The organism is Bifidobacterium sp. RTP21102st3_E2_RTP21102_210122 (assembly GCF_040916945.1).
Lineage (GTDB): Bacteria > Actinomycetota > Actinomycetes > Actinomycetales > Bifidobacteriaceae > Bifidobacterium > Bifidobacterium longum.
The window spans coordinates 1-115,343 of record NZ_JBCPAN010000006.1; the positions used below are offsets into that span (position 1 = coordinate 1).

The following is a 115,343-nucleotide window of genomic DNA, read 5'->3' on the forward strand; positions in this document are numbered from 1 at the left end:
GAATGAACTGGCAATCATTGACTATAAAGAAGTAGTACAAACACGCTCTTGAGTTCTCAAACCACCACCACACCAGCAAGACAGGAAACCAACCAGAAGAAGGAACCCGCCGCGCTGAGCGGCAACAGGTGAATAACTTACACGCATGTTTGGATTCGCGCAAATCGAGGCGCGCAAAAGCCTCAGGAATCGTTGCAATCACACGGTTCCTTCGGCGTGTCGCAAACAGCCTATTTGCGCTGTTCTGATACCAGAATAATCCGTTTTGCATTGCCGATGCGTAACAAATTCATGCGTTCACCGGCGTGTTGCAAGAATTCGATTGCGTGACCATCCAGGTTCACCTTCTCGCAACCGGTCATCGCATATGCAAAAAGGGACTTCCCTTTACGGGAAGTCCCTTTCAGTAGCTATTGAAGCTCGCTAGCCTCAGGCCAGGGTGTTCGGGTCAACCGGAACGCCCGGGTTCATCGTGGAGGTGATGGTCGCCTTGGTCAGGTAACGGCCCTTCACGGTGGCGGGCTTCAGACGCTTGACTTCGTCGGCCACAGCCTTGAAGTTCTCGTCCAGAGCGGACTCATCGAAGCTCATCTTACCGATGAGGAAGCTCAGGTTGCCGTTCTTGTCGACACGGAACTCGATCTTGCCGCCCTTGATGTCCTTGACAGCCTTGGTGACATCCATGGTCACGGTGCCGGTCTTGGGGTTCGGCATCAGGCCACGCGGACCGAGCACACGGCCCAGACGGCCGACCTTGCCCATCATGTCCGGAGTAGCAACCACGGCGTCGAAGTCGAGGAAGCCGCCCTGAACCTTTGCGATCAGGTCGTCATCACCGACGATGTCGGCGCCAGCCTCGGTAGCCTCGGTAGCCTTCGGGCCACGGGCGAACACGAGGACCTTGGCGGTCTTACCAGTGCCGTGAGGCAGGTTGACGGTACCACGCACGAGCTGGTCGGCCTTACGCGGGTCAACGCTCAGACGGAACACAGCCTCGACGGTCTGGTCGAAGTTGTAGGAGGGCATGCTCTTGAGCAGAGCGATGGCCTCGTTGGCGGTGTAGAGGTTGTTGCGATCGACGCGCTCAGCGGCTTCGCGGTACTTCTTGGAACGCTTTACCATCTGTCCTTCTCCTTATCAGTCCGTAACCGTGATGCCCATCGAGCGAGCGGTGCCCTCGATGATCTTCATGCCGGCCTCGATATCGCGAGCAGACAGATCTTCCATCTTGATCTCGGCGATTTCGCGAACCTGCGCCTTGGTGACAGAGCCGACCTTGTGGGTCAGCGGGTTCTCGGTGCCCTTCTCAACGCCAGCGGCCTTCTTCAGCAGAGCTGCAGCCGGCGGGGTCTTGAGCACGAAGGTGAAGGAACGATCTTCGTAAACGGTGATCTCGACAGGGATGACCTGACCCATCTTGTCCTGCGTCTGGGCATTGTATGCCTTGCAGAAGTCCATGATGTTCACGCCATGCGAACCCAGAGCCGGGCCCAGCGGCGGGGCCGGGTTGGCCTTGCCAGCCTGGATCTGGAGCTTAATCAGCGCCGAGACTTTCTTCTTGGGAGCCATATTATGGTTCTTCTTTCTATAACGCGGTTCGAATGGTCGCCGTCCTCAGGTTCGGCTGTCTGCCATCATGCTCGGTCTTGACTCATTATTTATCCGTGCATGCTGTAGGCAATCGGCCTGTGGTCGGTCTCCTCCCGCAACTTATATTGCTGTGCTGTGCTAGCGAGTCTCCTCTCCAGACACAAGCTTTCCTATTATGCAAATCCACCCGGACAACACAAAAAGCCCGACCACGATGGTCGGGCTCTGCAAAGTTTGGGAGTTAATCTAGCTTCTGAACCTGGTGGAAGCCAAGCTCCACCGGCGTATCACGGCCGAAGATGGACACGAGCACGGTGAGCTTCTGAGTGGTGGGCTCCACGTCGGAAACAACGGCGGCCATGGTGGCGAAAGGCCCATCGGTGACGGTGACCTGATCGCCAACGGCGTAGGAGACCTCGACCTTGCGCTTCTTGGCGGCGGCGGGCTTGTCGCCGGCGGCCTTGAGTGCCTCGGAAGCAATCATCGGAGCCATCATCGCCACGACTTCCTTGCGGGAGAGCGGCGCCGGATCCTTGGTCGGGCCAACGAAGCCGGTCACGCCTTCGGTCTCACGAACGATACGGCGGGCGTTCTCATCCGGCCACATACGAATCAGCACGTAGCCAGGAACACGCACGCGGGTGATGACCTTCTTGCCCTTCTCGGTGTGCTTCTCGACTTCTTCCATCGGCACCTCGACCTGGAAGATCTGGTCTTCCATGCCGAAGGAGGCGACGCGGGACTCGATGTTGGTCTTCACGCGCTTCTCGTAGCCGGAGTAGGTGTGCAGCACGTACCACTTGCCATCAAGGGAACGCAGGGACTTGGAGAATTCGTCAACGGCCTGCTGACCGGCATCGGTCTCCTCGGCCTGCTCGGATTCGTTGACTTCTTCCTCGTCCTCATCCAGAGAAACGGTCTCGGTCTGAGTGGAAGCAACGGGAGCGGATTCAGTCGCCGCCGGAGCGTCGGACTCAACATCTGCATTGTCGACGGATGCGTCAGATTCTGCGGAAAGGTCAGCGACCGGTTCGACCGGGGCAGCTGCCTCATCGGCAGCAGCTTCGGAAGCCTCGACAACAGGCTCCTCAGCCGGGACGGCGTCGAGGTTCTCGAGATTCAGTTCATCACTCATGCGTTGTTATTCACCTTAGGTTGTGCGGATCAGCCGAACACCCACAGCGTGGCCTTGCCTAGACCGAAGTCCATGCCAGTCACGAGGGCCATCAGCAGCAGCACGAAGATGAATACGGCCAGAGACCAGAAGAACAGTTCCTTGGCGGTAGGGGTCACGACCTTGCGAAGCTCGTCGATGATCTGCTTGATGAACAGACCGATACGCATGAAGACATTCGGCTTGACTGCCTTTTCACTCTTGCTCGTCTTAGCCATTCCGTACCTCGCGTCAGCTGCTTGATTATTAGAAACTTGGCAGGGAAGGCGGGACTCGAACCCACAACCTACGGTTTTGGAGACCGTTGCGCTACCAATTGCGCCACTTCCCTAGGTGAAAATCCACCTCGGCGTGCGTTCCGTAGAGAACGCTTCGCCACGGCGAAACCGCCAAGTCGTTATAGTAACGGCTCCGGTGGATTATCGCAAATCGCGTGTCGCGCGCGTAGCACGCGACTCTTCTCAGTTAGCCCATTCCTTGAATCGACGCATGCCTTCGGCTAGGTCTTCGTCGGCCAGTGCGTAGGAGAAACGCAGGTAACCGGGAGCACCAAAGGCCTCGCCGGGGACGGCGGCCACGTGGGCCTCATCCAACAGTGCAGCGGCAAAGTCAGCGGACGTATCGGACACAGTGCCGTTGGGCCCCAGCGGCTTGCCAAGCAAAGCGGTGATGTCCGCAAAAGCGTAGAACGCACCGGTCGGAGTCGGGCAGTTAACGCCCTCAATATCGTTCAGAGCAGCCACGATCGCGCGGCGACGTGCATCGAACGCCTTGCGCATCTCATGCACCTCGTCCAGCGGGCCAGCCACGGCGGCCAGAGCCGCACGCTGGGAGATGTTGGCCACATTGGAGGTCATATGCCCCTGCAGCTTGGTGGCGGCCTTGGCCACCTCAAGCGGCGCGACCATCCAGCCCACGCGCCAGCCAGGCATCGCATAGGTCTTAGCCACGCCGTTCAGCACCAGCAGCTGCCCGCGGCATTCCGGCACGGCGGCACCGATGTAGGTGGTGTGCGCATCGTCATAGTTCAGGTGCTCGTAGATCTCGTCGGAGATAACCCAAATGTGGTGCTCGACGGCCCAACGACCGATCGCTTCCACGGTTTCCGGCTTCCAGACGGCTCCGGTCGGGTTGTTCGGGGAGTTGACGATGATTGCCTTCGTACGCTCGGTACGGGCCGCTTCCAGCGCCTCAAGCGAGGGCTCGAAGTTCACGTCGGCACCGGCGAATACTTCGACCGGCACGCCACCCGCCAATTTGACGGCTTCAGGATAGCTGGTCCAGTACGGAGCGGGGATGATGACCTCATCGCCATCGTTGAGCAAGATCTGGAAGGATTCATACACGGCCTGCTTGCCACCGTTGGTCACCACAACCTGGTCGGCGGACACCTCGTAGCCGGAATCGCGCAGCACCTTAGCCGCAATCGCTTCGCGCAGCTCGGGCAGGCCCGGCGTAGGCGTGTACTTGTAATTCTTTGGGTCAAGGCAGGCATCTGCCGCAGCCTTGACCACGTTTGCGGGGGTCGGGAAATTCGGTTCACCTGCGCCGAAGCCGATAACGTCAAGTCCGGCGGCCTTCATGGCCTTGGCCTTGGAATCGACGGCGAGCGTAGCGCTCGGTGCCACAGTGTTGATACGGTCGGAAAGAGTCTGCCATTGCGCCATAGTCATGGCTTCCATGCTAAACCTACAGCACGAAAAATCGCCAGAGCCGCACTATGGTGATGGGATCTGTCGTGTGACAGATCCCATCAGTCACACAAGTACAAGATTGTCGCGATGAACCAGTGGGTGGGCGTACTGGGGGCCGAGGAAACGCTTGAGTTGGGCGGTGTTACGCCCGAGCATCTGCGGAATTTCTTCGGAATCGAAGCCGGCGAGGCCTCGGGCCAGGTGTTCGCCGCTTTCGGCATCGATCCAGACCGGATCGCCGGCGGAAAAATCGCCATGCACTTCGAGCGCGCCGGCCGCCAGCAGCGAGGCACGCCCGCCGCGAATCGCCTGGCCGGCACCCGCATCGACCACAATCGTGCCGCGCGGGTCGGCGGCGAAGCCGATCCACAGACGGCGTGAGGAGCCGCGGGCCTTAACCGGTGCGAACACGGTGCCCACCGGATCGCCCATCATCGCAGGGCCCGCGTTCGAGGCGCAGGTGAGTACCGTGGGGATGCCCGAGACGGCCGCCACGCGCGCGGCCTCGAGTTTGGTGACCATGCCGCCGGTGCCGACCTTGGAGCCGGAGCCGGAGACTTGGATGTCGCCCAGCGCATCAATCACGTTGGGCACATATTCCACACGGCGGGAGCCGGGCTGCGAGGGCGGCGCAGTGTACAGCGCGTCCACGTCGGTCAGTAGCACCAAGGCTTCGGCCCGCACCAGGTTGGCCACCAACGCGGAGAGTCGATCGTTGTCGCCGAAGCGAATCTCGTTCGAGGCCAACGAATCGTTTTCGTTGATGATCGGCACCACGCCGAGGTCAAGCAGACGGTCCAGCGTGCGTTCCACATTGCGGTACTGGGTGGCACGAATCGTATCTTCGGCAGTGATCAGAATCTGGCCGACGCGAATACCGAATCGACCGAACGCAGTCTCGTAGCGGGCCATCAGTAGCCCTTGGCCGACGGCTGCGGTGGCCTGCTGAGTGGCCACGTCCACCGGCCGCGAGTCAAAGCCCAGAGGCCCGAAACCGGCGGCGATAGCACCGGACGAGACCAGCACCACACGTCCGCCCATCAATCGGACCTGAGCCAAGGCCGCGGCCAACGCGTCGAGCTTGTCCGGGTCGAGGTGACCGCTCGGCTGGGTCAGCGAGCTGGAGCCGACTTTCACGACAATGGTTCCGGCTGCGGCGATCATGCGCCGCACCTCGGCCTGACTCGGAGTGCTCATTTATTCCTCGGTTTCACCATCTTCGCTGGACTCACCGTGGCCGAACAGGCTGGTTTCGTCATGGCGATCGTCGTCAACGGTCGGGTCGGCCCAGTGGCCGGCCTTGCGTTCGGCCATCATCGCGTCGCGCACGGCGGCACGGGCGTCCATCATCTCGTGGTATTGGGCACGACGTTCGGCGTTGGAGCGGCGGTGCGTGCGCGGGTCCAGCTCTTCGAGACGCAGATCCTTGCCTCGGGCACCGAGGTTGGAGCCGTCGAGCATTTCGGCACCAGCGGAGATGGTCGGATCCCAATCGAATTCGACCATACGGGCACCACGACCGATGCGCACTTCGTCGCCGGGGTGAGCACCCTTGCGGCGCAGCTCGTCCTCCACGCCCAGCTTGGCCAAGCGGTCAGCCAGGTAGCCCACGGCCTCGTCGTTGTCGAAGTTGGTCTGCATGACCCAGCGCTCCGGCTTGACGCCACGCACCTCGAAGAACACTTCGCCATTGCCGAGTTCGCGGCGCTCGACCGTGAACTCAAGCGCACTGCCGCCCTCGTCAGCACGACGCGGACGGCGGCCCTTGGTCTCCAATGGCTTGATGACCACGCGAGCCTCCTCTTCGGCCTGCTCGCGGTTGGCCACTTCCTCACGCATCTCGTGCACCAGCGCAGACAACGCGAAGTTGAGCTCCTTTAGACCCTCGTGCGAGGCAGTGGAGATCTCAAAGACCTTCAGCCCGAGTTTCTCGAACTCCGGACGCACGAACTCAGCCAATTCCTTGGCCTCGGGCACATCGATCTTGTTCAGAATCACGATGCGCGGGCGTTCGGGAATCGGGATGGCACCCAACGGCAGCTCGAGCTTGTCGGCGTAGAGCGCCAACTCGTTTTCCAGCGCGTGGTAGTCGGACATCGGGTCGCGGTCCGGTTCAAGCGTGGCGCAATCGATCACATGGGCGATGATTTCGGTACGTTCGATGTGGCGCAGGAACTCCAGTCCCAGGCCCTTGCCTTCGGAGGCGCCCGGAATCAGGCCCGGCACGTCGGCGATGGTGTATCGAGAGTCGCCGGCGATAACGACGCCGAGATTCGGCACCAGCGTGGTGAACGGGTAGTCGGCGATCTTCGGCTTGGCGGAACTCATCGCCGCAATCAGGGACGACTTTCCGGCCGAGGGGAAACCGACCAACGCCACGTCGGCGATGGACTTCAATTCCAAAATCACGTCGCGCTCTTCACCGAGTTCGCCGAGCAGGGCGAAGCCGGGGGCGCGGCGGGTCTTGTTAGCCAAGGCGATGTTGCCGAGGCCGCCGGCACCGCCTTGGGCGACGACGCAGCGGTCGCCCTCGTGGCGCAGGTCGGCGAGCTGCGCGCCGGGATGCTTGGCTTTGCCCTGTTCGCCGCGCGCCTCAAAGACGACGGTGCCGCAGGGCACGGGCAGAATCAGGTCCTCGCCCTTGGAGCCGTCCTTATTGTCGCCCAAACCCATGGTGCCGCTGCCGGCGACACGATGCGGCATGAAACGATAGTCGAGCAGGCTGGTGGCGTTACGGTCGGCCACGAACACCACGGAACCACCGTCGCCGCCATTGCCACCGTTCGGGCCGGCCAACGGCTTGTATTTCTCACGACGGATGCCGGCCGAACCGTTGCCCCCATCGCCGCCCTTGACATGGACGGTTACTCGATCCACAAAATCACTCATATTGATTACCTTACAAAAAAGCCGCGTCCTTACGGGCGCGGCTTGAAAAAAGCTTGACGCTATATCGCTCAGGCGATGACGTCGACAACCTTGCGGTCGCGACGCACACCGAACTTCACGGAGCCATCGGTGAGGGCGAACAGCGTGTGATCCTTGCCCATGCCGACGTTGTGGCCCGGGTGGAAGTTGGTGCCACGCTGGCGAACGATGATGTTGCCGGCCACGACGGCTTCGCCGCCGAACTTCTTCACGCCGAGGTATTGCGGGTTAGAATCGCGACCGTTGCGAGAGCTGGACGCACCCTTCTTATGTGCCATGATTCATGGTCCTTTCTATAACTCAGGCAATCGCCGTGATCTTGACGATAGTCAGCTTCTGGCGATGACCCTTACGGCGAGCAACACCAGTCTTGTTCTTGTACTTCTGGATGCTAATCTTCGGGCCCTTGGCTTCGTCGTTCACAACCTCAGCCTTGACGGACACCTTGGCCAGATCGGCGGCGGCAAGGGTGACCTTGTCACCATCGACAACGAGGGAGACCGGGAATTCCACGGTATCGCCCTTCTTAGCGTCGAGACGGTTCACGAGGATGACGTCGCCAACCTCGACCTTTTCCTGATGGCCACCGGCCTTCACAATCGCGTACATTATCGTTCCTTTTATGTTTTGGAAAGCTACCTTGCCTAACACGCACCGAGCTTGCGGTCAGACACCGAGTTTCGAATCTACACCACCATGCGGACTAAATCAAATGATTTTTGCCCGCGTGTCAAGCACGACACACCTGTTACTCTTCCGCTTACTCTTCCGCCGTGTTGTTGGCAGCGACGGCAGCGGCGGCAATCTGAGCCAGTTTGGCTTTGACGTCGGCGCTGGAACCAGCCGGTTCGGGAGCGGGAGCGGTGCCGCGACCGTGCTTGTTGGTTTTGACGAACGGGTCGCCACCGCGAAGCGCGTAGGGATCGTCGTAGTCGGCCGAAACGGTCGGCTGATCATGCAGGATGAAACCACGGCCCTTGCAGGTCGGGCATTCCTCGGAGAACGCCTCGACCAGACCCTGGCCGATGCGCTTGCGGGTCATCTGCACCAAACCGAGCGAGGTGACTTCGGCCACCTGATGCTTGGTGCGGTCGCGTGCCAGGCATTCGACCAAGCGGCGCAGCACCAGATCGCGGTTGGCGGGCATGACCATATCCACATAGTCGATCATCACCATGCCACCGATATCGCGCAGGCGCAGCTGGCGGGCGATCTCTTCAGACGCCTCCAGGTTGCAACGCGTCACCGTTTCTTCCAAGGACTTGCCCTTGCCGATAAAGCGGCCGGTGTTCACGTCAATGGTGGTCATGGCTTCGGTGCGATCGATGACAATCGAGCCGCCGGACGGCAGGTAGACCTGACGCTCCATGCCCTTACGCAGCTGGGAGTCGATGGACCACTTGTCGAACACGTCCTTGCCTTCATGCTCGGCCGGGTCCCACTTCTCCAGCTTGTCCTTCAAGTCGGGGGCCATGGTGTCAAGGTATTCCTCGATACGGTCGTAGACCTTGTCACCTTCCACGATGAGCTTGCTGAAGTCGTCGTTGAAGATGTCGCGCACCACGCGGATGGCCACGTCGGGCTCGCCCTGCAGGAGCTTCGGGCGCTTGCCGTGCCAGAATTCCTCGCGCTTGGCGTTGATGCGCTCCCACTGGCGGACCAGTGATTCGAGATCCTTGACGATGGCGTCTTCGGATGCGCCCTCGGCTGCGGTACGGATGATCACGCCCATGTCTTTCGGGGCGATCTTGGAGACGATGTTCTTCAGACGGCTGCGTTCGCGCTCCGAAAGCTTGCGGCTCACGCCGGTCATGCCGCCGGATGGCACGAGCACCAGGAAGCGGCCGGCGAGCGTGACCTGAGAGGTCAGGCGGGCACCCTTGTGGCCGATCGGGTCCTTAGTGACCTGCACGAGCACCGGGTCGCCGGACTTGAACGCCAGCTCGATGCGGCGCGGCTGGCCTTCGAGACGAGCGGCATCCCAGTTGACCTCGCCGGCGTAGAGCACGCCGTTGCGGGCCTGGCCGATGTCCACAAATGCGGCCTCCATGCTGGGCAGCACGTTCTGCACGCGGCCAAGGTAGATGTTGCCGACGGTCTGTACTTCCTGAATGTCGGAGACGTAATGCTCGACCAGAACATTGTCTTCCACCACGGAAATCTGGGTGTGATGTTCCTTCTCACGCACCACCATCAGGCGGTCCACGTTCTCGCGGCGTGCGAGGAAGTCCTGTTCCATGAGCTGGCTCTGGCGGCTGCGCTCACGGCGGTTGTCACGGCGGCGCTGCTTCTTGGCCTCGAGACGAGTGGAGCCCTCCACATCAGTGATCTCGTCGATGTACTGCTGCTTGCGGGAGCGTCGGACCAGCGGCTGTTCGCTGTTCTGACTCTGGTCGTCGGTGCCCTCGCCGTTCTTGCCGCCACGACGGCGACGGCGACGGCGAGTAACGGTCTGCTCCTCATCGTCCTCATCGCGATCACGGTCATGATCATCGCGATCGTCACGACGGCGGGAACGCGTATCTTCGGCATCGTTCTCGGCGGTATCGTGCTCGCCGTTGGCACCGGTTTCGCCGCGTGAGCCGCGACGGCGGCGACGGCGCGAACGGGTGCGGGTGGCGTCGGATTCTTCGTCGCCCTCCTCTTCGGCAATCGGCGAGTAGGCGATATCGTCCAGCTCGAGGTCTTCCTCAATCTGCTCGACTTCGGCGGCTGCACGGCGCTCCTGGGCGTTCAGGCGGCGGGAGCGACGGGAACGGCGAGAGTCGGAAGCGTCATCGGAATCGAAATCATCATGGTCCGTGTTGGCGCTGGCATTGGCGTCACCGGCGGCAGCGTTGCGGGAAGCGTCACGAGACGCATCACGGTCGGCGGCATTGCGGCCACGATCGTCACGGTCGTCACGGCGGCGGCTGCGCGGCTGCGCGTCGTCATCATCGTGGCTGCGCGAGCGGCGGGAGCGACGCGACGGACGTTCGTCGTCGTCAACATCGTCATCACGAGTGTCAGCGGTATCGTGCGCATCCACAGCGGCGGGCAGTACCGGTTCCTGGAAGAGCAGGGACGTCATCGGCTTGCCGCGACGCACGGCCTCGTGGCCAGAGGGCAGGGATTCGACCGCGTCGAACAGGCGCTCATCCGGGGTGTCCTCGTGCGTATCCGCAACTGCACGGCGAGAACGACGGCGAACCGGACGGTCCTCGTCATCATCATCCATATCCATAGACGCACGGCGAGAGCGGGAGCGAACCGGCCGATCCTCGTAGTCATCATCGTCGGACTGGCGGGAGCGAGAGCGGCGGCGAACCGGGCGGTCCTCGTCGTAATCGTCATCGTCCACAACCGAACGGCGGCGGGAACGTGGGGCGTCATCGTCATCGAAATCATCGGCACTGACAGTGCGGCGCGAACGACGAGGACGATCATCCTCGCTATCCGAGTCGGCCACTGCGGAAGCGGCGCGGCGCGAACGGCGGCGGGTTGGACGTTCGGCGGAATCCTGGGAATCGCTGGATTCATCGGAATCGCTGGAATCGGCTGACTTGGAATCGGCCGCAGTGCCGGCATCGGGAAGCGCGGGGGCTTCGAACAGCGGGGCGCGTTCCTGCACTTGCAGTTCCAGAGAAGCGCCGGCAGCACCGGTGCCGCGGACCACGCGGCGGCCGCCACGACGACGGCGAACAGGTTCGGCGGGCTGGGAGGCGGCGGCAGGCGCAGCGTTCACGGCTGCAGCCGAATCGGCATTGGATACGGTTGAATTATCGGTTCCGTCGTTGACGAAACCTTCACGGTTGTCAGTGGGCACAATGCTCCTCGCGGCGCGCTGCATCACGACGCCTATTTCCAGGCCTATACGCTTGACTCACACCACGCTCTCACCGTGGCCGCGCGAAAACGCGCCGCGTAAAGGCAACTTCGTCTCAAGTCTGTCCTGCGGGTGGCGGACACCGGCGCTTGCGTTGTCTCATTCTCAAGAGCCGCAAGGGGATCGACGCCATCTCGCACGCTGATGGTTATGCAGAACCACCATCCTTTAGTATGCCACATATTTTGTGCGGGCGTGGCCCGGCGAGGCTGACGTTCTCTCGGCTCCCCTCCCCCGCGGTGACAGCTCCCCTCAGGGAGGGGAGCTAGAGAGGTGTCAGACCAGCCAGTCGGTAAGGATTGCGGCCATGGCGGTCAGGTCGGATTCAGGCACCTGCTCGTCGTGCTTGTGAGCCAGCAGCGGATCGCCGGCACCGAGGTTGACGGCCGGGATACCGAGCTGAGAGAAGCGTGCCACGTCGGTCCAGCCGAGCTTGGCCAGCGGGTCGCGGCCAGTGCGCTCCTTAACCAGTCGGACCAGATCCTGGGCGAGCGGGGCGTTCAGGCCCGGGCGCGCGGAGGGGCTTTCGTCCTTCATTTCGATGCCGTAGCCCTCGAACACGCCGCCGGTAGCCACATGCTCGCCATTGCCGAGTTCGGCACCGGCGTCCGCGCCCATCATCAGAGCCTTGGCCTCGGCCAACGACTTGTCCGGGGCGAAGCGGTAGTTGACGTGTACGCGGCATTCATCCGGAATGACGTTCGTGCCTTTGCCGCCGGAGATCAGCGTGGCGTTGAGGCCCTCGCGATAATCGAGCCCGTCCACGTTCACGGTGGCCGGCTCGTAGGCGTTGAGTCGGTTCAGAATGTCGGCCGCCTTGTGGATGGCGTTCTCCCCCATCCATGCACGGGCGGAGTGCGCGGCCACGCCGTGGGTTACGACGTCGAAGCGAATCGTACCGTTGCAACCGCCCTCGATGCCGCTGTTGGTGGGCTCGCCGATGATGGCGAAATCGCCGGTGATCCAATCGGGATGGGCCTCGACGACTTTGCGTAGGCCATTCTTTTCGGCGACGACTTCCTCATGGTCGTAGAAGACGTAGGTGAGGTCGACTTTCGGGGTGGTTTCCGGCGTGCGGCCGTCGAGCGTGGCGGCGAGGTAGAGCATCACCGCGTCGGAGGCCTTCATATCGGTGGCACCGCGGCCCCACAGCACGCGGTCTTCGGGATGAGCGTGGGCGATTTCTTCGCGAATCAGCGAATCGCCGGGCTCCAGCCACTTTGGTGGGAAATTGTCGATGACCGGCACAGTATCGAGGTGCCCGGCCAAGATCACACGGCTCGGCTTGCCGAAGTCGGTGCTGGCCACCACTGTGTCGCCGTGACGGCGGACGGTCAGGTGCTCTTGCTCGTTAAGGAAGGCCTCGACCTCGTCGGTGAGGGGGCCCTCGTGGTCGGACACGGAGAAGTTCTCCATGATCTGGGTGAGCAGGCTGTTCAGCTGCTCGGCAGTGGATGCGGTGCGGTTCAATTCAAGCGTCATGTGAACAGCGTACCGCGTGGGCGGCGGGCCCAGCACACTCACTACATGAGATTTTGCGGCCGAATACATTTTTATGTGCCACACTGGGGTGGCGAAAGGGAGGATTATGCCAGGTCTAATCAGCGCCATGCAAGGCTTCTGCGTTATCGGCATCGTAATCGCGGTGGGATATGTTGCCGCACGAATGCGAATCGGCGGGCCGTCCGCTCAGATGGTGCTCAACCGGTTCTCCTTCTTCGTATCGAGCCCGTGCCTGATGTTCGCGATTCTCTCCAAGGAGCCGATTTTCGACATCTTCCACCCCTCGATTATCGTGGCGTTCTTCTCCGCCGTGCTGGTAGGCGTGGTGTTTTTGGTGCTCAACCGTATGTTCTTCCACCTGAATGCCCCGGACGCCACCATCGGTGCCCTGAATTCGCTGTACCTCAATTCCAATAACATCGGCCTGCCAATCGCCACCTACATTCTGGGCAATCCGGCTCTTGTGGCACCGATTCTGGTCATGCAGCAGGCCATCTTCACACCGGTGGGCCTGACAGTGCTGGACGTGACCACCAAGGGCAAGGTCTCCATCAAGGAAATCGCCAAGCAGCCACTGCATCAGCCGCTGCTTATCGGCTCGCTGCTGGGCATTGTGGTCTCTGCGATTTCCGCTAAAAGCGGCTGGTTCCCAGTGCCGAAATTCATTTTCGACCCGATCGACATGATCGGCGATTCGGCTGTGCCAATGATCCTGATGGCGTTCGGCATGTCCCTGCACGGCACCAAGCCGCTACAGCAGAAGGGCGATCGCCCGGCCATCTTCACGGTCGCGGTCCTCAAGAACATCATCATGCCAATTATCGCGTTCCTGCTCGCCTACTTCGTGATGGGCTTCCGCGGCTCCGAGCTGTACGCCTGCGTGGTACTCGCCGCTCTGCCCACCGGCCAGAACGTATACAACTACGCGGCCCGCTACAACGTGGGTCTCACCTTCGCGCGCGACGGCATTCTGATGAGCACCATGACCAGCCCGGTGTTTATCGCGATCATCGCGGCGCTGCTGTCGTGATGGGTGCGCAGAGAAGCGTTCTCAATAGTATCCGTGCGCGCAAATGCACAGATATCGCACAAACGAACATTTGCTCATCCGCATATTTGCGGTGATTTCAGCGTTTCTACGTTCGATTTGCGTATACGAAAGTACGCACAGTTGTTATTGAGAACGATTCGCTGCGCAGCTCGGCTCAGTCATCAGCCCGATAATCGGTCAGATTCAAGCTGGCCGCCACATGATTGGACGCGAACGCGCCGATGGAAACCAGCGCATAGCACAGCACAAGCCCGCCGAAGAAGCTGGCCAGCGTGGCCGGTTCGGTCATCGAAGCGGCGAACAGAGGGGCCATAAGCAGCATGGAACAGCCGCCGGCCACGATCACCACGATGTTGAGCGGGGTGAGTACCTCGATGAATCGCGCACGGTTCAAGGTCTTGACATCAGTGCCCTCCAACACCAGCATGCGATATTCGCCGGCCTGATCGTACACGCTGCCGGCCTGCATCACACCGGAGCTGACCGCGGCAAGCACAGCGGCGAACACGAGCGTCAGAATGCCGCCGGTGCCGATGTCGCGAATGAACACGGTGAACGGGTCGTTGGCGTCATCGACCACGGCGGCCGATCCGAAGAATCCGCAGATCGACGTGATGCCGGCGATAAACACGGCCAACGCAATGCCGGACACATTGCGCCAGGCGCGCTTAGGGTTGTCGAGAATACGGCGCATGGCAATCATCGTGGCCGCATCCTTGGGGCGCTTGGCCTTGGCCTTGGCGCGAGCGGTGATCACCCACGTGCCGATAAGATTCACCAGCGCGAAGCACAGCAGCATGAAACCGATGATCACGCCGTACATCACCGCCTGGCCGGCCTGAGCCAGCATGGCCGGGTTCTTGAAGACGATCATGGCCACCACCACGACTACCACGAACAGCACCATACGGGTGCCTGAGGGCAATGCGGTGGCGGTGCGCGAGGTGACACCCAATGGGGTGATTGCCACGCGGCGCAAGGTGACCAGCGACGATATCAGCGCCAAGATGGCCACGCCCGCCAAGGTGATTACCAGCGCCAGCGGGCCGACCCATAGCTGTTCGAAGGTGAACCGCTGCTCCTGGAAGGGAATCAGCATGACTGCCGGCATCAGGGCGCAATAGCCGGCAATGCCGATAAGCGCGCCGATCAGCGCCTGTCCGGCGGCGTCAAGCGCGGTGAGACGCACCACCTGACCGGTGGTCGCGCCGGCCAGACGCAGGGCGGCGAGACGGGCGTCGCGGCGGGATGCGGCCAGTCGTGCGGCGGAACCGGCGAGCGCCACGAACGGCACGACGAGCAGCATGCAGGCGAATACCGCCAACGCCACATAGGCGGTGGAGAATTGGGCCAGGCTCGTCGGGTCGCTGATCTGCCGTTCCCACGCGGCCACCGTATCGGGCCGGCAGGCACCGAGGTCGAACGCGCAGGCGACGGTATGATCGGCCGAAGCCCGCCAGATGAAACCGTGTACGCCGCCGAGCACAGTGAGGAAGATGGTGGTGGCTGCGGCGAAGGCGATGATTGCCAGCATCGAGGTGTGGCCGGCGCTGCCGCGCAAGCCGGGGCGGTGAAACAGCCGCCAGAGGGCGAACGTGCTCATCGCGCGCCTCCTGCGGTGGTTTCGCTCCCGCCGGCTGGAGCTGCCGAGCGTAGCGAGGCTGAGGGTGATTCAGCGCCCTCGGGCCACCCCCAGTCAGCCTGCGGCTGACAGCCCCCGCCAGCGGGGGCGGAGTTGGGGTTGGCGTCTGTCTGGTGCAGACGGCCGTCCTGCATCATTACGGTACGGCCGCAGAACGAAGCGACGTTGGGGTCGTGGGTGACGACGACCACGGCGGAACCGTTGTCCCGCGCGGCGGCCATGAGAATGCCCATGACCTCGCGGCCGGTGGCTTGGTCGAGCGCGCCGGTCGGCTCGTCGGCGAAGACCACGGCAGGTTTGACGGCGAGTGCACGGGCGATGGCGATGCGCTGCATCTGTCCGCCGCTCATCTCCCCCGGCCGGTGCGTGGCGAGCGCGCGCAATCCCATGCGTTCCAGCCACAGGATCGCCGTGTCGGTGGCGGTGCGGTAGGGCATGCCGTCAAGCATCATCGGCAGGGCGATGTTTTCGACCGCCGGCAGTTCGGGCAGCAGCTGGCCGGACTGGAAGACGAAGCCGAAGTCGTTGCGGCGCAGTTTGGTGCGCTCGGCGTCGCTCATGCGGCTCAGGTCGGCACCACGGAAGATGACGGTGCCGGCGGTCGGCTTAATGATGCCGGCGAGCGCGTGCAGCAAAGTGGATTTGCCGGAGCCGGACGGGCCCATCACGGCTACCGTCTCGCCCTCCCGGAGCGTGAAGTTCACGTGGTTCAGGGCGAGCGTGTGCATGGTCGGCATGGCGAAGCCGGGCTGGGCTGGCTGGGATGGCTGGCCGGCCTGAATGGCACCCGGTCCGGCCGCAGCGGGATTCGCCGACGCATAACCGGCTCCCGTGCCGGCTGGTATCACGCCGGTGACGCCGTGCCCGGCCTGTGCGCGGGCCATGCTGGCGGTGTAGTCCATGACCAGGTCGTGGGCCTCGATGACCGGGGCCCACTGCTGGGTGTGCGATGCCGGCTGCTGGAACTGTTGGGGTTGCTGAGACTGCTGAGGCTGAGCCGCCGGTCCCGACGCCGGCTGAGGCTGCTGCAATTGCGATGCTGCTGTGTTCATACTCCCGAGCGTACGGAGCGAACGCCCAGCCGACCATCGGGCTGCGGTATGAACCTTTCTGGATCACCGGCCCGCTCCTCATCCGCAAGGATTAGAGATACGCAGTCGACGCGACAATCCATATATCAGATGTTCATTGCTCGAGAAGACGAGGAACAGTGGAAGACCGGTTCGGGAGCTGGAACCACATAGGCCGGTTCGGCTGGATATGCGAATCGCACGCACGGTATGTTCAGGGAACCAGCGCGCTGCGCGCCTGTACATCGAACAGACCAAGCAAAGGAGCCCACATGGCCATCGCAATCGACATCCCGCACACACCAATCGTGTCCGTACAAAAGTCGTACAACAGGAGTATGACTACAGAGAATAACAAGAACAGTCGTTTTGAAATGAGACTCACCTAAGAGCAACGTTCCAGAATCGACCAAGCGGCCGAGTCCAAAGGCATGACTTCGTTGCAATGGGCATTATCGAATCTGCTCGCCGCCGCAGATCGGGACATCCATGAAGCTCATATCATTCGGCTCAACAGTAAAGCGTGGAATGATTTCACCGCAGCATTAAACGAACCTATGGGCCTACGTCTGAATGAATTGTTGGAGCGTGATCCCATATGGACGTGACCAACTTCACTGAGCCTCGGCACCTGACTGCGAGCGAGGATATTTCTGGTTTCGACTGCGGCCTGCCATTGGTCAATGATTGGCTGGTTTCCACACACTAAGTGCATACAGCATTGAGCATTCGGAAGCTCCCGGTTGGCTGAGGCGAAATAGTCCGAACCCCATTCCCGTAATTTTGCTAGGCATGATGGGCGTGGATATCAGATTTCAAACCATGCACGTCGACAGTCAGTTACTCCGAGATGCGGTACTTCATTCTCTGAACGATATGATTTTCGGCATATCCCTGAATCATCTAGAATGATTACTCCGCTCAATGTCCACAATCACCAATGATTAATGGCTGGAGACCGCTATTTGACGCCGACCATTGTCTGAATCGCATTCAGACACAACACTCCTCATTGCGCGCAGACCAGCGAGTTCCGCCGAGTCGGCGATGTGTCTCTTCGGCGGTTGATTTAGGATTTTCCGCATGCGACAGCTGACCACACCGCTAAAAATGCCATTTTTGCACTGACTTGGGGCGGAGGTCGTGGCGAAACGCACGAGGGAACGTGTGTCATCCGATATGGTCATGCCCGCCAGGCATTGAAGCGTCCTGTCTATGCGCGGTTGATGTCCCGGTGGCGGGGTCAATCGATCGACATACGAACCGGGACAGATTCGGCTGTCCCGGTTCGGGATTTCGGCCTCTTTTGGCGAACCGGGACAGGCCCTTCCATGAACACCCGATATATGCAAATCCAAAACCCCGGAATTCCGCCATTCCCCGACGGCGACCATCGCACGATAGGGCGTCAGGTGAATGAGATTCTGTCCCGGTTGCCCAAAAAGAGGCAAAATGACGAACCGGGACAGCGAAATCTGTCCCGGTTGTCCCAAAAGAGACGAAATGACGAACCGGGACAGCAGAATCCGTCCCGGTCCACACGCGGTTCACACGGCATTACCCAAGTGAACTCATCGGCAAAACATTGGCCCAGCCAACACCACTATCGATGTCCAGCACAGGCCAGCTCGTCCAGGCGGGCGGCGAAGCGGGGCCAGTCGGTCTTCATAGCGGTGAGGAGCTTGCGGTTGGGCACGTCGTCAATCGGGACCCAGCAGATTTCCATGCTTTCGTCGTCGTTTGCCTTGGGCTCGACGGTGTGGCCGGGCTTTTCAAAGGCAAACACGGTGGTGTAGGCCCACGGGCCATGGTCCTCGCGGTAGGAGCCGACCACCTCGATGTCTTCGGGGGTGATGTTGGCTTCCTCGTAGCTTTCGCGCAGCGCGCCTTCGATGGACGATTCGCCGTCCGCAGTGGCACCGCCGGGGATACCCCACGTGCCACCTTCGGCGCTCCACGCGGCACGGTGCTGCATGACCACGTGAGTCACCTTGCCGCTCGCCGAGTCGCGGCGAGCCAGCAGAATGCCGGACGCACCGTTGGTGCCCCAATGCTTGCGGCCGCAGGCGCAGTCCACCCAGCCATCGCCGGGCTGGTGTACGTTTTCGACCGGCGGCAGAATGCCAGCGTGCTGGTTGCCCGATGCCTTGCTTTCCGGTTCCAGTTCACCACGGCCGACATTCCACAGGTCAGTCCACGTGATGCCCAGTTCGCCGGCCAGATGCCGGGCCAGCGGCAAGCTGAGGCCGATGATGCCGTGCGGATCGCCCTCAATACTGTCGATGAACGCACCACCGAAGCCTTCCAGCGTGAACGATCCGGCGACTTCCAGCGGCTCGCCAGTGGCAATGTACCGTTCGACGTCGGCATCGGTGAATTCGCCGAAATGGACTTTGGCGTGGCTTGCGCCGCGCACGGTACGCCCGGTCGCGAAATCGATCAGGCAGTGGCCGGTCCACAGTTCGCCGGTCGCGCCGCTCATGCGCTTCAGTCGTTCGCGGGCCACGGCTTCGCTGTGCGGCTTGCCGTAGCATTCGCCGCCCAAGAGGAACATCGAATCACAGCCGAGAATCAGCGGGCCGACTGTCGCCTCGGTCAGTCCCGGCTGTCCGGCAATAGCGGTGGCGATGGGTTCGGTGATGGTCGGCATGTCGATGCCGGAGAAGTCGCGCGTGGTGGCGACTTCCGCCTTGGAATAGTCGATGGGCTGGCCAGCGGCGGCTTTGCGCAGGTCTTCGACGACGGCTTCGCGTTCCGAATCCTTGATTTCCTTGGCCTTGAGCGGGTAGGCAATCACGCGATCGCCGGTTGCGGCGGCGGCAGTATTGGCCACATCGCGATACGCACGGTGAACGGCCTCGGCCTTGGCTACGGCAAGAATCATCACACGCTGCTTGATGCTCAAATCGTCGACGGTGACACCTTCCTCACGGGCGGCCGCTTCCAGCGCAGCAGGCTCATCCACGTGCGAGACGCGAATTGTGGGGCAGATACCCGCCGAATACAGCACGTCACGGCGAGGCTTGGACTTGGAAGCAAGAATTAGCGGAATGGACATGACTTAAGTCCTTATGCTCCCGCTGGCGGGAGCTGTCGAACGAAGTGAGACTGAGGGTGGTCTCTGCCGGTATGGCGGACCACTCTCAGACCGCCTGCGGCGGCCAGCTCCCGCCAGCGGGAGCCTTCTCCTCGACTTAGCGACGCTCGATTTCGACGCCGGCGGTGTTGATGGGCAGGTGAAGCACACGCCAGTGGCCGGAAGCAAGCTGCTCCGATGCGATCTGGTCGATGGCTTCGCGGGCGTTGCCGTAGTGCAGCACGAGCACGCAGGGGCCAGCACCGGAGACGGCGGCGGCATAGCCCTTGGAGCGGAAGAGCGCAATGAGCTCGGTGGACGGCGGCATCAGGGTACCGCGATACGGCTGGTGCAACTTGTCCTGCGTGGCGGTGAACAGTAGCGCGTTGGACTGGGCCTGAGCGGCCGCAAGCTCGTCAGCGAACGGCGATTCACGGGTTCCGCCAGCGCAAGCGCACGTATCGGCATCCTGAGCCGGGGCAGCGGCGACGCCGGACTTGCCCTGCTGGGCGGCCTGGGCCAGCACCATGGGATTCATCGCAGCGGGCAGCAGACCCACGCGAGACACGTTGTAGACGGCGTCCTTGTATGGCAGTTCCCTAGGCAGCGCCTGACGGGCCTTCTCAGTGGACAGCTCATAGTCGGGCACGAACACGGCGGCGGTGATGGACGGGTCCACCGGGTAGTTGACGGCGTGGAATCCGCCGTGCAGCGGTTCACCACCAGGAACGGCGACCGAGCCGACGCCTTCCGCGGTTTCGAAGTCCCAAGAGACGGTCAGGCCACCGAACACAGCCGGGGCCACATTGTCCGGGTGGCCTTCGATCTGGGCGGCCATATCGAAGATGGCCGGACGGTTGAGGTCACCGGTCTGGGCGAAGGCCGCGGCGGCGGCGATGCCGGCCACGATGGCCTCGGCGGAAGAGCCCATGCCACGAGCCTGAGGGATGTTGTTGGTCGCTTCCAGCGTGAAGCCGAGTCGGCCGAGGCCGAACGTGGCACAGGCACGGCGGAAGGTGGAGACCACGAGGTGGGTTTCGTCGCGTGGGAGGGTGTCGGCACCCTCGCCGTGGATGATCACGTGGGCAATGCCGTCGTTCGGGTCGTCGTTGAGCGTGAAAGTGAGCTCGTCATGGTAGTCGAGCGCCAGACCCACGGTATCGAAGCCGGAGCCGAGGTTGGCGGACGTGGCGGGCACGCGCACGTGAACGCTATTGCAGATTGGGTTCATGGTTGTTCCTTAAAAAGGAGCTCCCCTTGTCAGGGGAGCTTGGGTATTCAGCTTTCACCGTTCGACCGCCTCATCAGAGGGAGCTTAGGTCTTGTCAGTCCAGCACGCGCAGGATGGACGGGTCGCCGGTGACGAAGTCGAGCGCCTGCACGGCCTTGACGGTGTTGCGCAGGGTTTCCTCGTCGGTCAGGTGGGTCACGACGCGCAACTGCTGAATCTCGCCGTCGTAGCCGGGATCGGTCATGGTGGACTTCAGGTCCTGGTTCACACCGTTGATGGAGACACCGTTCTTGGCGAACTCAGCGGCGATGGCGGCCAGCACGCCCGGCTTGTCGTGAATCAGGAAGCGCACGGCGAATGCAGCCTTGGAGGCGGTAATCGGAGCCTTCGGCAGATTCTTGTACAGCGGGATGGACGGGCCGGTGCAGCCAGCAGCAATGTGGCGGGCTTCGGTCACCACGTCGCCCACGACGGCGGAGGCGGTCGGAGCGCCGCCGGCGCCACGGCCGTAGAACATGAGGTCGTCGGCGGCCTCGGCCTTGACGAACACGGCGTTGAAGGAGCCGTGCACGGAGGCCAGCGGGTGGTTCTCGTCGATCAGGGCCGGGTAGACGCGGGCGGAGACGCCGGCCTCGCCGTTCTCGACCACGGCGAGCAGCTTGATGACCTTGTGTTCGGCGGTAGCTGCGGCGATGTCGTCGGCGGTGATCTTGGTGATGCCCTCAACGGACACATCGTCGATGGTCACGGAGGTGTGGAAGCCGAGGGTGGCCATGATGGCGGCCTTGTTGGCAGCATCGTAGCCTTCGATGTCGCCGGTCGGGTCGGCTTCGGCGTAGCCCTTGGCCTGGGCGTCCTTGAGCACGTCGTCAAACTGGAGACCCTTGGTGGTCATCTCGTCGAGGATGTAGTTGGTGGTGCCGTTGACGATGCCGAGCATGCTGGTCACCTTGTCGCCGACCAAGGACTCGCGCAGCGGGCGCAGGAACGGAATCGCGCCACCCACAGCGGCCTCGAAGTAGATGTCGACGCCCTTGGCCTCGGCGGCGGAGTAGATCTCCGGGCCGTACTTGGCCAGCAGCGCCTTGTTGGCGGTGACCACGGAAGCACCGGATTCGATGGCGGCAAGCACGAACTTGCGGGCCACGGTGGTGCCGCCGATGAGCTCGATGACGATGTCCGAGTTGGTGGCCACGCTCAAAGTATCGGTGGTGACGATGGACTGGTCGATCCACGGGAACTTCTCAGTTTCCTTCGGGTCGAGGCAGGCGACGCCGGTCAGTTCGACCGGGCGGCCGATACGAGCGGACAGTTCGTCCTTCTGCTCGACAATCAGGCGGGCGGTCTGGGAGCCGACGGTGCCGGCACCAAGCAGGCCTACGCGAATCGGGGTTTCGTTGTTGCGAGCCAATTCAGGGTCCTTCCAAAAAGTTTTCTATATCCCACCGCTATTTTACGGATTATTTCCGACAGCAGACCGAAAGTACTCATCAAAGCTGACGGCCCTTTTCGTATTATGACGGATTTGGCCGCACATTACAGACTGTCAGGCGCTCGCCTCTGCACGCCGATCACTCGCTGACGTCGAGGTTGAGTAGGTCGTCTACGGTCTGGCGGCGGAGCATGACGTGCGCGCCGGACTCGCTGACAGCAACCACCGCCGGAATCAGCGCTTGGTTGTAGTTGCTGGCCATGGTGCGGCCGTATGCGCCGGTAACCGGCACGGCGAGAATGTCACCGCGCTTCAAATCGGCGGGCAACTGCACCTCGTGAACCACGATGTCGCCGGATTCGCAGTGCATACCGCACACACGGGCAAGCATCGTTTCAGCGGAACCGGTGCGATTCGCCAGACGCGCGGTGTAGTCGGCACCGTAGAGTGCCGGGCGAATGTTGTCGGACATGCCGCCATCCACAGACACATACACGCGCTCGGCAATCGGGTTGCCGTCACTGTCTTTGGCATCGGACAAGTGCACGTGCTTGATGGTGCCCACGCGGTACAGGGTTATGCCGGCGGGCGCCACGATGTAGCGGCCGGGCTCGAAGCTGATGGCCGGGGCGGGCATGCCGAGCGCACGGTTGGTGCTGTTGACCGCATCCGCCAAGCGAGTGAGTTCCACGTCAATGTCCATTGAATCTTCGCCATCGGTGTAGGCCACGGAGTAGCCGCCGCCGAGGTCGATTTCGGGCAGGATGTAGGCGTCGGTGGCCCACAGGGTCTTGCGCAGCAGCATCATGCGCTTGGCCGCGTGAATGAAGGCGTCCGCATCGTGGATGTTGGAGCCGATGTGCGAGTGGGCTCCGACCAGTTCGAGTACGTCCTGGTTGGCGAGGATGGTCTTGAGCACGGCGATGGACGGACCGTCCGCAATGGCTTCCATCGCGGCGGCCAGCGCCTTGTCTGTGTCGGAGACTTCCTCGTGGCTCAGGTCGTACGGGTACTTGACGTCGTAGTGCAGCTCGCGCTCTGATTTCTCGGTCTTTTCCGCGCCATTTTCCGGGGAATGCGTCGCAGAGATACGCGCGTTGGTAGCGGCAGGCGTCACGTCTTTGAGGTCGTTCAGCACGTCGAGCACGGCGGCGTCGGCCCCGGCGGCCAGCAGCGGCACGCCGAACTTCTGGTCCTCGTGAGCAGTGGAGATGTACTCGTGGCCGCCGGCGTGGACACCGACGGTGACGCGCAGCATCACACGGGCGCGTTTGCCGAGCTTGCGGGCGATGGCAGCAACGCGCTCCGGCTCGTCGGGCTCGTCGATCACGATTTTGGCGAAGCCCTGTTCGATGGCCAGCGCGATTTCCTCATCGGACTTGTTGTTGCCGTGCAGCACCAGACGACGTCCGGGAACGCCAGCGGCGAGGGCGATTTTCATCTCGCCCATCGTGCAAGTGTCCACAAACATGCCGGCCTCGGTGACCAATCGCACGATTTCTTTGGACAGGAACGCCTTACCGGCAAAGCTCACGTGCGTAGTGGATGTGTCGAATGCTTCGGCGGCAGCGCGCACGAAGTGCCTGGCACGTGCGACTACTTCATCAGTGTCGATGAGATAGAGCGGCGAGCCGAACTCGTCAAGCAGCGATTCGGCGGTACGACCGTGGAATGTAATGGCACCGTCGGCATTCACAGCCGTAGCGGCCGGCCAAATTGGAGAAATAGGCATAATCACATCTTTTCGGGGGCGGTGACGCCGAGGAGGTCGAGGCCGTTGGCGATGACCTGCTGGACGGCGTCATTGAGCTTCAGGCGGGCGGCGGCACGGGCCGGCTCCGGGTTCTTGGCAATCTCCAAGGCCTTGCGAGCCTCGTCGTCGCCACGGGTTTCCGGATCGGTCAGGGCCATCGGCACCACGCGCTCTACGTTGTACCACTTGTGATAGGTGGCGGCCAGTTCTTCGAGGTAACGGGCCACCTTGTGCGGCTGGCGGTCGTCGGCCGCAGTGGCGAGCACGCTCGGGAATTGGGCGAGGGCGGCGAGCACTTCGCCGTCGGCCTCGGTGTCGAGCAGGGCCAGGTCGGCACCCTCGTAGCTGATGCCGGCAGCGGCTGCGTTGCGGTCCACGTTCTTGGAGCGGGCGTGCGCGTACTGCACGTAGTACACCGGGTTGTCGTTGGTGTGCGAGGCGAGCAGGGCCAAGTCGATGTCGAAGTTCTGGTTGTAATCGGAGCGGGCCAGCGAGTAGCGGGCGGCGTCCACGCCGACCACGGAGACCAGGTCGTCAATGGTCACGACGTTGCCGGCGCGCTTGGACATGCGCACGGGCTTGCCGTCCTTCATCACGTTGACCAGCTGGCCGATGAGAATCTGCATGTTCTTGCCGGGCTCATCGCCGAAGGCCGCGCACATGGCCATCATGCGGCCGATGTAGCCGTGGTGGTCCGCGCCAAGCATGTAGATGGCCACGTCGGCCGAGTTTTCGGCGCGATGGCGCTTGTCCCAGTAGTAGGCGATGTCGGCGGCGAAGTAGGCGAACTCACCATTGGACTTGATGATCACACGGTCCTTGTCGTCGCCGTGCTTGGTGGATTCAAACCAAGTGGCGCCGTCCTTGTCGAAAATGTCGCCGCGGGACTTGAGCTCTTCGATGGCGGCGTCGACCTTGCCGTCGGCGTACAGGCTGTTTTCATGGAACCAGACGTCGAAGTTCACGCGGAAGTCCTTCATGGACTTCTGAATCTCGTCGAACATCATCGGTACGGCGCGCTTGCGGAATTCCTCGCGCACTTCGGTATCGGCCTCGCCGAGCGGTTCACCGTCATCGTTCAGGCCCTGATCCTGGTGGGCCAGTGCGGTCAGGTCCACGCCGTCGGACTCGGCTTCGGCCTGAACACGGGCGGCGATCTCGTTGATGTAGGCACCCTTGTAGCCGTCGCACGGGGTTTCGGTCTGGTAGCCGGCCTCACCCAAGTTATTGGCCTCGGCCCAAGCGGCGACCAGCGACTTGGCGAAGCGGTTGATCTGCTCGCCGTGATCGTTGAAATAATATTCGCGCACCACCTTGGCGCCGTTGGCCTCGAGCACGCGGGCCATGGCATCGCCGACGGCAGCCCAACGAGTGCCGCCGATGTGAATCGGACCGGTGGGGTTGGCGGAGACGAACTCGAGATTCAGGGTCTGGCCGCCCAGATGGTCGTTGCGGCCGTATTCGTTGACCTTGTTGAGATGCTTGTCGGCGTCGGTCACGGCACCGGCGGCGAGTACGGTGTCCACCACGGCGGCGGCCGAGGCGGAGTCAAGCGTGATGTTGATGAAGCCGGGGCCTGCCACCTCGACCTTGGCAATGCCGTCGGCTTCAGCGAGCGCGGCGGCGAACGGCTCGGCCAGATCGCGCGGCTTCATGCCGGCCTTCTTGGCCAGCTGCATGGCGATGTTGGAGGCCCAGTCGCCATGCGCACGGTCCTTCGGGCGCATCACGGCGAGCTTGTCGACGGGCGGAATCAGCTCGTCGGTCAACGCGCCGGCCTGGCCGGCGGCGACGAGGTTGTGGGCAATGCTGGAAATCAGTTCACTTAAGGCTTCAGGACTCATTCTTCTAAGGATACTGAGAACGGCGACACTTGCGCCCTGGTATGCCTATATGCTGCCCCTGCTGGCGGGGGCAAGCACACAGCCGAAAGATACCAAGCGAAAAAGGGTAGGCGACAATCGCCGGAATCGTTGGAGGCTCGCCGAAACCGCTATACATACCGTTGGTCGGTATCTATAGTGATCTGCAACATCAAGCACAGTAGGGAGGCCACCATGGCACGTAACGCTCACCCCGAGGTGACGCGCACCCGCATCCTCGACGCCGCACAACGGCTGTTCATGGCCCAGGGCTATGAGCACACCTCCATCCAGAACATCGTGGACGAGCTCGGCGACCTCTCCAAAGGCGCGATCTACCATCACTTCAAATCCAAGGAAGCCATCCTCGAAGAGCTCATCAACCGAGACAACAATATGCAGGACGACTTCAACGAATCCGTCATGAATCGCACTGACCTTACCGCCCTCGAAAAGTTCCGCGTGCTATGGCGGCATTCGATGACCAAGCAAGACCACGTGCAGATCATGCGAGCCGCCATGCCGATGCTGAGCAATCCGGTTTCGTTTGCCGCGAATATGCAGGTATGGAGCAAGCATCTGCCCGAACGCTTCCTGCCGCTGATCGAGGCGGGCGTCAAGGATGGCTCCATCCCCACCGAGTATCCGCGCGAGGCCGCAGAGCTGCTTTCGTTGCTGCCGAATTATTGGCTGATGCCGTATTTCTACCCGGTGACCCTGCCCGAAATGGAGCATCGCATCCGCTGCTTGGCCACCATGCTCGACGCGATCGGCGTGCCGATTTTCGATGACGAGCTCATCACGGTCGCCGCGAAGGGCATGATGACGTTCGCAGGGGAGCCGGAGAAAGGCTCAGAATGAATAGCACAGTGAAACCCGAGAATGACATCGCCGGCACCGCCACCCAACGCCCGCTGCTGTCCCGCGACTTCGTGCTGCTGGTCGCCGGACAAGGCATCTCGCTGTTCGGCAATGTGATGCTGCGATTCGCGATGTCGATGTGGGTGCTGGACGAAACCGGCTCAGCCACCATCTTCGCCTCGGTGCTGGCCATCTCCATCGTGCCGACCATCCTGCTCTCCCCGTTCGGAGGCGTGCTGGCCGATCGCGTCAACCGCCGCACCATCATGGTGGCGCTCGACGCCATCTCCGCCGTGCTCGTGCTGGCGAGCGCCATCGTCTTCGCCACCACGGGCTTCCATATCGTAGCCATCGCCACCATGCAGGTGCTGCTCGCCGTGCTCGGCGCCTTCGAAACCCCGACCGTGCAGGCCGCACTCCCCCAGATGTTCCGGCAGTACGGCCCGGCCACCATGCGCCAAGGCATGGCCGTGATCAATCAGGTCCAACAACTAAGCAGTCTGCTGCCGAGCTTCCTCGGCGGCGTGCTGTATGCGATGTTCGGCATCCGTCTCATGATGATCATCGCCATCGCAAGCTTCGCCGGCGCAGCCGCGCTCGAATGCTTCATCCGCCTCAGTGCCCCGGATCGCGGCGACGAGGAGCTGCCCACCCCACTTGAAGACCTCAAGGCAGGCGTGCGATTCCTCATCAAGGACCGGCCGAACGTGTTCAGACTGCTGTTGTTCGCGGCGGCGCTCAACTTTGTGCTTATCGGCTATTCCGGCGTCGGCTTCCCGTACACGATTCGTACAGTGCTCGGCTTCGACGCCACTGTCTACGGCATCGCCGACGGCCTGATCGGTGTTTCCGGCGTGGCGGGCGCATTCATCGCCGGCCTGTTCGCCGCCAAGCTCACGATGCGCTGGCTGCCGGGGCTGATGGCGACGCTTACGCTGGCCATGGTCCCACAGGGTATTGTGTTCCTGCTGCCGGTCGACGCATGGACCAAACTCGTGGTGCTGATCGTATTCACCTGCGGCACGATGGTCGCCAGTTGCTTCACGAATCTCATCGCCGTGCCCGCCATCCAGCTCAGTACGCCCGAGGCAATGGCCGGCAAAGTGATGTCCATGGCCGCGGCCGTGAGCATGTGCGCCCAGCCGCTCGGCCAGATGGTGTACGGCTGGGCCTACGACCAAATGCCGGTCGCCATCGTGCTGTTCATCACCACCGCCCTGTTCGCCGTGCTCACCGTGCTGATGGTTCCGCTCGCCAAGCAGTTCGAGGACTGACGATCGGCGCGCACGCCACATCCTGCCGCCCGGCCATAATTGAATCACCGCACGAAAAGGCACGAAAAGGCACGAAAGAGGTACCTATGGCCGCGCTCAACCCCCAATCATTGGTCACGTTGTGGCAGATCGAACAGTATGGTTCGTTCTCCGCCACGGCCAAGGCCACGGGTTGGTCGCAGCCGGCCATCAGCCAGCAGATCAAAAAGCTGGAGGCACAGTGCGGTTCGACTCTGGTGCAACGCACCTCGCATGGTGTGGAACTCACCGCCACCGGTTCGATGCTCGCCCGCCACGGCGAGGCCATCGCCGATCGGCTGGAGCGGGCGGCCCGTGAGGTCGAGGATTATCGGCATCATCGGTTTGCTCACCTGCATTTGGTGGCCCCACCGTCAATCTGCTCTACTATCGCGGCCCGTACCGTGGTCAAGCTCAGTATGTTCACGGACATCGAGCTGAGCCTGATTCAGATGGAGCCGCCGGAGGCGATCGGTCTGATTTCCCAAGGCAAGGCCGATACCGCCGCCGTGTTCCGCTACAGCAGCATCCCGAACTTCCTGCACATCGGCGACGACCTGACCTTCCATTCGCTGGGTTACGATCCGATGCGACTGCTGGTGCGCCGCTCCAGCGGCATCGCCAAACGATTCGAGGAGACCGGCGAACCCGTGCCGCTGTCCGCCGCCAAAGACGAGCATTGGATCGCCGGCTGCCCCACCTGCCGCGCAAATTTGGTGAAACTGGCCACCCGTGCCGGATTCAAGCCGGATATCCGCCACTGCACGGATGATTACTGGGCCACGCAGAACCTGGTCGAGGTTGGCATGGGCGTCTCGCTGGTGCCGGCGCTCGATACACATATCAATCTGCAAGGCGATCTGGTGGCCTGTCCCATTGCCGACGATTTTGCGGCGCGCGAGGTCGGCATCGTGACTCGTGCCGGCGACCATCGCCCCGCGCTTGGTTCATTGCTCGAGGAGCTCGAGCGCACGTCACTCAAATATTTGAGTGCCAAGTAGTCGCACAGCGATAAGCAAGCTTGCGAGCGCCATCACGATTTCGGGGAGCCAGACCGTTGAGCAGCCCTTCTGCACCGGGAACAATGGCATGTTATGAGCATGAACAACATTCCCCAGTCAACGACTGTGAGCAACGCAACCGCCGGCGCCTCTTGCTTTGATGCCAATCACATCGACGTGACGACCATCGAGGATCTGGAGCAGGTCGGTTCGGATAAATGGACCCGTTACCCCGGCTGCATCGGCGCATTCATCGCCGAGATGGATTACGGTCTGGCACCGTGCGTGGCCGAAGCCATCGAAGAGGCTACTGAACGTGGCGCGCTCGGCTACATTCCCGACCCGTGGAAGAAGGAGGTCGCCCGCTCGTGCGCCGCATGGCAGCGCCGCTACGGCTGGGAGGTGGATCCAACGTGCATCCGCCCGGTGCCGGACGTGCTGGAGGCGTTCGAAGTGTTCCTGCGCGAGATCGTGCGCGCCGGTAACTCCATCGTGGTACCGACTCCGGCCTATATGCCGTTCCTAAGTGTGCCGCGTCTGTATGGCGTGGAGGTCCTTGAGATTCCGATGCTGTGCGCGGGCGCCGGCGAGAGCAGCGGGCGCAATGATGAATGGCTGTTCGATTTCGACGCCATTGAGCAGGCGTTCGCGAACGGCTGCCATGCCTTCGTGCTGTGCAACCCGCACAACCCGATCGGCAAGGTATTGACGCGCGAAGAAATGCTGCGATTGTCCGATCTGGCCGCCAAGTACGACGTGCGTATATTCTCCGATGAGATTCACGCGCCGTTCGTCTACCAAGGCCACACGCATGTGCCATTCGCCTCAATCAACCGGCAGACGGCCATGCAGGCTTTCACCTCCACTTCAGCCTCGAAGTCGTTCAACATTCCCGGCACCAAGTGCGCGCAGGTGATTCTCACCAATCCGGACGATCTGGAACTATGGATGAGGAACGCGGAATGGTCCGAGCACCAGACGGCCACCATCGGTGCCATAGCCACCACTGCGGCCTATGACGGCGGCGCGGCATGGTTCGAGGGCGTGATGGCATATATCGAGCGCAATATCGCGCTGGTCAACGAGCAGATGCGCACGAGATTCGCCAAGGTGCGCTATGTGGAGCCGCAGGGCACGTATATCGCGTGGCTGGATTTCTCGCCACTGGGCATCGGCGACCCGGCCAACTATTTCTTTAAGAAGGCCAACGTGGCGTTGACAGACGGCCGTGAATGCGGCGAGGTCGGGCGCGGTTGCGTGCGTATGAACTTCGCCATGCCCTACCCGCTACTGGAGGAATGCTTCGACCGCATGGCCGCCGCACTTGAGGCGGACGGGCTGTTGTAGAACAAAATCGCGGCTCCCCTCAAAGAGGGGAGCCGCGGAACGGCCGAATTAGTCGAAGTCGGCGCCGAGGGCTTCGAGTTTGCCGCGGAAGTCGGCGTAGCCTCGGTCGATCAGGCTGATGCCGTGCACGTCCGAGGGGCCTGACGCGGCCAAGGCCGCGATCAGATGGCTGAACCCACCACGCAGGTCCGGCACGTCGATGTCGCGTCCGGTCAGCGGGGTCGGTCCGAAGATCACGGCGGAATGCTTGTAGTTGCGCTGCCGGAAACGGCACGGCAGCGAGCCCAGGCACTCGCGGTACAACTGGATGGTGGCACCCATCTCGACCAGCGGCTTGGTGAAGCCGAAACGGTTCTCGTACACGGTCTCGTGCACGATCGACAGGCCGTTGGCCTGGGTCAGGGCCACCACGAGCGGCTGCTGCCAGTCGGTCATGAACCCGGGATGCACGTCCGTCTCGATCGCCACGGGCTTCAAGTCCCCGCCCGGATGCCAGAAACGAATGCCCTTGTCCGTCACCTCGAATTTGCCGCCCACCTTGCGGAACACGTTGAGGAACGTGATCATCTCCGGCTGGGTGGCACCCTTGACGAAAATGTCACCGTGCGTGGCGAGCGCGGCGGACGCCCAGGACGCCGCCTCGATGCGATCCGTCAGCGACGTGTGCGTGTACCCCTGCAGTTCCTTGACACCCTCGATGCGGAAGGTGCGATCAACGTCCACAGAAATGATTGCGCCCATCTTCTGCAGCACGCACACCAGATCCATGATCTCCGGCTCAGTGGCCGCGCCCGACAGTTCGGTCTTGCCCTCGGCCAGCACGGCCGCCAGTAAAGTCTGCTCGGTGGCGCCCACCGACGGGTAGGGCAGGTGGATCTTCGCGCCGTGCAGGCCGTTGGGCGCGGTGATGTGGATGCCGTCCTTGTGTTCCTTGTCCACCGTGGCGCCCAGCTTGCGCAGCGTCTCCAGATGGAAGTCAATCGGACGTCCGCCAATCGCGCAGCCGCCCAACGCGGGAATGAACGCTTCACCCAAACGGTGCACGAGCGGGCCGGAGAACAGGATCGGGATGCGCGACGAACCGGACAGTGTATCCACGTCGGCCACATCGGCCAGCTGCACACGCGAGGCGTCGATGGTCACAATGCCGTTCGCACCGTCCACATCCACGTCCACGCCGTGCAGACGTAGCAAATCGGACACCACATGCACGTCACGAATCTCCGGCACGTTCTTCAGCACCGACTTGCCCGGTGCCAGCAACGCGGCGACCATCGCCTTGCTCACGAAGTTCTTCGCGCCACGCACCTTGATCGTGCCATTCAAAGGCTTGCCGCCCTCGACATGCAACACGTCATCCGGATTCTCAGCCACGCCACTCTCCTCAATCAATCAAGATTCAAAAATGCTACCGTCCAGTTTGCCATAAGCCATGTGCCGACTCCGTGAAATGCCCCAGCCGAACTTTGATCACCGTGCACAACGGATTCCACACCCCGTCGAATCAAACCAATAACGTGATCTTCCTCACATTTGCCGCCACGGCGTTCTCCATACTTCTACGCTACGATTCAGGGCAATGGCATCAGACGCCATGGCCACAAGCAAAGGAGCATTTATGACCACAGTCGCCGTCATCGGCTGCACGCACGCCGGCACGTTCGCCACCACCTCGATTCTCGCCGAGCACCCCGATTGGACCGTCCATGTTTTCGAGCGCAACGGTACGCTGTCCTTCCTCTCCTGCGGCATCGCCCTGTGGGCGGGCGACCACGTATCCGACCCGAAGAAAATGTTCTACTCCTCCCCTGCCGCTCTGGCCGAAGCCGGCGCGACCATGCATATGCGCACCGACGTGACGTCCGTGGACCTCGACGCCAGAGCCCTCACCTACCGCGCGCTGGACGAGGCCGGAGACCCCGCCGAACAGACCCTCGCTTTCGACAAACTGGTCGTGACCACCGGCTCGCGCCCGGTCATCCCGCCGATCCCCGGCATCGACAGCCCGCATGTGCTGCTGTGCAAGAACTGGGATCACGCCATCGCCATCAAGGAAAAGGCGAAAACCGCCAAGTCGGCAGTGGTGATCGGGTCGGGCTATATCGGCGCGGAAATCGCCGAGCAGTTCAGCGTCACCGGCGTCAAGACCACGCTGGTCGACGGCCTTGATCGCCCGCTGGCCAATAATTTCGATAAGACCATCACCGATCAGGTGGCGGCCGCGTTCGAGGAGCACGGCGTCACGCTCGCGCTCGGCCAGAAGGTGGTCGAGTTCCGCGACAATGACGACGACACCGTCACTGTGGTCACCGAAAAGGGCGAGTACACGGCCGAAATGGCGATTCTGGCCGTCGGCTTCCTGCCGAACACCGACCTGCTCAAGGGCAAGGTGGACATGCTGCCGAACGGCGCGATCGTGGTCGACGACTACATGCAGGCGTCCGCGCCGGGCGTGTACGCCGCCGGCGACTCCGCCACCGTGTTCTACAACCCCACCGGCCAGCACGATTACATTCCGCTGGCCACCAACGCGGTGCGCCAGGGCCTGCTGGTGGGCCGCAACATCGAGACGCCGACCGTGAAGTACATGGGCACGCAGGCCACGTCCGCCGTGCAGCTGTACGATCTCTCGCTCGCCGCCTCCGGCCTGACCCGCGCCGGTGCCGAACGCCGCGGGCTCACGGTCCGCGAGACCTCGCTCACCGAGGATTATCGCCCGGACTTCATGCTCACCACCACCCCAGTCACGTCGATTCTGACCTGGGACCCGGAAACCCGCAAGGTCAAGGGCGGCCAGTTCTGTTCCAAGGCCGATATCTCCGGCGCGGCAAACGTGATTTCCATGGCGATTCAGGCCGGCTTCACCATCGACCAGCTCGCCAACGTGGACTTCCTGTTCCAGCCGAACTTCGACAAGCCGGTCTACTACGTCGGCGCCGTGGCCATGAAGGCGGCGGCCGAGTAAGACGGCTGTACCCACCGCAAAAAAGAAACCCCGGCGTGATGGGCGCCGGGGAGAGAAAGGAGAGAAGAAGAAAGAGGTTAAGTTATGCAGCTTGTTCGGCCGTGATTACATATAACAGCAACAGGTTCAATGCAACATGGGCACTGTCTGGGAATCGTCTGGGAATCACGGCCCGTACAGGCTGTTGCTTGTTTTTGGAGCCGATTTACCGGCTGGCCTTGATCTTGTGGGCCAGTTCGGCGTCCCACATCGCACCGGTGGCGGACATCACCGAGTCCGCGCCGGCGTCACGGTACGCCTGGTAGTCGGCGGGCGAGACCACGCCGCCGACGCCGTTGATCGCGAAATCGAGCCCGAGCTTTTCACGAATCGCGGCCAGACGGGCGACCATGTCGAGGCCGGCGCCACGAATCGCATTGCCGCACACGCCTGAGCGATCGCGGCCCGCGCCGGGCAGGGCCTGATTGCCATTGGCATCGACCAGTTTGGCGGAAATCGTATTGATGGTGCTGAAGCCCTGCACGGTGCCGTGGCCCACGGTGGAACGCACCATAAGCTCCAGAGCGTCGTCGCTGGGGATGTAGGCGAGCTTGACCATCAGCGGGATGTCGCCGATCTCCTGCTTCACGGCCTCGGTGATGCGGCCCACGAGCAGCGGATTGTGGCATAGCAGGCGGTTGTGGCCCTCGTTGGGGCAGCTGGTGTTCATCACCATGAGCTTGGCACCGGTCTCCTTGACCAGGCGGGCGGTAGTGGCATGGTCGGCGATGTATTCCTCCTCGCTCATGCCCTCCACACGCGAGCCTTGGAAGCTCGGGACCAGCACTTGACCGGGACCGGCGGCCTCGATGGCGGCGCGCATGTCCGGCTGCCAGGCATCCGGGCTTTGCGAGGGCACGCCGAAGCTATTGGAGATGGAGATCGGAGTCTCGTAATTGGTGTCGGCGAGCACGCCCTCGTCCAGTTCGGCGCTGCCCGGTGTTAGTGAACCGTCCGCCGACTTGGGGTGTACGGCGAGCACGTTCGGGAACGGGTTGCAGCCCCAGGCGCGCGAACGCACGGTTTTGTAGGTCGCCAGATCGAAACCCATGTGGAAAGCGGCCGTGGTGAAACGGCTGTTGAGCAGCGGGCCTGCGGGAATGCCGAAAGGCAGGTTGACCGGCTGGCCCAAAAAGGTGGCCAAGGCACCCTCGGAGGCACCCTCGCTGGTGGTTCCGGCGGCATCGGCACCGTTGCCATCCTTCAGCGCCTCGGCGAACGAGCCGAACGGCCCTTGCTCATAGTTGTCTTCGTAACTGCGGCTGACATCGTAAAACGGCTCAAAATCACTCATGCTTCAACGATAAGCCAACCTGCATGCGCACACGCACACTCAACCCATCATCGCGCCGACAAACGAAATAATGGCGAAAGCGGCATTGGCTACCACAAAGATGATGAACGTCGGAGCTGCCCAGCCAAAGTACGTGTCTGGAATACTACGATTCGTACGGTGATATTGGCGCAAACTTAAATAGTGCAAACACACCCTAGAAGAGATAGGAGGGAATGGCACTTTCTCGCGTTGTTGGTGGAAGTATTTGGGATGCTAAGCGAGTTGCCGCATTGGAACCAGACGATTGCGTGAAGTGACCCTATACGTAAAAGGTCTCACTGGCGAGAGCCAGTGAGACCTTTGTCTGATGCGATGCGAGCGACCCAATAATCTCAATCAGACACAGAGCCAACGGCCCTGGGCCTGCAATTATGGACTCGCCTTTCGGCGAGGCTCAATGCTGGCCTCGCTGCTGTCGCAGCTCGGCAGGCCGATCGCGGCTAAATAATGCCTCGATCGGTCAACGGCCCTGTCCAGTCTGCGTCCTCCGGCTCGCGGGCGGACTCGATTTTTTCTTCGGCCCAGTGTTTGGCGGGGATGGTCTTGGGCTTGAAGGGGAACTTTTCGGCGCGCATCTTTTCGTAGGCGGCGATGTCGTCCTCGTGCTGCAGCGTCAGATCGATATCGTCGTAGCCGTTCATCAGACGCCAACGCACGTAATCGTTGACCTCGAACGGCAGGGTCACGTCGCCGCAAGTGACAGTGCGGGTCTCCAGCGAGACAGTCATCTCACGACCAGGCTCTTCCTCCAGTAGCTTCCACAGGAGTTCGACGGACTCCTGCGGCATAATCGCGGCCAGCACGCCGTTCTTGGCGGTGTTGCCGTAGAAGATGTCGGCGAAGCTCGGCGCGATGACCACGCGGAAACCGTAATCGTGCAGCGCCCACACGGCGTGCTCGCGGGAGGAGCCGATGCCGAATTCGGGGCCGGCGACCAGAATCTGGCCCTTACCGGCGTATTCCGGCTTGTTGAGCACGAAGTTCGGGTCTCGGCGCCATGCGTAGAACAGGGCGTCATCGAAGCCGGACTTGGTCACGCGCTTCAAGAACACAGCGGGAATGATCTGGTCGGTATCGACGTTGGAGCGGCGCAGCGGCACGCCCACGCCGGTCAGTGTGGTGAGTTTTTCCATAACAATTTTCCTTTCGGGGATCTCTCCCCCAGTCAGTCTTCGACTGACAGCCCCTCGTCAGAGGGGGCTCACGTGTATTGACTCAGAGATCGGCGGGAGACGAGATTGTGCCGCGGATGGCGGTGGCGGCGGCTACGGCCGGCGACGCCAGATGCGTGCGCGAGCCCTTGCCTTGGCGGCCCTCGAAGTTACGGTTCGAAGTGGAAATCGAGCGCTCGTTCGGCACCAGCTTGTCCGGGTTCATGCCCAGGCACATCGAGCAGCCGGCGTTACGCCATTCGGCGCCAAAGTCCTTGAACACCTTATCGAGGCCTTCCTTCTCCGCCTGCAAACGCACGCGGGAGGAGGCCGGCACCACCAGCACGCGGTGGATGTTCTCGGCCTTGCGGTGGCCCTTCATAATCGCGGCGGCCTGGCGCAAATCGTCGATACGACCGTTGGTGCACGAACCAATGAACACGGTGTCCACGGCGATGTCCTTGATCGGCATGCCTGGCTTCAAACCCATGTATGTAATCGCACGTTCGGCGGCGGCGCGCTTGGTGGCGTCGGCGATCTTGCCCGGCTCCGGCACGGAGGCGGTGATCGGCAGACCTTGGCCGGGGTTGGTGCCCCACGTCACATATGGACCGAGCTTGGTGGCGTCAATATCCACCACCTTGTCGAATACGGCATCGTCATCGGTCTTCAGCGTCTTCCAGTACGCCACGGCCTGATCCCACAGCTCGCCTTCCGGCGCGTGCGGACGGCCCTTCAGGTACTCGAACGTGGTCTCGTCCGGCGCGATCATGCCGGCACGCGCACCGGCCTCGATGGACATGTTGCACACGGTCATGCGCTCGTCCATGGTGAGGTTGCGAATCGCCTCACCACGGTATTCGATCACGTAACCCTGGCCGCCGCCGGTGCCGATCTTGGCGATGATCGCCAGAATGATGTCCTTGGCCGTCGCGTCCGCGGGCAGCTTGCCGTTGACGTTGACGGCCATGGTCTTGAACGGCTTCAGAGACAGCGTCTGTGTGGCCATCACGTGTTCGACTTCGGAAGTGCCGATGCCGAACGCCAGCGCGCCGAACGCGCCGTGCGTCGACGTATGCGAATCACCGCACACGATGGTCATGCCCGGCTGGGTCAGGCCCAGAATCGGGGCGAACGCGTGGACGATGCCCTGATCGGCGTCGCCCAGCGGGTGCAGGCGCACGCCGAACTCCTTGCAGTTCTTCTCCAAAGTCGTCAACTGCAACGCGCTCGTCTCATCCGGGTTCGGGCGATCGATATCAACGGTCGGCGTGTTGTGATCCTCGGTGGCAATGAGCTGATCCACGTGACGCGGCTTGCGGCCGGCCAAGCGCAGGCCCTCAAACGCCTGCGGGCTGGTGACCTCATGCATGAGCATCAGATCGATGTACAGCAAATCAGGGGCTCCGTCGCTGCCCTTGCGCACCAGATGATCGGCCCAGACCTTCTCGGCCAGTGTCGTTCCCATAGTGATTCCTCCAAAAAATTCCGCGCGAGGTATTGTGTTCGCGCCTTGTTCGTGGTATTAGCCTATGTGCTTGCGATGGGCCCGGCCATGAGCATGCCGGATATTGAGATACGGTCAAATGATGGCCTCAATATGACTCGGATACGACTCGAACATGACCTAGTCATGACTCGGTTCCGCTCCAGACATGTCTCTTCGGCATCCACGAACGCCCTTTCAACTTCATGGCCACCCTGTGAGACACTTCCCCAATTTGCTATTTCACTATGTGAGATGGCATAATCGCCCTTATTATGACTGATTCCCAAGAAGAGCCATTGAACAACAGCTTGACCGAGTCCGAGCCGGTTGAAGACACCACCGCCAAGGACGATGGGGAAATCCATTCCGGCGTTGGCGTCCTTGATAAAACTGTAAAGATTCTTGACGCACTGGAATCCGGCCCGTCTACGCTGGGCCAGCTTGTGGCCGCCACCGGTCTCGCTCGACCGACCGCACATCGTTTGGCTATTGCACTGGAACGCCACCGTTTCGTACTGCGCGACCAGCATGGCCGATTCGTACTCGGCTCCCGTTTCGCCGAACTTGCCGCCGCAGCAGGCGAGGATCGTCTGCTGACCGCCGCCGGCCCGATCCTGCAGACCCTGCTCGATCGCACTGGCGAGTCTGCGCAGATTTACCGCCGCCAAGGCGATCAGCGCGTGTGCATCGCCGCTGTGGAACGCACCTCCGGCCTACGTGATTCCATTCCGGTGGGTGCCATGCTGTCGATGGAAGCCGGTTCCGCCGCCCAGATTCTTCTGGCTTGGGAGGATTCCGACCGTCTGCACCAGGGATTGCGCCACGCCAAGTTCACCGCCACCAAGCTGGCCGCCGTACGCAAGCGCGGCTGGTCCGAGTCCGTGAACGAACGCGAAGAGGGCGTGTGCTCGATTTCCGCCCCGATCCGCAACGCCTCCGGCCAGGTCATCGCCGCCATCTCGATTTCCGGCCCGACCGGCCGCATGGGTGCCGCCCCCGGACGCCGCTATGCGCCGCTGGTGATGGCCGCCGGCAAGTACCTCACCGAGGCACTGGTCAAAGCCGTTCGCTGAAACATACCAGTCAATCCAACCGATAGCCCAACCGGCAGAAATCCCGCGTCACAACGAAAGAGACGCGGGATTTCTGCCACTAATCGTCCAACACAGCGGAAGGCCACCGAAACCTCGAATACTTCGCGCCGCTTTCCGCCTCTATCAGGAACAGTTACCTGAATAAACCGGGTTACCTGAATAAACCGGACAGTTGACTCCATAGCGACGGCTTGCGCAGCAAATCATCGCCCTCGCCCTCGCCAGGCGCGGTCTGGTTCACCGCATAGGTATAGGCGCGTTTGGAACTGGGCTTGCCCACCAGTTCGCCAAACTCCAGCAATTGCGTACGCGGCTCGTAAGGGTGACGGATATCAAATTCGATCAATCGCGTGGCGCGTTTGGCCGGAGCCGGTCCGTACGTATTGAATCCGCAGGTTGGCGTAGCGATAAGCAACAGACCCTCATGTTCGCCGACGAAACCGTTGCGATGATCATGACCAGCTACGACGCCGAAATACCCCTCGCGCAGCAATTCGAATTCGTCTGACGTATCAGGGCAGGATATGCCTTCTCCCAAATATCCGCCGGGCTGGGTTTGCAATTCGTCCAGCACGTAGTAGGTATCGGCGTGCGAACGATAGCCCTGCATGGCAAACGCCGCGTTGGCCGCCACCGGCTTCAGCACGTTGTAATACTCGGGCATCGGCATGTGCTGGAACACCATTGATTTCGCACCGATACGGTCGGGCACGGCGTTCAGGAAGGCGAGCGCTGCGGGCGATGGTGTGCCGAAGCCGCCGCCATGCACGTAATCGCCGGAGTCAAGAATGACCAGACCCAGCACATTGCGCGTATGGTCAACGTCCATAACCGGCAGCGCGAAGGTGCCTGGTTCACCGGAACCAGTGGCACCAGACAGCGTCTGCACAGCACCACCCGCTCCACAGGTGTATGCAATCTGGTTCGGCAAGGTCTCACTCGGCGGATTGACACAACCGGGGAACTCGCGATAGATACCGTCCAGTTCCGCATTGCTTAGCCCGCATTGGAAATCATGGTTGCCGTACGTCACGGCCCACGGAATGCCGCGCGCCGCCAACGGCTCAGTGAACTGGCCAATGGCCTTGCGCACCAGCGCTCGGGTATGGTTCAGCGCGGATTCGGCAATAGGTTCGTTACACCAGCGACGTTTACGGAATGAATCGGCGAACGCCGGATCGTAGCCGGCGATCTGGTTGCCGGAGAAAATCACCAGATCAGGCCGTGTGGCATCAAGGCTGGCCTCAATCAGGGTGATGGTGTCTTTGGAGACTTTCGGCCCATCCTGAATGTCGGCAATCTGCAGCACGCGGAACTTGCCGGAATAGTGGAATTGCAGTCGTCCGAGACGCGCAGAGATAGAGACCGGACGGCCGTCTTCGGCATCGGCCGGCTTGATACGAGGTTTCGACGACATCCCCTCTGGCGTACGCTGTGTTTCCGTCATGCCCTCCACTGTACACACAAACGAAAAGGCCCGCCGGAGCGGGCCTTTTCTACAAGTTCAACTACTGGAGCAGAATCTCTGCACAACATCATCGTTGTAACGGTAAGTCTTTCCAATGCCCGTCCAACGTAACAGTCCTCGTGACCATACACTATTTGTGGGCTCTGCTCTGTTCAGTTGTTCTTGTACCTCATAATCTATTCATCACTCCCGTTTCTCGCAACCTGCAGAGAGTCGTTGTGCGTTTTTTATCACAACTGTTCAATCGCACTTTCTGGCTATCGGAAAACGAGCTGAACCGTTCACATCGAACCCGTCCGATGTTCGATTTCGTTCGTTTCACCGCCGCTCACGGCGTGTCGCGAGCGACGCTAGCACACTCAAAACCAACCAACACCGAACTAACATGAACACCCGTTGAATTCTGGCGCGTTCAGTCGTTTTCCGGCCACGCCAAAGCTTACGATATAAGCTATGGCACAGATATTTGACGCACCCTCGAAGGCAATTCTGCGCAGCCAAATCGCAGAGCATATTGCCGAAAACGACAACAACGACCGCCGCGTCGATCAGGAAGGCGAGGCACCGCTGCCCAAGGACCGTTTCTTCGACCGCGAGCTCAGCTGGCTCAAGTTCAACCAGCGCGTGCTCGAATGTGCGGAGAACGAAGACATGCCCCTGCTCGAGCGCGCCAACTTCGCCGCGATCTTCGCCTCGAACCTTGACGAGTTCTTCATGGTCCGCGTCGCCGGCCTGAAGCGCCGTATCGACTCGGGCATCGCCGTGCCGTCTGCCGCCGGCCTGAGCCCGCGTCAGCAGCTGCGCGCGATCAGCGAGACCGCACACCGTCTGCAAGACGAGCACGCACATTACACGATCGACACCATTCTGCCGGAATTGGAGAAGGAGCGCATCGTCCTGCTGACGTGGGACAAGCTCACATCCTCCGAGCAGGAGCGCCTCTCGCGCTACTACCGCCAGCAGGTGTTCCCGGTCCTGACGCCGCTCGCCGTGGATCCGGCCCACCCGTTCCCCTACATTTCCGGCGGTTCCATCAACCTGGCCGTGATTGTGGAGAACCCGGCCTCCGGCAAGTCGCACTTCGCCCGCGTCAAGATCCCGGGCAACCTGCCGCGCCTGGTGCCGGTGGACGACATGACCGATGAGGAGTCCAAGGACGAGCGTTACGGCTTCATCGCCATGGAAAAGCTCATCGCCGCGCATCTGGAATCCCTGTTCCCGGGCATGATCATCAAGGAGGCCCGCTCCTTCCGCGTGACTCGTAACGAGGACATCGACGTGGAAGAGGATGACGCCGAGAACCTGCTCAACGCCATGGAGAAGGAGCTGCTGCGCCGCCGCTTCGGACCGCCGATCCGCCTGGAGATCACGGACACCACGAGCCCCTTCCTCTCCCAGCTGCTCGCCGACCAGCTCGGCGTGAGCCAGGACGAGGTATACCGTCTGCCCAGCCCGCTGGACCTGACCGTGCTCTTTGAGCTCGGCAGCGTGGACCGCCCGGACCTGAAGAACCGTCCGTTCGTGCCGACCACGAACCGTCAGATCGCCGAGGTCGAGTCCTCCCGCGCACAGGATATTTTCGCTGCCATCCGCGAGCGCGACATCCTGCTGCATCACCCCTATGACTCCTTCTCCACTTCCGTGCAGGCCTTCCTTGCGCAGGCCGCCGCGGACCCGAAGGTGCTGGCCATCAAGCAGACCCTGTACCGCACCAGCTCCAACTCGCCGATCATCGACGCCCTGATCGACGCCGCTCATGCCGGCAAGCAGGTGCTGGCTTTGGTGGAAATCAAGGCTCGTTTCGACGAGGACGCCAACATCGCGTGGGCCCGCAAGCTCGAACGCGCCGGCGTGCACGTGGTGTACGGCATCGTGGGCTTGAAGACCCACTGCAAGCTCATCGAGGTCGTGCGTCAGGAAGCGGACGGTCTGCGCCGCTACTGCCACGTAGGCACCGGCAACTACAACCCGAAGACCGCGCGACTGTACACCGATCTGGGTCTGCTGACCTGCGACCCGGTGGTCGGCCAGGATCTGACTCGTCTGTTCAACCAGCTCTCTGGTTACGCGCCGAAGTCCAGCTTCCACCGTCTGCTGGTGGCCCCGCGTACCGTGCGCACCGGCCTGATTCAGCGCATCCGCCGCGAGGAGGACGCCGCCCGCGCCGGCAAGGAGGCCTGGATCAAGATCAAGGTCAACTCCATCGTGGACGAGAAGACCATCGACGCCCTGTACCGTGCCTCTCAGACCGGCGTGAAGATCGACATCGTCGAACGCGGCATCTGCGCTCTGAAGCCCGGCGTTCCCGGCCTGTCCGAGAACATCCGCGTACGTTCGATTCTCGGCCGCTTCCTGGAGCACTCCCGCATCTACGCCTTCTGCAATGCGGACGGCCCGCAGATCGGCGAGGGCCCGGCTTCCGGCCCGGAGGTCTACATCGGTTCGGCTGACCTCATGCACCGTAACCTTGATCGCCGCGTCGAGGCTCTGGTGCGCGTCACCGCCCCGGAGCAGATTGACGAGCTCATCAAGTACGTGGACCTGCAGATGGCCGACTCCACCATGAGCTGGCACATGCAGCCCGACGGCACGTATGTGCTGCACACCAAGGACGACGAGGGCCGCCCGCTGGTCGATAGTCAGGAATACCTGATTCGCAAGCACCAGCGTCGCCCCAATTCACACAACTGATTTCACTCGATGCTCCCTGTCAGCGCAAGCTAACTGAGGGTGGTTACGATGCCCGGCTCCTCTTTCGAGAGGATGCCGGGCATCGTTGTTCAGCGCGCAAAAACTACGTAGCAGCGGTCCAACGTGACCTACAATACAAGAGATGGGTACGAACAGTATGAGACGAATCGTGGAAGCCGCCGGCGGTATTCTGTACCGGTGGAAGGATGATGCCGAGCCGACGCGGGCATCATCTCCATCAGTGAAATCCAATATTGCCACCGATGGCACCATCATCGCGAACACCACGGATTCTGACGGCGAGACCACGGCAGCACCCGGCGCATCGGACGCGGCTTCCACCCCGGACCCGGCGCAGGCCGACAGCCCAGCCACAGCGGACAACGTACTCAACCGCATCGAACTGTGCATCGTGCATCGCCCGAAATACGACGACTGGAGCTGGCCGAAAGGCAAGGTCGACCCGAACGAATCGCACCGGCATGCCGCCGTACGCGAGATCGGCGAGGAATCGGGCCTGTCCGTGGAACTTGGCCCCTATCTGGGCGACATCGAGTACCCGCTGTCCGAAGAAGGCAGCAAACAGCGCCATACCAAGGATCGGTCGGCGGATACCAAGCATATCCAGTTCTGGATGGCCACGCCGATCAGCGCCATCGACAACCTGCGGCGTACCCATGCGTTTGGCCCGGTGCATCGGGCGGACATCGGCGAAATCGACGAAGTTTTGTGGCTGACGCCGGCCGAGGCCCGCAAGAAGCTCAGCCATTCCACCGATAAGGACATCCTCGCGCTATTCGTTGATCGGGTGCAGGAGGGCGCGCTTGACGCCGTGCCGGTGATTATCGTGCGCCACGGCAAAGCGGAAGCGCGCAAGCTGTGGAAGGGTTCGGACGCGAACCGTCCGATCACGCCGCGCGGCGCGGCTGCGGCATACGCGCTGAACCGCGAGCTGGCGTGTTTCAATCCGACCCGACTGGCCACGTCGCCTTGGGTGCGCTGCCAGGAGACGTTGGAGATGTTCGCGTGGCAGACCGGACGAGACATGGTTCATCTCGATCCGCTCACCGAAGATGCATACGCCGCTGCGCCGGACACCGCATGGGAGTGTCTACTCAGCGAAATCGAGTTCGCACTTGAGCGCCGTCAGCCCATAGCGATATGCATGCACCGGCCGGTGATTGGTGGTATGTTCGGACACCTGCGCAGCATGTGCGTTGCGCCGTCTCTGAGCAAACGCCTGATCGCCAAGACACCGTTCATGCCGACCGGCACGGCGGTGGCGCTGTTCGTCACTCCGACGCCTCATGGTCCCAAAATCATCGATATTCAGAAGGTTCAACCGCTTGTCTACTAGACCCGCATTTCCTGATTCATCCAACTCCTCGGCCGCTGCCGCTGCAGCTCATGCCGCGCACAATGGTGCCGCCGGCAGTCTGGGCCCGGGCTTCGGCTCGTTGCGTGCGGCCGGAGCGGCATTCGGACCTGCTCGCATGGGTTCTTCACGCCCCTCGCGCCCGGCTCAGCTCGACCCGGCTGTGGCCGATGGATTGGCCGGTGGCATGGACCCGCAGGCGTTGAGCGAGATGAGTCATCTGTCTGCTGCCGCATTGCTGGATCGTGTGCGCCATAGCGAAGACCCGGCGGTTGTTGAGCGGGTGCTCACGTTGGTGGAGACGGTCGGCGTGGATGAAATCGCCGAACTATGGAGCGATACCGAGCCGGATTCGCTGCCTGGTGTGCTGTGGCGACTGTATATGTTGCGTACGTGGATGCGATCGAATCGCGACTCGATCGCGCATCTGTGGCGCTTGGGTGAGCCGGTGGCCACTACCGCCTCCGCCATCGCCGGCGTGGATCAGGCTCCCAGTGAAGATGACATCGTGCGATTGGCCGATTCGATTCTCTCCGGTGCTTTTGTGGGCGATTTTGCCGTGGCGCTTGAGCGTGCGGCGGCGTTTACCGATGTGGTGGCGTTGGGCTTGCGCGTGGAGGCGCGGCGCATGGTGACCCGGGCCGAGGCCAACGGCGCCTTCTCCTCGGATGCCGATGAGAAGGCCGTGCGCACCAAAGCCGCCCGCCTTATGCACACCGCCGGCAGCCTCATGGCCACCGCCAAGGATTTCCAGCACGGTGCCAACCTCTGGCGTCGCGGACGGTTGGAGTAGTCCTGCTCCAGGCTCCCTCTGATGAGGGAGCTGTCACGGGCGATGCCCGTGACTGAGGGAGAGACCCACCAACCGCACCCCAACAATCAGCTACCGGCCAACGCCACCCCTTCCCCGGCGCGGCGAGCCCCATCGCAAGCTATACTAAGTATCCGCGTCGGACCGTGCTTAAGCCCCGGGCTCCATTTTTTGCCGCCGCGAGCGGCCCTTGCGCCGACAGGCGCTTTCGCGGTTCGGCGCTTCTTTTCTTTTACCAGATTCACGCCCCGAGCGTTGCGATGGGCACGACCAGTATGCCGTCATTGCGGCGATAGGCCTTCCCACCTCGGCCGGTAAGGAACATCATGAATTCGGGGTCTCGGACCTGAGCCATGGGATTGCCGCAGATTATGTTGCGGAAGGATTTGAGCTTATCCGCATTGTCATCGTTCACCTTAAGGTCACTGAGTTTTATTTCGATGGCACCCCACCTGCCGTCAGACAACTCGATAATGACATCAACTTCAAGCCCCTTGTCATCGCGGTAATACGCAATGCGATTCCCGGCACCCGGCATAGCCGACAGATATACATTCAAATCACGAATGCACAGCGTTTCAAACAGATCGCCGAGCGTCTGTGTATCGCGCATCAGAGTATTCGGCGCGGCACCTAAAACCGCAGCAGGCAACGAAGGATCCACGAAATATCGCTTGGGCTTGGTTCGCACACGACTCTTTGCGCGGAGTGGCGGTTCCCAACCCTCCAAATCCGTCAGAAGGTACAAGTCCTTGAACATTTCCAAATAGCTCTTCACCGTCTGCGTATCCGGCTCACGCCGCTCATCGCCATATGCCATATCCGCAGCCAGCGTCGCATATTTTGGTGCCTGCGAGATGTTCACGGCAAGAGCTCGCATCAAAGCTCGTGCAGTTTCAGGATTCTTCTTCATCTTCGGCACGCTGATATCCAGCACACTTGCGATATATTCGCCCGGGATTTCCAAGGCGAATTCATCGTCTAGCTCAAGATTCGCGGGCCATCCGCCACGGCAACACCATCTGGCGATGTCTTCGATACTCGTATTGCATTCGGCAGGCTCGAATTTCCCCTCGAACAAATCGGATAGGCTGACCGCGCCCGTGGATTCTCCGGATTCAGCCAAGCTCATGGGCCACATGCGCAGACGAGCAATGCGACCAGTGCCGCTGTGATGAATGGCGTCACGATCCTTTGGAATAGCCGAACCTGTAAGAATCAGCTGCCCCTTGCGGTTCGCATTGTCATCTATATGGCGACGAGCGGCATCCCAAATTTGCGGTACATCTTGCCATTCGTCCACCAGATGGGGCTCCTCCCCCATCAGCACCAATGCAGGATCGGTTTGGGCGGCCGCGAAAACTGCCACATCATCCAGACGATCAACGCTTCGAGACCGGGAGAGCGCGGTCCATGTCTTGCCGCACCATTTCGGCCCAACGATTTCCACTGCACCGAACGCCTTGAGCAGTTTACTTAATCTGCTATCTACCACGCGTGAACGATAATCAGGCCTGGTCAAGGTACCATCGCGACCACTCAAATCGTTCATATTGCAGCCTTTCCCAGTTCTATCGTTCTAACAATATAGATTTTACACCAGTTTCATTCCCGATTTTACACCTATCTCATTCCCGGTTTTACACCAGTTTCATTCCCTGTTTTACACCGTGTTGTTTTTTACGCTTTACCCTCTCAGAGGTATCAGAGGCAGATCTCGGCACGGACAGGGCATTGTCCTGCTGCAACTGGCCTATCGCAGCAAAAAGTCGAATCACCCACAAATCCAATCCGATAAGCAAGCCGCGCCATTACCAATTCGGCAGGTCGGCAAACTTGGACTAGGCTGGGAATCATGGAACTCCATGTTTTGAATCATCCGCTGGTCGAGCACAAGCTCACCGTGCTGCGCGACAAGAACACCCCCTCCTCCACCTTCCGCGAGCTCGTCTCCGAACTCGTGATGCTTGAGGCCTACGAGGCCACCCGCAACCTGTCCGTGGTGGCCGCGCCGATCGAGACGCCGGTCGCCCCGATGACCGGCAAGAAGCTCGCCTCCCCGCGCCCGATCATCGTGCCGGTGCTGCGCGCTGGCTTGGGCATGCTCGACGGCATGACCCGCCTGATTCCGACTGCTGAAGTCGGCTTCCTGGGCATGAAGCGCGACGAGGAGCACCCCACCCAGCAGGTGACGTACGCGAACCGTCTGCCCGAGGACCTGTCCGGCCGCCAGTGCTTCCTCATCGACCCGATGCTCGCCACCGGCGGAACGCTGGTCGCCGCCACGCACTACCTGGCCGAGCGCGGCGCCAAGGACGTGACCGCGATCAACATCATCGCGGCCCCCGAAGGCATCAAGTACGTCGAGGAGCACATCGACCCGTCCATCGACTTCAAGGTCGTGGTGTGCGCGGTCGACGAACGTCTTAACGACAAGTGCTACATCGTGCCGGGACTCGGCGACGCCGGTGACCGTCTCTATGGCGTAATTGACTGATTTCCCTGGCTCCCCTCCCCGAGGGGAGCCAACATAACGGAACATCTATGCAAATCGACATTATTGCGCCGGGGCGCGTGAAGGAGCGTTACCTTCGCGACGCCATTGACGAGTATTCCAAGCGACTTTCGCGCTACTGCAAGCTCAACATCATTGAAGTGGCAGATGAGAAAACGCCTGACCATGCCTCCGAAGGCGTTGACCGACAGATCAAGGCCAGAGAAGGCGAACGCATCGCCAAGCATCTGAAGGACGGCGCGTTTGTTATTGCCCTTGCCATCAATGGCAAGCAGCTGTCCAGTGAAGAATTGGCCGCCAAAATCAACGACCTTGGATTGCGTGGCACCAGCCATATTCAGCTGGTCATCGGCGGTTCAATCGGCCTTGACGACGCGATTCTGCGTCGTGCTGATTTTCTGCTGAGTTTCTCGAAGATGACGTTCCCGCATCAGCTTATGCGCGTGATTCTGCTGGAGCAGATCTATCGCGCTTATAAAATCAACGCTGGCGAGCCGTATCACAAGTAAAACGCCATACCTCATGGGGCGGGAAATCCCCCATGGGGCGGTAATTGCCCCATGAGGCGGCAAAATCCTCATGGGGCGGTATGCCAAAATGGCTTAATTCCGCGGTTTCACATATTCTTCAAACCGCCCCATGGGCAAGTTACCGCCCGATGAGCCTGTAACCACCCCATGGGCGCATCAATAACGCCCTCAACCTCACACTGCGTCGGGGACGAACGCTTCGAAGATGTGGCGGTCGAAGTAGGGGGCGCACTGGGCGAGTTCATCGCTGCTGCGCACGGTCCATGAAACCGGCATCGCACCCATCGAACGAGCGAGCTTGACTTGCGGCGAAGCGCCACCGGTCCAGTCATAAGCCACGAAATCAGGACGAGACAGCCAGTCGAACGCCAGTAAGCCGGCGGCCCATTCAGCCGCACCATTCTTGCTCAGCTTCGCCGGCCAGCTCAGCTGACCGCGGCACACCTCAGGGTGATGCTCCTTGTACCAATTCACCGCGCCCGGATGGAAGGATTCGATCACGTACGGGCCGTCATACGCCTCAAGCAAGGCGTGGCCCTTTTCCATGAGCTCTTCGCTACGCTCATCCCAAGCCCTGTTGTTGCTGAACTTGTATTCCACAATCAGCGGAGCCCGGCCGGCCACCACGTCCAGCACATCGGAGAACAGCGGCACATGCTGGTAGTACCCCTTCGGCGCGGCGGACGGCGTGACCACCAGCGGCGGGTTCGCGTCGGCACCCGGCAACGGTTCGGCCTTCAAATCGCCTGACTCGCCGTTCGGGAAGAGCGGAATACGGGCGAGTTCGTCGTAAGTCAGGTCTTCGATGCGGCGCGGATCGCCGGCCACGCGCAACAAATCGGCGTCATGGACCACGACCACTTGGCCGTCGAGCGTAAGCTGCACGTCGAGTTCGATGCCATAGCCAGCCTCGCAGGCGGCGGCGAACGCGGCCAGCGAGTTTTCGGGAGCAATCGGACCGGTCATATCCGCACTGCCGTAGCCGGCCTTGACAGCCATGCGACGGGCAAGCGACACATAATCATCGTTTTCGGCGATGGATCGCTCAGTGGTATCGGCTTGGGCGCTAACCGGATTATCCCCACCATAATCAGCGATATCGGTATAGCCGACCAAACCAGAACCCGCATCATGCAAGCCACGATGGGCATACCATACCTCCGGAATGGAGGGCACGAAATTACGACGCTTGTCATTGAACGTGCGCGGGGCCACGGCCCACACGGCAGCACCGGCGGCGGCCACGCCTGCCAGCGCCACGTTTCTCCAGAGCTTCGACGACATTGGAATCCTTCCTGTTGGGCTGCCTCTAGCCTAACGCTTCTGCCAGCCATTGTGGAGTGGTTGGATCATCCGGTTTCAGCGCGCGGTCCAGGTGGTTGGCGCGCAGTGGCTCCCAGCTGAAATCTGCCAGCAGATCGGCGGGTTTGCAAGGAATTGGAGTGGGTTGCAGACGCAGCAGCCAGGCGCAGTATCCGATGATTTGCTCGGGGGTTACGTTGCGGGCGCGCAAGGCTCCCATATCCAGCGAACGTTCGCGCTTGGCTAAACGCCGGCCGGCCGCATTGTCGATAAGCGGCAGGTGCGCATACTCGGGGTGCTCGGCGAGAGGCTTTTCCGTGTTGCCGCATTCCGGCTCAAAGCCGCCAGCCAACAGACACTGGCGAATCCACATTTGCAGCGCGGTGGAGCGCAGCAGATCACGGCCGCGCACGATATCATCAACACCCATATCGAGGTCATCCACGACCACGACCAGTTGATAGCCGAACAGTCCATCGGCTCGGCGAATCACGGAATCGCCTACCTCGCGGGCCAAATCGTAGTGCTGTGGACTATAGACACGGTCGTTAAAGCATGCGACACCATCAACGATTCCGGCATCGCCCTGCTGTTCCGGCGGCACGGCTCCCGACAGCGCAGCGGAATCGTCAGGCACTGTACGTTGCTTTTCTCCCGCTGCCGATTCCGGCATGGCGATACGGATGGAATGCTGGTCGCCGCGAACCAAACGGGCACGGACCTCGTCGGGATGGTCGTGCAGCAGGCGGCGGCACGTGCCGGGGTACACCATGAAGCCGTCGCCCTCGTTGGGGGCCGAGGCGGCGCGAATGTCGGCACGCGAGCAGAAACAGGGGTACAGCACACCTTGCGAGCGCAGGCATTCGAGAGCGTATTCGTATCGTTCAGTGCGCTGGGATTGGAACATCGGTTCGCCATCCCAGTCGAGGCCGAGCCAATGCAGGTCATCCATCATGAGCTGGTCCGCACCGGCGACCACACGCGGCTTGTCCACGTCCTCGATACGCATCAGCATGCGGTCGCCACGCGAGCGGGCCGAAAGCCATGCACCCAACATGGCGTACACGTTGCCGATATGCATGCGCCCCGACGGCGTCGGCGCGAATCGTCCAGTCACTGGCCCTCCTCGTATGAAGTTCAGCACCATGGTAGCGAAAAGGCTCTCCTCCTCAGAGGAGAGCCAATATAGTGAAGCTCGCCAGCCCGAACTCCCCTCAGTCAGCTTCGCTGACAGCTTTGCTCAGAGAGGGGAGCCAGTGATTGTCACTTGTCTTCGGTGACGTTGTCCACGCTCACATCCGGGTCGTCGGAGACGATCTGGTCGCTCGCCCAAGCGGAGAGCTCCAGATGTTCGCCGCCGGTCTGGTCGACGAGCACGGTGTCACCGTCGTGGACCTTGCCGGCCAGCAGCATACGGGCCAGCTGGTCGCCCACTTCGGTCTGTACCAGGCGGCGCAGCGGACGAGCGCCATAAGCCGGGTCGTAACCGGTGTTGGCCAGCCATTCGCGAGCCGAGTCGGTGACGTCCAGCGTGATGCGGCGATCGGTCAGACGCTGGGACACGCCAGCCACCTGGATATCCACGATGCCGCCAAGCTCCTCGCGCGTAAGCGGGTGGAACATGACGATGTCGTCCAGACGGTTCAGGAACTCCGGCTTGAAGTTCATGTGGACGGCGTCCATCACGGCCTTCTTCTTGGCGTCGGCGTCCATGTCCTCATTCACGAGGAACTGCGAGCCGAGGTTGGAGGTCATAATCAGGATCGTGTTCTTGAAGTCCACGGTCCTGCCCTGGCCATCGGTCAGGCGACCATCGTCAAGCACCTGCAGCAGCACGTCGAAGATCTCCGGATTGGCCTTCTCAACCTCATCGAACAGCACCACGGAATACGGGCGACGGCGTACGGCCTCGGTCAGCTGGCCGCCCTGCTCGTAGCCCACGTAGCCCGGCGCCGCGCCAATCAGGCGCGAGACCGAAGCCTTCTCCATGTATTCGGACATGTCGATGCGGACCATGGCCTTCTCGTCGTCGAACAGGAAGTCGGCGAGCGCCTTGGCCAGTTCGGTCTTACCCACACCGGTGGGGCCGAGGAACAGGAACGATCCGGTCGGACGGTTCGGGTCGGAGATGCCGGCACGCGAACGGCGCACCGCGTCGGACACGGCGGCGATGGCTTCCTTCTGGCCGATCACACGCTTGCCGAGGTAGTCCTCCATGTGCAGCAGCTTCTCGTTTTCGCCCTGCATCAGGCGGCCGACGGGAATGCCGGTCCAGTCGGAGACGATCTCAGCCACCGAGTCGGCATCCACGCGGTCCGGGACCATCGGCTCATCGGCCGGGTTGGCCGCGCCGGCATCGGCAGATTCAGCATCCGCGCTCTCCGCGGCGGCAAGCTCCTTCTGAATGGACGGAATCTCGCCGTACAGAATCTTCGAGGCCTCCGCGAGGTTGCCTTCACGGGTGTACTTATCCGCCTGCACGCGCAGGTCGTCGAGCTTGGCACGCAGGTCGCCGACCTTGTTGTGGCCGGCCTGTTCCGCATCCCAACGCGCCTTGAGACCGCTGAGCTTCTCACGGGTGTCCGCGAGTTCGGCTTGCAGCTTGCCCAGACGCTCCTTGGACGCGGGGTCCTCGGCCTTCTTGAGCTGCATTTCCTCCATCTCAAGACGGGTCACCTTGCGCTGCAGCTCATCGATCTCCTCAGGCGAGGAGTCGAGCTCCATACGCAGGTGCGCGGCCGCCTCATCGACCAGGTCGATGGCCTTGTCCGGCAGCTGACGACCCGAAATGTAACGGTTCGAGAGGGTCGCGGCGGCGACCAGCGCGTCGTCGCCGATCGTTACCTTATGGTGCGCCTCGTAACGCTGCTTCAGACCACGCAGAATGGCGATGGTGTCTTCCACGCTCGGCTCACCCACGAACACCTGCTGGAAACGACGCTCCAGCGCCGGATCCTTCTCGATGTTCTCGCGGTACTCGTCCAGCGTGGTCGCGCCGATCAGGCGCAGCTCGCCACGGGCCAGCATGGGCTTCAACATATTGCCGGCATCCATCGAGCCTTCGGCCGCACCCGCGCCGACGATGGTGTGGATCTCATCGATGAAGGTGATGATCTGACCATCCGCATTCTTGATTTCGTTCAGGACGCTCTTCAGGCGCTCCTCGAACTCGCCACGGTACTTCGAACCGGCCACCATGGAGCCCAAGTCAAGGGAAATGAGCTTCTTGCCTTGCAGGGTGGTGGGCACGTCGCCCGCCACGATACGCTGGGCCAAACCCTCCACGACGGCGGTCTTGCCGACGCCGGGCTCGCCAATCAGCACCGGGTTGTTCTTGGTACGACGGGAGAGGATCTGAATCACGCGGCGGATTTCCTGGTCACGTCCGATGACCGGGTCCAGCTTGCCTTCCTTGGCGGCGGCCGTCAGGTCGGTGGAGTACTTCTCTAGGGCCTTGTACGAGCCTTCCGCGTCCGGGCTGGTGACCTTCGCGCCACCACGCACGCCGGGTACGGCCTTGCGCAGGGAGGCTGCGGTGACGCCGTTCTTCTCCAAGATTTCGGCCGACTGGTTCGGCTTGCTGGCCGCGATGCCGATAAGCAGATGTTCGGTGGAGACGTATTCGTCGCCCATCTGCTGCATTTCCTTCTCAGCCTGGGCGATGGCGGCGGTCAGCTGGCGGCTGGCCTGTGGCTGCGAGGTGCTGGATCCGGATGCGCTCGGCAGCGCGACCAAAGCGTTGCGCACCGCCGCGCCGATGGCCTGCGGGTCCCCGCCCGCGGCCTCGATCAGAGAGCGCGCCACGCCGTTTTCCTGGCGCAGCAGCGCATCCATGACGTGCAGGGTCTCGACCTGCGCGTTTCCTGCGGCGGACGCACTCTGAATCGCGTCGCCGACGGCTTCTTGGGCCATAGTGGTGAACTTCTGTTCCATATCGTATTCCTCCATATCATGCGGTCTGCGCAGTGCGGCTCGCGGGCTTCGAAAGCCCTGCGAGCGTTGCGACAGACCGCAGCTTGTCGTTGTCTGATATGGTCAACCGACCTGGAACCCATTCTATTCCCAAAACTTGAGTGCATATGACTCAAGTTTTGGATTTTGGTGGGGAGGGTGACTAGTAGCCCCCTCTGATGAGGAAGCTTGGGCAGCCGCTACTTCAGTGCGCCGACGGCGGATTCGGCGGCGGCGAGGACTTCGCCGGAGAGAATCGCCTCGGCCACGCTCTCAATCTGCGGGGTGGTCCAGGTATCGCGTACGTCGGGGCCGATTTCGTTGGCGTACTGGCGCACCACGCGGTATACGGCGGCGCCCGCCGCACCCGGACGGTACGGCTTGCGGAAGTCGAAGGAGCGGCAGGAGCACAGCAGTTCCACGGCCAGCACGCGCGCAAAGGCCGGAATCGACCGGCGCAGCTTGCGGGCGGCGGCCCAACCCATCGACACGTGATCTTCCTGCATGGCGGAGCTTGGAATCGAATCGACCGAGGCAGGCACGGCGTTACGCTTCATTTCGGAGACGATGCCGGCAGCGGTGTATTGGGCGATCATGAAACCGGAGTCCACGCCCGGGTCACCAGCCAGGAACGCCGGCAGGCCGCGGTTGCGCGCCACGTCAAGGAAGCGGTCGGTACGACGCTCGGAGATAGAGGCTACGTCGGCGGTCGGAATCGCCAGGAAATCGAGCACATAGGCCAGCGGCGCGCCATGGAAGTTGCCGTTGGACTCCACACGGCCGTCCAGCGTGACGCACGGGTTATCGATGGCGGAGGCGAGTTCCACGCCCGCCACGGAGGCCGCGTATTCCACGGTGTCGCGGGCGGCGCCGTGCACCTGCGGGGTGCAGCGCAGCGAGTAGGCGTCCTGCACACGCACGGTGGAGCCCGGGCGGCCGGCCTCAATCAGACCAGAGTCCTTGAGCATGCGGGCGATGTTCGCAGCGGAATCGCCTTGGCCGCGATGCGGGCGCAGCGCCTGCAAGTCGGCGGCGAATACGCGGTCGTTGCCGAGCATGCCTTCCACGCTCATCGCGGCGGCGACATCCGCGGTCTTGAGCAGCAGGCGCAGATCGGTGATGGCCATACACAACATGCCGAGCATGCCGTCGGTGCCGTTGACCAGCGCCAGTCCTTCCTTCTCTTTCAAATCGACGGGCGTGATGCCGGCCGCACGCAGCGCTTCGCCGCCGCCGATCTTGAGGCCGTCAGCGTTGCGGGCCTCGCCTTCACCCATCGCCACCAAAGCACAGGCTGCGAGCGGCGCCAAATCACCGGAGCATCCGAGTGAACCGTATTCGTAGACCACCGGGGTGATGCCGGCGTTCAGCATATCGGCGTAGACCTGCGCGGTTTCCGGGCGCACACCGGTGCGTCCGGTGCACAGGGTGCTCAGGCGCAGCACCAGCAGGCCGCGCACCACCTCACGCTCCACTTCCGGTCCGGCACCGGCGGCATGCGAGCGAATCAGACTTTTCTGCAGCTGCGCACGCTGTTCCTTGGGGATGGAGGTGGAGGCGAGCGCGCCGAATCCGGTGGAGATACCGTAATGCGGCACGGTGTCGTCGGCCAAATGATCGATAACCGCGCGACTCAGCGCCATCTCATGCTTCGATTCGTCCGAAATCGCCACTTTGGCACCGCCGCGCGCTACGGCGATAACGTCCTCGATGCTCAGCGCTCCAACACCTACGGTGACCGTCTGCTCTGCCATGCTCATACCTTTCTATATATGTGCCGCATTCCGCATATACGACATATGCGGCACATGCTTCGCCGGGGATCCGCGACTGCCCGCATTCGCTCACCGCACCTGCCCATCAACAGCAGGCGACGCAAACGCGACCAATCGCTCCCCAAGTAATCAAACCTTGGCCATTTCACCTCAGTCGGATGCCCGCCATAAGCCACTTCGTCCATCTTGTGTCTGAAATCTCAGACATGTAAGGTGATGGAAATATGAGCCATGCCTCGCAGCAATACGCCTTCACCGAGCCACGTACCGTCAAGCGGGCGCAGGTGAAGCCATCAGAACGGGAACATCAGACATCATCATCCGCGCCACGTGTCTCGCTGGCTCCGGCGGCCGACCGTACGCTCGACATCCTCGAGTTCATCGCGAGCAATGGTCAGACGCAAGCCGCCACGCTCGCTCGCGAACTCGGCATTCCGCGCTCCACGGTGTACCAATTGTTGGAGATTTTGGAGCGTCACGGACTGGTCACCCGCCTTGCCGAGCAGCGCGCGTACGGCATCGGACTCAAGACTTTCGAGCTGGGATCGGCCTATTCTCGCCAACATCGTGTATCGCAGGTCGCGCATCCGGCGTTGGCGCGTCTTGTTGACGAGACCGGCGAAAACGGACATCTGGCCGTGCTGCACGGCAACGAAATCATTTATGTGATTGAGGAGCGCGCCGCGCATCGCCCGCCGCTAGTGTCAGGCGTGGGCGTGCGCCTACCCAGTCACCTGACCGCCACCGGGCGGGCCATTCTGTCCGCACTCCCCCGCAATCAGGTCCGCGCGCTATATCCCAATCGTCAGGCGTTCACCGACCGCACCGGCATCGGCCCCAAATCGCCCAAGGAGCTGGAGGCAACGCTCGCCGAAACCCAACGCACCGGTTTTGCCGAGGAACACGGAGACGTGACGCCCGGCTTTGATTCATACGCCGTCGCTGTGCGCGACTACAACGACTTTCCCATCGCCGGGCTGGCTCTCACTTTCGTGAGCGGATCGCTGCGCCCCGAACAGGAGCGGTCGCTTAAGACCAAGCTGCGGCTTGCCGGCACGGAACTGTCCCGGCGTCTCGGCGCGGTCGGCAGTTTGACATGAGGATTCGCGAGATCATCGTGCTGGGCTCCTTCGCCCCGATCACGATTTTCTCAACTAAGTTCACCGATTCGCTGACCGGCAACGCCAAACTCGCCGGCTTCTCGCTGACAGTGACGGCCATCATCAGCCTGGTGGTGATGACCGCCCTGCACGCACTTCTGCCGGGAGCGTAAGGCGCGTTCTTGGTTCCCTCAGTCAGCTTCTCCGCCTGGACGGTTCCCCTCAGAGAGGGGAGCCAGAACGAGTCACGCCCGAACGATTACGTTGCGCAGATCACCGATGCCTTCGACGTGCACGATGGTCTCGTCGCCTGGGTCGAGGTGGCCGGAGGCGTTCGGGGTGCCGGTCATGATGACGTCGCCAGGCAGCAGCGTGGAGAACGACGAAATGGCGGCAATCTGCTCGGGGATGCCGTGAATCAGGTTCGCGGTGGTGCCAGACGCCATCGGCACATCCTCGCCGTTCAGCGTGAAGGAAATCTTGGCGTCCTTCCAGTCGAGGTCGTCACGCATCACGATCCACGGGCCAAGCGGACAGGAGGTATCGAAGCCCTTGGCGCGCGTCCACGTGGGGTCGATGCCCTGCAGATCGCGCAACGTCACGTCGTTGACGCAGGTGAAGCCGAGCACGTAATCCATCGCGTTTTCAACGGACACGTTCTTGGCGATGCGTCCCATCACCACGGCCACTTCCGGCTCGAAGTTCATGTCCTTGGAGCAGGCCGGGTACACGATCGGATCGTCGGGGCCGATTACCGAGGTGGACGGCTTGGTGAAGATCACCATGTCCTCCGGCGCGTGGGCGATTTCGGAATGGCCGGCCTCGTGCATGAACTGGGCGTGGGCCTCGTAGTTCTTGGCCAGACCGTAAACCTTGGAGGGGATCACCGGGGAAAGCAGGCGGATGCCGTCGCCGTCGACCGGGTAACGAGTGCCGGTGGGCTTGACCTGGTCGCCGGCCAGCGGATGGCCGTCCAGTTCGATGAGGTAGTCCTTGCCGTCCGTTTCGTCCTTCTGCACGAAGGCGTAGCGCGGCGAATCATTCAAAGAAAAACGTGCGAGTCTCATGCCTGTAAGCCTACTCCTTGGCGGTTCCTTCCGCAGAAGCATCCGTCCAAGGAGCAAGCAGACCGGCCTTCAATCGACCAAAACGCACGTTCGCTGGGATTGCTACTTTTCGGTCCAGGTTTTGTCATACAGCGACTGGCCGCTTTGCGTGTGCATGATGACGCGCAATGATGCCTTGCCGCTGGAGGTCTTGCACATCGAGCCCAGCAGATTCGCGGTGGATTGATAGGTGCTGTCCATAGCATCCAGTGAGGAAGCGGCGGTATCGCCTAGCGAGGCATAGCTGTCGTCGAGCACGTACTCGTACACCAAGGTGTCACCGTCGACACGGTAGTTGAAGGTGATGCCGGTGTCTGCAAACGTATCCGCTTCGGATTCAATGGAGTCCTTGAATTCCAAAGAGTCGACGAAATCCTGAATCGAATCGTACAGCCCATAATCGCCGTCGGTTAGATCGTCATGGGTTTCGCCCAACGTGTCGTCCAGCGCATCGTCAAGATTATCTTGAGCTTTGCTCTTATCGCTGCTATCACCGTTGCCCGAAGAGGACTGACTATAGAAGGAATCGGTTTTCGCCTCATCTATAGCCTTGCTGGCATACGAGGCACCGCCGACGATCAGCGCGATGACCAGTATTACCTGTATCACCATGCCCGCCGCACTGATGATGATGCCGGCGATGGCCAAGCCCTTGCCCTTGCCGCCCTGTTTCTTAATCTGGTTGAGGCCCACGATGCTCAGGATCAGACCGAGGAGTGAGACAAGGAACGAGCAGATAAAACCGGCAATAGCCAGGCCGTTGTACTTCTGGTTCGCTTCAGGCGGCACACTGCCGTAAGAACCAGACCATCCCGGCTGGCCGTTCGGTTGGCCGCCTTGCATATACGGGTTATAGGGCGTTTGCGGAGGCACGGCCCCGCCGCCCGGATATACCGGAGCACTGACGCTGCCGTAGACCGGAGGAACCGATCCGCCTGCCGGAGCCGCCCCCGGATAGGGCGAATTGGGTGCGGGCGCAGGCGCGGGCGCTGCCGGTGCGGGCGCAGCGGCAGGAGTCACTGGTGGCAAAGCCTGCGTAGGCGGTACCGGCTGATTGACCGGCGCAAAAGGCTGGGTGGGCTGCTCGGCAGGTGTAAACGCCTGCGTAGGCTGTTCAACAGGAGTGAACGCTTGAGTGGGCTGCTCGCCCGCTGCGATTGCTTGGGTTGGAGCATTGTTGGCGGCGGTTCCCGTTTCCGCCGTCATCGCATTTAACGGCTCAGTCGGATTGGCGTCAGCTTGCTGCCACGGCACCTGGCCGTTCGGATTGACATTCGGATCAGTCATGACATGCACTCCTTCAACTGCATCGCACCCCACTTGCGAGATGCGCCCCTCGTCTTACGCGCCACATTGTGCGTTACAGACAACTGTACTCCTCGTGGCGAGCCTTAAGTACCCCAGGAAATTTGGCTTCCCAAAAAACACAGAAGCCTGAAACCGGCTATTGCCTCAGCAATATTCAGTCGGTTTCAAGCTAAATCGTTAATCCTCTGGTGAAACGACGGTCTACTTCTTCAGCAGCGGCGCGACTTGTTCCTCGTAGGCGGTCAGGGCGGTGTCGATCACGTTGTGCATGTCGTAGTACTTGTACGTGCCCAGACGACCGCCGAACACGGTGTTCGGCTCGGCCTTGGCCTTGGCCTCGTACTGGGCGTACAGGGCCTTGTCCGCGTCGGTGTTGACCGGGTAGTACGGTTCGTCGCCGCGCTCGGCGAAGCGGCTGTACTCCTCCCACACCACGGTCTTGTTCGGGTTCTGGGAGTCATGACGTTCCGGGTTGAAGTTCTTGAACTCGATGGCGCGGGTGTAGGGTACGTCCGCGTCGGAGAAGTTCATCACCGGGCAGCCGAAGTGGTCGCCTTCGTCGTAGCGTACTTCCTTGAAGTCCACCGTGCGCCACTTGAGGTCGCCCAGCTCATAGTCGAAGTAACGGTCCACCGGGCCCGTGTACACCACCGGCACGCCGGCGGCCTTGAGCGCGGTCTTGTTGTACGGCTGGGACTCGTCGAAGAAGTCGACTCCAAGCTCCACAGTGATGCGCGGGTCGTCGATCATGCGCTCCATCCACTTGGTGTAGCCGTCCGTGGGCAGGCCCTCCCACGTGTCCTTGAAGTAACGGTTGTCGTAGTTGAAGCGCACGGGCAGGCGCTTGATGATGGCGGCCGGCAGCTCGGACGGGTCGGTCTGCCACTGCTTGCCGGTGTAGTTCTTGATGAACGCCTCGTACAGCGGGCGGCCGATGAGCTGGATGCCTTTGTCGTTCAGGTTGGCCGGATCGGTGCCGGCCAGCTCGCCCGCCTGCTGTTCAATCAGGGCCTTGGCTTCGGCCGGCGTGTAATGCGCATGGAAGAACTGGTTGATGGTGCCCAGGTTGATGGGCAGCGGGTAGACCTCGCCGTCATGCGTGGCATACACGCGGTGCACGTAGTTCGTGAAGCTCGTGAAGCGGTTCACGTAATCCCAGACGCGCTTGTTGGAGGTGTGGAACAGGTGGGCGCCGTACTTGTGGATCTCCGCGCCGGTCTCCTCGTCCATATACGAGTAGGCGTTGCCGCCGATGTGATCGCGGATATCGATGATGTGCACGCGGGCGCCGGTGTGCTCCACCGCCTGCTGCGCCACCGTCAGGCCAAACAGGCCCGCGCCGACAATTACCAAATCCGGGTACTGCGCGCCCTCCGACGGGCCGTGCTGCGTATTCTCTGCCGCATTTGCCATGACTCAAAACCTTTCATGATTTCATGTGCGATTCCACACGCGTTTCATTGTCCACCAGTGTAGCGAGAAGCACCTATGTACACATGCGATTCCGAATTCAGCGGCTCCTATAGGCTTCGGGCTTCCGGCTTGCGCAGGCTGGGTTTCGGCTTTACTTGGTGCACGCGCGACGTGCGCCTACCCTGTGACATACTGTTCATGTCCGCATAAACAGGGCGGCCTGCCGGTTACGGCCGCAGGGCGCAGACACGTTAGAAGGATTCGCCATGACGCAGGTTTCGCCGCTTGTCTCGATCATCGTGCCGGTGTACAACGCCGAGAAATACCTGCGTTACTGCGTGGATTCGATTCTTCGGCAGTCGTACGAGCATCTGGAAATCATCCTCGTGGACGACGGCGCCACCGATTCCAGCCCGATGATTCTGGACGAATACCAGCGGCGAGACAATCGCGTGCGCGTTATCCACCAGACGAATGGTGGCATCGCGAAGGCGCAGAACGCCGGATTGGATGCGGCGCACGGCGATTACATCGCGTTCGCCGACAACGACGACATCCTCGACCGCCGCAACATCGAACTGCTGCTGCACGCGCTGATTTCGACCGGCGCGGACATGAGCAAGGCCCGCTGGAGGCAGTTCGGCGTCTCCCAGATCGAGGAAGTCGCGATGGAAGCCCGTGAAGGCGCCGCCGAACCTGAACATGTGAGCGTGTTCACGAATCCGCTGAACGCCTACCAGACCGTATTCTGCAAGAGCCTGCGCCTGATCGGCGACAAGCTTGGCCACAACACGGAGGCCCGCTATTTCAACGAGGCGAACTGGTGCCGCCTGTACAAGCGCGAACTATGGGACGGCGTGCGATTCCCGGAAGGCATGTACGCGCAGGATGTGATGGTCGCCGGCGAACTGTACGCCCGCATGGATAAAGTCGCCGATCTCAACGTGAACCTGTATAACTGGCTGCAGTCCGCTGGTTCCGTCACGCATCAGGAGCGCAGTTTCGGTTTCTACCATGACAATTTCGCCGCTGGCGCGCACAACTTCCGCTTCTGTCTGGAACACGGCGTGCTGCCGATGCGAAGCTACTACACGATGGTGGGAGCCTGCACGGAAGAGACCACGTCCCCCGACTTCAACCTGCCCGAGAATCAGGCCCAGCATGAGACCGATAAGACGGAACTCGACCAGCTGCTCGCCAACCTTTCCCGCCAGCATCGTTTCTACTGCACTATTACCCGCCGCATCCGTCTGCTGGAGAAATACGTCTACGACCGCAAGGTCAAGAACATGAAGTAAGCAGTAGGGATTCACTCCATCATTCGATCCATCTCAGCATGAGCTAGGCACGCTACCTCCGTTGTTGTGATTGACACTGTTCCTATCTGATATTGGAAACGGAACCAATCGAATGTACCGCGATGCCCCACATACGTTCAAAAACACCTTCCCGATTGAAGATAATCGCAAACAACGATTTGCGAATCGCCTCGAGCATGAGCGCGACGACGAAAACGAAGGCGGAAATCGCCAGCATCCATACAATCGGCAATCTCGTCTGGTAGTACTTATCGAAGGCAAACCACTGAGTCCAAAGCAATTCGCGGACGAACGGATGATTCGTAATAAGATACACCCCCAGAGTCCAAGATGCCACGGAATTGACCAGTCTCGAGCGGAACCGCATACGGGAGAAGGCGATGAACATACCAAAACTGACACCTAACACCGGCAATGACCATTCTCTATCCAATGGGGCCGGCTCCGGTATGAAGCTCAGCCCATCGAAAGCCGGCACGAACTACACATCACCGAACTATTTCATGGAAATGGCCAGTGAGCACATGAACGCGAAAGTGTCTCCTTATCTCGCGTTCCTGTCCACCGTACGCACCAAGCTGCCTGCCGTGGAACGACTCGTGCTCGGCGAGGGCGGTTTCACGAACGATACATCCACCACATATCTGGACAAGAACGGCGATGTTGTGAAACGCAAGGACCTCTCCAAACAGCAGAAAACCCTGCTCAAAGAGTATCGGCTCATCCAATACGACATGACTGCCGGCAAAGGTTATCTCGCCAATACCGATTTCTTCAATGTACCGAACACACAGCATAGGTAAGAAGGCATCGTCACGTAGTTCAGTTCACGATAGAATCACGTAGCATCTTTACTGTTGCGCTCCGACCACGGCTAGAATTACGTGTAGCGCATCGTAGAAGGAGTGTCCCGTGAAGATTGCGGTTGCCGGTACTGGTTACGTCGGATTGTCGGTGGCGTTGCTGCTGTCGCAACATAATGAGGTGCACGCGTTGGACATCGTGCCTGAGAAGGTCGAGCTGCTCAACAACGGCAAGAGCCCCATCGTGGATAGCAAGATCACCGCATTCCTCGATGCGGACCGGTCCGGCGAGCGGCCGTTGGACTTCCAGGCGACGCTCGACCCGGAACAGGCGTATACGGGAGCGGATTACGCAGTGATAGCCACGCCGACGAATTACGACGCCCAGAAGAACTACTTCGACACGTCCAGCGTGGAGGCGGCGATCGAGGCAATCCGCAAGTACGACCAAACCGCATGGATCGTCATCAAGTCGACGATTCCGGTTGGTTACACCCAGCAGATTCGCGAACGGTTCCACGATGACCGTATCCTGTTCTCTCCGGAATTCCTGCGTGAGGGCCACGCCCTGTACGACAATCTGCATCCGAGCCGCATCGTGGTCGGCGCGCCGCAGGATGATGCGGAGGCCGTGCAGGCGGCGCACACGTTCGTGGACCTGCTCGCCCACGGTGCCGCCCCGGAGGAGAAGGACCGCGTCAACCCGGATGGGTCGAGGGGCATCCCCCAGCTGGTGGTCGGTACCACTGAGGCGGAGGCGATCAAGCTGTTCGCCAATACCTATCTCGCGTTGCGCGTCGCCTATTTCAACGAGTTGGACACGTATGCGGAAAGCCGCGGTCTCAACACGCACGAAATCATCAAGGGCGTGTGCATGGATCCGCGTATCCGCGACGATTACAACAACCCAAGCTTCGGCTATGGCGGCTACTGCCTCCCGAAGGACACGAAGCAGCTGCTCGCCAATTACGATAAGGTGCCGCAGAACCTCATCGAGGCGATTGTGGAGTCGAACCGCACACGTAAGGACTTCATCGCCTACGAAATCGAGGAGCTCGTCGACCGGGCCAAGGCGAACGGCATCGCCAAACCTGTGGTGGGAGTATATCGTCTGACGATGAAGAGCGGTTCCGATAATTTCCGTCAGTCCGCCATCCAAGGCGTGATGAAGCGCATCAAGTCGCGCGGCATCGAGGTCGTCGTCTATGAGCCGACGCTCGACGCCCCCGATTTCTTCGGCAGCAAGGTCACGCACGACTTGGACTCGTTCAAACGCGAAGCGGACGTGATCATCTCCAACCGTTGGAACGACGACCTCAAGGACGTGGCAGGCAAGGTCTACACAAGGGACCTGTTCCGCAGGGACTGATCGAATCGTTCTGAGTAGTCCGGAAGTGGAGATACCTAGAATCGCGTGATTCGCGTCAGACGAATAAGCGTTGTCCCGTCTCTTCCTCCGAAGAGGCGGGACAACGCTTATTCCTGCGTTTATTTCCGCACATACGAAATTGAGGAAAGCCCAATCCCCGACATGAACAACATAATCGGAAGGAACTGTATCAGATACCTGGAATGCCCGGATTCAAAAATCAGTAAAAAAATGATTGCACCGACCATGGCAATGGCGAGCCATACATCGTAAGAAACATGTTCTCCGGACTTCTCTATCGAAAGTACCTCTTCCTTCTTAAAGAAAGTCCTAGACATTCTCAAACAATTCATCAGGATTCCACTCACCAACAAAATATAGAAAATCTGCTCTATCTGAATCAGCGTTCTGTTGGAGTTGGAACCGCCAGTGTAAAGATGGGATACTTTTTGGATAAAAAGATTTTCATGGACGGCGTTCAGTGACTCATTCGCAAATGGTCTAGGCAGGAAAACATTGCCGGCATATCGCTGAACGCCGAACGAGCCATCCGAGGTGAAGTTTCTGAACTTCGTCAGCAGAAAAGTGGAGTATCCTACAACGCCATATTGGCGCAGCCTCTGCTTGATGACGGCATTGTTCGCATCCACCTTCTCCTGATACGTGAGATGCGACATAGTGAATTGGTACTCGGATTCCAAATATCCGCCGGTGCCGGTCATTCCCATCATGACATAATGCTGTGGGGACAGCGACAGCTCATGGTTGTAGGGGACGAGCTGCTGAGTGCGGACAGCATGGTTGTAGGGAACATTCGCACACAGGAAGCCACCGGCCATGAGAATGAGTGACGCCAGCAATGCGACGCAGTGTCGGCGATTCATTTTCAGAAGCAATGCAACCAACAATGCGATTACAGGAATCACAGCTGATGGCTTCAAGTTATAGGTGACCGCCAGATTCAGGCCAAACAGGAAGATAAGAACCGGATTCTTCCAACTGGACAGAAAAGCCTTATCAATGGTTTTCTGCGACAGCAGCCAGAAGCAGAAAGCGCAGTTGATCACCGTGAACGGCATGCAAAAGGTATCGCTGTACGGATGCAGGCACCATCCCGACAGGCCGAGGAGGATACACCAAAGCAGGAGAACGATATTGGCTACCGAATCATTAAGATACCGCTTGGCCACTGCATACATTCCGATAGCACAAACGTCAACTACCAGAACGGAAATCACTCGCATTACAAGCAACAGCGCTTCAAGGCTTGTCACAAAGGGAAGAGCCTTGTAAATCCCGAGTTCAACGAAGAACAGGAGGTAGTTGTTAGGGGAATTGGAAAGATAGGAAGCTCCGTCCAACCCTTTGTCCGTAATGACTTGCGGATTGACGACATAGTCAATAACCCATTCGGCATCAAAGCCCGTTGCCGGCCCTAATGCGAAGAACATCACGATTTGCCAGCAAATCACGATGACGAAAAGAATCCACTTATACCTTACCATCATATGCCAGATGCCACGAACGGCCTGTCTCACTTTTGCAAACACCGATACCGCCACAATGAATACAAGCAGAACAACCAGCAAAATCGTTGAATAACGATTATTCCCACTCACATCAATGTCAATCATTTGTGGCGACGTCGCCCTGATCGCGCAGTACCACCACCACAGCATCATAACGCTGAGGCAAAAGAAGCCGGAACCAATCAGTATCCGTCGCCATCCGGTGGTCATATCATCGACGGTTTCACTCATATGTTTATGTTTAATTGCCATCATTGGCTCCAATCCACGAAACAAAAGCACATACGAATTGAGGCCGGCAATAGTCACTTAGCTATATTGCCGACCTCAATCGAGCTGCAGACACCATCCAATTCGAACGAAAAGACGCCTCGTCACTGAATCATCTTGAATTGCAGAGCGCGGTCGCTCAACAACGCGTAGGTCTTGTTCCTGTTGTTTCGGACAGCGAAGAAGCAGGAATTGTCGTCATTGGTGAAGGCGATCATATCCGTCCTGTTGGGGTCTTCGGGATTGTCCAGACGCAACGAGACAAGCAGTTTGAAATCACTGTTGTTGAAGTCGCTGACCGGAATCTCAAAACCAACACGTTGCCGTCCACGCTGCTTCATCGGCACCGAACCCGAATCGCAGACGACGCCACCTCGTTTCGTGTCAATCAAAGAAATGGCCAGATAGAAGGAAACATCCTCCGCGAACTCGTATTCGACATCGAAGCGGAACGGTTCAACACCATCCGACAGCTGGTTGGAAACCGGCCAGATCTTCAGGAACGGAACACGTGCATTCAGACCGGTCGGATACGCATTATCCGCATCGTCTTCCTTTTCGGTTTTCTTCGTTGCGAAATTCTCCAACGTGTAACGGTCCGCCACCACGTCCTTATCACCACACTCGATGATTTCGCCGTTCTTAATCAGAATGGCCTTATTGCAGTACTTCTTCACCGAGTCCATGCTGTGCGTCACCAGAATGACCGTCTTGGTCGGATCCTTCTTGACCTCAGAGAAGAAGTTGTCGCACTTGCGTTGGAACGCCTCATCACCGACGGCAAGCACCTCGTCGAGCACAAGAATGTCGCCCTGGGCTTTGATGGCCACGGAGAACGCCAGTCGCACCTGCATACCGCTGGAGTAATTCTTCAGCTTCTGGTCCATGAACTCGCCCAGTTCGGCGAACTCGACGATATCGTCATACATGGCGGCGATTTCGTCACGGGTGAAGCCGAGCAGCGCACCGTTGAGATACACGTTCTCACGTCCGGTCAGTTCGGGGTTGAACCCCACGCCAAGCTCGATGAACGGCACCAGCTTGCCTCGGACATCCACCGTGCCCTGTTCCGGCACATAAATTTGGGAGATGATTTTCAGCAGGGTGGATTTTCCGGAACCATTACGTCCGACGATGCCGAAGAAGTCGCCCTGATGCACTTCGAAGCTGATATCGCGGAGCACCTTCTGTTCGGTATAGCCCTTAATGCCCTTGGTCCAGTTCAGGAAGGCCATCTTCAGGCCGCTGGCCTGTTCCGTCGGCAGACGGAAGGATTTGGCGACATGGTCGACCTTCAGCACGACCGGACGTTCATCCGCCACATCTGCAGCCGTGGCGGCGTTGCCAGTATTGACGTTATTCTCAACGACAGTCATCAGAGCACCTCCGCGAACTTGGCACTATGCTTGCGGAACACGTGGATACCGAACCACAGAATCACTACAGACAGCATGTACGGCAACAAGCACAGCAAACGGTTGTCCACCAGCGTCCAAATCGTCGGCACGTCCTCCGGTGAGATGAGATTATGTCGGATATCCATGATCGTCTGCGTGGTTGGAACCAACATGAGCAGCTTGGTCACCCAAGCCAGTTCAGGCGCACGCTGGGTGATCATCGTAATCGGGTAGATGATAGGCGTGGCGTAGAACATCGCCTGCAAAACGACTTCCCAAATATGCGCGACATCACGGAAATACACGTACAGCGTGGCCAACACCAGAGCCACGCCGAGTGCGATCGCATATAGCTGCAGGATATTCAATGGGACCAGAAGCACATGCCACGTGTAATGCGCATTGGCGAAGAAGCCGAACACGATGACGACCAGCAGGTTGATGGCCAGGGAAATCATGGCGCCCATCGTGGTGGAGGCGACGATGATGTAGTTGGGGAAATGAATCTTGCGAAGCAGATCACCGCGGTTCACAATCGCGGACATGCCCATGGATGTGGATTCATTGAAGAAGCTCCACAGGCAGGTACCGCATAACAGCGAGATGGCGAAGCTCGGTGTACCGTCGGAGAACTTCAGGAATCGGACGAACACCATGTACATCACCGCGAACAACATCAGCGGCTTCAGCACCGACCACAGTACTCCAAGGAAGGAACCTTGGTAGCGCAACTGGAAATCGGTTTTCACAAGCTCCTTGAACACCACCAGTGAGTAATGGTAACGGTCGCGGAGTCTGTCCCATGCTTTCTTCATAAACACCTTATTCTACTCAGACAGGGGATTTCCCGACTTTCTCCGCCGAATCCACCTGCCACTCGTCTCTATCGATGCAAACCGGAGCGTACTTTCTTCAGCACCGCATATGCCGTGCGAATCGGCACCCAAGCGGCTTTCCTCAACCGGCTCTGCATAGGTTTGGGTAGCGGGTAAGTCACCGCACGGAACACTTTACCGAGCGCAAGATGCGTCGTACGGCGCAGCCGGCCAACGAACGTCAACGACGACCTCAGGCTGCCGAGGCTCTCCATCACGCTTTCGCCGCGTCGCACGCCACTGGTGGTGTCCATGAAGCCCTGCGCGGTGTAGTACAGGGAGTCCACTTCGATGCGTGCGTACTTGTCGGACATCACCCATGCAGGGTAATACCCCTGCGATTGGGCGATATAGCCATTGGCCCGTTCGATGGCGTGCGAGATGGTGCCATCGACACCCATCTTGCCTTCCGGCAGGAAGTCCTCGTACCGCCACCCATATTCGTAGAGGGGCTTCAACGCTTCCACACGGAACCAATAGCACGATCCGATGGCGGATACGCTGGGCTTGCGTTCATCCAGAGGAACGTGGATGTGAAGCTTGTTTTCCAGCAGATCCTTGGTGATGTCGAAGTTGATGCCCCAATCGTGCGGCACCGTATGCGCGAAATAAAGGGCGTGGATAGGCGGCGGCGGAGTCGCCATACCCAAGCGCGGATTATTCGCGAACAACGTCAATATATTCCGCACATAATCCTTGGAGCCGAGCGTGTTCTCCAGCAGCTTGTAGGCGAATCCTTCGGTCTCGGTCCCCTGATGCCCGTTCTGCTGGTTCTGCCCGGACTTCTTGTCGTGCGCGAAACCGACGACATCATATTTTCCACCGAGAACGACGTCTTTCGCTCCGACGAGCAGCGCCGACACGTCACGACCGCGGTTTTGCACCGGGATGAAATCGACCGTATGAGTGAAGCCACGCTTATCCATTGCCTTGCGGATGTCGTCGATTTTCGACTCATTCGTCGTGATGTACAGGTCGGTGTCCTCAGGCAGATTGGCAAGATATCCCAGCGTCTGGTCCAGCAAGTCGAGGAAATAGACGTGGTAGATGAACGCCGAACGCACCGGAGCATCCCCGTCCTCACGAGGATTGACGGTACGGGTCGGCAACACGTAGTTGAGATGCACGGCTTTTGCGATATCCGCAATATTGTATGCCGGCAGTACCGCGTCCCATATCAGATCGGTGTCGTAATCGGTATGCCGGCGCAGATACTCCAACAGTTCCATACCGGGCTGACCGGCGGTCTGGTTGAAATAGTACTGGTATTCAACGAAGAAGGAACGCTTCTTGAACACCGGGCATCGGTCGTCGCGAATCAGGGAAACCGGGTCGTACAGCATCGGATACGTCGAACGCGACCGGTACTTGTCATAGTCGATATATGAGGCCCAGGTAAATCCAAGATCGGCGAACCGTTTGGTGAACGTCATCTCATGCTTACGTGTCGCCTCCGCGTAGTCTTCATACACGGGCATGGTTTCCCAATAACGCTGGAACGCTTTGGAAGTGATCAGGGATTTCCGATACGCATGCCAATATGATTGCAGATGCGTCGGAATCTCCTCGCCGAAGGCGACGTCGTGCGGATATGCGGTGATGCCCCAGAAATCAACGTTCTTGCCGTCCATTGTTTCGAACATCTCCGAGAACGGAAAAACCGGTCCCAGAATCGTATCGTTCAGGCAGATGACCTCATCGTAGGCGGCAAGCTTGCTCCACCCGATTGAAAGCAGCGCTTGGCGGTATGCGGCGATATCAAGGCCCTTGTTCTCACGAACGATGATCCTATCAGCGAATCGTTCAAGCCTCTTACGAGAGTCCGCGTCCAGTTCGCCGTTGGCGACGATGACCAGCTGGTCCAGTGATTTCACGAGCTTGCTCAGGAAATAATCCACGTAGCGCGCTACATGACCGTATTTGGCGTAGATGCAGTAAATACCGCATCGTTTCCATTGACGTCCTTTGGATGGCACAGTCATATCTCCGTTCCTTTTAACGGTGAAGAATCCGATGCGCGGCACGGCGCAGTAGGTTACGTCGTTCGCTACCTTCCGGGAACACCGCATCAACCACACGGCGAATGGGCGTTCCTGTTTTCAACACGCGGCGTTGCTCTTCCAGCTGGAGTTGCTGCCGATATCGCTCTTGTTGCTCGGCTATTTTCGCCTGTTTGATTTCGAACTCGTGCTTGTCCAGTTTCCCTTTCAACGCGAGGAAACCGTTCACGCGTTGCTGAATAACCGTATCGGAAATGCCGTTCAAATCCAGACTGTTCAGCAACGTCAACCAGCGACGATACGGATCCGCATCCGACGGGACCGCATCATGGTCGACGAACCACTGCGCACGTGCCGTAAGAGGATCCAACAACATGTAAGCGGTATTCTCATCACCCCAAACACGGCGCAGCGAACGCATACCGGCAATCTGATCGGTCTCCGTCAACCTCATCACCCATTCACGTCCCACGATTCCAAGCACCACATGCCTGTACCATTGCGCGCAACGAGTCATGTTGTCGTCACCGGAGTCGGCCGCATACCGCAGCACAGCATTCATGGAGGAATGGATTCCCGTATGGCCATGCTCGAATTTCTGCAACGTCTCAAGACCGGAACCGGACACCCCGGCACCCAGATTGTAGCGAAGACCACGGTATTCCATGAAGAACCGCATTGTTTTCGCCCGTGAAGCCAATACGAAGAACTCGTATGAATCCTGCATGCGTCCAAGCGGTTCATCATACGTTGCGGCGAATCCACTACGAACGAATTCGCCGTCGAACATGCAGTCGATAAGACTCCACGTGTTGCGGGTTCCGAAATCTTCGGAGAACACCGACCTCAGCACATCCTCACCATGCATGTCTTCGGTATGTAGATTGAACGACCGCTCCTCCTGGAGCGCCGTATCCTGATTGGCCGAACCGTGGGGGACCACGGTACGACCGAATCGCAGAATATCGAAATTCCGACCGGACGCATATGAGGAAAGCACTTCGCATGCGGTATCCTGCAGACGGTCGTCACCATCCACGAACACCACGTACTTACCGGTGGCATGGGAGACGCCCGTACGCCGGGCAAGATGCGCACCCTCATTTTTGTCTTTAGCGATCAACGAGAAGCGTGAATCATTCTGTATCGCGGATTCGATGACCGATTTCGTGGAATCGGTGCTCGCATCGTCCACAACAACGACCTCGAAATCCGGATTGGTCTGGTTTTGCAGACTCTGCAGGCAATCGGCAATATATCGCTCGACGTTATACGCAATGACGACAAATGAAACGGTGGGCATACTTCTTCCTCCGTGCGAAAACTTCAAACGGCTTCAGGCAGCTTTCGGCTTAACGATGATCTTGTCGTCGGCCACATCCTTGAGATGCTTGCCGTACGGGCTCTTGCCGTACTTCTCGGCGGCCTCAAGCAGCTGCTCGCGGGTAATCCAGCCGTTCTCATAGGCGATTTCCTCGGCCACGGCGATGGGCAGGCCCTGCGCGCGCTGCACGGTGCGCACGAACTCGCCCGCCTCGTACAGGGAGTCCATCGTGCCCGTGTCCAGCCACGCATACCCGCGGCCCAGCGTGCGCACGTTCAACGCGCCCGCCTCTAGGTACATCTTGTTCAGGTCGGTGATCTCCAACTCGCCTCGCGCGGACGGTTTCACCTGCTTGGCAAACTCCACCACGCGCTCGTCGTAGAAGTACAGGCCCGTCACCGCGTAGTTCGACTTCGGATGCTTGGGTTTCTCCTCGATGGACACGGCCTTCTTGTCCGCGTCGAACTCGACCACGCCGTAACGTTCCGGATCGTCTACGTAGTAGCCGAACACGGACGCGCCCTCACCGTTCTCCGCCTTCGCCTTCGCCTTGCGCAACGTGGCGCCCAGACCGTTGCCGTAGAAGATGTTGTCGCCCAGCACGAGCGCGCACGGCTCACCCGCGATGAACTCCTCGCCCAACAGGAACGCCTGTGCCAGACCATCCGGGGACGGCTGCACCACATAGGAGAATTTCACGCCATACTGGCTACCGTCGCCAAGCAGGCGTTCGAAGTTCGGCAGGTCCTTCGGCGTGGAGATGATAAGGATGTCGCGGATGCCGGCCATCATGAGCACGCTCAGCGGATAGTAGATCATCGGCTTGTCGTACACCGGGAGCAGCTGCTTCGATGTCACCGTCGTCAATGGATACAGCCTCGTACCCGAACCACCGGCGAGAATGATGCCTTTCATAAGGACCTGCTTTCTTCACAGTCGTAATCAGCTCACACCAGCTTAGCCAAGACAGTGGCGAAACAGAAAACCGCGCAGGTCATTCTGCGCGGTTTTCACACTGACATCAGGCCGTCGGAATGGGCTGACAGACCTTTCCGGTTTGTCCTATCTGTCCTACTTGCCGAGTTCCTTGTTCACGTATGCTTCGAGGGTTTCCTCCCAGTCGGCGGGCGTGTAGCCGGCGGCCTTGATCTTGGACAGGTCGAGCGCGGAATGCTCGGGACGCGGGCTGACCGGCGCCTTCGCGTTCGCGAAGTACTCGGCCGTGCTGATCGGCTTGACCTTCTCCCCGTTGCCGTTCGTCAGTTCGAACACGCGGGACGCGATCTGCGCCCAGTTCCTCACCGCGCCGGAACCGGTCAAGTTGTACGTACCGTACGGGGCATGCGAGTCCAGCAGGTGGAAGATCGCCTCGGCCATGTCCTTCGTGAACGTGAGGCGCCCGTACTGGTCGTCCACCACCGTCACCTGCTCCAGCTGGTCGTCCGGGTTCGCGACACGGTCCGACAGCATCATCATCGTCTTCACGAAGTTGCGGCCCTCGCCGATCACCCAGCTGGAACGCAGGATGTAGTGCTCCGGCGCGTTCGCCACCGCGATGTCGCCCGCAGCCTTCGTCTGCCCGTACACGCCCAACGGCGCGAACGCCTCATCCTCCGAATGCAGGTCCGCGGTGCCGTCGAACACGTAGTCGGAGCTCACATGCACCAGCGTGATGTGATGGTCCTTCGCGACCCTCGCGAGCAGGGCCGGGCCCTGCGCGTTCGCCTTCCACGCCACCGGACGGCCCTCCGCGGTCTCCGCCCTGTCCACGGCCGTGTACGCGCCCGCGTTGATGATCGTGCCGTACAGGCTCCAATCGTACTTGTCGTACGCGGTCGGATCGGAGAAGTCGAACTCGTCGATGTCCGTGTACTCGAAACCACGCAGACCATGCGCCTCCGCGTACGCGCGGACCGCACGGCCCAACTGGCCGTTGCAGCCCGTCACCAGCGTGCGCTTCGGCTCCATCGGCTTCGCATCCCTGAGCATCGGATGATGCAGGTCCGCCTCGGAGCGTTCGGACTCCTCCAACGGGATCGGCCACTCGATGCCCAGCTCCGGGTCCGCGAGGTTCACAAACGTGTACGTCTTCTTCTGTTCCAGCGACCAATGCGCGTTCACCAGATACGTGTACACGGTCCCGTCCTGCAAGGCCTGGAAACTGTTGCCCACGCCGCGCGGCACGTAGATCGCCTTCGACGGGTCCAGACGCGTCGTGAACACCTGACCGAACGACTCGCCCGGGCGCAGGTCCACCCACGCGCCGAAGATCTCACCCGCCGCGATCGAGATGTACTTATCCCACGGCTCCGCATGGATGCCGCGCGTCACGCCCTTCGTCGCGTTGAACGAGATGTTGTTCTGCACCGGACCGAAATCCGGCAGGCCCAACGCGGTCATCTTCGCACGCTGCCAGTTCTCCTTGAACCAGCCGCGGTTATCGCCATGCACCGGCAGATCGAACACCAAAAGCCCCGGGATGTTCGTCTCCGTGACCTTCAGCTCCTTCTCGAAATCAAACACCATACCCGATCACTGTCCCTGCTGCTTGTACTTGGCTTCGGTAGCGGCCTTCGCGGGCTCCCACCAGTCGCGGTTGTCCGTGTACCACTTGATGGTCTGTTCCAGGCCCTTCTGGAAGTCCGTGTGCGTCGGCTTCCAGCCGAGCTCGGTCCGCAGCTTCGTGCTGTCGATCGCGTAGCGGCGGTCGTGGCCGGGACGGTCCTTGACCCAGTCGAATGCGTCAGGATCCTGGCCCATCACGGTCAGGATGTCGCGCAGCACCGTGATGTTGTTGCGCTCCCCGTTCGCGCCGATCAGATACGTCTCACCCAAGCGTCCCTTGGTCAGGATGGTCCACACGCCGGTGGAGTGGTCGTCCGTGTGGATCCAGTCGCGCACGTTCTCCCCGTTGCCGTACAGCTTCGGGCGCAATCCCTCGAGGATGTTCGTGATCTGGCGGGGGATGAACTTCTCCACATGCTGGTATGGGCCGTAGTTGTTGCTGCAGTTGCTGATCGTGGCGCGGATGCCGAACGTGCGGTGCCAGGCGCGCACCAGCAGGTCCGAGCTCGCCTTCGTCGACGAATACGGGCTCGAGGGATGGTACGGGGTCTCCTCCGTGAACTTGTTCGGATCATCCAGGGCCAGGTCGCCGTACACCTCGTCCGTGCTCACGTGGTGGTAGCGCACATCGTACTTGCGGGCCGCCTCCAACAGGCGGAACGTGCCCTCCACGTTGGTCTTCAAAAACGGCTCCGGGTTCGCGATGCTGTTGTCGTTGTGGGATTCCGCCGCGTAGTGCACGATCGCGTCATGCCCCGGCACGATTTTGTCGAGCAGCTCGGCGTCGCAGATGTTGCCGTGCACGAACTCCACGCGGTCGCCCAGGATGCCCTTGATGTTCTCCAGGTTGCCCGCATACGTCAGCGCGTCCAGCACCGTGACATGCACGTCCGGATGGTTGTTGTACACGTAATGAACGAAATTCGACCCGATGAACCCACAGCCACCGGTCACAATGATGTTATGAGGAGTAAACACTTCATCAGCCATGGGCACTATGGTACCGTTGCGCCCGTACGGACGACATCGGTGACGTGTAGCCTCTGTGGCCGTTGCTCCGGTCGATTCCTCACATAGAGGGAACGACGTATCCTAGACACAGCATCTGTCAGCGAAAGAAAGTAGCTCATCCATGTCTGAAGACATCAAGCTGTTCGTCTCCTGTCATAAACTGGACACGCATATTCCCGACAATGCCCTGCTGCAGCCCATTCAGGTGGGAGCGGCTCTCGCCGCTTCCCGGATGCCCAATCTGCTGCATGATGATGAGGGCGATTCCATCTCCGAGAAGAACCGCTCCTACTGCGAGCTGACCGGCCAGTATTGGGCTTGGCAGAACACCGACGCGGATTATTACGGCTTCCTGCACTACCGCAGGTACTTCAACTTCTCCAAAACCGAATATCCGATTCATCACGAGCCGTTCATTTTCGGTGATGTGACGTTCGACCGCAATGACGATGAGACGTTGCAGCGAATCGACTTCAATGAGGAAGCCATGCGCAAGGTCATCACCGCCCATGATTTCATCGCCCCCGAACCGATCGAAGCGTTGGAGAAAACCACCGTCTACGAACAGTACCGGGATTCCTTCGGCCACCATATCGAAGACCTTGATACCGTGATGGATAACATCCGTCTGAAGTACCCGGATATCTGGCCGAGCGCGCAGAAGTATCTCAACCAGACGAAGGTATATGTCTGCAATATGTTCGTGATGCGTCGCGAACTGTTCCGCGCATACTCCGCGTTCCTGTTCGACGTGCTGTCCACGCACGAGAAGATGCGCGACTTCTCTCATTATTCTCCGGTGGCTCGCCGTGTCTCCGGCTACCTTGGAGAGCGCATTTGCGGCATGTACCTCACGTATCTGTATGACAAGGGCTATGACGGCATCGATCTGCAGCGCGTCTACTTCCGCAACACCGATGACGGACAGCGGCCTGCCACTGCAACAGGCACCACCGGCGAAATCGAAACGCTGAATTTCGACGCGACGGTGCGCGGACCGGGCAAAATCTATTCCGCGATTCACGTGGAACATCTCTCCGACGATTGGCAGTTCCGCATCAGCTCGACCACGTCCGACGGCAAGCAGGTTCCTGCGAAGGTCGTACAGGCCGCCAGCGGCCCGGTCGCGGTGTTTCCCATCGTCGCGCAATCTCAGACGGTGTCCGTGAGCGCGGTGGACGCGGATGGACGCACGCGCGCGCAGGGTTCCAAAACGTTCAACAGGCGAGCCGCGCAGCTGATGTCCTATGTCAATAGGCTGTCGCATAACGCGGAGGCTTCGACGATTCGCAATTGCGATAAAGCGATGCTATTGGGTGATTCACATGTTGTTGTGGATGCACTTATCAATAACCTCGATGCCACAGACATCATCCACGGCCATGTCTCCGTTCCGCTGGTAGGCGATGAAAGCGCGAAGGATTATGTGGATATCATCGCGCTCGACGGCCAAGGCAACCAGATTTCCATGGGCGATTGGATTTGCATGGGCGAAGAGCTCGACACCGATCCGGCTCTTCCCGGATTGCGCGTGCGTAAGATCTCCTATTCGCTGCATATCCCCCAAGTCGATACGTTCATCGTCTGGGTGAAGTTCCCGGACAGCGACCGTCAGGATTCGTTCCTGTGCTCTTTGCCGCCGCAAACGCACTTGATGCGCCACCAGTGGGCCACACAGACGGAGCCGGCCTGTGCCGCTGGCGATTACGATAAGTGGTTCCGTACCCGCCAGCGCGCTTCGGCTAACGAGCTGGAGATTCAGCAGCGCACGGTTTTCGATGTCCAGCCGAAGTATTCCATTATCGTGCCGTTGTATAAGACGCCGATTCAGTTCCTGCATGCTATGGCCGACTCCGTCATGAAGCAGACCTACCGGAATTGGGAGCTGCTTCTGGTGAACGCTTCTCCGGAAGTCGCCGACCTCAATCAGGCCGTGGACGAACTGTGCGCGAAAGACCATCGTATTCAGCATGTGACCTTGGAGAAGAACCAGGGCATCACACTGAACACCAATGAGGGAATCAAGATCGCTTCGGGTGATTTCCTGTGCTTCCTAGATCATGATGACGTACTGGAGCCGGATGCGCTGTTCTGCTACACGCGAGCCATCAACGAGCATCCCGACACGGACATGCTGTATTGCGATGAGGACAAGCTGGACAACGGCAAGTATCGAGAGCCGTTCTTCAAGACCGAGTGGAATCCAGATCTGCTGTTGGGCATGAACTACGTGTGCCATTTCCTTACCGTACGCAAGTCCATCATGGACAAGCTCGAATTGCCGGGCAAGGAGTATGACGGCTCGCAGGATTGGCATATGACGTTCCGCATCGGCGAGCAGTCGCGGTACGTGCATCATGAGCCTCGCGTGCTTTATCATTGGCGCGTCCACAGCCAGTCGACCGCCGCTCGTGCCGACCAGAAGGACTATACGCTCGACAGCAGCCGTCTTTCCGTCGAAACGCATTTGGAGCGATGCGGCATCAAGGGCAAGGTCGTTGATTCACCACTTATGCCGCGTCGTTTCAAGGTCGATTACAGCCTCGGCGATCACCCGTTGGTGTCCATCATCATCCCGAACAAGGATGCTGTGCCGGTTCTGCACAACTGCCTGTCCTCGATTCGTAAATTCACGACCTACGACAACTACGAGATTGTAATCGTGGAGAACAACAGCGTGGACCCGTTCACCTTCGAATACTATGAGATGGCACAACAGGATGACCCGCATGTGAGGGTTGTGAAGTTGGAAGGTATGACGTCCTTCAACTTCTCCCGCATCATCAACTTCGGAGCCGAGCAGGTACAAGGCGACTACTACCTGCTGCTCAACAACGATACCGAGGTCATCACTCCGAACTGGATTGAGGAGCTGCTTGGACCTTGCATGCGTGAGGATGTGGGAATCACCGGCGCCAAGCTGTTGTTCCCGGACAACACCATCCAGCATGCCGGCATCAGCTTCGGCCCGGACGGCCCCGGCCACCTGTACTACCAGATGTCCCGCAACTATCCCGGCAATTTCGAAGCCACCATGCTGGCTCGTGATCTGGGAGCGGTCACTGGCGCATGCCTTATGGTCAGCAAGGAGGCCTTCGACAAGGTTCATGGCATGACCGAGGAGCTTGCGGTGAACTACAACGATGTCGACTTCTGCCTGAAGGTGATTCGTGAACAGTTGCGCGTGGTGTTCGTGCCCACGGCCGAACTCCACCATTACGAGTCCGTGTCCCGCGGATCGGATGCCTCCGGCGAGAAGGCCATCCGCTTCAAGAAGGAGCGCGGCAAGTTCATGAGCCGTTGGCCGGAAGCCTTCACTGTGAAAGCGCCGTTTGAGAATCCGAATCTGCAATTCGGCATTATCTATCAGACGCTTAACCGTGAGTATAAGAGGGAGAACCGTTGATTCTGAAAACAAGCAATCAGATTCTTTCTCAGGCCAAGGCTTCACTCACGAGCATCGATGTCGTAGCGTCAGCCATTATTGGTTTTGCCCTCGGTATGGTGTTTTCCGTAGGCAGATCCTTTTATGGGTCTTTAGGACTGATGTCCTTCAAAGACAGTTGGCTTTGGATTCGCGGCTTTTGCTATGGCTGCGCCGCAGCCATAGCAATTGCCGCGATACTGGTTCTGTGGAATTGGTATCAAGACGGCCATAAAGGCATCGAGGTATCTCCGTCAAGATTCTCATTGTGGTTGACGAATCTCACCGCATACAAACGCGTTGCGCTGTTCGGCATCACTATCTTCGTCTTGTGGATACCCGCATTTCTTGCATTCTATCCCGGCAACTATTCGAGCGACGGCCCGATTCAGGCAACGTATCTTCTGAATGATGGCGTTGTCGATCTGCATTGGCCGGCAGCGCATACATTGTTGCTTGTCGGTCTTATGCAGCTTGGCAATCTGTTGTTCGGCTCATACAACGCGGGAGTATCACTATTCTGCCTGTTGCAGGCGTTGGCCCTTGCTTTCGCGATGGCGTATGCAGCCAATAAGATTATCGAATGGGGCGCTCCTATATGGCTGGTCCTGCTCGCGAATGGAATCACGGTGTTCAATCCCGTGATTCAGACATATGCGGTGACCACTGCCAAGGATTCCCTATTCGCTGTCTTCTTCATCCTTACGGTGACGTTACTGATTGAGATGCTCCGCACTCCGGAAGCACTAGCTTCAGTGCCATTTGCCACGAAGTGGGTACTCTCCGTACTCGGCATGTGCCTTATGCGTAAGCAGGGTGTATATGTGGCCATCATCGTGATGCTCATTGCTCTGCCATTCTTGAGGCAGTGGCGCCGACGACTGACCGCGTTGATCTCTATCGCAATGGTTTTCATCTTATCGGCCGCCTTCTCCGGTGTGGTCGCGAATACCGCAACCACGCGCGCGGATTCCGCACGAGAGATGCTGTCCGTGCCTTCTCAGCAAATTGCACGTACCTATATGTACGACTATGACACGTTGACGAACGAGCAGATACAGGGCATCGGCGCCTATTATGACTTGGATGCCCTCGAGGCTGGACGCACCACAGACAAGCCTTGGGATCCTACCCCTATTGGCATGTTCTACGATACGGAAACGGGGTCCGGCTATTTGGCTCCGATTTCCGACCCCGCTAAAGCGGCATTGTTGGATGAGGCTTTCAACTCGGATCCCTTGGGATACGTCAGGATGTACTTCTCTGTGATGAAAGGTCACATGTCCGATTACGTCCGTGCTTTCCTTTGGGGTGAAATCGGGTACCTATACCCTACGAGCTCGGCAGTGAACCGTTGGACCGGATTGTCTCCGTGGAATGAATTCGGCAAAACCATTGATGCCGGCGGATCAACGAATCAGGTGTCCGACTACAATGAGACCACCAAATTGCCGGGATATCTTGCATGGCTCTATGCCGGAACCTGGAACATGTTCCGCGGACACCCGTTGTTGACGGTTTGGGTATCCCCGGCTCTGCCGTTTTTGGCATTACTGCTTTCCGTGATTCTTCTGATCAAGCGCAAAGGGAATAAGGTCCTGCTCATCGCTTGGGCTTTCCCGCTCCTGTATTGGGCGACATTGGCTTTGGCGCCAGTGATGTGCGTGCGCTATGTAGTGCCGCTTTTCTTCACGCTACCGCTGATTGCCACCATTCCCTTACTTACGCTTAAGGAATTGTGACTAGACGATACCCGAGCTTTAGTTCACGACGTCGGGGGTTCTTCGTATCCATTCTCTACCCACAATCTCCAATGGATACGGAGAATTCCACTCTCCACATATGCGATGCGGGCCACTGATAACGTTGTAGCGCACCCCTTTTCTCGGCGTAGCAATCTGCAAGATACTCCAGCAAGAAGGATATAGTGGTACCCATGCTTGAAGAGAAGAATCCATCCATCGCCGTTCTCCTGCCCTGCTATAACGAAGAGGTAACTATCGGCAAGGTGGTGCGCGACTTTCGTGTGGCGCTGCCCGACGCGGCCATCTACGTGTACGACAACAACTCCACCGACCGCACCGCCGAGATCGCCACAGCGGAAGGCGCCATCGTACGCAAAGAGCCGCGTCAAGGCAAGGGCAACGTCATCCGCTCCATGTTCGAAAACATCGACGCGGACGTGTACGTGATGGCCGACGGCGACGACACCTATCCCGCCGACGCCGCGCCCGACATGGTCGCCAAGGTGCTCGAAGGCTACGACATGGTGATCGGCGACCGCCTCTCCTCCACATACTTCCAGGAGAATAAGCGCCCGTTCCACAATTTCGGCAACCGTCTCGTGCGCGGCTCCATCAACCACCTGTTCCGCGCGCACGTCACCGACATCATGACCGGATACCGCGCGTTCAGCTTCACGTTCGTCAAAACCTACCCCGTGCTTTCGCGCGGCTTCGAGGTCGAGACGGAGATGACCATCCACTCGCTGAACAACAACCTGCGTCTGTTCGAAATGCCCATCCAGTACCGCGACAGGCCGGAAGGTTCCGTATCCAAGCTGGACACGGTAGGCGACGGCATCAAGGTGATGAGCACCATCTTCCGCATGATCCGCGAATACAAGCCGCTGCCGTTCTTCGGCACCCTCGGCCTGATCATCGGCATCATCGGCATCATGTTGTGTGGATGGGTCACCGCCGAATTCGTAGGCACCGGCATGGTCGTCCACTTCCCCACGCTGATCGGTGCCATCATGCTCGTCATCGTAGGCCTCCTGCTCATCGTCACCGGCATCATCCTCGACGTGATCGCCAAGAACGACCGCAAAACCTTTATAGTGGATGCCAACAGGTTCGCCTATGCAAAAAGGCATTGGCCCCATCCTCTTCCGCCTCGCGATGCTGCACCATATCGCAACAACCAATAAACGCGATGCCATGAGTTGGCTTAACACGGTTCAGGTTAACGGCAATCGAGGATTTGGCAGCAATCCCAATCAGCCCTTACACAACACGTTCCCCTATAAGACAACATGATAATTATACAGATGTGAAGAGCAACATTAATGAATAAAACGACGCAAGAAAACACGCATCTTAAAATAGAAGACATTTTCAATCGATTTATCACACTCCTTGCCGCACTGATTGTCACCTGTCTAGGAATTGCCGCTCTATTTCATACGATAATTTTCCCCTTGGATTACTCTGAAAAGCCTACAAATTCTCTCAAATACAGCATCGCGGGAACCGTAGGCTTCTTCATTCTCGCGGGGGCAGCCTACTATACGGGCAAACATTTAAAATTCAAGAGACTTCCCTCGTTGAAAACGTTCTATAGGATACAGACCTATACAGCTCTTTTCATCGGATTGACTTGGCTATCAATTGCAACCACATCTCCAGTCGCAGATCAAGGCACCTCAATCACGTTATCAATATGGCTACAAAACAACGATTTGGGAAATCTGCATGCAAATGACTACCTACAACAATATCCATTCCAGTCCGGGTATATATTATTCTGCACTCTAATGGGGCAACTTTTCGGCATGAACAACATGTTGCCGATTCGCCTTTTTAATCTCCTGATGATTATAGTTTCATTGAAAACTCTATGTAAAATCACGGAGAGAATGTTCAAGAATGATGCCGTCACCAAAACGACCATTGTATTGTCCACGGCATTCCTCCCCCTCATTTTATTCGCGACATTTATTTATGGCAACATACCGTCGCTCGCGTTTTGTCTCCTTGCCTGCCTGCTCCAGATGGCTGCCATTCAAGCAAGCGACGACATAAGAAAACGTCTTGCGTACGGCACATTGTCAGCGGCTTGTCTCTTCGTTGCACTCTGGTTTAAGCCCAACAGTCTCATCTTCCTTATCGGGATCGAACTTATATGGCTTGTCATCTTGTTTGCGCATAAACGCGTTCTAGTCATCACATTCATCATATTGGGGGCAGTCGCATATATAGCGGCTTCGGCGATACCGATCTTCCTTATGGAAAGTCGAATCAACGTTCCTTTGGACAACCCGACCCCCAAAACGGCTTGGATTGCCATGGGCCTACAAGAGTCTCGCGACCGTGCGCCAGGATGGTACAACAATTATGTTGTAAACATTTACAAGGAAGCTCCTCACGACAATAATCAGGTAGATGCAATGGCAAAGGAGGCTATAGCCCAACGCATCCAGACATTCACACAGGACCCCCTATATGCTGCGCATTTTTTCACTCGAAAGGTAGCCACTACATGGGCTGAGCCAACATTTCAGTCCCTATGGATTTCATATGGCGGCACCGGCGGAGAGCGTGCGGACCTAACACAATCAAAGCTAGAGCATGAGATAATGCGTGGCGGGTTGCACGCCATATATATAGTATATTGCGACATTATACAGAATATTATCTATATTGGCGCATCCTATTGTCTTATCTTTAGATGGAGGGGCTTGACCACTAAACAAATTACTCTGATTGTGATATTTCTTGGTGGATTCACTTTCCACCTATTCTGGGAAACTAAATCGGATTATGTGCTCCCCTATTTCTTGCTGCTGATACCTTACGCAGCTGCAGGATGGCATGATACCATCTTCACTAATCGCAAAATGATTTACAGCCAACTTAAAGTACAATCTAAATAATTCCACTTATTGCAAGGGGTTTGAAACCGAGATAACGGCCCAGAACCCCTTGCACACTCCTACCGCTTCGCTCCGGTCACCGGGTCGAAGTAGTACTTTTGCCCGTCGATATACTGCGTGCCATACACCATCTTTCCATCGGAGCCATAGTATACGGTCTTGCCCCCATTGGAATTCAGATACTGCCAGCCTGTCTTACGAGCGCCGGTCATCGGATTCAGGTAATACCAAGCACCGCCAATCTTCTGCTCCCCATACTGCATCTTGCCTTCAGGCCAGCTGTAATACACGATTTTGGAGCCGAGGTTTTTCCACCCGTACGTCACACGTCCGTTCGACTTGGAGGTGACATCATCGAAGAAGTACCAGTAACCCGACACCTTTCCTTCTCCGTGCAGCATCGCGCCATCTGAACCGTAGTACACCCACTTATCGCCACGATGGTCACGCGTAGTCACGACTCGTCGCCATCCGGCGAAACGTGCACCGGTACCAAGTTTCAGATAATACTGTTTCCCGTCAATCGTCTGTTCTCCGTATGCCATCTTTCCGTCGGAACCGTAATACACGGTCTTACCGCCGTTGGATTTCAGCCGCTGCCAGCCCTGCTTGCGAGCGCCGGTCACCGGATCCAGGTAATACCAAGCACCATTAATCTTCTGCTCCCCATAAACCATGTAGGGGGAGTAGTATACATTCCTGCCGTCCGGCAATACAACCCAACCGGTCATCCTCGCACCGCTAACCGGGTTTAGGTAATACCATTTGCCGGCAATCTTCTGCTCGCCATACAGCATGGCACCATCTTGACCATAGTAGGTCCACTTGTTCACGTCACCCTTGAGGTACGTCCACCCCGTCACGCGCGCCCCCGTGCCCGGGTCCAGGTAATACCATTTGCCGGCAATCTTCTGCTCGCCATACAGCATGTGTCCATCGGTCGGATCGTAGTACACCCATTTGCCGCCGCTCGACGACAACCACTGCCAACCGGTGACCTTCTTGCCCGTCGTCGCGTCGATGTAATACCACTTTCCGTCAATGAGCACTTCCCGATATCGTGTGGTCGGAGTCCGGTACCCGAACGCGTTTAAATCCACGTTCCCCGTGATTCCGCTAATCTGTCCACTGCTCGTGTACTGCCAGCCGCGGTCGTTCGTGGGGAACGCGGTGTACTGCATGGTGGAGCCATACTGGGCGACCCAACGGGTCTTGCCGTGGATGTTGGAGCTGTTGAGCGCGCTGTTCAGGTAGCTCGTGTACGAGTAGACGCTCAGATTGTTGTAACCGGCCGCCTGCAGTTTGCCGTACCAGGAGTTGACGATGCCGTCGTACACGCTCGGACTCGTCGGGCTCCTGTGCCCCGTGTACGTCCAGTTCTCCAGATCGTAGAACACCGGGTAGCTCAGGTCGCCCGGGTTCACGCCCGCCTGGCGCAGCAGGTTCACCACGTCCGCGCCCTCGGACGCACCGTCGGCCGCACTTTCCGCATACGAGAAGACGTACACGCCGAACGGGATGCCGAGACGCTTGCATTCGCTGATGTTGCGCTTCGCCTGCGCGTCGAAACCATTGCCCCAGCCGTAGCTCAGACGGATGATCGCGCCCTCGACGCCCGCGTTCTTCACCGCCTGCCAGTCAATCGTGTTCTGCCACACGGACACGTCGATCACGCCCTTCGCCTGCTGGGCGAACAGGTTGTTGCGCGCGTCGAAGAACGCCTGCGTACCGTTGTATGTGCCCCAGTGCGCACCGTACTCGTTGTTCTGCAACGCGGCGAGCTTCACCGACGCGTTGGCCGCGCGCGTCTTCGAGGAGACCGCGTTCACGTCACCGCCGTTCGCAGCGACCTTCTCCTTCACATCCGCGGCACTCACCGGAATGAACGACTCACCATCCGTCTTCGCCAACGGATCGGGCTGCTTGCTCTCCGTGCCCACGATCTTCGGATCGGTGACCGTCTCGCCCGTCTCGATGTCCTTCAACTCGCCTTCCGGCGTAGCCGCATATTGCTCGGACACCACCGTCGCGTCATCGGAAATCTCGGCGGACACCTTGTCCGGCAGCTCGGCATCCGGATTGTCCGGCATCGCGTCGGCAGCCGTCTCATCGGCGACCGTCACACCGTTCGCGACCGGACGCGTCGCGGAAGTCGCGGACCGGACGCCGGACGCGTCCGCGTCGGCGTTCACATCCGCGAGTGCGCTGGCCGGAGTGACGCACACCGCGCCCAACATCGCCATCGCCGCGACGGACGCCATCGCCGCAGTCACACCGCGCACCGCGCCGGATGCCGTTGCACGCGCACGCAACGCACGCAGCATGCCCGTCGTATCCATCGCATCCGAGCCGTCGAACCGCTTCTTTTCCACCATGCGTAACTCCTTGACACACCCATCCCGCGCACCCGCACACCGCCACGCGTTCCGATGGTCGACCGGACTCTCACACGCGGGAACAGGCAGGCGCAAACAGGCGTAATCACAACGTTTTCAACCGTGCTCCAGTCTAATGAGCAAGGCGGATAAGACAGACGGAGCGAAGCGGGCAAAATCGGCGGAGCTCCGCCATACATTCCAGCGACGGCATCATCCTATCTTTTGAGAAGATACTTCCTGTTTCTACTGCGCGGCGGCGCAGTGGCGAGAACGAGTCCACGTTTAACGAGCCGGCTCAACGCCTTGCGCGTCGTAGGAAGGCCCTTACCCGAGCGACGGCCGATTTCGTGGACATCAAGTGGCTTATCCGCCGACAATACGGACAGTATCGCGGATTCCGATGCCGTAAGACCCTTACGGCCCCCACTCGGCTCCTCACCATCGACCTTCTCCGCTAGTGCGTACCGATCAGGGCCGATTTCATCGGCCAGCCTCGCTTGGACCAATCTATGCAAAATCACCCTGATGTCGTCGGAATCCAGATACAGCGCGACATGCAACTGCGGAACCGTCATATCGCCATGCCTCTTCAACAAGAGCAACGCCATACGTTCATGACGAGTCAAGGGGACGCCCACATGATCAAGCCAGTCACGGTTCTCCTGCTGCTCCACGCCGTAGCGTCCAAGAACGACCGTGAACCGATCGGGAGTTGCGCGGAACACAGGTTCCCCCAGTGCACGGGATTTCATCTCGCGAATCACCAGAGGGATGCCGGAGCCACCGCCTTCCACGGTCACATCATTCGCATCGTCATACGGTATCTGATGAAGCAGCTGCATCAACGTCGCATTGCGGCAGCATGACACGCCGCTGCCGATCGTGGCCAGCGTGACCCCACCCCATAATCCGCCAGGATTCGACACCTCCACCCGATCGGGGTAGATGTCCACGGTCACGGATTCTCCGAGGAATTGCGCATCATATTCCCTGTGAACCACGGCATTGGCGACGACCTCGCGCAGCACCTCCTTTGGAATCTCGCTATCGGTACGGGCTCCGACCCCCACGACGAACGTGGGAGCCCGCAGGTTTTTGGCGATGGCCTCCACCGCCTGTTCGATTGCCTCCGGCATATTGCCGTCGCATTGCACACGATCCACGAAACGCGGACCCTCAACCGCCGATTTCTCGACACCCGGATGTGCGACGACGTCAATGATCAGCTTGGGATAGTACTGCTGCGGGTACTGTCCGGCGGCCAACAGTCCCGCAAGACGCACCTCTCCAACCTTGTTCACCATATTCAATCTGGTCATGCGCTCAAGACGAGTATCAGTCCCGCGCAACGCCTTGGAATTACGATGCTCGGCAAGCACCCTGTCCACCGCCTCGGCATTCAGATCGGAGACGTCGGCTTCAGGAACAACCATACGATCCGCGGAACTGGGCGTCAGGGCATGGGTCATTTCGAACACTTCGGTTGGCGACAATCTCAAATCCTTGTCGTCCATACGGCGGTACCCACCGGTTTGCGGCCCTCTCGCCGTAAGATAGCAGGGTTTGTGCTGAATGCCGTTTTCATGGATGTCGATGACCAGGAACGACAAGCCGTTCTGCTCGCATCGGGAAACGTCATACTCCGGAGGATTCGTCAACCGCGCTCCTTGCGGATTGCCATCTCCCATACCATCCATGAACTGCGATGCAATATGGTTGGCGTCGAATCCCGGAACAGGCGAGAAATCCCCGTCCTCGCTGATTCCCAACAACAGCACGCCGCCCTTGGTGTTGGCGAACGCGCTCACACTCTCCCACACGCTGGTGCCGATGGTCCGCGCACAGGATTTCGCCTCGAAACGGGCGTCATCGTTGCCTTGGACGCGTAGATGTTCCAGCACCTCGGCGATATCGTCATTCGTCCACATCATCATCCCCCTTGATCAGCTTATTTGTCTTATTTGTTGCGACCACATGGATCCAAGCAGTCGCCTCCAATCGACTTCAAACCCACGTCTGAAATCTCATGATAACGTGAAGATAAATACTCTATGATGAGCTTATCATGATTGCATCATGATAAGCTCATGACATCAAGAACCGGTTTATGACAAGCGGCACGAACACGCATGCCGAACAGCAACAGGAACCTGAACGCAAGCATCAACATGTAAATATCGAAATTGACCGAACCGAGAAAATCACGCACGACATTACGCAAACAGCTAAACTATCTATAGCACATGAGCATGGGCCGGAACCGGGATGAGACGGCTTCGAACTGAGTATGAGGATGGGAAGATGATCTTCGAGACAAACACGCAGAAAGCGGGCATCACGAGCGCCGGTGGCGATGGTTCCGGCGAGCGCGCCGACCGCCGCGACCAGCCGGTCGTGTATTTTGTGCTTCCCTGCTACAACGAGGCGGAAGGGCTCGTGCACACGGCCGACGTGCTGGCCGCCAAAGTCGCACATCTTACCGAAACCGGACGGATCAGCAAACAAAGCCGCATCCTGTTCGTCGATGACGGTTCCAAAGACGACACCTGGAGCATCATCCGCAATCTGCACGAACGCGACGCACACTTGTTCGGCGGCGTAAAGCTCTCCCACAACCGTGGCCATCAGAACGCGCTCCTCGCCGGGCTCATGACCGCGCGCGCCTACGGCTGTGACGCCGCCATCTCCATGGACGCCGACCTGCAGGACGATGTGAACGCGGTCGACGGGTTCATCGACGGATTCTGCAACGGCGACGAGGTTGTCTACGGAGTGCGTTCCGCACGCAAGAAGGACACATGGTTCAAGCGCACCACCGCCGAAGCCTTCTACAAGGTGTTCGAGTGGATGGGTGCCGAGACGGTACCCGATCACGCCGATTACCGTCTCATGAGCCGCGAGACGCTCGACGCGCTCAGCGAATACCACGAAGTCAACCTGTTCCTGCGTGGCATCGTGCCCACACTCGGCTACCAGACCAGCAAAGTCTACTACGAGCGCGGCGAACGCGAAGCGGGCGAATCCAAATACCCGTTGAAGAAGATGATCGCCTTCGCGATTCAGGGCATCACCTCGTTCTCCACGAAGCCGCTGAGCTTCGTCACCGGCGCCGGACTGCTGTCTATCCTGGTAGCGATTGGCATGTTCGTGTACGTGCTCGTCTCGCTCGGGTTCGGCCACGCCATCGCCGGCTGGGGGTCCATGATGATCTCCATCTGGCTCATCGGCGGACTCATCATGCTCTCCCTCGGCATCGTCGGCGAATACGTCGGCAAGATTTATATGGAATCCAAACATCGCCCCCGTTACCGCATCGAAACCACGCTGTAGGAGGGACCGGCGGCCAGCGTGACGGCCCCTCCTACAGTGCTTGGATTGTATCTATTTTGTCCTCATCATACGAGTCAACGCGTATAGCAATGCCCCCTGCTTGAGGCGAAAATGAGACCGTCGCCGTTCTCCTGCCTTGTTATAACGAAGAGGTGACCATCGGCAAGGTGGTGCGCGACTTCCGTGCGGCGCTGCCCGACGCGGCCATCTACGTGTACGACAACAACTCCACCGACCGCACGGCCGAAATCGCCGCCGCGCCCGACATAGTCGCCAAGGTGCTCGAAGGCTATGACATGGTGATCGGCGACCGCCTCTCCTCCACTTATTTCCAAGAGAACAAGCGTCCGTTCCACAACTTCGGCAACCGGCTGGTCCGCGGTTCCATCAACGGCCTGTTCAATGCGCACGTCACCGATATCATGACCGGATACCGCGCGTTCAACTTCACGTTCGTCAAGACCTATCCCGTGCTCTCGCGAGGCTTCGAGGTCGAGACCGAGATGACAATCCACTCGCTGAACAACAACCTGCGACTCTACGAGATGCCAATCCAGTACCGTGACCGCCCCGAAGGCTCAGTGTCCAAGCTGGACACCGTAGGTGACGGCATCAAGGTCATGAGCACCATCTTCCGCATGATTCGCGAATACAAGCCCCTCCCCTTCTTCGGCGGATTGGGCCTAATCATCGGCATCGTTGGCATTGTGCTCTGCGGCACCGTCACCTTCGAATTCGCCAAGACCGGCGTGGTCACCCACTTCCCCACGCTGATCGGCGCGGTGATGCTGGTCATCGCTGGTCTTCTGCTCATCATCGCCGGTATTATCCTGGATGTCATGGCCAAGAATGACCGCAAGACTTTCGTCATTGACACCAACAAAATCGCATACAACAAGAGGCACTGACAGCGACGTACTAAAAGATGGGGCGCAACCGTGAGTCGCACCCCATCTTTTAGTGTCAGCCCAAACCGCAAAATATGAAGGTGGGCAAATCATTTACCTGGTATCTGCCATGCTTTCTTGAACGTCAACAATGACACCCCCACTCATCTTCAGCTGGTTCGACCACACACTCAATACGCGCACCAACCCCAAGCGCATAATCAGTATCCGTCCACATACGACAAGCCGATTGAATCGATATACCGTTTTTCCTCCCGTACCATTAAGCATCCTTTCGGAGTCCCTCATTATCCTTTTCCAGCCACAGGTACCACAAATCTCTCATACCTTGGATAAGCAAATATGTTAGAGGCTTCTGCTGTTTTCGTGGGTTAGGTTCTTGGTTGGGGTAGGCGTATGTCGAGTCCGCCGCAGCGGAGCATGACGAGGGCGATGAGGTTGTCGACGTGGTGGAAGCCATAGGCCATGCGGATGGTGACCTTGATCCTGTTGTCGGACGCCTCGAGCCTGGAGTTGGAGGATCCAAGCCGGATGGTTCTGATGATGTCGGGCCGTCGTCTCCTGATTTTCCGGGCGGGTTCGGCAGTGTTTTCCCGCCTTACCCGTAGCCTCCGCAAGAAAACGCAGTTGCTTAACGCGCGTCCAGTGCCGCCAATATCCCGCTGGGAAAGCATTGAAGTAGGTGCATAGCGAGATATGCGTGTTCGGTTCCAATGTGATGACGGTACGTGCATCGACAGTGAAGCCGTGCGGATCATCGGCCAGTGGCCTATTTCCATGAGCTACGAGATTACTGAAAATCCGAACGGCTTACAGCATTCAGATTGACGCTCATCATGCTGTCGCGTTCATCGAACACGTTCGCATCAAAATGGGAAGGATGCCAGTTCACTGCATACAAGGGCAATGTCAAATCAGTGTCTTTAACGGGGTAAACGACCCTGTTCACCGTTTCCCATTGAGCCTTGTGATCAACTGCAGTCTGTGCCATACATGCCAGTATATAAATGAGACACAAACAAGAATGGCCACCTGCACAATGCGCGGCAGATGGCCATTCTTGTTTGGCATTACTTCACTGTGAAGAAGTTGGTGTCGTTCAGATATCCCTTTCCGGCAGTCATGTCGTACTGGATGAGCTTATAGTCGTGCAAGGTGTTCTTGGCCTGCTTAGACAGTGCCTTACGCTTGATTGCGTTGCCGTTCTGATCCAGATACGCTGTGGATGCGTCTGTATCGAAGCCGCCTGCGCCAATCACCAGACGTTCTAGTGCAGGGATATCGGTTCGTGTCTGAGTAAGGAATGCGAGATACGGCGAAACCTTGGCGTTCATGTGTTCGGCTGCCATCTCCATGAAGTAATTCGGAGACGTGTATGCAGTGTTGCTAGCATCGAGTTTTACGCCAGCTGAGGCGGATGCTTGGTTCGACCAGATGAAGTAATCGGTTTGATGCAATGCCAATGTATTGTTTTTATCTGCTGCGGCAGTCTGATAGGAGCTGGGCAGATGGTCACCGTAGAAAATCACGGTTATGGGTTTGTCCATGGCATTCAGCTGGTTCAGGAAGTCGATTGTTGCCTGATCGGTGATGCTCACGCCCTTTGCATAGGTATTGATTTGTCCGCGTTCGTAATCATTCAGGTTTTCGGTGACATTCGCCTGTTCGAACTGGTTGTTGAAGTACCAGTTGTCATAGGTCATGTGATTCTGCATGGTGACGAGCTGCAGGAACTGAGGGTGTTCCTCTTTGTTCAGTTGGTCGATGATGTTCTGGTATGAGGCTGCATCATTGACATATGGAGAATTGTCGGTTCTGTCTTGGTGTGTAATTGCTGGTTCGCTGTCCAGTGTGTAGAACTTATTGAACCCGAACTTCTTGTAGTTCGCGTCACGCAGATACATGTTCTTGTAATACGAGTGGAATGCCACGGAACCGGATTTGCCGTATTCGGCATTCCAGATTTGATTCCACGCGAATGGGTTCTTTTGATGCGGGACGAGCTCCTGGTACATGGATTGCATCGAATCGTCAAACAGGGCAAGATCCAATCCGGTGAGCGACTGGTACTCGATGTTCGCGGTGCCTCCGCCGAAGCCTGGGGAGAGCATCAGACCGGAGGTGGTTGTTTCTTTCAGGGCTCGGATGTTGGGCATCGGGTCTTCGGCCAAGGCGATGCCGGGCACGCGTGTTGGGTCGGAGAAGCTCTCCGAAAGAATCATGATGACGGTGTTATCGGTGAGGTTATTAGCACGCGTTCCATTAATCTGGTTTGCCTCGGAGCTGTATTTCTTGGCCAGCTCTTCCATCGTTTCCTGGCTGTACCCCTCGGGCTTATCCATGATTTTCGGGTGCGTGAGGCGCAGGAAATTGATGACAGGACCGTTGTTTGCTGCATCACCTTCGGCACTCCAGAGTTGCGGTGAATCACCCCAAGACTTTGCCCATTCATATCCCCAAGCTCCTGGAACACTGAGCGTCCATGTGAACGAGCACAGCAGCGTGATGCTCATTGCCGCTGCGATAATGCGGGTGACATTGCCGATAATCGTTTTCACGTTACGGAATGGACGCCACCAGTGGAATGGGATGACACAACGGCGTCCGTCTACGAATTGCAGTATCAGGCAGATGACCGTCAGCCAGATGAGCATGGTGATGGTGCCGTCTACCAATGCCTGACTGCTTTTGGGAATGAACGAAGTGATTTCGCCACCGTTGCCGCTGGACAGGAAGCTGAGATCGGAGGGGAGAATTGGTTCGTTGCGCAGTATTATCTTGATACTGTTCGCTACGGCGTACACGCTCATCGTGATGGCGAATACGGCGGTCGCCACCCAGAACCGGTTAATGACAAATACCAGCACCAAGTAGACCATGCCGAGAGCTAGGAAATTAAGAAGCCAGTTGAGCTTGTCTTCTTCTAGCCACATTTGCGTCACGAATCTGGTGAGTTGGCCGTTTACGCTGTTGAGAATCTTGGTAGTGCTATCCACCGCGTTCGGGTCGTCATACTTCGGCTCGGAATACATGCCCCACTGAATGAAGGTTACGGCTGCTGCGTCAATCAGCGCCATCACTACGACATACAACGTGTACGGACACTTTGGGCGTTTCTTCCATAGTTTGTGGAGCGCTACCGCAGCTGAAATCAGGAGTTGTGCGAATTTGGAAGTCAGAATAGGCGCAGCATTTGCTTTGATGAATTGGTTCAAACGGGCAAGCGATGCTTTGATTTTATTCGGTTTCTGTGGTTTCTTATGCTTTCGGCTATTGGTCTTTTTGCTTCTCTGGTCTTTTGCGGTGGTGTCTTCGGTGTCGGAATCTTTAGCGTTCGATTCAGCCTGAGCATTGTCGATATCGTCATTGCTGACTTCCGATGCAGAGTTCAGCGAATCAGCGCTGGTTTCGGCAATCCCAGTATCCGCAGAATCGGGTGTAGTGGTATCCAAATCCTCGATTTCGTCAGCGAGCACAGTAGTCTCTGCTGAATCTGTTTTGGGTTGGTGAACGCGGCGCCGAGAAGCAACAAACGTGAGCAATCCGACTCGCGGACTGAAACGGGACCTAGCCGATGATGCAGAATGATGGGCCGCCTCGGAAGAATCGGGAACCCCGAGCTGGGAGGTTCCCGTCTTCGTGCGATTGCCGCGCGTTTTGCACTGTCTGCTCACTGCCATTCACCTGTACCCTCGTCACAACAACGTACCCGCATATTGTAGCGATTAGTTATAATTAAATTCACTAAACGTTCACTGGGAGGATGCTGAGGGGTATTGGCGTAGTGGTCTACCGGCTAGGGGAAAATTATTCGTTGAGGAACGGTCCGGCCATGTAGATGGGCAAGTAGGTGATTCGCCCCCTCCGTGCTGGCGTGCGCAGGCCGAGCACATCGAGCGCGGTTTGCGTTTTGCGTAGGGGCGATTCGGTCAGTAGACTGACATCGTTGTAGAAAAGTTTGAACAAGTTCCGTTTCTTGCATATTTCGAGAGGCGTACATGGTTCGTCCACGTTATAGGCCGCGATGGTGACGCCCGCCCCGACAAGCCAGTCGAGGTCAGACGCTAATAACCGGTAAGCAGGATTAGATATTCTGCTTACACAAGTACTTGAAGAGCCAAAGCTATTCTTTCCATGGCCCATAATAGAGAGTGCCGGATTTTGGCCTAGACGATTCTTGAAGATAGTTCGCAAATCCATCGCATAGGTGGCTCAATCTTTTGCCATGAGGCTTCAGGAGGCTAAACGACAGCTTAAGAATCATTTACTGAGCGAGGTTGCCGATGAAGTAAATGCTAGGCGTGAAGAAAAGCAAGAGTCGGAGGAGCAAGCTGTTGTTATCAAAGGAACAGATGCTGATCAATCCGGACAAACCATTAAAGGATTAGAGAAACGCATTGAAGGCAACCGACAACTCCTTGAGCAGACTCATAGCGGTGTCACAATGCTCAATCGGTATATTACTTCGTTCTTGGGGGCGCGATGAGATTGGATTTTGCTCGCGTGCTAATGGAGAGAGCGGACTTCTTAGAGGCTTCTGCTACTTTCGTGGGTTAGATCGTGGGTTGTGGTAGTCGGATGTCGAGTCCACCGCATCGGAGCGTGATCAGGGCGGTGAGGTTGTCGACGTGGTGGAAGCCGTAGGCCATGCGGATGGTGACTTTGATCCTGTTGTCGGACGCCTCGAGCCTGGCGTTGGAGTAGCCCAGCTCGATGGTCCTGAGGATGTCGGGCCGGCGCCTGCGAATCTTCCTGGCGAGTTCCGTGATCTCGGGGATGCGGCTGTGGGACGCCCAGAACACCCAGTGTTTCAACTCGCCCCTGGCCTGTTCGAGCGGGTGTCTGAGCAGGGTGCGGAGGAGTTCCCTGAGCTGCCAGGCGCGGTGGAGCTGGCCCTTGGGGTCCGTGTTCCGCAGTGCCGCGAGGGTTTCGTGCTGATTGCGGTGACGCCTGCCGGGCATATTCCAGACGTATGGGCGCACACGTATCGCATCGACGGCATTGTTAACGGGGATGTGCTGGCTCGGCCGGTCGACTCGACCAGCATCCTGCATTCGGGCAGCGGCAATGTGGGCGGGTGCGTGAGCCGTGATTGGATTCAGTTCGCCATCTCGGCCGATTCCATGGCACAGGCGCTGTGCCTATTGTTCGCGTGCCTGCTGTTTTCCTGCATGGCCGACCCGCGCGCCGGCAACGGACGATTGGCCGCGCTCATGACCGTGGGCGCGCTGATGGGCATGTCGAAATTCACGTTCACTCCGCTTCTGCTGCTGGGATTCCTGGCTTTGATACCGTGGCATAGCGCCGTATCCGAATCTACAGCCGTACCTTCCGCAGCAGACGCTGCACGGGCTTAAGCACCACGGTATCGGCAATCACCGCAAATAGCAGCGCCGCCAGCAACGTAGCGCCAAACATCAGCACGCTGATACCCGCATACGACCATCCGTCCGTAGGCACGGGAATCCTCGGGCCAATCAGCACCTTGGACAGTGGCGAGTGCACCAGATAGATCGTGTAGGAGTATCCCGCCAGCCAGGTGATCGCCTTGCGCAGCCGCTCCGACGTGATGTGCACGTCGTACCGGAAGAACAGGAACGTCGCCATTACCACCATCGCGAAGGAGACCGTGACCGTGCGGCCAACCTGCATCTGCTGGCCGGCGAACAGATATGGCGTGGCAACGGTCCAGGCCAGGGCGAACGGCGCCAACGCATACACGCCGCGCCGTATACGCGCGGACGGCGGATAGTATTCCAACACGAATCCCAACAGATAGTAGACCAGCAGTCCCCGCCAGGGGAACGACTGCAGGAACGTCAACGGATATCCGACAAGATCGCATATATGCTCGGCAGCGGCCACGGCGGCGGCCAGCCCGACCAGCAACCAGGCTCCCGACCGGCCTATCGTACGCATCATCGCGGCCAGGAACGGCGTCGCCAACACGAACCCGGCGAGCATGAACACGAACCAGTACACGGAATCGTCATACCCGGAAAACAGATCAAACAACGTTCCAGACACAGCGCCGCCAACCGAACGATGATCAATCACCAGGTAGGCAACGAATCCCATGCCACCCGCATACAGCAGATACGGCACAATCAGCGAGACGAAACGTTTGTAGTAGTAGCGCACGTACGGCGCGAGGCTGCTGGGATCGGCTTGGCCCGCACCGCCGCCTGCCCGGGCATCAGAGCCAGAGCCCGGCAGGTTGCCCGACGAGCGGGTGCTCACCGGCCGGTCGGCATCGAATGTCAGGTTGAACCGGCCGGACACCATAATGAACAGCGGATTGCAGACCATGAACAACGCGAACAGCACGGATCGCACCGTTTCCGCGCTGCCGGCGAGGGTCATCTTGACGGGCATGTAGTTGTTGATCACGTGGACGCCGATGACCAGACACATCGCCACCACGCGCAGCAGATCGTAGTTCACGTCGCGCGGCTTGCCGGCGACGCCGGAAACGGAATCGGGCATGGTCATCACATGGATCCCGCCAGGGACTTCAGATCGACCGGGCAGCTGATCTGGCTCTTCAACTTGTCCAAGGCGTCCAGGCCGGCCGAGGGATCGGAGGACGCGTCCTTATGCGCGTCGTTCTTGCCGCCGTCCGCGCCGCCGTCCGCGCCGCCGTTCGCACCATCGGCACCGTTCGCACCATCGGCGCCGTTCGTATCCGCCGTGCACTCATCGGTCACATTACCGTTGGAGCCCGTCTCGACGCCATCCGCATTCACCACCGGCGTGGTTACCACGTTCAGTGGATGTGTGGCATCGCTGCTGACCCGAACGGTATAAGCAATCGTCAATTCTTTTCCGGGCTCGATCCACTGCTGGTTGAACATAATGTACTGACGGTCATACAGGCTCGCGGTGTTGGTACCCCATGAATCTATATCAGCCTGCACAGCGGTGATCTCGCCACCGTACGGAGCGGTAAGCACCACGCGGTACAACATGCCGCCGAGCACTGGATTCTCCGAGCCGCCATTAACGAAATCAGGCAACGATTCGGCCTTAGCCTTAGTCAGCGTGTTCTTCATGGTGAAGGTGACCGTGTATTCGTCACCGAGCTGATCTTCCGTAAACTGACCCAGATGCGTGTTACGCACGGCTGTCGTGATGCGCTTATCCAGCACGCCAGAATACAGGGCGTTCTGGCTGGCTGAGGCGTCGCCGCAGGTTTTTGTAACCGTGGTGGAGGTCTTCAGATACCAATCCTGCTTGCCTTGCTGCAGCTCCGAAAGATAGATGCCGGCTTCGGGCACCTGACTGTCAGCAGACAACTCGCCACTGGCCTTATCGTCGATAAGTCCGGTGGCAATCAGCGCCTCCTGCTCATCCGGATCAGCCATCCATAGCTTGAAATGACCGCTAGCGCTGGTATCTCTAATTGCCTTCAACAGCGGGGATGCGGTAGAGGCATTCGCGTTGCCAAGCACATGGTTCATAATTGCTTGAGCCGCTTCGGAAACGAAGTTGTTCTGCTGCTCGAAGTCCGGGTAATCCGTGTACAGGTCTGAAGCGAAGAACGGCACCGTGGTGGTGCTATCCAGCACTCGGCCGTCCGAAAGCTTGACCTCGCCTGTGGCTCCCAGCAATGCCTGGAGAAATACGGGATCGAGTGACAATACACCCGCTACGTTCTCGTCTTCGTTGCCTTTCTGATACAGCCACATGTATTTGTTCATCTGTGCCACACGCTGGAATTCGGGGTCGATGGTCGTGGTGGCCGGGTACTGGTCAAAAGTGCCACCAAATACCTGGCGCTCCTTCAGCACCGTATCATCCATTGGCTCCTCAGGAATGTCCCAACCAGAAGTGGTGGCGAAATCACCGATGGTAATCGTGCCCTTATCTGCCGTGATTGCGGCGATGGTGCCTACCATGCCGCCCGCCGAACGTAGCTCGGCCGGGTTCTGCACCATCACCAAATACGTGCGCTTGCCGTCCTCGCCAAGCAGTTGCGGTAGCAAGTTAATGAGGCCATCGTATTCGCCGAGCATCGAATCCACGGTCTTGAGCGCAGCCTTTTCGGTTTCGAGCACGGTGGCCACCTTGGCGACGCTCGGAGTCGGCACCTTGTTGAGCTTGGTGAGCTGCTGCGAGATATCCTTATGCGCCTGCTTGACGATATCCGGCATATCCATCAGGGCGCTGACGTCCACCGAGCCATTCTTCAGGGAGAAGCCCTGCAATCGTTTGGACAGGTTCAGCAGATCAGTGAACGGACCGTTGACCAGCGTATCCACGGAAGCCAGCATTTCGCGGGCGGCGGTGATGTCGCTTCCGAATCGCGAATGGTCGCGGAAGAAGTCCCACTGTGGGCCGTTCAGCTCCGCATTGAGATCATTGGTGGCATTGACCAGCTCTTGGGAGATGTCCGACAGACTCTTATCGCTGCCACAGCCAAGTGCCGAATTGGCCAGACTTTCGGCGGATGTCAGCACGCGCTGCGCATCCGTGGCCATTCTCGAGACGGATGCCGCGTAGAGCGTGCCCACACAGGTGACGCTGGCCAGCAACGTCAGCAGCAGTACAACCACCACTCGCGCCCATATCGGCGTACGGCTGATCAGCGAACGGCCGTTACCACCCACGTGCTGGGGAGTCTTCAGGTTTACGGGACCCGTCTGCTGATTCACAGCGCTATTCGTAGATGCGGAGCGATTGAATTTTCCGTTACCGGCATGACGTCTTCTCCTACGCCCCACAGCCTTATGGCTCGAATGCCCTGAAGTGAATCGCATACTTACCCTGCCCGAAAATCTGCTCAGCTCATACTCTTATCCAGCGGCGCGAGGCCACGCTTCCGGATGCCGGACTCCGGGCAAATCCGGAATCGCAGACATGCCGGAGCACACGTGACGCCACGCATATCTCATGCCAGTGTACCGATGCCACCGAAATAGACCGAGGATTTATCCCATACTGGGTGCAAATCCCCGCATGACCACCACATCGCTGTCAGAATGTTCTCAGACTTCATTGAGGGGTATAACAGTATTGCGCAAGAAAACGGTCACTAAACGCAACAATAGTTAGAGCCGTATTGATTTGTTCGGCTTAGGAGAACGGGAGAGGTAATTACATGTTCGTCCTCAGCAACGCCTGGCGGGCCCTGACACGTTCTAAAGGACGTACGGCCCTGACTGCGTTCATCACCTTGGCGGTCACCTTCGGCACAGTCGCCGGACTGGCCATCATTCAAGAAGATACCAACGCACACACCACCGCGTACGATCAGCAGAAGGCCACGTTGGCCATTCGCCCGACTGCGGCTACGTGGAAGAAGGTCTCCGCTACGGACTCGGCTTCCACCAAGCATTACATGACGTGGACCTCATACACCGAATACGCCACGCTCGTCCAGTCGGCCACCAACTCGTTGAACTTCACGGTTACCGAAACCGTGCCGGCCCGCGTGAGCGGTGATTTGAAGGCCCTGGACGGCGGATCGCTGGGCTTGGCCTCCGATGACGAGACCGGCGGCCAGCTCATTTGGCGAGCCTTCTGGACCAAGGATTCCGCCAAGGCCAGCGACCTCGGCACCTTCGAAATCGTGGACGGCAAGGACCTGAGCTACAACAACCAGTCCTCCAACCCGAACACCACCGGCGCACTGGTCTCTGAAGCGTTTGCCTCCGCCAACAACCTGAAGGTGGGCGATACGCTCGAGGTGGCGGCCGCCTCGGACGCCAAGACCACGGCCAAACTCAAGGTGCGCGGCATCTACAAGTACACATCCGAATCCGCCGTCGCCAATCCGGTGACGGCCGCCCGCAACCGCGAGAACGCGATCTTCACCAACTATCAGACCTTCGCCAAGGCCGGACTCGACCCACAGTCCACCGACAAGACCGTCTCCGGCTGGGCAGTCCCGGATCTGGACGTGGTGTTCGACGCCGGTGATTCCGCTACATACAAGTCCTTGGTATCCACCCTCAAGAAGTCCAAGCTGCCCGCCAAGGGTTACGAGTTCTCTTCCCCCTCGCTGGAATCCTACAACGCTTCTCTGGAGCCGCTGGATACGCTATCCTCGCGCGCGAAGACCGGCACCATTGTGTTGGTTGCCGTGGGCGGCGTGCTGTTGCTCATCCTCGTGCTGTCGGGCGTGTGGGCGTCCAAGCGTGACGACGAGATCGGCATGGCACTGGTGTCCGGCGTCACTCGCGGGCGTTTGGGATGGCAGTTCATGCTGGAAGTGTTCATCGTCACCCTGCCCTTCTACGTGATTGGTCTGGTCGGAGGCGCGTTCGCCGCCAATCCGATCGGATCTGCCCTGGCATCCGGCCATGCCACCCCGGTGACATCGGGCCTGATTTGGACCATGGTCTGGTATGGACTGGGTTCAATCCTGATCCTGGCGATTCTTGCCGCCCTGCGCCTTGCGTTCTTCAGCGCGAACAAGCTGTTTGCCGCCGATGGCGACTGGGGCACCGTGAGCGAGACCAACAAGACGACCACCACAACCGACGATGCGGAGGCACAGGCATGAGCGACAGGAACAACGATCAGGAACTCGAGAAGACCACTGACGCAACGGCTGACGAAGCGACTTCTGAGACTGAGACGAACGACGCCATTGAATCCGTTCCAGCTGACTCCATGCAGTTCAGCGTGACCTTCGATGACGTTGATGACGAAGGCACTGTTGACGATGGTATTTACAGCGCACTGGCATCTGCCGAAACCGGAGAAACCGACGAGACCAGCGAGGCCGAAGCAGACGCCATCGCTTCGGCCAACGCATCCGCCGAAGTGACCGAGCGTAATGCCGCCCGCGTCAACGAAACACTCCGACTGGCCAAAACCGATCACAAAGACGCATTGGCCGAGCATGCGGAGCCTCAGGGCAAAGCGTCCGAACCCACCATGACGCTGGCCTCACGTATCGATCGCGTGTTGGTGGGCGGCGGTTCCGACGACATTCTGCTCAAGACCTACCCGACCTTCGCCCTGAACAAGGTGACGGTCGCCGGACCCAAGGGCAAGGTCAACATCCTCGATGGCGCGAATTTCTTCTGCTATTCCGGACACGCATACGCGCTGCTGATCAGCGACGACCCCGATTCGGGCATCACCGCCGACGCCAAGCGTCGCGCGCTGATGGGCGTGATGAGCGGTTTGACCACGCCGGCGTCTGGCACGGTGATGAACAAGAGCGCCAACATTGTTGAGCTCGAGCCCGTGGAACTGCGCGGCCACCGTCTGGGCATCGTACCGCAGCTGCACGCCGTGCAGCCGAAGATCGACGCCGAACAAAACGTGCTGTACGCCATGAATGCGTCCAACCGCAACTTCCTGAAGCCCAAGCCGGTAATCGCCCGCGAACTGCTGGCCAAGGTCGGCTTCTCTGAGGCCACCAGCGGCGTGGCCGTCGGCACATTGCCTTTGGTACAGCAGCGTTTGGTGGCCATCGCCCGTGCAATCAGCACCGAAGCCGAAGTGCTGATCCTCGACGAGCCGACACGAGGGCTGAACGCGGATGACGAGGTGACCGTGTTCGCCGCGCTGGCCAAGCTGGCGCACACCGGTGACCCGAAGCACTGCGTTATCGTGCTCACTGCGTCGCGCGAAATCGCCGAAGCAGCCGACACACTCTTCGAAATCTGATGTTCAGACCATAGAGCCCCCTGTGATTCGTATTGCCGAATCACAGGGGTTTTTCAATGCTGCGGCTCATTGCCGCGCTAATCTGAGGATAAATCTGACCGTACGAGGCGAAACCTGATAATTATGACCGGATATATTCCCACACTGGAGCAGATCGACGAATTGCACCGCAAAATCGCGCCGTCCAAGGCGGCGTACGAGCTGGTGCACACGCATTGCGTGATTGTAGCGACCATCGGCTGCCAGATCGTGCGCCGGCAGAACGCGCTGTTCACGCGCCGCTGCACATTACCGAAGGACGCGGAGGTACCGCCCACCGCAGGCGTCACCGGCGGCCATGTGCCGCCGCGTCTGCTCGACGAGCATTTGGTACTCATCGGCGGACTGCTGCATGACATCGGCACCTACCGCGTGTTCAAGCATGACGGCTCTGACGGCGAACCGCTCAAATTCAGCAAGAAACGCTACATTCTGCACGGTCTTAAGGGCTACGAGTATCTGCTCGACGAGGGCGTGGACGAGTCCATCGCCCAGTTCTGCCGCAACCATACCGGCGTGGGACTTACGCGCGAGGATGTGGTGCGCCAGGAGCTGCCGTTGCCACCAGCCGACTATGTGCCGATGAATCTCGAGCAGGAAGTGGTGATGTACGCCGACAAGTTCCATAGCAAGTCAGTGCCGCCGAAGTTCCTGCAGGTCGAGGCGTATACGGCCCGAGCCGAGCGATTTGGCGGAGAGAACAAACAGCGATGGCTGGATCTGGTGGCCAAGTATGGCGTGCCGGATATTCCGGCGTTGGCGGAGAAGTATGGGATGCGGATGATTTGAGGCTCTAGGGGTCTCTCCCCCAAGGCAGCCTGTCGGCTGACAGCCCCTTCGTCAGAGGGGGCTTATGAAGCTATTTCAGATGGAACGGAGACGGTAGGTGCCGTTGCGGTTGGAGGCGATGATCATCTGGTCGTTCTCCAGCACGTTCCAGCCTTCCTGCTCGTAGCCGGAAGAGGAGACCACCACACCGGCGGAGTCGCCGTTGTCGTCGCGCAGCTCACGGTAGCGCATCACACGGTAGTCGGCGGCCTGCTCGCCACGGCCGTACTCATCGTAGATTTCCACGATGCGCGGGCTGGTCTTCTCACGACCGGCGGCGCACAGGGCGATGAGCTGGTCCTCGGACTGAATCATGCAGTTGTAGCTGGACTTCGGGTAGGCTTGGCGCAGTTCGCGCACGGCCTGGGCCACGGCCTCGTCGAGCGAGAAGCCGAAGCCGATGTATTCCAGAATCACCGCGAAGAAGATGGCGGAGTCGGAACGGCCGCCGGTGGAGAGGAACACGCTGTGGTTCACCGGGTATGAGCGGTTGGTGACGATGTTGCGGCCATTGGCGTCCGAGATATCGCCGTTGTGGATGAAGCTCAGGCCGTTCGCATAGAACGGGTGCTGGTTCTCCATGATGAGCGGCAGATTGGAACTTGCCAAGCGCAGGTGCCAGATGGCACCGCGAGACGGTTCGTCGGCCAGCGCCTCAAACGTGCTGTCATGACGGGCCGCGATGGTCGACTTGTAGATTCGGGTGCCGGTTTCCGGGGTGGGTGCGCCACCGTCGCGCACGTGCGGTGCTTCGGCAGGATCGGAAAGCTGGGCTACACCCCAGCCATCATTGTGGATTTCAGACAGTTCACGGAAATCCTCGACATTGTCTTGCCCCAACACAGCGTTGAGACTCAGGTTGAAGCCTGCCGTCGCGTATCCCAGTAATCTGCACATGGTATTTCAACTTACCGAAACCGTGTGGCGACGTGCGGCGACCGTTATAGGCATTCTTTATAGAGCGCATCAGCGCCGCTGCAAACTGGTATGTTATCGCTTCTGTTTGGCGGAGCGCTGAGGCTTGGCGGCGGTTTTGCCGTTCTCGGCCTTGCCCTTATCGCCCTTATCGCCCTGCTCAGCGGGCGCATCGGCGGCAGCGGCCTCAGCGGTCTTCCGCGCCTCGGCCGATACGGCGGCATCGAGCTCCTGTACCAATCGCCCAAGCCCGGACGTGGTGTCCATCGGGTCAGGGACGGCGGCCGGGTCGGCCACTGCACGAGTCGGCGTGGGCGTCGGGATGGTCTTGGCCGTATCGGTGCGCTTCAGACGCGGTGGGCGGCGGGTGGAGACGAACAGCGGCTGCACCTCGACCAACGGGTTGTAAGGTGCCAGACCGAACCACTTAACCGGCGAGCCGGCCATGTGGCGGATTGCGTACTTGGCTTGCAACGACAGGGCACCGCGTGCGGAAACCTTGGATTCCGGCATCAGGGCCTTGTGAATCAGCACGTAACGGATGGTGCCGATGTCCGGATCGGCGTCGACCTTGGGGTAAATCGACTTCTGCTTAGGCAGTTCGCCGGTTTTGGACAGGTCGTGCATGATCTGGTGGATGTACGCCGGGATGGACTGCGAAACCTTGAATCCCAGACGGAAGCGCACGCGGTAGATGTAGTTCGTGCCGAAGTCCTCCACCGAGTATTCACGGGTGAACGGCTCGTCGGTGGTTTCCACGCTGACTGCCCACCAAGCACGGGCGCGCTTGGGGTGGTCGGCGAAGATGGAGAAGAAGATGTCCGTGTCGAGTCGCTTGGTCTCCGAGTCGGAGGTCAGGTACACGATGTTGTCCGCAAAATACGGGATGCGGAAATCACTGTGCAGCTTGTCGAGCGCGGGTAGGAAGTCGTGGGGCCGCATGTGACGGCGTTGCGCACGTTCGAGCTTGGTGCCCTCATTCCACGTGTACATGACGAACAGAATCGCGGCGGTCAGCAGCATGGTGAACCAACCACCATGCAGGAATTTGGCCATAGACGCGATGAAGAACATGGCCTGAATCGCCAAGAACAGCACGGTGAACACGATGGCACCGACCCGCTTGCCGGAATGCCATAGGTAGACGCCGAGCAACACGGTGGTGGTGATCATCGTAATGGTCAACGCCAGTCCATATGCGGCAGAGATGTGTTCCGAATCCTTGAAGATGGCGAGTACGGCCAGTGTGGAGACGCACAGCACGCCGTTGACCACCGGAATGTACAGCTGGCCACGCGTGCGGGCCGGGTACCGCACCTGCAGATGAGGCATCCAATTGAGGCGGGTGGCTTCGGAGACCATGGTGAACGCGCCGGTAATCAGGGCCTGGGAAGCGATCACGCCGGCCGAAACAGACAGAATCACGGCCAGATAACGTACGTTCGGAGACATCATCTGGAAGAACGGGTTGAGTGACTCCATCGCAGTGTATTGCGGGTTATCGCTATTGGCCAGCATCCACGCACCTTGGCCGAAGTAGTTGAGCACCAGCGCAACCTTGATGAATGGCCAAGTGAAGTAGATGTTGCCGCGCCCCACGTGGCCCATGTCGGAGTACAGCGCCTCGGCACCGGTGGTCGAGAGGAACACGGTGCCCATAAGGGCGATGCCGGCAGCATTGTTCGGGCTGAACAGGAATTTGATGCCGTACACCGGGTTCAGGGCCTCGAACACAGACCAGTCGTTAGAGAGATTCGTGACGCCCACGATGGCGAGGAAGCCGAACCAGACCAGCACCATCGAGCCGAATACTTTGCCGATGCTTTCGGTGCCGCGCGACTGCACGGAGAAGAGAATCACGATGATCACGACGGTGATCATCAGGGTCAGGCTTGGGTTTTCGTCGAACAACCCTTCCAATGGCGGCAGGGTCTGCAAGCCTTCGACTGCGGAACTGATGGAAACCGCCGGGGTAAGTACCGAATCCGCGAGGAATGCCGCGCCGCCGAGCATGGCGGGAATCGCGAGCCATGCGCCGTACTTGCGAATCAACGAGTACAGTGCGAAGATGCCGCCTTCGCCATTGTTGTCGATGCGCATGGCGATGAGCACATATTTGACGGTAGTGATCAGCGTAATCGACCAGAAGACCAGCGACAGCATGCCGAGCACGGCCTCTCGGTCTACGCTGCCAAGCCCTCCCTGACCGGCAAGGAAGGTCTGCGCGGTGTACAAGGGCGAGGTGCCGATGTCGCCGTACACCACGCCGAGCGCCACGATTGCCATGCCCCAGGTGACCTTGTCTGGGCTGGATTGCAGGCGGGCCCACCATCGACCGAGGCCGCCTTTCGACCATGCGCTGGCGATTTTCTCGGCTTCTTTGGTTTCAGCTTCCCTCTGCTTGGCGAGTGCCTCGCGCTCCTCCTTGGTGAGAGTGCGGCGGGACACCTTGGGAGCGTTGGTAAAGGTGTCGGCCCTCAGCAGTGCTTCTTCTTCCTGTCGGGCCTTGGCTTTGGCGGCGCCAGCCTGGGCTGTCTGGGCCTTTGAGGCTTTTTGGGCGCGTGCGGTCCTTTGGTTCGACTCAGCCATACGTTCAGTCCTCCATTGAGGTGGAGATCATCCCCCTCGCTTATGTCAAACACATCATGATAGACCTCGTTCACAATTCTGACAAATTTTACAAGTCAACACATCGTCTCTACACGCGCCGCGACGGCCGCACACCCGGCCCTCACAGTCCGTATACGGCGCGGGCGGTATCGCGGGTGCCGCGCGCCACATCCGCGATGGGCAAGTCGAGCGTATCGGCCATGGCCCGCAAGGTGTAGGGAATCATGTACGGCGCGTTGGTGCGGCCACGATACGGCATGGGCGTCAGATACGGCGCGTCGGTTTCGACCATCGCATGGTCCAGCCCCACAATCCGTAGCGATTCGCGGATACCGTCATTGCCTTTGTAGCTCACGGTGCCGGAGAAGCTCAGATACCAGCCATGTTCGCGCGCGATCTCGGCCATCTCACGGTCGCCGGAATACGAGTGGAATACGGTGCGTTCGGGCGCGCCGTCGGCCAGCAGGGTTTCGATGACCTCGCGATGGGAGTCGCGGTCGTGAATCTGCATGGGCAGGCCCAGTTCCTTGGCCAGGGCGATATGCGCGCGGAAAGCCTCGCGCTGCAGTTCCTTGGCACCTTCGCCGGTGCGGAAGAGGTCCATGCCGGTCTCGCCGATAGCCACCACTTGCTCGGGGTATGTGGTGGCGAGGCGATGTACTTCGGCGAGCGCGTCCTCGAAAGACGTGTCATGGTAAGGCTTGTATTTGAGGGGCAGACCATCCGGCCCCGGCACACCGCGATGCCCGTGGAGCACGGACTCATTGGGGTGTATTGCGAGCGCCGCGTGCACATTACCCGGATGATCGAGGGCCATCTGGACGGCGGTCATCAGGTGCGGCAGCTCGCAACCGCAGTCGATAATACCCCCAATGCCGACAGATTGCGCCTGCGCCAGCAATTGGTCGACGTCGTACACCGGGACTTCGGGCTGTCCCTTCTCCTGCGCCTCATGGCTCATAGCGCGCGCGAAAGGGATTACGGAGGCCACGTGAGTGTGGTTGTCGATGGTCTGGGCATCGTCCGGCAATGCTTCAGGTGCCGGGGCCCAGCTACGGTCGCGATGGTGGTGCTTGCTCATGGTTTCTCAGTGTAGGCTGTTTCTCAGTGTAGGCTACCGCCAGCAACGCTCGTAAGGCAGTCCGGTAAGACGTTCGACTACACGACGGGTATCGTCGGTCACGCCCGCCTGAACTTGCCGTTTCTTGCCACGAGCGCAACATTCCCGGGAGAGTAGCGCAACCGGCAAGCGAGACGGTCGCCATCCTGCCGCCTTTTTCTGCATCATCAGCCCATTTTCTGCCTCATTTTGATAAAATATGATGCAGAAAAGTTCGTATGATGCAGAAAATGAGGCAGTATGAGATCATTTGACTACATCGAATCAGGTAAGACGTTGCTCACCCCGCACACCACGAGTTTGCTTGCCGCTATTCACGAGGCAAAAGGGCGTCAAAGCATACAGACAACGATCAGACCGGATATATTGGGGACGCTGGTTGCCGTCGCGCGCATCCAAAGCACAGATGCCTCAAACCGCATCGAAGGTATTTCTACCAGCGATAGCAGGCTCAACGATCTCGTCTCGGAGAAAGTCACACCGCGCAATCGCAATGAAGAAGAAATTGCCGGTTACCGTGACGCGCTATCGGTTATTCACGAAAGCCACGACTATATTCCGATTACCCCGAACGTCATTCTTCAACTGCACCGCGACCTCTTCCGACACACACCACTGACCTTTGCGGGGCATTTCAAGGACAGTGACAACGTCATCATCGAACGAGATGCACACGGGACCAGCACCGTGCGATTCGCCCCACCGTCCGCACTTGTCACACCGGAACTGATCGAACGCGCGTGTTCCGCCTACACGCAAGCAATCCGAGATGGACATACCGATCCATTGCTTGCCATCGCCATGTTCATTCTCGATTTCATCTGCATACATCCGTTCAATGACGGCAATGGCCGTATGAGTCGGCTACTCACGCTCCTGATGCTGTGCCGCAATGGCTATATGGTCGGCAAATACATCAGTATCGAACACCTTATCGAGCAAAGTAAACGCACTTATTATGAGGCGATGACCGCAAGCACCCAAGGATGGGACGACAACGCCAATGATTATGCGCCATTCACGAACTACCTGCTTGGCATCATACTGTCCGCGTGCAAGGAATTCGACGAACGCATCAATCTCGCGGCAGGCGGCAGAGCGCAGGGAGCACCGCGAGTAGCCACCAAGGGAACGCGGATTGAAGCACTGCTTGATCAATCCCTAGTGCCACTCTCCAAGGCCGATATTCTCGCTCGCATGCCCGATACCAGCACCACCACCATTGAGCGCACGCTGAAATCACTGTTGGACTCCGGTACGATCATCAAAATCGGTGCTGGTCGCAGCACCCGCTATGTGAAACGCCGCTAAACGCATCCTTGTGCGCAACATCTCGTCACTCTTCCGGCGCTCCACTGGCCACGCGAATCATCGCGTACTGGGACTCGTAGAGGCGGTAGTACGCGCCCTTGGCGGCGAGCAGCTGCGCGTGCGAGCCGTGCTCGACGATCTGGCCGTGATCGATGTAGAAGATCTCGTCCGCGTTCTCGATCGTCGACAGGCGGTGCGCGATGATGAAGCTCGTGCGCCCCTTGAGCAGATGCTGCAGGCCGGCCTGCAGCGCCTCCTCGGTGCGCGTGTCGATGTTGCTTGTCGCCTCGTCCAGGATCAGGATACGCGGGTCGGCGAGCAGCACGCGCGCGAAGGCGATGAGCTGGCGCTGGCCGGCCGACAGGGTCGATCCGCGCTCCTCCACCACCGTGTCGTACCCGTCGGGCAGTTCCATGATGAACTCGTGCGCGTGCACGGCCTTCGCCGCCGCCTCGATTTCCTCGTCGGTGGCGTCGAGCTTGCCGTAGCGGATGTTCTCGCGCACGTTGCCGGAGAAGATGAAGGTGTCCTGCAGCATCACGCCCATCTGCCGGCGCAGCGATGCGAGCGTCACGTCGCGCACGTCGTAGCCGTCGATCGTCACCGAGCCCTCGGACACGTCGTAGAAGCGCGACAGCAGGTTGATGATCGTCGTCTTGCCGGCGCCCGTCGGGCCGACCAGCGCGATTGTGCGCCCCGGTTCGACGTGGAAGTCCACGAGGTTGAGGATGTTGCGGCCGTCCTTCTCGTAGCGGAACACCACGTCGTTGAAGTCGACGCGCCCGCGGATCTGCGGCAGGTCCGCCGCGTCGGGCTTGTTGCGGATCTCCGGCGTGACGTCGAGCGTCTCGAAGATGCGCTCGAGGTACGCCGAGCAGGTGATGAGCTGGTTGTAGAAGTTGCCGATGTTGATCACCGGATTCCAGAAGTTGTTCGCGTAGCCGACGAACGCGATGAGCACGCCGGTGGTCACGTTCACGCCCCCGAAGCCCATCACGCCGACGAAGTAGATGAACGAGATGGTCATCACGGAGATGGTCTGCACGCCCGGCCACATGAGGAACTGGATGTGCACGGCGTGCATCCACGCGGAACGCACCTCGCCCTGCTGTTCCTGGAAGGTCCTGAACTGGGCCTGCTCCTGTGCGAAGGTCTGCGTGGTCTTCACGCCGGCGATCGACTCGTGGATGTAGGCGTTCAGGTTGCTCTGCTTGTTGGAGAGCTTCTGGAAGGCGCGCCGCTGGAAGATCTGCAGCACGCGCACCCAGATGATGAGCACCGGGAACAGGATCAGGCTCCACAGGGCCAGCTGCCAGTCGATCACGAACATCACGATCAGCGTGATCACGAAGGTGAACACGTCGGAGATCACGTTGATCAGACCGGAGCTCAGCGTGTCCGAAAGCGTGTTCACATAGTTGACCACGCGGATCAGGATCTTGCCGTGCGGGCGCGAATCGAAGTAGCTGAAGGGCAGCGTCTGGATATGCGTGAAGATATCGCGGCGCATGTCCTTGAGCATGAGCTGGCCGACGCGCGTGATCGCCACCGTGCGGTAGCGCAGCCCGAACTCGTACAGCACGATCAGCGCGGCGAGGATCACGGCGAGGATGCCGAGCTTGCCGAGGTCCTTGTTCGGGATCGCCTCGTCGATCATGATCTTGGTCAGGTACGGCACGGCGACGACGATGCAGCTCATCGAGATGACGACGACGAGAATGCGCGCCACCTGTGCCATATACGGTTTGAGATATTTGCCGACGCGCAGGATGTCCCGGAAGTTGATCTGCTCCTCGAGTTCCTCATCCTCGCGGTATGTATTGCGTTGTGCCATAAGTCCTCTTCTAAAACCCCTGTGCGGCGCCGGACTGGAGTCCGAGCTGCTTGTGGTAGATGTCCCAGTAGCGGCCGTGTGCGGCCACGAGTTCGGCGTGGGTGCCGCGTTCGACGATACGTCCGTGCTCGAGCACCAGAATCAGGTCGGAATCCTTGACCGACGAGATGCGGTGGGCGATGGCGACGATGGTCTTGCCGCCGTCCATCTCCTTGAGGTGCTTCTGGATCTCCGCCTCGGTCTCCATATCGACGGCCGAGGTCGTATCGTCCATAATCAGGATCGACGGATTGTCCGCGAGCGCGCGGGCCAGCGACAGGCGCTGCTTCTGCCCGCCGGACAGGCCCACGCCGCGTTCGCCCACGACGGTGTCATAACCCTGTGGCATCGACCTGATGAAATTGTCCGCGCCGGCGATCTGGGCCATTTTCTGGATATATCGGTCGTCGCTATCACCGCTGGCACCAAAACCGATGTTGCCGCCGATGGTGTCGGAGAACAGGAAGGTATCCTGCGCCACGATGCACACCTGCGAGCGCAAGGTGGCCAGCGGCCAGTCGCGTGCGTCGATGCCGTCGATGAGCACATGGCCAACGGTCGGGTCGTAGAAGCGGGAGATGAGGCTGACGAGCGTGGACTTGCCCGCGCCGGTTTCGCCGAGGATGCCGAGCTTGGAGCCGGCGGGCACGGTGAAGTCGAGGTCCTTGAGGATCGGGGTCTCCGGGTCGTCCGGGAAGGCGAAGCTGACGTGGTCGAAGCGGATGTCGCCCTTGATGTGCAGCGGGCAGGACTTGCGTTCGGTGGACTGCTGGGCACCGGATGTTCCGGAAGCCACGGGCGCTCCGGTAGCCCCGGTAGCCTCATCATCGTGCTTGACTTGCTCGACGATCGTGACCGCCTGCTTGACGGCTTCGACCGCGTCGGGCTTCTCCACGATGCGCGGCTGTTCGGTGAGCAGCTTGCGGATTTTGATGCAGCTGGCGTTGAATCGCTGCCAGTCGTTGATCAGCCAGCCGGACTGGCGCACCGGGCCGTCGATCATCCACAGGAAGGAGTTGAAACTCACCAGATTGCCGAGGGTCATGTAGCCCTTGATGACCAGAAAGCCGCCGAGGCCGAGGGTGATGAGCTGCAGCGAGAAGCCGAGGCCGTCCAGCCACGGCATGTACTTGCGCGAGTTGTAGGCCAAGGCCATGTTGCACTGCATGTAATCGTCGTTGTGCTCGTCGAACTTTTCGGTCTCGTACGGTTCGCGCACGAATGCCTTGACCACACGGTTGCCCTCGATGTTCTCTTCGACCATGGAGTTGAGGGAGGCCAGCGAGTTGCGGATGGCGAAGAACAGCGGGTGGGCGTGCGTGGACAGGCCGCGCGTGAGCACAAAAATGAACGGCGTGACGCAGGCCAGGACGAGCGCGAGTCGCCAATCGATGGCGAACATCACGCACAGGGCGCCCACGAACATGACCACGCAGTCGGCAATCTGATAGCTCACCCAACTCAGGCAGTGGCGGATCGCGTCGGTGTCGGAGGTCAGGCGGCTCATGATGTCGCCGGTGCGTGTGTGGTTGAAATACGTGAAGTCGAGCTCGTGCAGCTTCTCGTATTCGTCGGAGACGAGGCGGTAGACCGAGTTCTGGCCGAAACGCTCCATCCACATCTGGTAGCCGTATCGCGCGCCCACGCGGATGATGGTCATGAGGATCATCAGTCCACACAGACGTGGCAGTTCGTCGGCATGTCCGCCGACGATGACGCGGTCCACGATGATACCGGACAGAATCGGAATGGTCAGGGCCATCGTGTTATTTGCGATGAACAGTAGAAGCGCGCCTACCACGCGGGGCAGGTCTGGTTTGCAGTATGGCAGCACCCATTTGAGATTGCTTGCGCTGGTATTGATTCCCGGATCGACGTACATGTGAGGAGATCACCGTTTCTTGGGGATTGTTTGCTTGTGGTATGGTGCGGCATGCTCCTGCGCCGCACGCGGCAATCGCTGCCGCCGCGATTCACGATCAGCCGTGCTTCGCACTGCGCCTGTCATTGGCCGCATGACCGAAGCTCTCCTTCATCGGTCGAAGCACGTTCGACTTTCGCAAACGCGTACTAGTCTAGGCGACCTGCGTCTAATCGCAACGGCCCGCAACTCTGCGTGTTCCCCGCATTAGCAACGATACGCGGCTCTCTAAGCGCAACATTCCCCGGAATGCGTCGCTGCACACCTCCGAACAGGTCCAATTCGCAACGCATTCCCGGGAAAGTGGCGCATGTCATATCACGCTCAAACAACCCAGCATAGTGAGTGGTTCATTCACGTTTTACGTATTGTGCGACGGAATCGGCATCTCCCGCAACACGTGAGATATGCAAAAGTGCCGCACGCTGAATGGTGATCAGCGTGCGGCACTGCGCGAAACGCGTGAAATCCGCAGAACGCACGAAACTCACGAAACAGATAAAACGTACAAAACGCAAGCAAGGCGAAGCAACGAACAGACAGAGACAGACAGACTACAGGTCAGAACGCCAGCGAACGCACGTAGGAACCAACTTGCGGGCGGAACAGCTACCGGGGATTGTTCGTTTGCGATGTTCGCATTCATGGCAGGTTTCTCCATACGATTCGGGCGGTCGGTTCAGGAGGTTGGTTGGCGGAGGCAGGTTCGGTTTCAGCGTCGGTCCAGGGCCACCCAGAGCACGCCGTGCGGCGGAATCGTGCCGGTGATGACGCGGTCGGCACCCACGCCTTCAAGACGCACGTCGGCGGGCTCGCCCGGCGCGTCGGCATACAGATCGGCGAGTGTCCAATCGTCATTGCGGGCGTCAAGCCCCACGATGGATTGGAGCTGGATGTTGCGGCCGATCTCGTATGTGTCGCTGCCGGTCCAGAACAGCGCGGCGTAATGGCCGCCGTGATGCGCGGAACGTGTGCCATCGGCCCAATCGGCTGCGTCGGCGGACCAGACGATGAACTCGCCACGGTAGGTGCTCTCATCCCACCATTTGCCAAAAATCCGTTCGCGCACGGTCTCGCGGTTATTGGTGGAGCCGGCAAGCACCTCACGCAACGCGGGATTCTGCAGCAGCGCGATGGCGTCGCTGTTGCTGGTGGGCAGATCGCCGCCGACCATAAGCGGGCTACGCCCCATGCACCATAGGGCCAGCAGTGTCTTCTGCTCGTCCAGCGTAAGGCGGGATTGGCGGTCGTCGCCGCGTTCGGCGCGCAGGCCTATGTGCCCGAACGGCACCATGTCGGCGTCGGCCCAGTGGCCGGTGGTCTGGAACGGCGCCCAGCGGGCCAGGCGGGCGAACTGCTGGTAGATGTCTTCCCAACGGTCCCACAGATCGTCGGAAATACGCCACATTTGGGCGTTCTCGCGCAGGAAGTCGACGTAGCTCGTCGCCACCCAGCCGCCGGGCGAGAGAGACAGGTCAATCGAACGGCCGTATTTGGCTTCGGCTTTGGCGATGGCGCGATGATAGGCGGCGATTTCGTCGGAGTGGAACGGGGTCTGCATGTCGTCGACCTTGAGGAAGTCGAGGCCCCAGGAGGCGAACAGGTCGAGCTGCGCGTCATACCAGGCCTGCGCGCCCGGGTGGGATTGGTTCAGGCCGTAGTTGTCCGGATTCCACTTGCACACGTGGTCGAGGTCGGCCACGTCCTTGGCGGTGTAGTTGGTGCCGTATACGGGCAGGTTCTTGTCCACGGCGATACGCGGGATGCCGCGCATCATGTGCATGCCAAGCTTCAAGCCCAGTTCGTGGACGGCGGCGGCGAGCGGGCCGAATCCCTTGCCGCCGGCAGCACTCGGGAAACGCACCGGGTCAGGCAGCTGACGGCCGTATTCGTCGAGAATCAGCGGCGCGTTGTCGTTGTAACCATGTGCGCGGGCGGTCGGGTCGTACCAGTCGATGTCGATGACCAGCGTATCCCAGCCGGCGTTTTTCAGGTGTTCAGCCATGAACCGCGCGTTGGCCAGCAGCTCGTCTTCGGTGAGGGTCGTGCCATAGGAATCCCAGCTGTTCCAGCCCATCGGCGGACGCCATGCCTGAGGAAGGCTCTGCGGAAGATCCGTCATCGTATCCTGCTTTCGTTGATATTCGTATAAGTTGCCATACGGCGGTATGCCAGCCGCAAACCAATCGGCATCGCGCACGTACGGATAGGTGAAGAGTGACGCCACTCCCCCGGAGAGTCCCATCCCAACGTACGACGAACTTCATGGCCTCTTGGCACACCGACGTATGTACCGTTACATATTCTTCCACCGGAACGATATCAAGCAAGCGCATGTTACGCTCGGCGCGTCATCGCCTAAGCGCAGCATTTTCAGCGATTCCGGCACACAGCCACCATTTGCCAAAACACGATGTTGTGAATACCGTTACAACCATTGGAAGCATTACGGGCATGATCCAATGCCCATCACAGGCGAAACATGAGGTGACGTTATGCCGAGCGGCAAACCAACATTGCGCGACGTAGCGAAAGCCGCCGGGGTCTCCCCCATGACCGCCTCGAATGCGCTGCACGGCAAGCCGGGTGTTAAGGATTCCACGCGCGCCAAGGTGCTGGCGGTGGCCGAAAAGCTCGATTACCGCATCAATCTGACGGCCAGCATGCTGAAGTCCGGCCGCAGCAACATCATCCACATCATCGTCAACGAATTCGATTCGCCGTTCTACTCCAAACTCGTCGAATCGCTCGTCACCGAAACCACCGAGCGCGGGCTGACGCCGTTCGTGGAGCAAACCCGGTACTCTCCGGATGCCGCCAAACACGCGCTGGCCAACAACCCGTTCTCCGGGCAGTTGTTCGACGGCGAGATTATCCACGCTTCGGGCCTGAATGCCGGTGTGCCGCTTTCCGCGATCAACCACGGCCGACCGCTGGTTCTGATTGACGCCTGCGAGGAAACGCCCACGTTCGATACAGTGAATTTCCCGAACGAGGACGGTGCGCGGGCGGCAGTGCAGCATCTCATCGAATGCGGATGCCACCGCATCGCCATCGTCGGCGACGGGTATTCGTCACGAACCGAACTGGCGCACGTGGAAAGTTCCAGCGGTTTGCGTCTACGCGGGGCCAGCGGCGCACTGCTTGACGCCGGGCTGCCGTATGACGAATCGACGAACTTCATTGGTTACGGTAGCGTCAGCGGCATCGAAGCCGGTCATGCCATCGCCGAGGCGATGCTCGAGGCTCGTGCGCAATCGGCTGATGACACTGCTGAGTCCCGTTCCCCGGGCACCACGCGGGCAACGGGAAGCACCCCGGCCATCGATGGCATCTTCTGCATTAACGACTATGCCGCATTCGGAGTAATCCGAGGCCTTGCCGACTACGGCATCCGCGTGCCCGACGATGTGAGAGTCATCGGCTTCGACGGCGCCACGGCCGGCTCGTACACCACACCGACGCTGAGCACCGTCCAAGTGGATCTCGATCAGCTCGCCCAATTCGCGCTTGATATGATCACCCGCCGCGTGGAGCAGCGCGACCAGGGCGACGGCAGGTCCGACGAATCCGCTGGCATGCCGGCCACGCGCGCCACCATTGGATACACACTGGTTCCGCGCGAGTCCACTGTCGGTTCGGCAAACAGGTAACGCTGAAACGCCGAAATAGGGCGGCGATTCCCGACTGCCGCGCCCACTGCCCAAGTGCCGTGCAGCGTGACGTGCGAGGTTTCGGCATGCGTCAAACCGTTCCCAGCGCTCCCACGTGGTAGTGGCGCCCATGCGCACTTTTCCTAGGGTTAGGACCATGACCTTCCCTAATCACACGGTGTTGTAGAGGCGGGCGGGGAAAGCGTCGCGGTATTGGCCGGGGGTCAGGCCAGTGCGGCGCTTGAAGACGCGCATGAAGTACTTGGGATCGGCGTAGCCCACTTCTCGCGCAATATCCGCCACGCTGGAAGCGGTAGAACTCAGCAGTTCGCGCGCACGGTCGATGCGATATTCGATGATCTGCTCGGCCACACCCACGCCGAACACGCGCCGGTACATCGCGGTCAGATAGCTGGGTGAATAGTGGAAGCGCGCGGCCACTTTGGCCACGGTGATGTCGTCGAAGGCATTGGCCATAATCCACGAGCGGATGGCCAGCAT

Annotated in this window: 87 protein-coding genes, 1 tRNA gene and 3 pseudogenes (1 of these 91 running past the window's edge); 31 read left to right on the top strand and 60 right to left on the bottom strand. The window is 59.5% G+C overall.

The features are described from left to right. The 13 genes from AB5287_RS07725 to dapE form a co-directional block, all read right to left on the bottom strand. The coding region (locus tag AB5287_RS07725; RefSeq protein WP_368220987.1) for a hypothetical protein at positions 1–202 on the bottom strand (202 nt) is incomplete at its 3' end. A gap of 227 nt (positions 203–429) precedes the next feature. Next, on the bottom strand, positions 430–1,122 hold the full coding sequence (gene rplA / locus AB5287_RS07730) for a 50S ribosomal protein L1 (RefSeq protein ID WP_131221678.1): 693 nt from the start codon (positions 1,120–1,122) through the stop codon (positions 430–432). Between the two features lie 15 nt (positions 1,123–1,137). After that, on the bottom strand, positions 1,138–1,569 hold the full coding sequence (gene rplK, locus AB5287_RS07735; RefSeq protein ID WP_007053055.1) for a 50S ribosomal protein L11: 432 nt from the start codon (positions 1,567–1,569) through the stop codon (positions 1,138–1,140). Positions 1,570–1,831: 262 nt separating this feature from the next. After that, the gene (gene nusG, locus AB5287_RS07740) at positions 1,832–2,725 is read right to left on the bottom strand and encodes a transcription termination/antitermination protein NusG (protein ID WP_007054201.1); all 894 of its coding nucleotides are present in this window, start codon (positions 2,723–2,725) and stop codon (positions 1,832–1,834) included. Positions 2,726–2,754: 29 nt separating this feature from the next. Then, complete coding sequence (gene secE / locus AB5287_RS07745; protein ID WP_007053057.1) at positions 2,755–2,982, bottom strand: preprotein translocase subunit SecE; 228 nt, start codon at positions 2,980–2,982, stop codon at positions 2,755–2,757. A gap of 37 nt (positions 2,983–3,019) precedes the next feature. After that, positions 3,020–3,095, bottom strand: a tRNA-Trp gene (locus AB5287_RS07750). 130 nt (positions 3,096–3,225) lie between these two features. After that, complete coding sequence (locus AB5287_RS07755; protein WP_368221044.1) at positions 3,226–4,431, bottom strand: pyridoxal phosphate-dependent aminotransferase; 1,206 nt, start codon at positions 4,429–4,431, stop codon at positions 3,226–3,228. Between the two features lie 90 nt (positions 4,432–4,521). Continuing rightward, complete coding sequence (gene proB / locus AB5287_RS07760) at positions 4,522–5,655, bottom strand: glutamate 5-kinase (protein ID WP_007055074.1); 1,134 nt, start codon at positions 5,653–5,655, stop codon at positions 4,522–4,524. Next, positions 5,656–7,347 (bottom strand): GTPase ObgE, encoded by a 1,692-nt coding sequence (gene obgE, locus AB5287_RS07765; RefSeq protein ID WP_007053060.1) that lies wholly within the window; start codon positions 7,345–7,347, stop codon positions 5,656–5,658. A 68-nt stretch (positions 7,348–7,415) separates the two neighbouring features. After that, on the bottom strand, positions 7,416–7,664 hold the full coding sequence (gene rpmA / locus AB5287_RS07770) for a 50S ribosomal protein L27 (protein WP_007053061.1): 249 nt from the start codon (positions 7,662–7,664) through the stop codon (positions 7,416–7,418). A 22-nt stretch (positions 7,665–7,686) separates the two neighbouring features. Continuing rightward, on the bottom strand, positions 7,687–7,995 hold the full coding sequence (gene rplU, locus AB5287_RS07775; protein ID WP_007053062.1) for a 50S ribosomal protein L21: 309 nt from the start codon (positions 7,993–7,995) through the stop codon (positions 7,687–7,689). Between the two features lie 151 nt (positions 7,996–8,146). Further along, positions 8,147–11,215, bottom strand: a complete 3,069-nt coding sequence (locus AB5287_RS07780; RefSeq protein WP_007057135.1) for an Rne/Rng family ribonuclease — start codon at positions 11,213–11,215, stop codon at positions 8,147–8,149. A 312-nt stretch (positions 11,216–11,527) separates the two neighbouring features. After that, positions 11,528–12,733, bottom strand: coding sequence for a succinyl-diaminopimelate desuccinylase (dapE, locus tag AB5287_RS07785; RefSeq protein WP_007053064.1), 1,206 nt, complete (start codon positions 12,731–12,733; stop codon positions 11,528–11,530). A gap of 106 nt (positions 12,734–12,839) precedes the next feature. On the opposite strand from dapE, the gene AB5287_RS07790 reads away from it, so the two are divergent. Further along, positions 12,840–13,784 carry an AEC family transporter gene (locus AB5287_RS07790; protein WP_007053065.1) on the top strand — a complete coding sequence of 315 codons (945 nt, stop codon included), beginning with the start codon at positions 12,840–12,842 and terminating at the stop codon, positions 13,782–13,784. Positions 13,785–13,959: 175 nt separating this feature from the next. Here the strand turns inward: AB5287_RS07790 and AB5287_RS07795 are convergent, their stop codons facing one another. Together AB5287_RS07795 and AB5287_RS07800 are read right to left on the bottom strand one after the other, a co-directional pair. Then, the gene (locus tag AB5287_RS07795) at positions 13,960–15,408 is read right to left on the bottom strand and encodes an FtsX-like permease family protein (protein WP_117775301.1); all 1,449 of its coding nucleotides are present in this window, start codon (positions 15,406–15,408) and stop codon (positions 13,960–13,962) included. Further along, positions 15,405–16,499 carry an ABC transporter ATP-binding protein gene (locus tag AB5287_RS07800; protein WP_368220988.1) on the bottom strand — a complete coding sequence of 365 codons (1,095 nt, stop codon included), beginning with the start codon at positions 16,497–16,499 and terminating at the stop codon, positions 15,405–15,407. Before AB5287_RS07800 ends, AB5287_RS07795 begins: the two co-directional genes overlap by 4 nt. A 419-nt stretch (positions 16,500–16,918) precedes the next feature. Between AB5287_RS07800 and AB5287_RS07805 the strand changes: the two are divergent. Beyond that, a pseudogene (locus tag AB5287_RS07805) lies at positions 16,919–17,125 on the top strand (DUF1778 domain-containing protein); the annotation flags it as partial. 995 nt (positions 17,126–18,120) lie between these two features. Here the strand turns inward: AB5287_RS07805 and AB5287_RS07810 are convergent. The 5 genes from AB5287_RS07810 to argS form a co-directional block, all read right to left on the bottom strand. Then, positions 18,121–19,575: a Maf family protein gene (locus AB5287_RS07810; protein WP_368220989.1), complete on the bottom strand. Its 1,455-nt coding sequence runs from the start codon at positions 19,573–19,575 to the stop codon at positions 18,121–18,123. 136 nt (positions 19,576–19,711) lie between these two features. Then, entirely contained in the window at positions 19,712–20,824 is a 1,113-nt protein-coding gene (locus AB5287_RS07815) for a homoserine kinase (RefSeq protein WP_007056639.1), read from the bottom strand. Between the two features lie 94 nt (positions 20,825–20,918). Next, the gene (locus tag AB5287_RS07820) at positions 20,919–22,235 is read right to left on the bottom strand and encodes a homoserine dehydrogenase (protein WP_368220990.1); all 1,317 of its coding nucleotides are present in this window, start codon (positions 22,233–22,235) and stop codon (positions 20,919–20,921) included. A gap of 160 nt (positions 22,236–22,395) precedes the next feature. After that, on the bottom strand, positions 22,396–23,988 hold the full coding sequence (locus AB5287_RS07825; RefSeq protein ID WP_368220991.1) for a diaminopimelate decarboxylase: 1,593 nt from the start codon (positions 23,986–23,988) through the stop codon (positions 22,396–22,398). Between the two features lie 2 nt (positions 23,989–23,990). Beyond that, positions 23,991–25,853 (bottom strand): arginine--tRNA ligase, encoded by a 1,863-nt coding sequence (gene argS / locus AB5287_RS07830; protein ID WP_007053075.1) that lies wholly within the window; start codon positions 25,851–25,853, stop codon positions 23,991–23,993. A gap of 213 nt (positions 25,854–26,066) precedes the next feature. Between argS and AB5287_RS07835 the strand changes: the two genes are divergently transcribed. The 4 genes from AB5287_RS07835 (at position 26,067) to AB5287_RS07850 (ending at position 30,372) form a co-directional block, all read left to right on the top strand. Further along, positions 26,067–26,732, top strand: a complete 666-nt coding sequence (locus AB5287_RS07835) for a TetR/AcrR family transcriptional regulator (RefSeq protein ID WP_060662359.1) — start codon at positions 26,067–26,069, stop codon at positions 26,730–26,732. Further along, positions 26,729–28,006, top strand: coding sequence for an MFS transporter (locus tag AB5287_RS07840; RefSeq protein WP_015512063.1), 1,278 nt, complete (start codon positions 26,729–26,731; stop codon positions 28,004–28,006). The genes AB5287_RS07835 and AB5287_RS07840 overlap by 4 nt, the downstream gene beginning before the upstream one ends. Before the next feature lie 86 nt (positions 28,007–28,092). Then, positions 28,093–29,025, top strand: coding sequence for a LysR family transcriptional regulator (locus AB5287_RS07845; RefSeq protein ID WP_368220992.1), 933 nt, complete (start codon positions 28,093–28,095; stop codon positions 29,023–29,025). Positions 29,026–29,118: 93 nt separating this feature from the next. Further along, complete coding sequence (locus AB5287_RS07850; protein WP_368220993.1) at positions 29,119–30,372, top strand: MalY/PatB family protein; 1,254 nt, start codon at positions 29,119–29,121, stop codon at positions 30,370–30,372. 48 nt (positions 30,373–30,420) lie between these two features. Here AB5287_RS07850 and murA read toward each other — a convergent pair whose 3' ends face one another. Continuing rightward, entirely contained in the window at positions 30,421–31,746 is a 1,326-nt protein-coding gene (murA, locus tag AB5287_RS07855; protein ID WP_007056295.1) for a UDP-N-acetylglucosamine 1-carboxyvinyltransferase, read from the bottom strand. Between the two features lie 244 nt (positions 31,747–31,990). On the opposite strand from murA, the gene AB5287_RS07860 reads away from it, so the two are divergent. Beyond that, positions 31,991–33,337, top strand: coding sequence for an FAD/NAD(P)-binding oxidoreductase (locus tag AB5287_RS07860; protein WP_368220994.1), 1,347 nt, complete (start codon positions 31,991–31,993; stop codon positions 33,335–33,337). 205 nt (positions 33,338–33,542) lie between these two features. Here AB5287_RS07860 and AB5287_RS07865 read toward each other — a convergent pair whose 3' ends face one another. The 4 genes and pseudogenes from AB5287_RS07865 to leuC form a co-directional block, all read right to left on the bottom strand. Continuing rightward, the gene (locus AB5287_RS07865; protein ID WP_065453158.1) at positions 33,543–34,670 is read right to left on the bottom strand and encodes a diguanylate cyclase; all 1,128 of its coding nucleotides are present in this window, start codon (positions 34,668–34,670) and stop codon (positions 33,543–33,545) included. A gap of 39 nt (positions 34,671–34,709) precedes the next feature. Next, positions 34,710–34,844: pseudogene (locus tag AB5287_RS07870) on the bottom strand (CPBP family intramembrane glutamate endopeptidase); the annotation flags it as partial. Between the two features lie 308 nt (positions 34,845–35,152). Further along, positions 35,153–35,845, bottom strand: coding sequence for a 3-isopropylmalate dehydratase small subunit (gene leuD, locus AB5287_RS07875; protein WP_368220995.1), 693 nt, complete (start codon positions 35,843–35,845; stop codon positions 35,153–35,155). Between the two features lie 82 nt (positions 35,846–35,927). Beyond that, entirely contained in the window at positions 35,928–37,331 is a 1,404-nt protein-coding gene (leuC, locus tag AB5287_RS07880; protein ID WP_007053084.1) for a 3-isopropylmalate dehydratase large subunit, read from the bottom strand. Positions 37,332–37,624: 293 nt separating this feature from the next. Between leuC and AB5287_RS07885 the strand changes: the two genes are divergently transcribed. Then, on the top strand, positions 37,625–38,425 hold the full coding sequence (locus tag AB5287_RS07885; RefSeq protein ID WP_008783385.1) for an IclR family transcriptional regulator: 801 nt from the start codon (positions 37,625–37,627) through the stop codon (positions 38,423–38,425). Between the two features lie 172 nt (positions 38,426–38,597). On the opposite strand, the gene AB5287_RS07890 is transcribed toward AB5287_RS07885, so the two are convergent. Next, a complete protein-coding gene (locus AB5287_RS07890) occupies positions 38,598–39,893 on the bottom strand; it encodes a metallophosphoesterase family protein (protein WP_007056163.1) in 1,296 nt (431 codons plus the stop codon). 474 nt (positions 39,894–40,367) lie between these two features. Here AB5287_RS07890 and AB5287_RS07895 point away from each other — a divergent pair, with 474 nt between their 5' ends. The 3 genes from AB5287_RS07895 to AB5287_RS07905 all read left to right on the top strand — a co-directional run bounded on the left by AB5287_RS07895 (position 40,368) and on the right by AB5287_RS07905 (position 44,773). Further along, entirely contained in the window at positions 40,368–42,605 is a 2,238-nt protein-coding gene (locus tag AB5287_RS07895) for an RNA degradosome polyphosphate kinase (RefSeq protein WP_368220996.1), read from the top strand. A gap of 157 nt (positions 42,606–42,762) precedes the next feature. Beyond that, positions 42,763–43,962, top strand: a complete 1,200-nt coding sequence (locus tag AB5287_RS07900; RefSeq protein WP_014485289.1) for an NUDIX hydrolase — start codon at positions 42,763–42,765, stop codon at positions 43,960–43,962. Then, a complete protein-coding gene (locus AB5287_RS07905) occupies positions 43,952–44,773 on the top strand; it encodes a hypothetical protein (RefSeq protein ID WP_181972927.1) in 822 nt (273 codons plus the stop codon). Before AB5287_RS07900 ends, AB5287_RS07905 begins: the two co-directional genes overlap by 11 nt. A gap of 259 nt (positions 44,774–45,032) precedes the next feature. Here AB5287_RS07905 and AB5287_RS07910 read toward each other — a convergent pair whose 3' ends face one another. Next, on the bottom strand, positions 45,033–46,343 hold the full coding sequence (locus tag AB5287_RS07910; RefSeq protein ID WP_368220997.1) for an ATP-binding protein: 1,311 nt from the start codon (positions 46,341–46,343) through the stop codon (positions 45,033–45,035). Positions 46,344–46,646: 303 nt separating this feature from the next. Here AB5287_RS07910 and upp point away from each other — a divergent pair, with 303 nt between their 5' ends. Both upp and rlmH read left to right on the top strand, forming a co-directional pair. After that, positions 46,647–47,288 (top strand): uracil phosphoribosyltransferase, encoded by a 642-nt coding sequence (gene upp / locus AB5287_RS07915; protein ID WP_007053093.1) that lies wholly within the window; start codon positions 46,647–46,649, stop codon positions 47,286–47,288. 47 nt (positions 47,289–47,335) lie between these two features. Next, positions 47,336–47,815, top strand: a complete 480-nt coding sequence (rlmH, locus tag AB5287_RS07920) for a 23S rRNA (pseudouridine(1915)-N(3))-methyltransferase RlmH (protein ID WP_007053094.1) — start codon at positions 47,336–47,338, stop codon at positions 47,813–47,815. 195 nt (positions 47,816–48,010) lie between these two features. On the opposite strand, the gene AB5287_RS07925 is transcribed toward rlmH, so the two are convergent. The 4 genes from AB5287_RS07925 to hutH all read right to left on the bottom strand — a co-directional run bounded on the left by AB5287_RS07925 (position 48,011) and on the right by hutH (position 54,843). Further along, the gene (locus AB5287_RS07925; RefSeq protein ID WP_007054177.1) at positions 48,011–49,120 is read right to left on the bottom strand and encodes a glycerophosphodiester phosphodiesterase family protein; all 1,110 of its coding nucleotides are present in this window, start codon (positions 49,118–49,120) and stop codon (positions 48,011–48,013) included. A 25-nt stretch (positions 49,121–49,145) separates the two neighbouring features. Next, positions 49,146–50,255, bottom strand: coding sequence for a glutamyl-Q tRNA(Asp) synthetase (locus AB5287_RS07930; RefSeq protein ID WP_007056156.1), 1,110 nt, complete (start codon positions 50,253–50,255; stop codon positions 49,146–49,148). Between the two features lie 146 nt (positions 50,256–50,401). Continuing rightward, a complete protein-coding gene (gene clpB, locus AB5287_RS07935; protein WP_101014641.1) occupies positions 50,402–53,071 on the bottom strand; it encodes an ATP-dependent chaperone ClpB in 2,670 nt (889 codons plus the stop codon). A gap of 218 nt (positions 53,072–53,289) precedes the next feature. After that, on the bottom strand, positions 53,290–54,843 hold the full coding sequence (gene hutH / locus AB5287_RS07940) for a histidine ammonia-lyase (RefSeq protein ID WP_114555273.1): 1,554 nt from the start codon (positions 54,841–54,843) through the stop codon (positions 53,290–53,292). 245 nt (positions 54,844–55,088) lie between these two features. Between hutH and AB5287_RS07945 the strand changes: the two genes are divergently transcribed. Next, positions 55,089–55,964 (top strand): IclR family transcriptional regulator, encoded by an 876-nt coding sequence (locus tag AB5287_RS07945; protein ID WP_015512071.1) that lies wholly within the window; start codon positions 55,089–55,091, stop codon positions 55,962–55,964. Further along, the gene (locus AB5287_RS07950) at positions 55,961–56,137 is read left to right on the top strand and encodes a hypothetical protein (RefSeq protein ID WP_007053102.1); all 177 of its coding nucleotides are present in this window, start codon (positions 55,961–55,963) and stop codon (positions 56,135–56,137) included. Before AB5287_RS07945 ends, AB5287_RS07950 begins: the two co-directional genes overlap by 4 nt. A 72-nt stretch (positions 56,138–56,209) precedes the next feature. Here the strand turns inward: AB5287_RS07950 and AB5287_RS07955 are convergent, their stop codons facing one another. The 3 genes from AB5287_RS07955 to glf all read right to left on the bottom strand — a co-directional run bounded on the left by AB5287_RS07955 (position 56,210) and on the right by glf (position 59,791). Continuing rightward, positions 56,210–57,031, bottom strand: coding sequence for a fumarylacetoacetate hydrolase family protein (locus AB5287_RS07955; RefSeq protein WP_013582957.1), 822 nt, complete (start codon positions 57,029–57,031; stop codon positions 56,210–56,212). Positions 57,032–57,133: 102 nt separating this feature from the next. Next, positions 57,134–58,357 carry a DUF4854 domain-containing protein gene (locus AB5287_RS07960; RefSeq protein WP_347047133.1) on the bottom strand — a complete coding sequence of 408 codons (1,224 nt, stop codon included), beginning with the start codon at positions 58,355–58,357 and terminating at the stop codon, positions 57,134–57,136. A gap of 222 nt (positions 58,358–58,579) precedes the next feature. Beyond that, positions 58,580–59,791 carry a UDP-galactopyranose mutase gene (glf, locus tag AB5287_RS07965; RefSeq protein ID WP_131299790.1) on the bottom strand — a complete coding sequence of 404 codons (1,212 nt, stop codon included), beginning with the start codon at positions 59,789–59,791 and terminating at the stop codon, positions 58,580–58,582. Between the two features lie 266 nt (positions 59,792–60,057). Between glf and AB5287_RS07970 the strand changes: the two genes are divergently transcribed. Beyond that, positions 60,058–61,089, top strand: coding sequence for a glycosyltransferase family 2 protein (locus AB5287_RS07970; RefSeq protein ID WP_022527903.1), 1,032 nt, complete (start codon positions 60,058–60,060; stop codon positions 61,087–61,089). 82 nt (positions 61,090–61,171) lie between these two features. Here the strand turns inward: AB5287_RS07970 and AB5287_RS07975 are convergent, their stop codons facing one another. Further along, on the bottom strand, positions 61,172–61,498 hold the full coding sequence (locus tag AB5287_RS07975) for a hypothetical protein (RefSeq protein ID WP_368220998.1): 327 nt from the start codon (positions 61,496–61,498) through the stop codon (positions 61,172–61,174). Between AB5287_RS07975 and AB5287_RS07980 the strand changes: the two genes are divergently transcribed. Then, a complete protein-coding gene (locus AB5287_RS07980; protein WP_204994476.1) occupies positions 61,491–61,913 on the top strand; it encodes a hypothetical protein in 423 nt (140 codons plus the stop codon). The two genes, AB5287_RS07975 and AB5287_RS07980, sit on opposite strands and share 8 nt — an antisense overlap. A 109-nt stretch (positions 61,914–62,022) precedes the next feature. Further along, positions 62,023–63,282: a UDP binding domain-containing protein gene (locus AB5287_RS07985; RefSeq protein WP_022527906.1), complete on the top strand. Its 1,260-nt coding sequence runs from the start codon at positions 62,023–62,025 to the stop codon at positions 63,280–63,282. Positions 63,283–63,401: 119 nt separating this feature from the next. On the opposite strand, the gene AB5287_RS07990 is transcribed toward AB5287_RS07985, so the two are convergent. The 8 genes from AB5287_RS07990 to rfbB all read right to left on the bottom strand — a co-directional run bounded on the left by AB5287_RS07990 (position 63,402) and on the right by rfbB (position 74,232). Beyond that, a complete protein-coding gene (locus AB5287_RS07990) occupies positions 63,402–65,042 on the bottom strand; it encodes a hypothetical protein (protein WP_368220999.1) in 1,641 nt (546 codons plus the stop codon). A gap of 143 nt (positions 65,043–65,185) precedes the next feature. Next, positions 65,186–66,457, bottom strand: coding sequence for an ABC transporter ATP-binding protein (locus AB5287_RS07995; RefSeq protein ID WP_368221000.1), 1,272 nt, complete (start codon positions 66,455–66,457; stop codon positions 65,186–65,188). Then, entirely contained in the window at positions 66,457–67,293 is an 837-nt protein-coding gene (locus tag AB5287_RS08000) for an ABC transporter permease (RefSeq protein ID WP_007057438.1), read from the bottom strand. Before AB5287_RS08000 ends, AB5287_RS07995 begins: the two co-directional genes overlap by 1 nt. 68 nt (positions 67,294–67,361) lie before the next feature. After that, entirely contained in the window at positions 67,362–69,335 is a 1,974-nt protein-coding gene (locus AB5287_RS08005) for a rhamnan synthesis F family protein (protein WP_022527909.1), read from the bottom strand. A gap of 13 nt (positions 69,336–69,348) precedes the next feature. Beyond that, positions 69,349–70,656 carry a glycosyltransferase gene (locus tag AB5287_RS08010; protein WP_007057427.1) on the bottom strand — a complete coding sequence of 436 codons (1,308 nt, stop codon included), beginning with the start codon at positions 70,654–70,656 and terminating at the stop codon, positions 69,349–69,351. Between the two features lie 33 nt (positions 70,657–70,689). Next, positions 70,690–71,592 carry a glucose-1-phosphate thymidylyltransferase RfbA gene (rfbA, locus tag AB5287_RS08015; protein WP_022527910.1) on the bottom strand — a complete coding sequence of 301 codons (903 nt, stop codon included), beginning with the start codon at positions 71,590–71,592 and terminating at the stop codon, positions 70,690–70,692. A 156-nt stretch (positions 71,593–71,748) separates the two neighbouring features. Further along, positions 71,749–73,203 carry a sugar nucleotide-binding protein gene (locus tag AB5287_RS08020; protein ID WP_368221001.1) on the bottom strand — a complete coding sequence of 485 codons (1,455 nt, stop codon included), beginning with the start codon at positions 73,201–73,203 and terminating at the stop codon, positions 71,749–71,751. Between the two features lie 6 nt (positions 73,204–73,209). Then, positions 73,210–74,232: a dTDP-glucose 4,6-dehydratase gene (gene rfbB / locus AB5287_RS08025; protein WP_022527912.1), complete on the bottom strand. Its 1,023-nt coding sequence runs from the start codon at positions 74,230–74,232 to the stop codon at positions 73,210–73,212. A 142-nt stretch (positions 74,233–74,374) separates the two neighbouring features. Here rfbB and AB5287_RS08030 point away from each other — a divergent pair, with 142 nt between their 5' ends. The 4 genes from AB5287_RS08030 (at position 74,375) to AB5287_RS08045 (ending at position 82,331) form a co-directional block, all read left to right on the top strand. Next, complete coding sequence (locus AB5287_RS08030; protein ID WP_368221002.1) at positions 74,375–77,659, top strand: DUF4422 domain-containing protein; 3,285 nt, start codon at positions 74,375–74,377, stop codon at positions 77,657–77,659. Next, positions 77,656–79,419, top strand: a complete 1,764-nt coding sequence (locus AB5287_RS08035; RefSeq protein ID WP_007057498.1) for a DUF6020 family protein — start codon at positions 77,656–77,658, stop codon at positions 79,417–79,419. The genes AB5287_RS08030 and AB5287_RS08035 overlap by 4 nt, the downstream gene beginning before the upstream one ends. 194 nt (positions 79,420–79,613) lie before the next feature. Next, positions 79,614–80,606, top strand: a complete 993-nt coding sequence (locus AB5287_RS08040) for a glycosyltransferase family 2 protein (RefSeq protein WP_007057451.1) — start codon at positions 79,614–79,616, stop codon at positions 80,604–80,606. 138 nt (positions 80,607–80,744) lie between these two features. Next, the gene (locus AB5287_RS08045; RefSeq protein WP_368221003.1) at positions 80,745–82,331 is read left to right on the top strand and encodes a hypothetical protein; all 1,587 of its coding nucleotides are present in this window, start codon (positions 80,745–80,747) and stop codon (positions 82,329–82,331) included. 59 nt (positions 82,332–82,390) lie between these two features. Here AB5287_RS08045 and AB5287_RS08050 read toward each other — a convergent pair whose 3' ends face one another. Then, the gene (locus tag AB5287_RS08050) at positions 82,391–84,706 is read right to left on the bottom strand and encodes a GH25 family lysozyme (RefSeq protein ID WP_115772230.1); all 2,316 of its coding nucleotides are present in this window, start codon (positions 84,704–84,706) and stop codon (positions 82,391–82,393) included. Positions 84,707–84,924: 218 nt separating this feature from the next. Continuing rightward, a complete protein-coding gene (locus AB5287_RS08055) occupies positions 84,925–86,637 on the bottom strand; it encodes an ATP-binding protein (RefSeq protein ID WP_225724290.1) in 1,713 nt (570 codons plus the stop codon). Between the two features lie 373 nt (positions 86,638–87,010). Here AB5287_RS08055 and AB5287_RS08060 point away from each other — a divergent pair, with 373 nt between their 5' ends. Both AB5287_RS08060 and AB5287_RS08065 read left to right on the top strand, forming a co-directional pair. Beyond that, positions 87,011–88,039 carry a glycosyltransferase family 2 protein gene (locus AB5287_RS08060; protein ID WP_117717333.1) on the top strand — a complete coding sequence of 343 codons (1,029 nt, stop codon included), beginning with the start codon at positions 87,011–87,013 and terminating at the stop codon, positions 88,037–88,039. Between the two features lie 131 nt (positions 88,040–88,170). Continuing rightward, positions 88,171–88,947, top strand: coding sequence for a glycosyltransferase (locus AB5287_RS08065; RefSeq protein WP_131206656.1), 777 nt, complete (start codon positions 88,171–88,173; stop codon positions 88,945–88,947). 371 nt (positions 88,948–89,318) lie between these two features. Here the strand turns inward: AB5287_RS08065 and AB5287_RS08070 are convergent, their stop codons facing one another. The 5 genes and pseudogenes from AB5287_RS08070 to AB5287_RS08090 all read right to left on the bottom strand — a co-directional run bounded on the left by AB5287_RS08070 (position 89,319) and on the right by AB5287_RS08090 (position 92,913). Then, a complete protein-coding gene (locus AB5287_RS08070; RefSeq protein WP_015512083.1) occupies positions 89,319–89,621 on the bottom strand; it encodes a transposase in 303 nt (100 codons plus the stop codon). After that, positions 89,602–89,661: pseudogene (locus tag AB5287_RS08075) on the bottom strand (hypothetical protein); the annotation flags it as partial. The gene AB5287_RS08070 and the pseudogene AB5287_RS08075, both read right to left, overlap by 20 nt. Positions 89,662–89,737: 76 nt before the next feature. After that, entirely contained in the window at positions 89,738–89,938 is a 201-nt protein-coding gene (locus tag AB5287_RS08080) for a hypothetical protein (RefSeq protein WP_015512084.1), read from the bottom strand. Between the two features lie 79 nt (positions 89,939–90,017). Next, positions 90,018–92,339, bottom strand: coding sequence for an LTA synthase family protein (locus AB5287_RS08085; protein WP_207185800.1), 2,322 nt, complete (start codon positions 92,337–92,339; stop codon positions 90,018–90,020). 415 nt (positions 92,340–92,754) lie between these two features. Further along, the gene (locus AB5287_RS08090; RefSeq protein ID WP_008783228.1) at positions 92,755–92,913 is read right to left on the bottom strand and encodes a hypothetical protein; all 159 of its coding nucleotides are present in this window, start codon (positions 92,911–92,913) and stop codon (positions 92,755–92,757) included. 241 nt (positions 92,914–93,154) lie between these two features. On the opposite strand from AB5287_RS08090, the gene AB5287_RS08095 reads away from it, so the two are divergent. Next, the gene (locus tag AB5287_RS08095; protein ID WP_223616622.1) at positions 93,155–93,433 is read left to right on the top strand and encodes a hypothetical protein; all 279 of its coding nucleotides are present in this window, start codon (positions 93,155–93,157) and stop codon (positions 93,431–93,433) included. A 67-nt stretch (positions 93,434–93,500) separates the two neighbouring features. Here AB5287_RS08095 and AB5287_RS08100 read toward each other — a convergent pair whose 3' ends face one another. Beyond that, complete coding sequence (locus AB5287_RS08100; RefSeq protein WP_061870342.1) at positions 93,501–93,863, bottom strand: transposase; 363 nt, start codon at positions 93,861–93,863, stop codon at positions 93,501–93,503. Here AB5287_RS08100 and AB5287_RS08105 point away from each other — a divergent pair. Then, a complete protein-coding gene (locus tag AB5287_RS08105) occupies positions 93,753–94,304 on the top strand; it encodes a hypothetical protein (protein WP_010081246.1) in 552 nt (183 codons plus the stop codon). The genes AB5287_RS08100 and AB5287_RS08105 overlap by 111 nt on opposite strands. On the opposite strand, the gene AB5287_RS08110 is transcribed toward AB5287_RS08105, so the two are convergent. Both AB5287_RS08110 and AB5287_RS08115 read right to left on the bottom strand, forming a co-directional pair. Then, the gene (locus AB5287_RS08110; protein ID WP_368221007.1) at positions 94,264–95,439 is read right to left on the bottom strand and encodes an acyltransferase; all 1,176 of its coding nucleotides are present in this window, start codon (positions 95,437–95,439) and stop codon (positions 94,264–94,266) included. The genes AB5287_RS08105 and AB5287_RS08110 overlap by 41 nt on opposite strands. Then, on the bottom strand, positions 95,439–97,556 hold the full coding sequence (locus tag AB5287_RS08115) for a DUF4012 domain-containing protein (protein WP_165499495.1): 2,118 nt from the start codon (positions 97,554–97,556) through the stop codon (positions 95,439–95,441). Before AB5287_RS08115 ends, AB5287_RS08110 begins: the two co-directional genes overlap by 1 nt. A gap of 491 nt (positions 97,557–98,047) precedes the next feature. Here AB5287_RS08115 and AB5287_RS08120 point away from each other — a divergent pair, with 491 nt between their 5' ends. From AB5287_RS08120 to AB5287_RS08130, 3 genes are all read left to right on the top strand, one after another. Further along, the gene (locus AB5287_RS08120; RefSeq protein WP_368221009.1) at positions 98,048–99,454 is read left to right on the top strand and encodes an ABC transporter permease; all 1,407 of its coding nucleotides are present in this window, start codon (positions 98,048–98,050) and stop codon (positions 99,452–99,454) included. Next, the gene (locus tag AB5287_RS08125) at positions 99,451–100,572 is read left to right on the top strand and encodes an ATP-binding cassette domain-containing protein (protein WP_021975410.1); all 1,122 of its coding nucleotides are present in this window, start codon (positions 99,451–99,453) and stop codon (positions 100,570–100,572) included. The genes AB5287_RS08120 and AB5287_RS08125 overlap by 4 nt, the downstream gene beginning before the upstream one ends. 123 nt (positions 100,573–100,695) lie before the next feature. Next, the gene (locus AB5287_RS08130; RefSeq protein ID WP_007052900.1) at positions 100,696–101,400 is read left to right on the top strand and encodes an HD domain-containing protein; all 705 of its coding nucleotides are present in this window, start codon (positions 100,696–100,698) and stop codon (positions 101,398–101,400) included. Between the two features lie 75 nt (positions 101,401–101,475). Here AB5287_RS08130 and AB5287_RS08135 read toward each other — a convergent pair whose 3' ends face one another. The 3 genes from AB5287_RS08135 to AB5287_RS08145 form a co-directional block, all read right to left on the bottom strand. Next, positions 101,476–102,336: a class II glutamine amidotransferase gene (locus AB5287_RS08135; protein ID WP_007055576.1), complete on the bottom strand. Its 861-nt coding sequence runs from the start codon at positions 102,334–102,336 to the stop codon at positions 101,476–101,478. 93 nt (positions 102,337–102,429) lie between these two features. Next, complete coding sequence (locus tag AB5287_RS08140; RefSeq protein WP_368221012.1) at positions 102,430–104,943, bottom strand: KUP/HAK/KT family potassium transporter; 2,514 nt, start codon at positions 104,941–104,943, stop codon at positions 102,430–102,432. Positions 104,944–105,085: 142 nt separating this feature from the next. Beyond that, on the bottom strand, positions 105,086–106,045 hold the full coding sequence (locus AB5287_RS08145; protein WP_007055571.1) for a TatD family hydrolase: 960 nt from the start codon (positions 106,043–106,045) through the stop codon (positions 105,086–105,088). A 279-nt stretch (positions 106,046–106,324) separates the two neighbouring features. Between AB5287_RS08145 and AB5287_RS08150 the strand changes: the two genes are divergently transcribed. Continuing rightward, complete coding sequence (locus tag AB5287_RS08150; RefSeq protein WP_368221014.1) at positions 106,325–107,395, top strand: Fic family protein; 1,071 nt, start codon at positions 106,325–106,327, stop codon at positions 107,393–107,395. 25 nt (positions 107,396–107,420) lie between these two features. Here AB5287_RS08150 and AB5287_RS08155 read toward each other — a convergent pair whose 3' ends face one another. From AB5287_RS08155 to AB5287_RS08165, 3 genes are all read right to left on the bottom strand, one after another. Further along, positions 107,421–109,229 carry an ABC transporter ATP-binding protein gene (locus AB5287_RS08155; RefSeq protein WP_007052919.1) on the bottom strand — a complete coding sequence of 603 codons (1,809 nt, stop codon included), beginning with the start codon at positions 109,227–109,229 and terminating at the stop codon, positions 107,421–107,423. Between the two features lie 10 nt (positions 109,230–109,239). Continuing rightward, entirely contained in the window at positions 109,240–111,150 is a 1,911-nt protein-coding gene (locus AB5287_RS08160) for an ABC transporter ATP-binding protein (RefSeq protein WP_060662379.1), read from the bottom strand. A 751-nt stretch (positions 111,151–111,901) separates the two neighbouring features. Further along, on the bottom strand, positions 111,902–113,266 hold the full coding sequence (locus tag AB5287_RS08165; protein WP_007054122.1) for a glycoside hydrolase family 27 protein: 1,365 nt from the start codon (positions 113,264–113,266) through the stop codon (positions 111,902–111,904). A 418-nt stretch (positions 113,267–113,684) separates the two neighbouring features. Between AB5287_RS08165 and AB5287_RS08170 the strand changes: the two genes are divergently transcribed. Beyond that, positions 113,685–114,842, top strand: coding sequence for a LacI family DNA-binding transcriptional regulator (locus AB5287_RS08170; protein WP_368221017.1), 1,158 nt, complete (start codon positions 113,685–113,687; stop codon positions 114,840–114,842). A 171-nt stretch (positions 114,843–115,013) separates the two neighbouring features. On the opposite strand, the gene AB5287_RS08175 is transcribed toward AB5287_RS08170, so the two are convergent. Beyond that, positions 115,014–115,343: the 3' portion of an AraC family transcriptional regulator gene (locus tag AB5287_RS08175; RefSeq protein WP_050496022.1), read on the bottom strand. 636 nt of this gene lie beyond the right edge of the window; the window shows 330 of its 966 coding nt (coding positions 637–966); its start codon lies beyond the right edge, outside the window — the gene reads right to left on this strand; its stop codon occupies positions 115,014–115,016.

What these genes read in the sequence shown, in the direction of transcription:
- AB5287_RS07885 (WP_008783385.1), top strand. Translation starts at nt 37,625, where the DNA reads ATGACTGATTCCCAAGAAGAGCCATTGAACAACAGCTTGACCGAGTCC.
- AB5287_RS07865 (WP_065453158.1), bottom strand. Translation starts at nt 34,670, where the DNA reads ATGAGTGATTTTGAGCCGTTTTACGATGTCAGCCGCAGTTACGAAGAC.
- rplU (WP_007053062.1), bottom strand. Translation starts at nt 7,995, where the DNA reads ATGTACGCGATTGTGAAGGCCGGTGGCCATCAGGAAAAGGTCGAGGTT.
- obgE (WP_007053060.1), bottom strand. Translation starts at nt 7,347, where the DNA reads ATGAGTGATTTTGTGGATCGAGTAACCGTCCATGTCAAGGGCGGCGAT.
- AB5287_RS07900 (WP_014485289.1), top strand. Translation starts at nt 42,763, where the DNA reads ATGAGACGAATCGTGGAAGCCGCCGGCGGTATTCTGTACCGGTGGAAG.
- upp (WP_007053093.1), top strand. Translation starts at nt 46,647, where the DNA reads ATGGAACTCCATGTTTTGAATCATCCGCTGGTCGAGCACAAGCTCACC.
- AB5287_RS07890 (WP_007056163.1), bottom strand. Translation starts at nt 39,893, where the DNA reads ATGACGGAAACACAGCGTACGCCAGAGGGGATGTCGTCGAAACCTCGT.
- rplA (WP_131221678.1), bottom strand. Translation starts at nt 1,122, where the DNA reads ATGGTAAAGCGTTCCAAGAAGTACCGCGAAGCCGCTGAGCGCGTCGAT.
- AB5287_RS07910 (WP_368220997.1), bottom strand. Translation starts at nt 46,343, where the DNA reads ATGAACGATTTGAGTGGTCGCGATGGTACCTTGACCAGGCCTGATTAT.
- rfbB (WP_022527912.1), bottom strand. Translation starts at nt 74,232, where the DNA reads ATGGCTGATGAAGTGTTTACTCCTCATAACATCATTGTGACCGGTGGC.
- AB5287_RS08140 (WP_368221012.1), bottom strand. Translation starts at nt 104,943, where the DNA reads ATGGCTGAGTCGAACCAAAGGACCGCACGCGCCCAAAAAGCCTCAAAG.
- rlmH (WP_007053094.1), top strand. Translation starts at nt 47,336, where the DNA reads ATGCAAATCGACATTATTGCGCCGGGGCGCGTGAAGGAGCGTTACCTT.
- AB5287_RS07975 (WP_368220998.1), bottom strand. Translation starts at nt 61,498, where the DNA reads ATGTTCATCGCCTTCTCCCGTATGCGGTTCCGCTCGAGACTGGTCAAT.
- AB5287_RS07970 (WP_022527903.1), top strand. Translation starts at nt 60,058, where the DNA reads ATGACGCAGGTTTCGCCGCTTGTCTCGATCATCGTGCCGGTGTACAAC.
- argS (WP_007053075.1), bottom strand. Translation starts at nt 25,853, where the DNA reads ATGAGTCCTGAAGCCTTAAGTGAACTGATTTCCAGCATTGCCCACAAC.
- AB5287_RS08060 (WP_117717333.1), top strand. Translation starts at nt 87,011, where the DNA reads ATGATCTTCGAGACAAACACGCAGAAAGCGGGCATCACGAGCGCCGGT.
- AB5287_RS07960 (WP_347047133.1), bottom strand. Translation starts at nt 58,357, where the DNA reads ATGACTGATCCGAATGTCAATCCGAACGGCCAGGTGCCGTGGCAGCAA.
- AB5287_RS07800 (WP_368220988.1), bottom strand. Translation starts at nt 16,499, where the DNA reads ATGAACACAGCAGCATCGCAATTGCAGCAGCCTCAGCCGGCGTCGGGA.
- AB5287_RS07825 (WP_368220991.1), bottom strand. Translation starts at nt 23,988, where the DNA reads ATGCCTATTTCTCCAATTTGGCCGGCCGCTACGGCTGTGAATGCCGAC.
- AB5287_RS08150 (WP_368221014.1), top strand. Translation starts at nt 106,325, where the DNA reads ATGAGATCATTTGACTACATCGAATCAGGTAAGACGTTGCTCACCCCG.
- AB5287_RS08165 (WP_007054122.1), bottom strand. Translation starts at nt 113,266, where the DNA reads ATGGGCTGGAACAGCTGGGATTCCTATGGCACGACCCTCACCGAAGAC.
- AB5287_RS08130 (WP_007052900.1), top strand. Translation starts at nt 100,696, where the DNA reads ATGACCGGATATATTCCCACACTGGAGCAGATCGACGAATTGCACCGC.
- AB5287_RS08145 (WP_007055571.1), bottom strand. Translation starts at nt 106,045, where the DNA reads ATGAGCAAGCACCACCATCGCGACCGTAGCTGGGCCCCGGCACCTGAA.
- AB5287_RS07835 (WP_060662359.1), top strand. Translation starts at nt 26,067, where the DNA reads ATGGCACGTAACGCTCACCCCGAGGTGACGCGCACCCGCATCCTCGAC.
- AB5287_RS08020 (WP_368221001.1), bottom strand. Translation starts at nt 73,203, where the DNA reads ATGGTGTTTGATTTCGAGAAGGAGCTGAAGGTCACGGAGACGAACATC.
- AB5287_RS08110 (WP_368221007.1), bottom strand. Translation starts at nt 95,439, where the DNA reads ATGACCATGCCCGATTCCGTTTCCGGCGTCGCCGGCAAGCCGCGCGAC.
- leuC (WP_007053084.1), bottom strand. Translation starts at nt 37,331, where the DNA reads ATGGGAACGACACTGGCCGAGAAGGTCTGGGCCGATCATCTGGTGCGC.
- AB5287_RS08005 (WP_022527909.1), bottom strand. Translation starts at nt 69,335, where the DNA reads ATGACTGTGCCATCCAAAGGACGTCAATGGAAACGATGCGGTATTTAC.
- AB5287_RS08000 (WP_007057438.1), bottom strand. Translation starts at nt 67,293, where the DNA reads ATGAAGAAAGCATGGGACAGACTCCGCGACCGTTACCATTACTCACTG.
- AB5287_RS08120 (WP_368221009.1), top strand. Translation starts at nt 98,048, where the DNA reads ATGTTCGTCCTCAGCAACGCCTGGCGGGCCCTGACACGTTCTAAAGGA.
- AB5287_RS08045 (WP_368221003.1), top strand. Translation starts at nt 80,745, where the DNA reads ATGAATAAAACGACGCAAGAAAACACGCATCTTAAAATAGAAGACATT.
- rpmA (WP_007053061.1), bottom strand. Translation starts at nt 7,664, where the DNA reads ATGGCACATAAGAAGGGTGCGTCCAGCTCTCGCAACGGTCGCGATTCT.
- AB5287_RS07790 (WP_007053065.1), top strand. Translation starts at nt 12,840, where the DNA reads ATGCCAGGTCTAATCAGCGCCATGCAAGGCTTCTGCGTTATCGGCATC.
- AB5287_RS07955 (WP_013582957.1), bottom strand. Translation starts at nt 57,031, where the DNA reads ATGAGACTCGCACGTTTTTCTTTGAATGATTCGCCGCGCTACGCCTTC.
- dapE (WP_007053064.1), bottom strand. Translation starts at nt 12,733, where the DNA reads ATGACGCTTGAATTGAACCGCACCGCATCCACTGCCGAGCAGCTGAAC.
- AB5287_RS07995 (WP_368221000.1), bottom strand. Translation starts at nt 66,457, where the DNA reads ATGACTGTCGTTGAGAATAACGTCAATACTGGCAACGCCGCCACGGCT.
- AB5287_RS08070 (WP_015512083.1), bottom strand. Translation starts at nt 89,621, where the DNA reads ATGCTTTCCCAGCGGGATATTGGCGGCACTGGACGCGCGTTAAGCAAC.
- nusG (WP_007054201.1), bottom strand. Translation starts at nt 2,725, where the DNA reads ATGAGTGATGAACTGAATCTCGAGAACCTCGACGCCGTCCCGGCTGAG.
- clpB (WP_101014641.1), bottom strand. Translation starts at nt 53,071, where the DNA reads ATGGAACAGAAGTTCACCACTATGGCCCAAGAAGCCGTCGGCGACGCG.
- AB5287_RS08040 (WP_007057451.1), top strand. Translation starts at nt 79,614, where the DNA reads ATGCTTGAAGAGAAGAATCCATCCATCGCCGTTCTCCTGCCCTGCTAT.
- AB5287_RS07945 (WP_015512071.1), top strand. Translation starts at nt 55,089, where the DNA reads ATGAGCCATGCCTCGCAGCAATACGCCTTCACCGAGCCACGTACCGTC.
- AB5287_RS07810 (WP_368220989.1), bottom strand. Translation starts at nt 19,575, where the DNA reads ATGTCCATTCCGCTAATTCTTGCTTCCAAGTCCAAGCCTCGCCGTGAC.
- AB5287_RS07950 (WP_007053102.1), top strand. Translation starts at nt 55,961, where the DNA reads ATGAGGATTCGCGAGATCATCGTGCTGGGCTCCTTCGCCCCGATCACG.
- AB5287_RS08160 (WP_060662379.1), bottom strand. Translation starts at nt 111,150, where the DNA reads ATGTACGTCGATCCGGGAATCAATACCAGCGCAAGCAATCTCAAATGG.
- AB5287_RS07925 (WP_007054177.1), bottom strand. Translation starts at nt 49,120, where the DNA reads ATGTCGTCGAAGCTCTGGAGAAACGTGGCGCTGGCAGGCGTGGCCGCC.
- secE (WP_007053057.1), bottom strand. Translation starts at nt 2,982, where the DNA reads ATGGCTAAGACGAGCAAGAGTGAAAAGGCAGTCAAGCCGAATGTCTTC.
- AB5287_RS07860 (WP_368220994.1), top strand. Translation starts at nt 31,991, where the DNA reads ATGACCACAGTCGCCGTCATCGGCTGCACGCACGCCGGCACGTTCGCC.
- AB5287_RS07755 (WP_368221044.1), bottom strand. Translation starts at nt 4,431, where the DNA reads ATGGCGCAATGGCAGACTCTTTCCGACCGTATCAACACTGTGGCACCG.
- AB5287_RS08030 (WP_368221002.1), top strand. Translation starts at nt 74,375, where the DNA reads ATGTCTGAAGACATCAAGCTGTTCGTCTCCTGTCATAAACTGGACACG.
- AB5287_RS07850 (WP_368220993.1), top strand. Translation starts at nt 29,119, where the DNA reads ATGAGCATGAACAACATTCCCCAGTCAACGACTGTGAGCAACGCAACC.
- AB5287_RS07795 (WP_117775301.1), bottom strand. Translation starts at nt 15,408, where the DNA reads ATGAGCACGTTCGCCCTCTGGCGGCTGTTTCACCGCCCCGGCTTGCGC.
- AB5287_RS07840 (WP_015512063.1), top strand. Translation starts at nt 26,729, where the DNA reads ATGAATAGCACAGTGAAACCCGAGAATGACATCGCCGGCACCGCCACC.
- glf (WP_131299790.1), bottom strand. Translation starts at nt 59,791, where the DNA reads ATGGCAAATGCGGCAGAGAATACGCAGCACGGCCCGTCGGAGGGCGCG.
- AB5287_RS08080 (WP_015512084.1), bottom strand. Translation starts at nt 89,938, where the DNA reads ATGGCACAGACTGCAGTTGATCACAAGGCTCAATGGGAAACGGTGAAC.
- AB5287_RS07780 (WP_007057135.1), bottom strand. Translation starts at nt 11,215, where the DNA reads ATGCAGCGCGCCGCGAGGAGCATTGTGCCCACTGACAACCGTGAAGGT.
- AB5287_RS08010 (WP_007057427.1), bottom strand. Translation starts at nt 70,656, where the DNA reads ATGCCCACCGTTTCATTTGTCGTCATTGCGTATAACGTCGAGCGATAT.
- AB5287_RS08125 (WP_021975410.1), top strand. Translation starts at nt 99,451, where the DNA reads ATGAGCGACAGGAACAACGATCAGGAACTCGAGAAGACCACTGACGCA.
- leuD (WP_368220995.1), bottom strand. Translation starts at nt 35,845, where the DNA reads ATGGAAAAACTCACCACACTGACCGGCGTGGGCGTGCCGCTGCGCCGC.
- AB5287_RS07980 (WP_204994476.1), top strand. Translation starts at nt 61,491, where the DNA reads ATGAACATACCAAAACTGACACCTAACACCGGCAATGACCATTCTCTA.
- AB5287_RS08135 (WP_007055576.1), bottom strand. Translation starts at nt 102,336, where the DNA reads ATGTGCAGATTACTGGGATACGCGACGGCAGGCTTCAACCTGAGTCTC.
- rfbA (WP_022527910.1), bottom strand. Translation starts at nt 71,592, where the DNA reads ATGAAAGGCATCATTCTCGCCGGTGGTTCGGGTACGAGGCTGTATCCA.
- AB5287_RS08170 (WP_368221017.1), top strand. Translation starts at nt 113,685, where the DNA reads ATGCCGAGCGGCAAACCAACATTGCGCGACGTAGCGAAAGCCGCCGGG.
- rplK (WP_007053055.1), bottom strand. Translation starts at nt 1,569, where the DNA reads ATGGCTCCCAAGAAGAAAGTCTCGGCGCTGATTAAGCTCCAGATCCAG.
- AB5287_RS08155 (WP_007052919.1), bottom strand. Translation starts at nt 109,229, where the DNA reads ATGGCACAACGCAATACATACCGCGAGGATGAGGAACTCGAGGAGCAG.
- AB5287_RS07895 (WP_368220996.1), top strand. Translation starts at nt 40,368, where the DNA reads ATGGCACAGATATTTGACGCACCCTCGAAGGCAATTCTGCGCAGCCAA.
- AB5287_RS07845 (WP_368220992.1), top strand. Translation starts at nt 28,093, where the DNA reads ATGGCCGCGCTCAACCCCCAATCATTGGTCACGTTGTGGCAGATCGAA.
- AB5287_RS08055 (WP_225724290.1), bottom strand. Translation starts at nt 86,637, where the DNA reads ATGTGGACGAATGACGATATCGCCGAGGTGCTGGAACATCTACGCGTC.
- AB5287_RS07990 (WP_368220999.1), bottom strand. Translation starts at nt 65,042, where the DNA reads ATGAGTGAAACCGTCGATGATATGACCACCGGATGGCGACGGATACTG.
- proB (WP_007055074.1), bottom strand. Translation starts at nt 5,655, where the DNA reads ATGAGCACTCCGAGTCAGGCCGAGGTGCGGCGCATGATCGCCGCAGCC.
- AB5287_RS07815 (WP_007056639.1), bottom strand. Translation starts at nt 20,824, where the DNA reads ATGAACCCAATCTGCAATAGCGTTCACGTGCGCGTGCCCGCCACGTCC.
- AB5287_RS08050 (WP_115772230.1), bottom strand. Translation starts at nt 84,706, where the DNA reads ATGGTGGAAAAGAAGCGGTTCGACGGCTCGGATGCGATGGATACGACG.
- hutH (WP_114555273.1), bottom strand. Translation starts at nt 54,843, where the DNA reads ATGGCAGAGCAGACGGTCACCGTAGGTGTTGGAGCGCTGAGCATCGAG.